This is a genomic window from Flavihumibacter fluminis (genome assembly GCF_021491375.1).
Classification (GTDB): Bacteria; Bacteroidota; Bacteroidia; order Chitinophagales; family Chitinophagaceae; genus Flavihumibacter; species Flavihumibacter fluminis.
Window position 1 is genome coordinate 288,357 of record NZ_JAKEVY010000003.1, and the last position, 115,343, is coordinate 403,699.

Genomic DNA, 115,343 nt, shown 5'->3' on the forward strand with positions numbered 1-115,343 from the left:
AGCACGATTATTTCACTGACATCATCAGCTTCGAATTAGCCGATAAAAAACAACCCTCCCAGGGAGAAATTTATATCAGTATTGATCGGGTAAAGGAAAATGCCCGGGAAATGGGAGAATCTTTTCAACGGGAATTGCACCGGGTAATCTTTCATGGAGCTTTACACCTCTGTGGATACCGCGATAAGTCCGCAAAAGAAGTCGCCATAATGAGGGCTAAAGAAAACGAGTACCTGGAACTATACTTCAAAATCTGATCTGTTTCACGTGGAACATGCAGAATAGTGAATTCTCAATTACCTGGACATAGTCAGGGGCTTTCCGATGAAACTAATTGTGAGGCAAAAGAATGCATCACTGGAATGAAAAACTCATTAATTAGATCAACGTTGCTAATAACAATTCCCTTAAATCTTAATAGGTAGTTAGGGTAAGTTAAATGAATAAGGGTTGATCTAATTTGATTGACCTGTTATGCCGAATTCACCTTGTATATAAACGACGGTTAGATTACGACAAAAGTTGGCGATAGTAATTCTATCTCTCATGTTCTTGCTTCCCCTTCGTTCCACGTGGAACAATCATAATAATAACAATAGCGTGCGCGAACTCTGTATTTTTGCACCTTAAATCATTTGAATGTTTCCTGAGTACGATATTATTGTTGTAGGGGCCGGACATGCGGGCTGTGAAGCAGCAGCTGCCGCGGCAAATATGGGTAGTTCTGTTTTATTGGTAACCATGAACATGCAAACCATTGCCCAAATGAGTTGCAATCCTGCCATGGGTGGTATAGCCAAAGGACAGATAGTGCGAGAAATAGATGCACTTGGGGGATATTCAGGTATCGTTACGGATCGCTCTACCATACAATTTCGCATGTTAAACCAATCAAAAGGTCCGGCCATGTGGAGTCCCAGAGCTCAAAACGACCGTATGTTGTTTGCAGCCACCTGGAGAGAATTGCTGGAACAAACCCAAAAGGTAGACTTCTACCAGGATATGGTAAAGGGGTTAATTATTAAAGATGGAAGAGCAGCTGGAGTTATAACGGGTTTAGGACATTCCATCCCGGCCAAAGCGGTGGTCGTTACCAGCGGAACATTCCTGAATGGAATCATTCATATCGGGGAAAAAACCTTTGGTGGTGGGAGAGTAGCAGAAAAAGCAGCTACTGGTATCACGGAACAACTCGTTGAACTGGGCTTTGAAGCGGATCGTCTTAAAACAGGAACACCTCCCAGGATAGATGGAAGAAGCCTGGATTACTCCAAAATGGAAGAACAGAAAGGGGATGAGCATATCGTTGGATTTAGCTATCTGCCTCAACCTCTGGTAAAATCAGCAAATCAAAGAAGTTGTTTTATTACCTATACCAATAACCAAACCCATGAATTATTGAAAACAGGGTTCGACAGAAGTCCTATGTTTACAGGAAGAATTGAAGGAGTTGGGCCGCGCTACTGCCCCAGTATTGAAGATAAAATCAATCGATTCGCCGATCGTGAAAGACACCAGATCTTTGTAGAACCCGAAGGATGGAATACAGTAGAGATTTATGTGAATGGATTTTCTACCTCTCTGCCAGAGGATGTTCAGTATAAAGCACTGACATCCATTCCAGGTTTTGAAAAGGCGAAGATGTTCCGTCCGGGTTATGCCATCGAATACGATTATTTTCCACCTACTCAGTTGACCTATAGCCTGGAAACCAAAAGAATTCAGAATCTGTTTTTCGCCGGACAAATCAACGGAACTACAGGATATGAAGAAGCTGCCTGCCAGGGATTAATGGCTGGTATCAATGCTCATCTTAAAATCAACAATGCAGAACCTTTCATTCTGAAAAGAAGTGACGCCTATATTGGAGTATTGATTGATGACCTAATTTCAAAAGGTACAGAGGAACCTTACCGGATGTTCACCAGCCGCGCAGAATTCCGAACCCTGTTACGCCAGGATAATGCTGACCTACGTCTTACCGAGGCCAGCTACAGAATGGGATTAGCAAGTCAGGAAAGAATGGATGCTGTCCGTTTGAAAAAGGAACAAACCGAACAGGTTAAAAAAACATTGCAGGAATTCTCATTTGAACCAGCTGAACTTAATCCTTATCTGGAATCCATTCAATCGGCAACCATTCAGCAAAAACAAAAAGCCGCGCAAATTCTATTGCGTCCAAATATCAGTTTAACAGAATTAGTAAAGGCAGTACCTAGATTTGAATCAACTCTGAATAGCTTCAGAAACGATGCACTCGAACAGGCGGAGATCCAGTTGAAATATGATGTGTATATAGAAAAGGAAAAAGAACTGGTGGGAAGAATGAACCAGATGGAAAACCTCGAAATTCCGGATAGCTTTGATTATTCAAAAGTTGCAGCGATTAGTAATGAAGCCCGCGAAAAACTAAAAAGAATCAAACCCAGAACACTTGGCCAGGCCAGCAGAATCAGTGGCATCAATCCAAGTGATGTACAAATCCTGATGGTCTATATGGGAAGATAAAAGAAAAGGGCCTAAATAATATTAAATAAATTTATAATATTATTTAGGCCCTTAAAATGTATAATCAGTTTATACCAATTCAGCTCTTCTGACTGGAATTTTCTTTCCAATCAATTTCTCAATATCCTTCAAATAGGCACGTTCAGTAGAATCACATAGTGATAATGCAAAACCATTTCGTCCGGCTCTGCCCGTCCGGCCAATCCGGTGAACATACGTTTCAGGTATATTGGGGATTTCAAAATTGACAACAAAACTCAGTTCATCAATATCAATTCCGCGGGCAGCGATATCAGTTGCTACCAATGCAGTAATTTTTCCCTCCTTAAATTCAGACAAAGCCCGTTGCCTTGCACCCTGGGTTTTATCCCCATGAATGGCAGCAGAACTAATACCAGACTTGTGAAGGAATTTGGATAATTTATCCGCACCATATTTAGTCCGGGTAAAAATCAATACCCGCTCCGTATCTTCTTCTTTTAGGATCGGGATCAAAACATCTTTCTTGGAATCCTTATCCAGGAACAATATTTCCTGACGAACCAGTTCTGTAGTTGAAGAAACGGGATGAACAGCAACTGTTTCCGGTTGAACCAGCATACTATCAGCCAACTTTTTGATCTCAGTAGGCATGGTTGCAGAGAAGAATAAAGTCTGTCTTTTAACCGGAAGCATCCGAACGATCCGCTTCACATCATGAACAAAGCCCATATCCAGCATCCTGTCGGCTTCATCCAGAACAAAGTAGCGGATGGTATCCAATGATAGTAAACCCTGCTGTATCAGGTCTAATAATCGCCCTGGCGTGGCAACCAGGATATCCACTCCACGATTCAATTCCTGAACCTGCGGAACCTGTGATACTCCACCAAACAGGGCAACACTTCTGAAAGGAAGATATTTTCCATAATCCCTGAAACTCTCCAACACCTGGATGGCCAATTCCCGGGTAGGTGTTAAAACCAATACCTGGATGCCCCTTGGTTTTGGTTGACTTTTCCTGTCTTCTTCCATTAATTCCAGCACCGGTATGGCAAATCCTGCCGTTTTCCCGGTACCGGTTTGAGCACAACCCAAGAGGTCCTTACGCTGACGAACAATAGGAATGGCTTTACTCTGAATAGGGGTGGGATTAGTATACCCCAAATCATTCAGCGCTCTTTGAATAGAGCCTGAAATAGCTAATTGCGAAAAACTCACGATAAAATTTTTAAATAAAAAATGAAGGCTAACTCAAGCCAGTGGCGTCTTAGAAACGAAACAACCAGCACGAGTAGGAGAAGAATTCGCAATAGCGGCAACGAGAATAAGAAATGCAAAGGTATCAATTAACAGCGGATTAAGCTGTTAAATTTGAAATCAGCCACCTAATCCGGCGGCTTTGCTGATTTCCAGCATCCGCTCAATTGGCTTTTTGGCAGCCAGTCGCAATTGCTCATCCATCAGAATTTCTGGGGTCTCATATTCCATACACAAATACAATTTCTCCAGCGTATTCAGTTTCATATACGGACAATCATTGCAAGCGCAACTGTTATTAGGAGGTGCAGGAATAAAGGTTTTACCCGCACTCGCTTTTTGCATCTGGTGCAGGATGCCAGTTTCAGTAGCAACAATATAAGAAGAGGAAGGATCCTGTTGTGTATATTTCAACAACTGAGTGGTACTTCCAATGAAATCAGCAATCTTAAGCAAGGGTTCCTCACATTCAGGATGTGCAATCAACTTGGCTTCCGGATGACGCACTTTCAATTTGGTAATTTTTTCCAAACTAAAAATTTCATGTACCATACAGGCACCGTCCCATAAAACCATATTTCTTCCAGATTTCTTATTCAGATAAGCACCTAAATTTTTATCGGGAGCAAAAATGATCGGTTGATCAGCCGGTAAGCTTTCAATGATCTTTTCCGCATTGCTGCTGGTGCAAATGATGTCACTCAGCGCTTTTATATCTGCCGTACAATTAATGTAGGAGATTACGATATGATTGGGATGCTGTTCCTTAAATGCACGAAACCTGTCAGCCGGTGCTGAATCAGCCAGTGAACAACCGGCATTTAAATCAGGTAACAGGACTTTCTTGGTAGGGTTTAAAATTTTTGCAGTCTCGGCCATAAAATGAACCCCGGCAAAAACGATGATATCAGCCGTGGTTTTCTCTGCCTGCTGCGCCAGCCCCAGGCTATCCCCAATATAATCTGCAACATCCTGAATATCCGGCTCCTGGTAATAATGCGCCAGGAGAATAGCGTTCTTTTCTTTTTTAAGGCGTTCAATCTCATGGAATAAATCCAGCGTGGGATCAATTTCTATATCCAGAAAGCCAACACGGGATACATTTTTTCTCGCTTCTTCCATGTTAATAACTGCCATAGTATATAATATATAATATTTTTAAAAAAATAACCTATTACTATTAGGGCTGTGGATATGGGGATAAGATCTTTTAAATAAGTTGGAAATCTTAAGATCATCAGCTTATCCACAGCTTTCCACATGTTACAAACCTACTGAATTCGGTTCATCATCGCGGTTTTGCCTCCTTATTCACAGCAGTGGATTTCTGTACCACTGTATAACAAAACTACTACCTTCCTGTTAGTTCAGATTGAATAAATCAGCACTTGTTCCACTCCTCCCGAACCAATTCTCCCCCTGCACTTACTTATTCCAAATCTATCCCCGATTTAAAATCTCCAAAACCCGGCTTTTCCACCAATTTTTAAAGAGATCCACAAATACCTGTGAATTTTAGTTTCACGTTTCCGGATTTTTCAATGAAAAGTTGATTGGACATGGATTTTTATTGGTGAATCACCCTCAAAGCCTGTGAAACAATTTGAAAAAATAATATACATTAAGATTTTAATATATTTTGATCAATTCATTCCGCTCTGTACAACCGGATAGGTCTGAAAGGTAGAATTGAAGCGTATTTCCGGCTTTTTCCACAATTTGTTCATAAGTTGGAATTCCTTATTTTCGCTCCTCATTTTTTGAGTATAATATAATAGTATAATTAAATCGCACCATGTCGATCATTCAAAACATCAGGGATAAGGCAGCCTGGCTTGTATTTATCATCATCGCTTTGAGTTTGCTTGGCTTTTTATTAATGGATTCTGTTTCAGGCGCCCGGGGTCGTGGAATCTTTGGTGGCAACCAAACTTCACTTGGATCTGTAAACGGACAGGAAATTGATTATGTGGAGTTTCAGAAAAGATTGCAGCTGCAGGAAAACCAATTACAGCAGCAGGGTTATCCCATCAACGAAATGATGCGGCAAAATATCCAGGAGCAGGTTTGGAATCAGTTCATTGAAGAAAATGTACTGGAAAACGAATTCAAAAAATTGGGGTTGGCAGTAAGCGGCCAGGAATTGAATGATATTCTGTTTGGAGATAATCCTCCTGCCGATTTTCGTCAGCAGTTCACCAACGAAAATGGACAGTATGATGCAAATAAAGCCAAACAGGCTGTAGATGCCCTGAAAAAGCAGAAGAATGATCCGATGTCAAAAAATTTCACGGAGCAATACCTGCCTGCTCTTGCTAATTTCCGTCTTCGGGAAAAGTACACTGCCTTATTGGCCAATACCTATTACATTCCAAAATGGATGGCGGAAAAAACAACTGCTGAAAACAGCCAGATTGCTGCTATCAAATTTGTAGCCGTACCATATAATACGATCAGCGATAGCCTTCCCGAGGTAAAAGTTACCGATGAAGATATCACTGCGTATATTTCTAAAAGAAAAGAAGAATTCAAGCAGGAAGCTTCCCGCAGCATCAGCTATATTAGTTTCAGTGCAGCTCCCACCGCTGAGGACACAGCTGCAGTTCGCACCAACCTGGAAAATCTCCGCGAGGAGTTCAGAAATGCCGGTGATGCTGCCCAGTTTCTTACCCGCAACAATAGTGATGTTCCCTATTTTGATGGATATGTTCTGAAATCAAGATTACAGGTTCCCAATGCAGATACCATTCGTGATCTTCCGGATGGAGCTGTTTACGGTCCATATCTGGATGGTGGAAATTATGTGGTGGCTAAAATGCTGGGTAAACGCAGTCTTCCAGACAGTGTTAAATGTCGCCATATTTTAATCAGCACTCAAACCAATACAGATAGTGTTGCGAAAGCCCGAATTGATTCTATCGTTGGTGCTATCCGTGGAGGAGCCAGCTTTGCATCCATGGCCGCACAATTCAGCGAAGATCCGGGAAGTAAGGACAATGGTGGAGAATATGATTTTGGAAGTCAGCAGATGGGTAATCTTGCCAAAGAATTCGCTGATTTCATTTTCTATGGTTCTACCGGAGAGAAAAAAATTGTAAAAACTGATTTTGGTTACCATTATATAGAGGTATTAAATCAGAAAGGTTTTGAACAAGCGTACAAAGTAGCTTACCTGAGCCGTCCTATTTTGGCCAGTCAGCAAACCGAGAACACAGCCTCCGGTGCTGCTAACCAGTTTGCCGGAGAAAGCAGGAATGCAAAATCCTTTGACGAGAATGCAAACAAAAAAAATCTAACCAAACTGATTGCCCAGGAAATCAAAGCAAATGATATCATGATTCCCGGACTTGGTTCTAGTCGCCAGTTGGTACGTTGGGTAAATGAAGCATCTATCGGAGAGGTTTCTGAACCATTCAATATCGAGGATAAATATATTGTTGCGGTTCTTACAGAAATTAACAAGGAAGGCCTGATGTCACCCGCTAAAGCTCGTGCGCTTGTTGAATTCCAGGTACGCAACCAGAAAAAAGCAGAAGTTATCAAAAAGAAAATTGGTACGGCCAATACACTGGATGCGGTAGCAGCCGCCACACAGCAATCTGTATTGAATGCTGACAGTGTAAGATTCTCTTCTCCCTTTATTCCAAATGTTGGACAGGAACCCAAAGTGATCGGTGCAGCATTCAATAAAGCGTATCAATCTGCAGTTTCCGCCCCCATTGCAGGAAATGGAGCAGTGTTTGTTTTGAAAACAGAGTCTGTTTCAGCAGTATCAGATGGAGGTTTGAATGCTGATGAGCAGCGTAAAATGATGATGCAACAAATGCGCCAGTCGGCCGGTTTCCGCGCAGTAGACGCACTTCGTAAAGCAGCTAATGTGAAAGACGAACGCGCTAAAGTGCTCTGAGCACTAAGCTAAATGTATACAAGGGGGATGCTTTCGGGTATCCCCTTTTTTAATTTACTAACTTTGTTCATCCGAATGTGTTAGTATCAAAAAGAATTGAGATGGCAGATCAGATTGTAAATAAAGTGGCTGAAAGTGGATTGATTACACTCGACCTGGAAGTCTACCTTCCCCGGGAAATAATTGTAGAATTTGACCTGGCGAATCACCTGTTCATGGGACTGATTCTAAAAGAAAAGGAATTCCGGGAAGCAATGAAACAATTGGATTGGGAGCAATACCGTGGGAAAATGGTTGCAGTTACCTGCTCTGCCGATGCTATTATCCCAATGTGGGCATATATGCTGGTCGTTAGCTATCTCCAACCGGTAGCTTCAGCTGTTTACCAGGGATCGGCTGCAGAATTTCGCAAGCAAGTTTTCCTGAATCGGCTGTCCACCATTGATGCCACCGAATTTGATGATAAACGTGTGGTGATAAAGGGTTGTGGCGATCAACCGATCGGTGAGTATGCCTATTTTGAAATCACCCGGATCCTCTTACCGCATGCTAAATCTATCATGTACGGTGAACCCTGCTCAACGGTTCCTGTTTTCAAAAAACGTTAAACGCCTGTCTGCTTCTTTAAGAATGCAGCCGCTTTCTCCAGGTCTTCCGGCGTATCAATATTAACCCCGAGGTAATCGGTTATCACCATTTTGAGTGGGATGCCATTTTCCAGGTACCGCAGGCATTCAATTTTTTCTGCTGCTTCCAATGGCGTCATAGCCCAGGCAGTGAAGTTCATCAGCGCCTGCTTGCGATAGGCATATACTCCTACATGTTCATACCAGGTTACAGGCTGCTCTTTACTACGGGGATAAGGAATCGGACTGCGACTGAACAACAAGGAATTACTGAACTTGTCCACTACCACTTTCACCACATTTGGATTCTTCACCCCTTCCGCATCGTGCATTTCCTGCATCAGCGATCCCACCTGAACAGCCGGCTCGTTGAAACAGGCCAGTAATTTTTCCAGCGGCGCTCTTTTAACAAAGGGCATATCTCCCTGCACATTCAGAATGATATCCACCTCCATATGCTCCACGATTTCAGCAATCCGGTCGCTTCCACTTTCGTGAGAACGCTGACTGCGATAGACTTTCCCACCAATGGCTGTAATCTCAGCATCGATGACATCACTGTCGGTTACCACACTTACTTCATCAAACAATCCGGTAGCCAGCGTATTTTCATACACTTTGCGGATGACAGTAGAATCACCCAGTGGCTTCATCAGTTTTCCTGGAAATCGGGTGGCATCGTATCGTGCCGGAATCATGGCAATGGTTTTCCCCATCAGTTGCTAATTTGTTCGCAAAGATGCATCAATAATCGGTCTTGATCTTCTTATCAAAAGGAATCCTGAACTGGTAGGTGAGATCTTCATCGGTACGATCATCCAATACATCCAATCCGTATTTTAGTCCGGCCGGATCCACATACCGGAAAGTTCCAAAGAGCCGGTCCCACACAGAGAAAATATTCCCATAATTGGTATCAGTTAGCGGTCGTTCAAAATGATGATGCGCCTTATGCATGTTGGGTGAAACAAAAATCAGGCTGATCGGGTAGTCCAGCCATCGCGGCACGCGAATATTGGCATGGTTGAAATGAGTGAAAAGCGCTGCGCAACCCCGGTATAGAAAATACAACCAGACCGGTGTTCCAATTACCAGGATGCCAATAATGGTGCTGGTTTCCCGGAACAACCATTCTCCAGGGTGGTGCCGGGTTCCGGTGGTAACATCCACTTTGGTATCACTGTGATGCACCATATGAAATTTCCACATGAACTTCACCTTGTGCATCATCCAATGTGGAATGTACTGCCCAAACAAATCCATGAAAAGTAGGCCAATAAAAATCTGCATCCAGCCAGGCATTGAAATCCATTGCAGCAAGCCGAATTCATTGGAAACAGCAAGACTGCAGAACCAGATCGTAACCAGGCCAAAAATCAGATTAAGCACCAGGGTGGTACCCAGGAATACCAGGTTCACACCTGCATGCCGGGTTCGGTTAAACTGAAAATTGAATAGTGGATAATAGCCTTCCAGCAGCCAGAAAAAAATCATTCCGCCCATGAGGAACAGAATTCGATGAGCTGAAGGGATGGTTTCCCAATAGGTAAAAAAAGCTTCCATATGCAGGCAATTGTTCCTACAATTTACCAAAGTGGAAACAGGATTGGAACAGGTGTAGAAGAATCTTGACTCAAATCATCTGAAGTGGTTGTTGCTTCAGCTGAAACCCAGATCAGTAACCCGCTTACCGCAGGATCTACAGATCACTTCTGAAGTAAACACGCTTTCTGCATTGCCTCTCAGCCTGGCAATCCAGCGATTCCACCAGTTCAGGGAGGTTACATGGGTCCGGCGTTCCAATGCTTTCGTACCGCAGGCGGGGCAGGGCAAAGTTTGCAAATACGCATCTGTGGCTGCATCCAGCAGGGAGATTGCTTTGGAGAGGTCATCATTTAATACCATGAGTTTCATCCCGCCAATAGCCGGACTCAAAAATGGATCAATGGTAACTGTATTTTCATCCTTCAGATGACAATTGATCCCATGCTCTTTGAGCAGGTTCAGCTGAATATTTGCCTGGATATAATTGTCGTATGAACGGATCTGTACAAAATGCATGAAGGAAAATCAGAATCAGGCATTCAGCATCAGCGGCATCACCAGCATCAGGAGCTCTTCGTATTCATCTGCCTCCATGGGGCGAATGATACCGGCTTTGGTGGGGGTGGATAACTCCATCCGAACCTCATCGCTCTCGGCAGCATTCAGCATTTCAATCAGGAAACGCGCATTAAAAGCGATGGAAAGATCTTCGCCATCGTATTGACACTTCATACGTTCGTTACCCTCGAAGCTGAAATCAATATCCTGCGCAGCCAGTTGCAATTCACTTCCGGAGATATTCAATACAACCTGGTTGGTGCTTTTATTGGAGAATACGCTTACCCGGCGAAGGGCACCCTGGAAATCAGATTTGCTGACGATCATTTTGTAGGGGTTATCAGCAGGGATCACCACTTTATAATCAGGGAAGCGGGCATCAATAAGGCGACAGCTCATCTGTGTATTACCATGAGTAACAAACAAGTGATTGCTGTTATAACTAACTGTGATTACATCATCGTTATCCGGAAGTGCTGATTTCAGGATGTTCAGCGGCTTTTTAGGAACGATGAAAGAATCACCTTTGGGGCATTTGACATCTGTGCGCTTGTAGCGAACCAGGCGATGCGCGTCGGTAGCCACGAACTGAACAAAGTTTTTATCCAGCTCAAAATACACACCCGTCATAGCCGGACGCAGATCATCATTGCTCACGGCGAACAATGTTTTATTGATACCGGTAACCAGCGCACTGCTTGTCATTTCAAAAGAAGTGGTATCGTCAGCAGATGGTTCCTTCGGGAAATTGTCGGGATTTTCACCCATCACCTTATACTTACCATTATCGCTGGTCATTTCGATACCGAAGTTCTTATCGATATTGAACGTAAGGGGTTGGTCAGGAATGTTCTTGAGGGAATCGATCAGGATCTTGGCAGGAATACAAACCCGTCCATTTTCTTTGGCTTCGATATCCATCTGTACCCGCATTACCGTTTCCAGGTCAGTGGCTACCACATTCAATTTGTTTTTATCAATTTCAAACAGGAAATCTTCCAGAATGGGTAAAACTGTATTTGCATTGATAACACCACTGATCTGTTGGAGCTGTTTCAGTAAAGCCGATGAGCTAACGATGAACTTCATAAAACGGTTGCGATTTATAAGGGACGAAACTAAGGAATTCCGGCCATTCTAAGATTGGGATATGGGGAAGATTGGAAAGGGTGGTCAGTTATTTTCGGGGATTCTTTCAAATTGGGTTTTTTCCTCATTACCGTAATACAGAACTTTATAAAATGTTGCAGGGAAAAAGACTGACTCCGGATCAGGCCTTACAGAAGGCGCGTCATTTTTGTGGGTACCAGGAACGTTGCCACCAGGAGGTAAAGAATAAATTATTCGGCTTTGGTCTGAACCGCCAGGAAGTGGATAACCTTCTTTCAACTCTTATTGAAGAGGATTATTTGAATGAAGAGCGATTTGCCATCCAGTTTGCCGGTGGTAAATTTCGCATGAAGGGATGGGGAAGGGGCCGGATCAAAAATGAATTGCTGCAAAGGCAGGTGAGTGAATACTGTATAAAAAAGGCGATGAAAGAGATTCCGGAGTCGGCATACCTTGAAACACTGGAGAAACTGGCCCGAAACCGGTGGGACAGTTTAAAAGGGGAGGATAAATTACTACGACTACGAAAAACCCAGGATCACCTGTTGTATAAAGGATACGAATGGGACCTGATAAAAGAAGTGCTTAAAGGATTGCAATCCGGGCAAACTTCCGACGAATGAAGTAATTTCAGGTATGTCTACCCTTACCATAACCACCATTCAATCTTCACTGCATTGGGAGGATCCCGAGGCAAATCGCCGGATGTTTGAGGAAAAAATTGAATCGGTTTCAGAAAAAATGGAACTGGTTGTTTTGCCGGAAGCCTTTACCACCGGCTTTTCCATGCAGCCTGAAAAGCTGGCCGAGACCATGGAAGGACCCACGTTGGCCTGGATGAAATCCCTCGCCGCGCGGAAAAGAATTATCCTCACCGGTTCTGTATTTATAAAGGAAGGCGATCATTACTATAATCGGTTGCTTTGGGTTTTACCCAATGGGCAGGTTGGTCATTATGATAAGAGACATCTTTTTGCATATGCAGGTGAGGACCAGCATTTCAGTGCCGGCAACAGGAGGTTTATTGCATCCGTCAAGGGTTGGCGTATATTTCTGCAAGTCTGTTACGACCTGCGTTTTCCGGTCTGGAGCCGGCAGCAAACTGACGGGGAAGCGGAGTATGATGTATTGATCACAGTTGCGAACTGGCCGGAGCGGCGCAATCATGCCTGGAAAACCCTGCTCGCAGCCAGGGCTATTGAAAACCAGTGTTATGTAGTGGGTGTTAACCGGGTTGGAGAAGACGGAAAGGCAATTTACCACAGTGGCGATTCTATGATTCTGGACCCCCTGGGAACGCCGCTTTATCAAAAGGAACATGGAGAAGATATTCATACCCTTACCCTGGAAAAATCCAATCTCGACAAGATCCGACAGCAACTTCCCTTTCTTCGTGATGCTGATGCTTTCACCATATTAAATGATCATCCTGATGCCTGAAATACAAACTTACCATTTTGCAAACGGCCGCATTTTCACCGGCGACGATTGGTTGACTGAAGCAGTTATAACAGTTGAGCAGGACAGGATTGTGGAAATATCCTCAAATCTGCACCGGCAGCATCTGACCGGTCAGCAATCACCCGACGGGTACAGGGATTTGCAGGGGGGAATGCTGGTACCGGCATTTATTGATGTGCAATTGTATGGAGGGGATGGTCAGCTTTTTGGTGTTCATCCTTCCGTAGAAGCCATCCGTGCCACAGTAGAATATTCGCGAAGAGGTGGAGCCCACCTGATTCTGCCTACCGTAGCCACCAACGATAATTCAGTAGCGCTGGCTGCCATCGAATCAGTGAGGGAATACCTGAACCAGGGAGGTACCGGTGTATATGGACTTCATCTGGAAGGACCATTTCTGAATCCTGTTAAGCGGGGTGCACATGTGCTGGAAAAAATACAATCGCCCACCGTGGAAAAACTGCGCGCACTGGTTGAACCGGGCCGCGGGATCATTAAGATGATGACCATCGCACCGGAACTCTTTCAACCGGACCAGATCCAATACCTGAAAGATGCCGGTATTATTCTGTCAGCGGGCCATAGCAACGCAAGTTTTGAGGAAGCCAATAAGGGATTTGACCAGGGAATTACCACCTGCACGCATTTATTTAATGCGATGTCGCCCCTTCAACACCGCGCCCCTGGATTGGTAGGCGCCATCCTTGCACATCCGACTATCGCCTCCAGCATTGTACCGGATGGATACCACGTGGATGCGGTGGTGATCAAAATGGTCAAGCAACTGATGGGAGAACGATTGTTCATTATTACGGATGCGGTTACAGAGAGTAATACCGGGAATTATTTGCACCAGTTGCGTGGAGATCATTACACACTACCGGACGGAACGCTTTCAGGATCTGCATTGACCATGCTGACAGCTGTGCAGTTTTGTGTTAAAAAAGTCGGAATTTCAATAGAGGAAGCGCTTCGAATGGCTTCTTTGTATCCTGCCAGGGTATTGGGTATTGAGAAAGAGTGGGGCAAACTGGCAGTAGGATACAGGCCGGAATGGTTTTGGATACCTTCACTTTAAAACAATACAGTTATGGCAAAGTTGAACGCAATCGGTCTGGATGAAGCCAAAGCGGCTGATCTGGCCGGAAGACTGAATACCTTACTCGCCAACTATTCTATATTTTATCAGAATACGCGGGGTTATCACTGGAATATCAGAGGCGAAAAATTCTTTGAACTGCATGTAAAATTTGAAGAATTATATAACGACCTGCTCTTAAAAATTGATGAGATAGCGGAACGTATACTCACGCTTGGATTTTCACCGGCACATAATTATTCTGATTATCACACGATGGCTACGATTAATGAAAGCAAAGAAGTGGCCGATGGAATGAAGGCGGTGGAAAATATCCTGGGCTCTTTTCAAACAATCATTAGCCTGCAGCGTGAGTTACTGAAAATTTCTGAAGATGCAAACGATGAGGGAACCAATGCACTGATGAGCGATTATATCCGGGCACAGGAAAAACTGGTTTGGATGTACTCTGCGTTTTTGAATAATTGAATTAGCGGATCAGTAAAAAACTGTCTACTGAGAATTTGTAATCAGCGCTCTTACCGCCTCCACTTTCGGGTCACGGTTTTCGATAAGCGATTGCCGGGTAGTCAACACTTCAATGTCTGGTTGTACCCCTCGTCCATCCTTCACTGCATTTTTATCGATAACCAACCTGAACTTTGGAAGACGAAACCGGATACCGGTTTCAGGTAACCGAACATCAGGAATCAGCCAGGCAGAGTTTCCATAAGCAGCACCACCGGTTTCTTCTCCAATCAGGGTGACATTTTTTTGCCCTTTTACCTTGGCTGCAAACAGTGCGGCAGCTGAAAAAGAATTGGGACTGGTTAGCACATATACATTACCGTTGTAGTGATGTCTTTTTGAAGGTTTAAATGTTTTCCGCTCGAAATACCCAAAATGATAATGCCCATCCGATTTTTTTCGGGTGATAAAATGCATGAGCCCCCCAATTAATCCATTGTAACGGACCAGGTTTTTATAGCTACTTTTTCTTGTCACCGCATAGAGAGAATCTGCAATTTTGAATGGCTCACTTACAATCTTTCTGGTCAGGAAAGTGGAGTGTGCTACATTTCCCCCACCATTGCTTCGGATATCAATTACCAAATGCTGGATGTTCTCTTTTTTTAACGTACTAAATGTTGCTGATAAGAAGGATCGCAACTGATAACCATTATTAAAAGTATTAATGGTAAGATAGCCTGTGGAAAGTCCGGTATCTATTTGTAATGAACGTGCGCGTTCCAATGACCTGGCTCTTTGCTCCCTGCGTTTCCAGGGTTTCACAACTTCCGGTACAATCGGCTTTTTGACCGAATCTTTTTTCGGCGGCTCAATTAAACGAAACGATATGGTTTCCTCTTTGCCGGTACTATCCAGGTAGCCAAGTTCATAGGTGTTGGAATATCCTGCCACCAATCGTAACCAACCCCCAAAGGCACCGCGATTGCTAAGTGTCTGCATCAGGTACTGCTCATTATTTCCATCAGCTGGTATGTGCCGGGCCAGGCTATCTACAATTTTCTGAATCGGCACCTTATTTAAACTGGTAAGTATGGTACCTCTTTTAACCAGAAGATTGCCTTTCTGCAAATTGTTATTGATGACAATGGTATCATTATCAAGAGCCTTAATCGAAATCGGGAATTGGGGTAACCTGGCGGTATCTAAAAACCGGAGAAACTTCCTTGAATACCGGGTACTTGTATGGCCGCATTTGACTTTTGCGATCACATAACTTAAGACCGATCTGAACTGTGGCTCAGTCATTGAATCTGTTAGCTGCCGATACCCCCAGTCGAAATAATAATCCATGCTGTCTTTCGGAGTGTACCAATACAAACTGGGATGTGATTCCTCCAGAACAGACCTGAATAGCTTGTAATCCTTTTTTAATTGCTCAGGTGCATAGGTCTCTGATGGAGACCATTTTGTACCCGATACAGCACAACTCTGCAACAGGGCCAAAAGGCACCCGAACAATAGAAATTTTCTAAGGAAAAAGTTACGCATGCAAACCGGTACTGATTCCGTTTATTGATCTTTAAACGCATTCCAGCCCTGTGCCGTGATGCGGAATTTGTTTCCGCCTTTTGTCAGGATGTGTGATCCTTCAGCTGCATCGGTCATATATCCAACTACACTGATCTGTTCATTTAATACCAGTTTATCGTATTCGGATTGCGCTATGGTAAACAGCAGTTCATAATCTTCTCCACCGCTTAATGCACAGGCAGTTGGGTCCAGCCCGAATTTAAATGCAGCCATCCGGCTGTCTTCGTGAATGGGAATTTTTTCTTCATACAGCACACAGCCCAATGAACTCTGCTTACAGATATGCAGTATTTCGGAACTGAGACCATCACTTATATCCATCATTGCAGTTGGACGGATTTCATTCTCTGCAAGAAACGCGATGATGTCTTTCCTGGCTTCCGGTTTCAGCAAACGGCCAACAATGTATTGTTCATTTTCGAGATCTGGCTGAATCTTTGGATTCTCCAGGTAGATCTGGCGCTCGCGTTCTAATAAGGTCAATCCTAAAAAGGCACCACCCAAATCGCCACTCACACAAATCAGGTCACCTTTCTGAGCAGTTGAACGCTGTACAAACTGATCCGGGTTAACTTCCCCGAGAGCGGTGACACTGATAATGAAGCCACTGCGTGATGTTGAAGTATCGCCCCCGATCAGATCCACCTGGTAGCGTTCACAGGCTGCATATACTCCTTCATAAAACTCCTCCAAGGCTTCCACACTGAACCTGTTACTCACGGCAATGTTCAGGGTAATTTGAGTAGGGGTGGCGTTCATCGCATAAATATCACTGAGGTTTACCACTACCGATTTATAACCAAGATGTTTCAGCGGCGTGTACATCAAGTCAAAATGTACGCCTTCCAATAGCATGTCGGTTGTGATCACTGTTTGTTTACCAAAATGATCAATGACTGCAGCATCATCCCCTACACCCAGAATAGAGGAGGCATTCGAAAATTCTATATTTTTTGTCAGGTGATCGATCAGGCCGAATTCACCCAGACTGGAGATTTCTGTTCTTGTTTCCATTTGTGATTAGTTTATGTCACCATTGACCCAGCGTAAGAGGTCATCATGCAGTTTCCCATTGGATGCCACGATGAAGGGCTGATAGGGAGAATAATAGGTTCCTGCAAAATCAGTCACCTTTCCGCCCGCTTCTTCCACCATTAAAAAGCCCGCTGCACTGTCCCAGGCATTCAGCTTATGTTCAAAGAAACCATCAAACCGGCCGGCTGCTACCCAGCAGAGATCAATTGCTGCCGAGCCTAATCGTCTTACCGGTACACCTCTGCGGATGAATCTTTCAAAACATTCCAACGGACCGTTTGGCATATCCAGGAAGGTATAGGGAAAACCGGTTACCAGGCAACTGCTTGCCACATCGGTTTTATCTGAAACATGGATGGGTTTGCCATTGAGTGTAGCACCCTTGCCTTTTTCAGCCAGAAAAAATTCATTCAGGATGGGATTATAAACCGCGCCCATGGTCATGATGCCATCCACTTCCAATCCTACACTCACACAACATATAGGAATTCCATTCGCAAAATTGATGGTTCCGTCAATTGGGTCGATAATCCATTTATAAGGCGATGGACTTGCCATTTCGCCCGACTCTTCACTCAGGATGAAATGATCCGGGTATTGTGCCTGAATCACCGCGATGATGGCTTTTTCAGCTGCATGATCGGCTTCAGTTACGAGGTTATTTACGCCTTCCTTGTTGGAAATGGCCAGATCTTTCTGATTGAAAAAACGTTCGAGCTCCGCAGCTCCGGCCCGGGTGGCCTTGATAAGGGTTTCCAATAACATCGGACAAAGCTAAGCCTCTGAGCCGATAAAAAAATTACCAATAAATTCGTGGGATGCAGGTATCGGTGGTCATCGTCAACTACAATGTTTGTTATTTTCTGGAGCTTTGTCTCCAAAGCCTGCAATTGGCGATGGCTAACCTGGAAGCAGAGGTCATCGTGGTAGATAATGCTTCTACGGATGAGAGCCGCCAGTACCTTCCGCCACGGTTTCCTGCAGTTCAGTTTATCTGGTGTGACACCAACCTTGGTTTTTCAAAGGCGAATAACCTCGGGGTGGCCGCAGCCAAAGGTAAATATGTCCTGATCCTGAATCCGGATACCCTGGTGCCCGAAACCTGCCTGACTACTGCCCTTGATTTTTTTGCCGCCCATCCGGATGCCGGTGCCTTGGGCATGCGCATGTATGATGGCCGTTTTCAATTCCTGCCTGAGTCAAAAAGAGGTTTTCCCACATTGGCAACCGCCTTTTTTAAGTTAAGCGGACTCATTCACCTGTTTCCAAAGCATAAGGTGATTTCCAATTATTACCTCGGCCATCTTTCGGCGGACTATGTACAACAGGCGGAGGTGTTGGCAGGAGCCTTTATGTTTATTCCCAGGGAAATCTATTTACGGGTAGGAGGGTTTGATGAATGCTATTTCATGTATGCGGAGGATATTGACCTAAGTTATTGCATCGCGAAAGCAGGTTACCGCATTTTTTACCTGCCTGACCCGGGAATCATTCACTTTAAAGGAGAAAGCACTCTCAGAACCGCTGCCAATGCCCGGCATTTTTATGAAGCCATGTTGCTCTTTCGCCGGAAATATGGCAACCGGGTGTCTTTCCTTAGCCGGGCCCTGGCAGAAGCAGCAATCGCAACGCGAACCTTGCGCGACAAAATCAGAAGTAAAAAACCCATCCGAACAGGAAAGGAAGTCCGGTCCAGGGAGGCCTATAAAATATGCCGGGAACTTTCTGCTTATAACCCGGCTCAGCCCTGTCTTTTTGTACTGGGAGATGGTATCAGGCTGGAGGAACTTTTCACAGCATTGAGGCGGGAACCTCCCCACGCTCCCATTCGATTCAAGTGGAAAAACAGCGATGTTTGGATAGGAAGTGATGATCCGGATGAAAAGGGGGAAATTATACGGGAATAACTACTTTTGTTCTTCATCCTAATTGCAGACACACCCGAATGGCCCTTATTGAAATTACCTTGCCTAAAACGATTGCCAAAGCGCTCCGCCTGCCGGAAAGCTCTCCGCGCAGGCAGCAGCTTAAAGTGCTGAAGAAACTGTTGAAAAAAGCCCGTTTTACGGAATTCGGCCAGCATTACCGGTTTGATGAGATCCTGCTCAGCAAACACCCGGGTAAGAAATTTCAGCAGATCGTTCCGAGCCACGATTATAATTCCATCTATAAAGAATGGTGGCATAAGACCCTGGAGGGAAAGCAGGATATCTGCTGGCCGGGCAAGATCAAATATTATGCGCTCTCATCCGGCACTTCTGAATCGGCAAGTAAATACATACCAATAACAGAAGACCTGCTGGCCGGAAACCGGATCATAATGATCAAGCAGTTGTTTTCATTAAGGCATTATAATAATATCCCCTTTGGCAACCTGCGCAAAGGATGGCTCATGCTAGGGGGTAGCACCCAGTTGCAGAAAGCACAGGGATATTATGCAGGTGATCTGAGCGGTATTACCGCCAAAAAAGTTCCCTTTTGGTTCACCCCTTTTTACAAGCCAGGTAAGAAGATCGCCAAGATGACCGACTGGAACGACAAGATTGAAGAGATTGTTGAAAATGCGCCGGACTGGGATATCAGTTTTGTGGTGGGTGTACCGGCCTGGATCCAGATGTGCATGGAAAAAATTGTAGAGCGGTATAAGCTGAAAACGATCCATGATATCTGGCCAAATCTCTCCTTTTTTGTACATGGGGGGGTTTCTTTTGAACCCTATAAAAAAGGATTTGAGAAACTGCTCGCAAAACCCCTGACCTATATCGAAACCTACCTGGCATCAGAAGGATTTATTGCATACCAGGACCGCCAGTTTGCAAAGGGAATGAAGCTCAGTATCAATGATCATATCTTTTTTGAGTTTGTACCATTTGATGATGACAATTTCGATTCGGAAGGCAACCTGTTGCCTAATCACAGCGCCTATATGATTCATGAAGTGGAAGCCGGAAAGGATTATGCCATCCTGCTTAGTACAGCAGCCGGGGCCTGGCGCTACCTGATTGGTGATACTATCCGGTTTACCGATGTGGATCGTTGTGAAATTGTAATTACCGGCCGGACCAAACATTTCCTCAGCCTGGTTGGAGAGCATTTGAGTGTAGATAACATGAACCGTGCACTGAAAATGGCAGCAGAGGATCTGAATGTTTCCATTCCGGAGTTTACAGTGGCAGGTATTCCGCACGGAACATTTTTTGCGCATCACTGGTATGTGGCATCTGATGATCATGTGGACGCAGAAGTACTGAGGGGTAAAATTGATCAGTACCTGATGGAGCTAAACGATGATTATGCGGTGGAAAGAAAAAGCGCACTCAAAGAAGTATTGCTGGATGTTTTGCCGGAAGATCGTTTCCTTGAATTCATGAAATCCAAAGGAAAGGTTGGCGGGCAACATAAATTTCCCCGGGTGCTGAAGGGGCAGATGTTGCAGGACTGGCAATTATTTGTAAGTGAGACGTCAGACGTCAGACGTGAGAAGTGAGATGTTAGAACCAGCCGCGTTTGCGGAACAGCCACAACATATAAATAGGAACGATTAGCATCAGCACTACGGCAATGTAAAAACCATTTTCATGATGCAGGTAGGGGATGCGGTCGAAGTTCATACCGAAAATACCTCCAATTACGGTTGCAGGTGCCAGTAAACAGGTCACAATCGCCATTACTTTCATCACCTCATTCATTTTCAGGTTTACATTGTTAATGTAGAGATCCTGCATGTTCACCATCACATCCCGATAGTTTTCGCATAGGTCATTGGCCTGCATGATATGATCGTAAACATCTTTGAAATATTTGGTGGTGCGGTCATCCAATAAATCACTTTCACTCCGGATGATACCATTGACAAGGTCCCGAACCGGTGCGATATTCCGCTTCAGAACAATCAGTTCTTTTCTGAGGGAGCTGATCCTTGCCAGCGCCCGGTTATTAGTACTTGCAATAACCTGCTCTTCCAGGTCTTCAATCCGTTCTCCCAGTTTTTCCATTACAATGAAGTAATTGTCTACGATCATATCCAGCATGGAATAACAGAGATAATCTGCCGAGCGCTGGCGGATCTTGGAATTGCTCATGCGGAGTTTATCACGTAATGGATTAAATACATCCCGGGATGCATCTTCCTGGAAGCTGATTACAAAATCCTTTCCCAATACGATACTGATCTGCTCCTGTTCTACAGTTCCCTTGATTTCATTGAAATAAAGCATATTCAGCAGACAGAAAAGAACATTGTCCACTTCGTCCATTTTGGGGCGTTGCTGAATGCTGAGGATGTCTTCAATTAATAGCTGATGGATATCAAAATGTTGACAGATTGATTCAACATCTGATTTTCTGATACCGTCCACATTGATCCAGCTGATCCGGTTGCTTTTCAGGAACCGGAAGCAGGGTTCAACAGTATTAAACTCATGCTCTTCCAGCGCCTGCGCATTGTAATCATATACATATGTTCTAACCTCCCTGGCTTCTTCCCGGTGCGGTAGAACTGTAGGATTGATTTTCAGGATCTGTTTGGTTCGGTCTGTTCCAAACAGATTTTTAATCCCGAGATAACGCAGGTATTTTTTGGTAGGCTTGGTGATGGCGGTTTCAATGGTCTTGCGTATCATGAAACAACGAATTCAAAGTAAAAAAAAGCGACCCGCCATGCGAGCCGCTTTAAAAATACAATATATCGTGCGTTATCAGTTTACATCTTTGCAGGTGCATTCGTCACAACAGCCGGTGCTGTAGGTCATATTGTAATACCAGCGACCCTGGGTTCTGATAGGCCCGTCTGCAAGGCAGTTCCCACCCCATGCAGTTTCGCCTTTCTTTTTAGCAATTGCGTCTACATGAACATATACATACAGACCCTTGCCACTGCAATCCAATTTACCAGAGGTTTTGATAGAGGAGAAAGGAATAGTTACGGTATACCAGGTATAAGAAGGATCCACTTTTAACTTATATGGAAACTGGCCAGGGATCGGAGTTCCTTTATTGGTTTGAGGAAGATCCACCAGGTTGTCACCAACCCAGATTTTCACGTTTTCAGATACATCCTGAAATCCTTCCAGAGAATTGATAATTACATACAGATTGTTTTCGTCATTTCCGATAACCACTTTTCCGGTATTGATGGTTTGTCCGGCCCACAGACAAAAATCCCGGGTTTTACAGAAGGTAATTGCACTGGCCGAATTGGAAGCAGTTCCAACCACACCTTCCATACTAGAAAAAGAATTTGCTCTTTCCGTTCCATTATCCGGCTCAGCGGATTTCTGACAGGAACTAATAAAGAATACAGATGCCGTTACGGCGAAAAGGGCAATAGTGCCGCGCATGAAAGCAGGAAATAGTCGCATAACATTTGATGTTTAGAGTGTTTAATAGAATAGCTCTCAAGGCTATTGGAAGGGTAGGTATTCAACGGATAGCGACTGTCTCAGGATGCCAAACTCAAATTAGGGTTTCCCTACTGGGGTTACTGGGTAAAATAAACCTGATCGCTAAGCAAATACAAATTCTTAATATGTCCTAGTAATTTGATAAACTTTCGATAGAATGTAACAGGATCAAGTAATTTTACGTTTCTGAATTCGCAATGATTGACGCACTGATTAAAGGATTGGCACTGGGGAGCATTCTGGCATTATCCGTCGGACCTGTCATTTTTACCATTATCAAACAAAGTTTGAACAATGGCAGAGAGGGCGGGTTCAGTTTTGTGGCGGGGGTTTGGCTCAGTGATATCCTGTTGATCGTTATCAGTAATGCGTTTTCAGAGTGGGTGAAGGCCCTGCTCCAGTACAAGCAGGCAATAGGCTATATAGGCAGTGTATTCCTGATTGGGATGGGGCTTTTTTATCTTTTTCTTAAAAAAGTACAACTGGCTCAGCAGGCAAATGGGGAGGAGCAACGTTTTCGTAAAAGAGACATGGCCAGGATTTTCACTTCTGGATTTTTAATCAACAGCCTCAATCCGAGTGTGCTGCTTTTCTGGCTGATCAATGCTACTACTTTTGCGCTGACGCATTCCTTCCGCGATCGTGTTTTGATCTTTACTGTGTGCATGTTATTCAATATGCTGGCAGATGCGTTGAAAGTACTACTGGCTGGGAAACTTCGTAAAAAATTGACCCTCCACAACCTTTCCCTCGTAAATAAAATTTCGGGTGTAATATTGGTGGGATTTGGTGTTGCATTGTTATGGGGCATCGCATTTCACCTGGAGACTGTCTGAACCTAAATTGATTCCATGCGCGGTTTATTTATTTTGTTAGCAGTTTTGGCTGCTTCTTATTCCGGCTTCAGCCAGATGAGCGATTTCATTTCGCTCAAAAGAACCAATAACCGCCATGTAGCCAGTTACTTCAAAGGAAGCAGGATTGAATTACAGCATGTCAATGGCCAGGTTATCAGTGGCCCGATTGAAGATGTAAGAAATGACTCTGTCTTCGTAAGGCAGTGGCATATTGTTAGTTATATCACTCAACTGGGTACTTCCAAAGTGGATACACTTGGTTCCATGGTTTATGGATTTCATTACCAGGAAATCTTTCGGATTTTTCATGATAAAAGACAAAGCTGGGGTTTTGTCAGAAATGGAGCCATTTTTATGATTGGCGGAGTTGGTTATATAGTATTGAATGTCTTAAATGGCTGGTATCGAAAAGAACCAATTGGAGATGCAGATAACCTGAAATCCCTTGCTATTGCCGGTGGAGTTGCCGGCGGCGGTTTTTTATTGAATCGCCTGCATCGGTACCGCGAAAAAAATGGCAAAAAGTATAAGATCAATTATGTAAAGATGACAAACTGAGCAGCCATCTCATTTTCCCTATATTGCAGCCGCAACAATTTTTGGATCTTTCGTGAAGACAAAAGGATTAATCCCCCGCATAGGCCGATTTCTTAAAAAATTACTGCTCATCCTGGTGATTGGGCAATTCCTCTATATCCTCCTGCTGAAATGGATCAATCCTCCCATTACTGTTACACAACTTTCCAACTGGGTGAGTGGCTACGGACTAAAAAGGGATTATGTAGATTTTGAGGAAATGTCTTACTATGCAAAACTGGCGGTTATTTCATCCGAAGACCAGTTGTTTGCCGACCATTCTGGCTTTGATTGGAAAAGCATCGAAAAGGCGATGAAGTACAATGAGAAAAAACCCAACCGGGTTCGTGGAGCCAGTACCATCAGTCAGCAGGTTGCAAAAAATGTATTTCTATGGCAGGGCCGATCCTGGATCCGGAAAGGACTGGAAACCTATTTTACCTTTATGATTGAATTGATCTGGGGTAAAAAGCGAATCCTGGAAATGTATCTTAATGTGAGTGAAATGGGCCCCGGCATCTTTGGAATTGAAGCAGCATCACAGGCCTATTTCAAAAAACCCGCTTCCAAACTGAATAAATCGGAAGCAGCGCGAATAGCGGCCTGCTTGCCAAGCCCCAAAAAATACAAAGTGCAGCCCGCCAGTAAATATGTAGCAGGCAGGGGCTGGATCATCCAGCGTCAGATGAGTAATCTGGCAGGCGATGAAGAAATCAAAGCAATTATCGGCACCAATTCCAAAAATTAATCAGTTGACCTCTATTACTATAGCCGGACTATTCTGAGAATACAGATTGGGCAAGGAAGTTGCAATCCCCAATTTCATGATATACTCACCCGGCTGCAGTGAAATATTCTCTGTGCTGGTCAATGTCAGCGTATTTTCCTGAATTGGCGAGGCTGTGAGTGTTAAACGCTGTACCATAGATTTACCCACAAATAGGTCAGCTACCAATTGATTGGGTTGGCCTGAATTCTTCAGCAATTGCTTCAACTCATTTATGGAGTGTTTATCTACTTGAACAGATAGTTGTACTGGTTGCCCTTTTTTAAAACCATCAGATTTGTCCGACAGGCTTAATCTGATATGGGAAAAGGATTGGAGTTTGTCAATGACCAGCGCAGGGGTGATTCCTCTTGGTGTTGGAATTTCAAATGAGTTATCAATTGTTCCCAGGTCTTTGTCTACTACCAGTACTTTTCTGCTCTGCCATTCTTTTTCAATGGGCCAGAAATTGTAATTGTTCCTGCGGTAATAGGTGGTATTGATAGCAAAACTGGTATCTCCTGAATAAAACCAGTATTTGGAAGGACGCTGATAACTGTTCAGGAATACCACCGGCAGGCCATTTGATTTCTCTTTGATGGCTTTGACCCATTCCCGGTTTCCATGCATTTCATCCTTGAATATGCGGGTAAGACCAGAAATATCTGTCAGCATGTATACCCTTACCAGTACCACTAATACCAGTGAAGGTACCAGCAGTTTGAAGATCCACTTGCGCTGGGATAGGTTTTCGGTTATCCATGCATGTGAAAGTATAATAACGGGAATCAGTGCCGGAACCGTCCAGTTGGCTTCCACCCTGCCTTTAAGTGTGCTGATCAGAAAGAAGCCATAAAATCCCCACATACTCCACTGAAGAGCACGTGCCAGCAGGTCAGTTGTTTTATACCTGTTGGCTGCTCTTAATAACAGGAATCCGATTAAGGGTCCCGCCAGCAGAATCTGGCCGGCCACATATTCCAGTGTGAAGGCAAATTCAAAAGCAGGTGCGTTTCTTTCTTTGAGGTGATAAGACACGGAAGGGAAATCATGCTGGTATTGCCAGTATAAATGCGGAAAGAAAAGCAGCACACCAGCAAGTACGGCTACCCAGGCCCGTGCGTTCAGTACAAGTTTCCAATTGCTGAACAAGGTAAATAATATGATAAGTATTCCGTGGTATTTACTGTAAAGCATACCAGCCATCACGATTCCAAGGAGCAGTCCCTGTAACCAGCTGTTCTGATTTAAGAAACGTTTGTATTGCCAGAAAAACAGCGTGGTAAAAAATGTAAGTGGAATATCCGGTACGGCAAGAATGCCTCCAATTTGAAGAACACCCATGGAGGCGGTCAGTGCATAAAACAGGAGATCATCTTTTTTGATCAGCAGCTGGTGTACCAGCCAGAGCGTGGCGGTATTCATGAGTGCCATCATCAGGCGAACACCTAGTTCATTTGGAAAAATCAGGTAGCCCAGTTTTATCAGCACCGCGATCATGGGTGGATGATCAAAATACCCCCAGGCAGGATATTGGCTGTAAACCCAATAATAGGCTTCATCATGCAACAGCTCGGTGCCGTAGGACTGAACCAGGTTGATGATCAACCAGCCGATATAAAACCAGGCAGCCGGCCGACTGCGAATGGAAGAAGTCAATACGTTCATGCTGCATGCTTTCAACCACAAAAATAGGGGAGCTTAGCCGGCAAGCAAGTTATCTATTATGCGGATTGCCGTATTTGTGCGGTCTTTTCCAAGTCCGGATACTATGGACCAACCGGTAGATTGCCTTTGCAGTATGTCATAATAATGCTGAAATAATTTATTCCGGCGTTCCAGATCGGGATATTCACGAAGTTTATCATAGGTCCAGGGCAGGTCTGTCTGCATTAACAGGTAATGATCATATTTCCGCCTTACCACTTCATTCAGGATAAAAGGATCACATTTTTCAAAAACAAACTCCGACCAAACCTGCATCACCATCATATCTGTATCTACAAACAGGATGGATGGCTGATTACCAGAGGCTTCCTGCAGCGCCTGGCTTGTTTGTTCTTCCAGTTCCAGCTGTCCCTTGGCGATGGTGACCAGATCTTCATAGGTATAGGGACGATTCAGCTCAGCCAGGAATTCTCGAGCATATTCCGGTACCCAGGCGGTTGGGAAATCATTGGCATAATGCTGTGAGAGTTCCTGTGAGAGGGTGCTTTTTCCTGTTGACTCAGGGCCCACTATCACAATTTTCTTCATCATTAGGTCGGCAATTTACTGCTTTGACTTTTACGTTTCCAAGATTGGAGTCCGGAAATGGCCATCAGGGTAAGAATCACAAACTGAAAGCCTGTGAATACATATCCCTTTGAAAAGTAGAGAGGCACGGATGTAATATCTGTAATGATCCACCAGTACCAGCTTTCCACTTTTTTCCTCGCCATCAGCCACATACCTGTGTAGGCACTGGCGCTGGCAAAGGCATCCGCCCAGGGAATAGCTTCCGGGGCGAATTCTTTTTTCAACCAGGTCAGACTAACGTAAAGAACTGCATAGAAGAACAGAAAAAACAGGATCTGGTTCAGCCAGTCGCGCCGATTGGACCGCGTAATGCTAAGTTCCGGCCGGTGATCCGGTGTTTTTTTTGCCCATAACCACCAGCCATATATGCTCATGATGGTATAGTAAAGGTTAACGCTTGCCTCACCATATAAATGTCCTTTGACGCTCAGGTAGATAAAAATGGTGGTGCTGATCAGGCCAATCGGGTACAGTAGAATATTTTCATTCCGGCTGTAAAACACACTTGCAATACCGGTAATGACGGCAATGAATTCAAGTGCGGATGTTTGCATCAGACCAGTCAGGAATTGCTCCCAGATTGTTTCCATCCCTTAAAAATGCGTCAGAATTTTTAGATTGCCGGAAATTGTTTGCATGAAAATAGCTGTTTTAGGGGCTGGTATGGTTGGCAGAACGATCGCGGTAGACCTATCTGATCGCCACGAAGTTTATTCATTCGACAGGGATGAGGCAGCCCTGCAACTGCTTCATCGCAAAGCACCTGCTGTAAATACGCAGGTTGCGGATCTCACCAACTTTGCGGCGTATTCTTCCTTGCTTGAAGAGGTGGATCTGGTGGTAACTGCTGTACCCGGGTTTATGGGTTTTCGTGTACTCGAAGCCGTTATAAACGCTGGGAAATCGGTGGTTGATATTTCCTTTTTCCCGGAAGATGCGCTTCAGCTCGATGTGCTTGCAAAATCAAAGGGAGTTACTGTCGTTACAGATTGCGGTGTTGCTCCGGGTATGGGAAACCTGATCCTTGGCCGGTACAATGAAGAGATGAAGGTGAACCGGTTTGAGTGTTATGTGGGCGGACTGCCACAAATCCGCAAAAAACCATTTGAATACAAGGCGCCGTTTTCGCCGGTGGATGTGATTGAAGAGTATACGCGTCCGGCCCGCCAGATGGAAAATGGCCGCATTGTTACCAAACCAGCGCTTTCGGACAGAAGCCTGATGGATTTTGAGGGTATAGGAACCCTGGAAGCTTTTAATACGGATGGGCTGCGTTCTCTCCTCTTTACCATGGCACATATTCCGGATCTGAAGGAGCAGACACTTCGTTATCCCGGGCATATAGACTTAATTCAGGCTTTACAGCTGGCAGGGTTTTTTAGTGAGGAAAAGATGGAGATCAATGGGCACCAGGTACGTCCGCTTGATTTTAGCTCCGCGCTCTTATTCCGGCAATGGAAATTAGGAGAGGAAGAGGCAGAGTTTACCGTGATGCGGGTGATTGTGGAAGGGGAAAAGGAAAACCGGCCGATGCGGGTGGAATACAACCTGTTGGATCAGTATGATCCCGTAACGAAAACCTCCTCCATGTCGCGCACAACCGGCTATACCTGCACAGCTGTTGCGGAACTGGTTGCAACGGGGCAGTTCACAGAAAAGGGAGTGTTTCCACCTGAGTGGGTTGGGCGCCACCCTGTTTGTTTTGAATTTATTCTACGATACCTAACCAATAGGGGTGTAAATTGGAAAGCCATTATCAACCATTAAAACAATTACTATGATTCGTAAAGCAACTGCCGTTTGGAACGGTTCCGGAAAAGAAGGAAAAGGACATCTCACCACCCAGAGTGGCGTGTTAAGTGAAACGCAATATTCATTTGGATCCCGCTTTGAAAGCGGTATTGGTACTAACCCGGAAGAACTGGTAGCCGCGGCACATTCAGGCTGTTTTACCATGAAACTGAGTTTTGTGCTGGGTGAAGCAGGCTTTACCCCCACCTCCCTTGAAACAAGCTGTGCCATAACTTTTGAGAATGGTGCTGTTACCAAATCGCATCTGACCGTGAAAGGGGTGGTTCCAGGAATCAGTGCAGAACAATTTCAGGCTTGTGTGAAAGATGCGGAGCAAAATTGCCCGATCAGCAAATTGTTGAATACTTCCATCAGTTCTGAAGCAACACTTGGATAGTTGTCCAGGTTAGCAAAGCAGCTATCAACCATCCCACAATTTGTAAGCTCCTGGGGTGTTGGTAGCTGCTTTTTTTATTTCCAACAGCTACTAATAAAATAACCAGTGATACCGGAAGGATGATGCCATTTATCAGTCCCGCCGCCAATAATAACTGCACTGGCTTTCCCCAGAAGAGAAAAAAAATGGCGGAACTTATTATAAATACTTGTATCCCTTTTTCAGGATGTTTGTCCAGCCAGGGTAAGTAGCTTCTTGCAAAGGAGATTGAAGTATAAGCTGATCCGAGTACAGATGTTACAGCAGCACACCACATAACGATGCCGAATAACCGAAATCCGGTTTCTCCTGCGGCCTGTCTGAATACCTCTGCGGATGGGTTTCCCGATGCAGACAGCAAGCCCCTGCTTGCTACACCCAATGCAGCAAGAAACAAGAGATAGCGCATTATCGAGGCTGTCAAAATTCCGGTAATGGCTGATCTCCTTACCGACTTCAGCGTGATCTCTTCTGTTTTTGAGGCTTCCAGTATTCGGTGCGCCCCTGCAAAACAGATATATCCTCCAACGGTTCCTCCCACGATGGTTAGCAATGCTTTGTAATCAAACCGGGTGGGCAGTATAGTTTGAATTGCCAGTTCTCCTAGTGGCGGAGCTGATGATACTGCAACATATCCGGTTAATATGATCATACTTATGCCCATCCATTTTACAGCCTGATCCATAAATGGCAGGGCACGCTGTCTGCTCATCATCAGCAGCAGGATTAATCCTACGGTGATGGCTGCACTTATTCGGTTAGGGATCCCTGTTACCGTTTCTAATCCCAGTCCCGCTCCTGCAATATTCCCGATATTAAAAGCAAATCCGCCCATTACGATCAGCAGTGCCAGCACTTTCCCTAATCCAGGTAATAATGTATCCGCCACCTGGTTGGCAGTTTGCCGACGGGCAAAGAGGATCTGCCAGACATTGAGCTGAACACCTATATCCAGCAGGATGGATACCAGAATGATGCAACTGAAGGAAGCAAGTAACTCCTGTGTGAATACGGTGGTTTGGGTAAGAAAACCCGGACCGATAGCTGAAGTTGCCATCAGGAAAGCTGCTGCCCAGAAGCCGGATGAAGTTTTATTCTTCATGCAGGATTGGACAGTTGCAGGAATTCATAAATGCTTTTCGCCAGTTCAACCGCGGTCGAACCATCACCATGGATGCACAGTGTATCTGCTTTCAGGGAAATCCAGTTTTCTTCGGTTGTTCGTACCCGTTGATTCAGGAGAATCTCTTTCACCTGTTGAAGCACTTCTTCCTTATTTTGAAGTACCGCGTTTGCTAACTGCCTGGAGGCCAATTCTCCGGATGCTGTATAACGCCGATCAGCAAACGCTTCTTCTTTCACTGTAAGACCAGCTTTTTTACCCAGTTTTGCCAGCACACTATTGCTAAGTGCGTACAATTGAAGGGTAGGATTGAAACTTTTTATAGCTGTAATAATGGCTGCTGCTACCATTGGATCTTTAGCTGCCTGATTGTAAAGGGCACCATGAGGTTTGACATGTTTCATGGGGTAATTGTGTTGCCTGCAAAGTGCATCAAAGGCGCCCAATTGATAGAGTATCAATGAAACTATTTCGGCTGCAGGCAGCTGTTGCTCCGTTCTTCCAAAGTTTGCCCGATCATTCCAGGATGGGTGGGCTCCGACCTGAACCCCCAGCTTTTTGGCTAACGCAATGGTATTTGAAATTTCAACCGGGGATCCGGCATGCAGTCCGCAGGATATATTCGCAGCATGTATAAACGGAAGTATGGATGCTTCTGTTCCTGTGCCTTCCCCGAGATCGCAGTTGAGTTCCATCCGGTATTTGTTTAGGAGAAATAAAGATAATAGTCGCGTTTGAGCTGGAGCAATTGCTTTTCCCTTTCGAATAACAGGGTTTCTGCATCCGAAAGCGAAATTTTTTTGAAATGGATGGTAGTTCCCGGAGCTTTTTGGGCTGCCAGGTGAAGATCCACTGCTGTAACCTGCCCAATCCTTGGATAGCCACCGGTGGTCTGCGCATCCGCCATGAGTAATAATATTTGTCCATCCGGACTAACCTGCATTGTTCCAGGCAGTACAGGTTGGGATAGCAGCTCCCCGGATCGTTCGCGTTCCAGTTGGGGTCCCTGAAGCCTAAACCCCATTCGGTTGGATGCGACCCCCAACTGGAAACCAGTACGCTCCAGCAAAAGCCCGGAGTTTTCTGTGAACCAGTTATACTCTGGTCCCGGAAAAAAGCGTATATCCTGCTGAGCATAATTGGGGGTGATTGCCGGACTAAGACGTACCTGGCCACTTAGCTTTGATAAATAGTTGATGATATGTTGGCCATCTTCCTCTGGGAAATGGGAAACAGGAAGATGATCACCAGGTTGAAGCGCTTTACCATTCAGACCGCCAATTTTTGATGGCAAATGGGTAGCCCGGCTATCAAACTGCAGTTTTGTACGAATGCCACCATGAACAGATAGATAAGTAAATCCCACTTCGCGGGGAAAGAGCTGGAGAAATTCACCTTCTTTTACCAGGAAGGGTTGCCAGAAGGCAACTGGTCTCCCACTGACAAATCCTTCATAGCCCTTACCGGTTAGGGCTACCAGGCTGGTGCGGCCAAAACTGGCGGAAAAAGCACCATTACTTATTTCCAGGCAGGCAGCCGAGTCCTCATTTCCGACTAACAGGTTGCCTATACGCGATGCAAGAGAATCCATGCATCCACTGGTGGGAATACCCTGGTTTCGGTGACCGAATCGCCCCTGGTCCTGAATGGTGGAGATGCCGGTTTTAAGGATTCTCATGCTGGTTCAGGTATTTAAAGGTATTGGAATCAATAGGAGTAAATCGTACGCTGTCACCTGGTTTGAACAGGCAGCTATGCTGATCGGAAGGATTGAAAACGGAGAGAGGGGTACGACCAATGATTTGCCATCCCCCCGGGGAAGTATTGGGATAAATCCCTGTCTGTTGCCCCGCGATCCCTACTGAACCTGCTGGCACCTGCAGCGCTGGAGTGGCTTTTCGCGGCATGGCAAGTGAGTCGGGGAGCAGCCCCATGTAGGCAAATCCCGGATTAAAACCAATCATGAATACGTACCATTCCTTCGAGCAATGAGCTTCGATGATGGATTCCGGATTGGTTTGGTGGTAACTTGCAACAGCCTGAAGATCAGGCGCCATAATGTCCTCATAACAAACCGGGATGAGGTGGCGGGTCGCATCCGGAAGGGGAGTTTTGTTATCCCCTGAATTTGTGGTAAGCCTTTTTCGAATCTCTTCATGAACAAAGGCCAGCGGGGAGCGCTGGCCTTCAGAAAAAAGTCGAGCCGGGTTAAAAAAAACCGTTAGGCTGTTATATGTTATGGAAGTATCCAGGAATCCGCAGAACTGATTCTGGTGGAAAACCTGTTGCAGTTGAAGCAGTTCCTGGTGGGCTGGTATAGAAATCTCCCTGCCATATTCAATGGTAATGGCTGACTCAGCAATCGGATAAATATGGAAGGAGTCTTCCTGTGCCAAAATGCCTGTTTTATTCTGCTTCTGCCACTACCTCTTTTACTTCGGGGATCATACGTTTCATCATGCCCTCAATACCTGCTTTCAGGGTGATCATGCTGCTGGGACAGCCACTGCAGGAACCCTGCATCATCAGGTTCACCACACCATCATGGTAGCTTTTGAACTGGATAGCACCACCATCCATTTCAACTGCTGGTTTCACATAGTTTTCGAGCAATTCTTTGATACGCTTCACTACATCGTCGTCATCCGCACTTACTTCATTGCTTCCCTGGGGCTTCAATGCAGCAATTTCTTCCTCATTCACAACCACTTTGCCTTCTTCGAGGTAATCTTTCAGGAATTGGCGGATGGAAGGAATTACATCACTCCATTCAGTCTCCGGAGTTTTGGTAAGGGTTACAAAATTGCTGGCGATAAAAACGCTTTTTATAAATGGAAAGCCGAAAAGTTCCATGGCCAGCGGAGAAGCTTTGGCACTCTCCATATCCGGCAGATCAATGCTACGACCTGGATACAGAAGTTTATTGGCTACAAACTTCATAGTTTCCGGGTTCGGAGTCATTTCTGTATAAATGCTGATAACAGGATTTCCAGTCTTGATCATAATTCAACACGTTTAACTGCAAAAATAACAAATGCCAGCCGGGTATGTTTGTGAATTTAGGAAAACTTATGAAGGAAGGCAGACTTAGTGATTACAGTCGCTGGTATGGCAATGGTTCGCCCTGCGGCAAAGCTGATAATTCCGGAAATGGGCATAAACGATGGCGATCACTGCCGGAACCAGGAACCAAAGCTGCCATTCATGCCAGAGTTGTTTAGCCAGGAGCAGCAGAATTCCGATTCCGAAGAGGATATAGGGACTTGTTTTATGATGATGTCTTTTGTATCCATGCCAGAGCGCATTTGCTCCGATAATGAACGCGACGAGTATCATAAAATACTCAAATGCTTCATTATCAATGATATTAGTTCCAAAAATGGGAAGACTTGTGAGAATTAAGGGCAACACTGCACAGTGAATGGCACAGGCTATGGAGGTTGCTATACCCAGGGCGTCCCAGTTAATCTTAAATGACATCGGACAGCAAAAGTAAACAGATGCAACTTTGTTGCAAAATAATTTTTACCTTGCTCCATTCACCAAGGCCTCAATCTATGCTACCGGTCGGAGTTTATCCGCCAGAGGCGTATGGCAGCGGTCGGGTAAAGAAATTCGTAAATTTGTGGTTATGAGTAAGAAGTCGATTTTTTTCCTGGTGTTTTTTGCCGTGCTCTTTGTAGGATTTGTGTTTGCCATGAGTAAGTTGCTACCAGGATTCGGGGAGGTAAAAATGCCGGTACTGAGTTATGTTCAACCCTTCCGGTTCAGTGATCAGTATGGAAATTCCTTCAACCAGGAGAAGGTTCAGGGTAAGGTTTATGTAGCAGAATACTTTTTCACAACCTGCCCGGGTATTTGTCCGAAGATGAATAACAACATGAAAAAAGTATTCGAGACATATAAGAACAATCCTGATTTCATGATCTTATCGCATTCCGTGGATCCTGCAACTGATACGGTAGCAAGGATGCGGGTGTATGCAGACTCTATGGGAGTCAACAATGCCAACTGGTTTTTCCTGACCGGCCCGAAAGACAGTTTATACCTCGCAGCACGTGTAAGTTATTTACTCGATGATCCAAAAAACAACAATGAATATATCGAGGACCAGTTCATCCATACCCAGTTTTTCGCATTGGTAGACCGTGCAGGCAGAGTGCGTCGCATTTATGATGGTCTGAAAAAAGAGGAAGTGGATCAGATGATCAAGGACATACCTGTTTTATTGGAGGAGTCTCAAACGGACGCCTCTCGCTTACCAAAGACAACTTTCTAATTACGTACACTATGCAGGAAGCCGTACAGGATATTTTGAAAAAAAATCAGTTGAGCATCACCGGTAGTCGGGTTAAGATTCTCGAATTGTTCCTGGAACAACAGGGCGCTCTTGCTCATGGAGATATCGAACGCAGAACCGGTGAGAAGTTTGATCGTGTTACAGTTTACCGGACACTGCAGGTATTTCTGAATAAGGGTATTATTCATTCAATTCCGACATCAGACAATAGTGTGTTGTATGCATTGTGCAAAGATGATTGTGGAGAAGGACATCACCACGATAACCATGTTCACTTCGTATGCGATACTTGTGGAACTACCATGTGCCTGGATGATGTAACGGTACCGGCTATACGATTACCTAAGGGATTTAAGTTTAGTGAGATTCAGGTTGTGGTAAATGGAAGATGCAAAGACTGCAATCAGGATTAGTTCAAAAATAAAGCCCCGATGTAGACACACCGGGACTTTTGGTTAAGGCTCTGATTAGTAGCTATTTTAAGAATCTGTTCGGATTCGTTATTTCTTTCTAAGTGTTTTCTTGTACAAATATATTGTTATAAATCATTCTTTTCAAATTTTACCCATACCCTAATGTGGGTATTTTTTGTGGCCTGTTTAAAGTTTTAACATTTCTGAGGCTACAAAGTCCATCAATGTTTTAACACGGGTGGGTCCCAGGTCAAACGGTATGCCGGCAGCCTGATACAATTCAGGCAGCGTACGGGTTCCTCCGAGGGCCAGGGCCCGGCTATAATTGTCAAGAGCTTCTTCCTTGTTCTCCTTAAACTGCATCCACATGCCAATCGCACCAAGCTGTGCAATTCCATATTCAATATAGTAGAAAGGAACTTCGAATAAATGTAGCTGGCGTTGCCAACCATATTTCCTGAATTCCTCCAACCCGCTTAGATCCAGTACACCAGTTGAAAACTCATCATTTATCTCCATCCACTTTGCAGCACGCTCTTCCACACTGTGTTGCGGGTTTTCATAAACCCAATGCTGGAACTTATCGATGATAGCAATCCAGGGAAAAATCGTAATTACTCTTTCCAGCTGGTGCTCTTTTGCTCGTTTTAGTTCGTTTTCATCGTTAAAAAAACTATGCCAGTAGTCCATACTGAACAATTCCATACTCATACTTGCCACTTCGGCAATTTCCATCGGGTATTCCTTAAATGATGAAAGCCGCAGTGGGTGGGCAAGGAAACTATGAATTGCATGTCCGCCTTCATGCACCATGGTGGTTACATCATGCATTTGTCCGGCTGCATTCATAAAAATAAAGGGCGCACCACTTTCTGCAAGTGGACAATTATACCCACCTGGAGCTTTCCCTTTTCTGCTTTCGAGGTCCAAATGCCCCATCTTTTTCATGGTAATCAGGCATTCAGCAAACAAGGGGCGAAGCTGATGAAAACAGGTGATGGTTTTTTCCAGCAACTCTTCGCCTGTTTTGAATGGATGCAGTGGTTCAATGCCGGCCGGTTCTGCTTCGGTATCCCAGGGGCGAAGGGTATCCAATCCCAGTTTTTGCTTTTTCTTATTGTAGATTCCAGCAACGAGCGGAACTACATGCTGTTTTACAGCATCATGGAAAGCGAAACAATCCTCTTTGGTATAATCAAAGCGGCCCATTTCCACGAATTTGTAGTCGCGGTAATTGGCGAACCCGGCATTAATTGCTACCTGGTGACGTTTCTGAACCAAACCCGTGAACAATTCATTTAACTGGTTGCGATCCTGGTAACGGCGTTCCTGGATACTCCTGTAAACCGCTTCCCGCTTGGTTCTGTCGGGATGCTCCAGAAATTTAGAGGCTTGCTGCAGGGTATATTCCTTGCCATCAACTGTAACGCTCATCTTACCGGAAATGACTCCATATTGTTGGGCCATCACCGACAAATCAGCCTGTAGCGGAATATTTTCTTCCCGGTAAAGGTCAATTGATTTCTTAACTGAACGCAGGTAAGTAAAATACTCTTTCTGATCGAGTGCTTTAGTATATTCATTACTGATCAGCTTTCGGTTCAGCTGATCGGCATAGGGCTGAATTTTCGGCTGAATCTCCATCACAAAAAAAGTGAAAGCCTCTTCCAGCTCCTTATTTTCCGTATCACAGGTCATCCGGATCTGTCTCCAGCAGGCGTCTTCACTAACCGCGGCTTCCAGCTCACTGCTGTCTGCCAGCCATTTTTCCAGTTCATCCAATGAAAGAAGAGGCCGGTCAAGCAGATCTTTAAAATAAGGCTCCAGCGTTTCCCAGCTGGTAACCGTAAAGTCAGCCGGCAGAAAATGTCTGGGAGTTTTCTGAATATTGGCGATCGACATACTCAATGAATTATTCTTCTGATTTTTTCTTGCGGGCAGTTTTCTTAGGCTTTTCCTCAGTTGCTTCGGAATCAGCTGCCTCTTCGGCTGCTTTTTTAGGCGCTGCTTTTTTCTTAGCCTTTGGTTTTTCAGTCGCTGTATCCTCCTCTGTAGCGGCAGCTTCTTTCTTTACTGCTTTTTTGGCTTTTGCCGGAGCCTCTTCTTCCACTACCGTTTCTTCTTCTTCCGGAGCTGTGGCTTCTGACAGTTTGAACTCTATGTTGTTTCTGTCGATGATCTCAAACCATTTCACCATTTTCTTCATATCGCTGGCGTAAACCCTTTCGAAATCCATATCGGGATAGGTAGTTTCAAAATAGGCCTTCAATCCATTACCGTCTTTTACGTCCGGAAGCTTTGTTCCGCTGGATTTCATGGATTTGAATATTTCAACCAGGTTGACATTGTCTCGTTTTGTATAAATCTCTATACTCTCCAGGTGAGAGAAGTTATGCTTGCGGGAAGACACGAACTTGGTGGATTGATCCTCCAGGGAACGTACAATCGCTCCGTCCGTTTTACTGGCTACTAATTCAAACAATCCGGGTAATCCGGTTACGGCAATGATTCTGTTGTATTCCATATCTTCAAAATTGTAAGGGAGATGCAAGATAAAACAATTTTGCCACCCAACCGGTGAAGGCTCAGGCATCCAGCCAGTCCTTAAACGCGGCTGTCTGATCGGCACTGATGATGATTTCCTCCGGTGCCTGAGGAAATAATTCAACCTGCAATTTTCCTTTACCCACTGTTTTCAGCTTTTTTATGGCATTTATATGGGCAAGATATTGTCTGTTCAGTCGGAAAAACTGTGCGGGATTCAATTCTTTCTCAATATCAGAAAGGGATTTGTCCAGCAAATAACGCTGACCGCCTGTATCCACCAGGCAAATCATTTTATGGGCAGCATAAAAAAATGCGATTTCTTCGGTTTTCAGTGTGATATAATCTGCACCTCGTTTAATCAACCACCTTTTTTTATAACCCTCAGGGTTTTTATGATACCGCTGTAGTTGCTCCAGCGAATGGGAAAAATGCAATTTTAATTGCTCGTATTTCTGAATCGAAGCAGCCAGCTTTTCCTTTGAAACCGGTTTCAGCAGGTAATCAATACTGTTATACTCAAATGCTTTCTGCCAATATTCGTCGTAAGCAGTACAGAAAATTACCGGGCAATCAAGCCGGATCTCATCAAAAATCTGGAAGGATTGTCCGTCTGTCAACTCAATGTCCATAAAAATAAGGTCCGGCTGCTCATGTGTTTTCAGCCATTGAATGGACTCCTTTACTGTTGCCAGTAAGGCGATTGGCTGAAGGTCTGATCTAATTTCTGCCAGTGCTTCGATCAGTCGTTCTGCCGCAGGCGTTTCATCTTCAATCAGTAAAATTTTCATATCATCGAAGGGTTAGCAAGGGTAAGCGGACAGAAAAATGAGTATTGTTTTTTTCAATTGAAACCGGTCTGGAGGTAATCAGCCTGAACCTTTCAAGCAGGTTATTCAATCCAATACCATTGGATTGCCGAACTTTTTTTTCGCGTACTTCATTGGTAATGTGCAATTCACCACCTGATTCCTGAATTTTAATCAGCAGCGGTTGTGACTTGGAAAACTCATTGTGTTTGATCGCATTCTCAATCAGGATCTGAAGTGAAATAGGCGGCAATACAAATTGATCAATACTTGATGCGGGTATGTTTTTATTAACCAGGATACAATCGTCGAACCGGATTTTCAGCAATGCGATATAGTTATCCATAAAGTCCAGTTCTTCCTGTAATAAAACAAGGTCGCGCGACTTGTTTTGTAAGATATATCGGTATACATCCGCCAGGGTGTCATTAAAAACCTGGGCTTTGCGGGGATCCGAGCTGATGAGGTGACTCAATGTGTTGAGTGAATTAAACATGAAATGCGGATCGATCTGGTTCTTGAGGGCCTGCAGTTCAGCTTCTGCCCGGGCTCTTTCCAATGTAGCATTTCTTAGCATTTCTGATTCAGACTCCTTGACCAGGAATACGGTTTCATATACATGTACTATAAAGATTACTGATATCAGAATGATGAGGCTGTTGTTCCAGATAGTATTCCAGTTGATTTCTCCCTGAAGAAAAAGATGATACCAGCCAACCAGCAGCAATACAGTAGCGGGTATTGTAAAAAAAGGAATCACCAATAGAAGAGCAAGGATTTTCTTTACCGGCTGGTTAAACCAGTTGAAATACGAACGTAGTGTGAAAAGCAGAAACCTGTTGCCTTCCCAGATGATAAATGCAATTCCGATAGTGTAGAGATAACTTAACTTGATCTGCAGGAGACTGAATTGATGATGCGGCACCAGCGATGTAACCAATGGAATCACTATTCCGCAAAAAGGAATCAGGATCACACGGAATCCCACATCGTTGATCCTGCTTTCTTTTTCAGGAAGCTTTGTCGGAAAAAAATCGGCTTTGGTCGCCCTCGCTTCCGGGTTCATACTGGTTGTCTTGGTCATTGTGAAATTAGACAATAGTTTAGGAATCAAAACAGCTAATATGGACATGAGCAACATCAATTGGCTGGCCGTTCTGGTAGCCGGTCTCTCTGCCTTTGTAATAGGCGGGATATGGTATTCGCCCGGATTATTTGGCAATGCCTGGATGAAAGAATCTGCCTTAACCGAAGAACAGATCCGCGCAGGAAACAAAGGAAAAATCTTTGGATTCACCGCCCTCTTTTCCCTGATTATGGCTGCCAATCTGGGGATGTTCCTGATAGACAGCGCCGAAATAAAAACAGATCTGACATGGGGCGCAACTGCCGGATTTTTAGCCGGGATCTGGACCTTCTGTGCGATTGCGATTCATAGCTTATTCGAATTGAAATCCTGGCGATATATCCTGATCAATGGTGGATATTCCATTGTTTCCCTTACGCTTATGGGAGCCATAATTGGCCTCTGGCGATAAAACCCAAACATATGACACATTCAATCAGCTGGTTCGAGATCCCTACAATAGATCTTGCCCGTGCTCAAAAATTTTACGAAACCATACTCGGACTGGAACTGATTCCTATGGACATGCCGGGTATTCAAATGAGGATGTTCCCGGTTCCGGATCATACTTTTATAAGCGGAGCACTCACCTATGCCCCGGATTTTTATGAACCTCAGGCCAACGGAACTCTGGTTTATCTGAATGCCAACCCGGATGTACAGCATGTACTGGACAGGGTGGAAGCTGCAGGCGGAAAAATCATTGTCCCAAAAACCGAAATAAGTCCGGAAATTGGCTTTATGGCTGTTATTCATGACACCGAAGGCAATCGGGTGGCCTTTCATTCGGTTCCGGCTGGATAAAATTTTTACTATGTCAAACCGTGACTGGAGCAAATTCACCGTACGGATAAATATACGTGCACGGAGAAGTGATTTGTATGATGCCTGGACAACCAAAGCGGGAATGGAATACTGGTTTCTTCGCAGTTGTGAGTTTGTGGATGCCAAAGGATATATCCTGGATGAGGAGGAAACCATCCGTGCGGGATGTACCTATACCTTTTTTTGGCATGGATATACTGACGAGGTGTTTGAAAAAGGTGAAATCCTGGAAGCCAATGGTCAGGATCGAATTGTTTTCCGGTTTGGGAAAGCCGGCATTTGTACTGTTCGCATTTTAATGGCGGGAGATGAGCAGATAGTTGAAATCGAGCAGGCAGAAATACCAACAGATGAACATTCGCAATTTCAATATCATGTTGGATGTAAGACTGGCTGGACCTTTTACCTGACCAATTTGAAAAGCCTGTTTGAAGGCGGCATTGATTTAAGGAACCGGGACATCAATCTTCAGGACATGCTGAATTCTTAATTGATAGACAGATATACTTGTATGAATTTGCATTCTATACTGCTACTTACTTTCTTTTTCAAACTGGATGCCGATCCTTTTGATCAATTAAAACAACTGGAAGGTTGTTGGCAAAGAACCGGCACATCGGTACCGGAATTCGAGGAATGGAAAATCCGGGATTCGTTTTCCATGGTCGGACGGATGTATAAAGTAAAAGAAGGGGATACCATGGTTTCTGAAGAAATACTTCTCATTAAAAAACAACAACAGGTTTTTTATCAGGCAAAAACATTTAATCAACCGGAGCAGGAGCGTGTCAGTTTTCGGTTGACTGGTTATCAAAACGGATCCTACGTTTTTGAAAATCCCAAACATGATTATCCACGAAGAATTGTCTATAGTTTTAAAGGATTGGACTCGTTACATGCATGGATTGATGCAGGAGATAGCAAGGCATCCACCCGTGTCGACTTTCATTTTAAAAGAGTGAAATAAGACATAAGCCAAAACAGGTTCATATGAAAATTTTAGTGTTATTGTTTCTTTGCTCCTTGTCCTGGATTTCAGCTGCGTCCCAGGATTTCAGCATCGCTTACAATGTATATGATACAGTTCAAAAAGATTATGAGATTTATATAATGGATGCTGATGGTGGCAATAAAAAGAACCTTAGCAACCGGAAGGCAGTTGACTGGACTTACCACGCAGATGGACAAACGATTTATTTTATCAGCGACAGGGATACCTGTAGCCGGTGTTTTTTCCTATACAAAATGAATCCGGATGGATCTGGATTGAAGAAAATAAGTGACCTGCAATTGGAAGATTCCTGGATGGATAATTTCGGAAATACCATGCTTGTTAGTGCCAAAAAGGGCACTGCTATTCGTTTCCAACTGGCAACTATTGACCTTATATCCGGTTCCTTTAGATGGTTGACAAATGATACCGCGTCCTATTTTAACGATCCGGTTTTTATTGAAAACGGACGCCGTATCGCATACAGATTTCGTCAGCATCGCAGGAACCAGCAGGAAATCATAGAAATCTGGATCATGCAACGGGACGGAACAAACCGTCAACAGTTGACAAGATATCCCTCTTCGGATACAACAGCTAAGTGGTATAGTTATCATGCCGGAGCGCCCCGTTGGAACGCAAAAGAACAGTTTATCAGTTATCAATCATTCCGCAAAGGTCAGTATCAGCTATATGCTATTACACCCGATGGAAAAAAACAATGGCAACTAACTAATGGCGGACAGAATGCAGGTTGGCATGACTGGACTACCGACGGTAACTGGCTTGTAGCAGATATAACGGATAGTAGTAACCGGAGATATGACATTGGAATTAAACCGGTTAACGAAACGACTTTCAAAACTCTCACAGGAATCAAAGACTGGAAAACCAACCTTTCTCCTGTTATTGTTGAAATACGAAAACCCTGATACAGGGCTGACGCTACTGTTTACAAAGCCAATCAAACAGTCGTTCCACCTCTGCAGGTTGAAACAATTGAGTTCCCGGATTCATGGTGGCAGCTGTTCCGCATGCCACTCCATAACGAATGATATCAGCGGCTTCAGCATTTTTCCAGATTTGGTAACACATTCCGGCAACCATGGAATCACCGGCGCCAACTGTGCTCTGTTTTTTTACTGTGGGAGCCGGTACACGAATCACCTGTTCTTTGTTCACCAATATCGCACCCTGCGCACCCAATGAAACTGCTACCATCCTGCAGGATCCGCTTTTCAGCAGGCTTTGGGCTGCATCCACCACCTGGTCGGTTTCCAATGCCGGAACTCCGGACAATTGACTCAATTCATTCAGGTTGGGCTTTACCAGGTAAACACCAGCGGCCACCGCAAGTTCCAGAGGTTTGCCGGAACAATCGATTATAGGTTTGGCTCCCAGTTGATTGGCAAGTGTTACCAGTCGCGCGTAGAAATTATCATTGAATCCGGGAGGCAGACTGCCGCTTCCTACAATAATTTCCGGTGCAACCGGCAGGTTTTTTATTGCATTCAGGATGTCTTCTTCGATTTCCGCCTGAAGTGTTGGTCCCGGTAATACAAATCGAAACTGGTTATTACTTTGCTCTTCTAGTACCACGATATTCTCCCGGGTTTCTCCTGGTATCTGTATGGTATGGTAAGAAATCCTTTCTTCCTGAAGGCAGGCTTCTAGCTGCTTTCCATTGAAACCACCACTGGTAATCAATGCCATATTAGGCGCTCCTAATCGCTGGAGGCCTTTGCTTACATTGATCCCTCCGCCTCCTGCTTCCACCACCATATCACTGCACCTGAGTTTTTTTTCAGGAATCAACTGGGTTGTTCGCGTGCTTTTGTCAACTGCCGGATTGGGGGTTACAGTAAGGATCATGGCACTTAATTTTTATTCAGGTCAGCCAATACGGCTTCGATTCGTTGAATAAAACTTGCTTCATCGGTATACCCGCGGGCCAGCATAAAGAATTTGCTTTCGCTGACCTGCATCAGTACACAGGGATACCCGGTAACCTGTAACTGTTTACAAAGCTGAAACTCATAATAGGCTTTCTCCTTGTATTCTTCGGAACCCAGCTTTTGGTAGAAATCATCCGCGTCAATGTTATATTTCTCCAAAAGATGGCGGTAGGCCTCATTATCACAAAGATCCCTACCTTCAAAATGCAATGCATACTGTAAATCGGAAGCGAATTCAACCTGTTGATCCGGATAGAGTTCCTTGAAAATGCACAGCGCAATGGCCGGCTTTTCCGAATTCGGATACCAATCACTCAAGTCTGGGTTAAAAATATGCCAGAGATAGTCCTGTCCAAACCGGATGCCGGTTAATTCTTCCACTGACTTGTAAGCATCGGCAATATATCCGGCCATAACGCCAATATGCCTGGGCTGATCAGGCAGGATCATACCACCGGACAATACTTCGAATCCAACCCGGTCGGAATAGAGTTCATGAATTTTTTTGATAACCGGACTAAAACCGTAGCACCATCCGCAATAAGCATCATAGCAATAATAAAGTACAGGGGTCATGCTGCAAATTACCTGCTTTCAGCGGGACTTTCACTGACTATTAATGAGATCTTAACAACCGAACTGATTGTACCTGGGTTATTGTTTAACTTACACTAAAGCCGATTTTATGGAAAATGCAACAATTGAAGTAAGGAATTTAACAATGGCGGATTACCAGGAATTGAAAGAATCCATGATTGAGGCCTATGCCAGCATGGGCGGACAATACTGGGGGGAGGAATCCCTGTCCAAGCTTATTAAGAAATTTCCGGAAGGTCAGATCTGTGTAACATTGGATGGTCGTGTGGTGGGATGTGCCCTAACCCTGATTGTTAATTTCAACCGGTTTGGGGACACACATTCCTACCGCCAGGTTACGGGTAATTACACGTTTGACACACATGATCCGCAAGGGGATGTTCTTTATGGAATCGAGATGTTTATCCATCCTGAGTTTCGTGGCTTGCGACTGGCGCGGCGTTTATATGAAGCACGTAAAGTGTTGTGTGAAAACCTGAACCTGCGAGCCATTGTTGCGGGTGGCAGAATTCCGGGATATGGCAAGGTTGCGGAAGAAATGACGCCTCGCGAATACCTGGAAAAAGTCAAGCGCCGGGAATTGCACGATAGCACGCTAAGTTTTCAGTTGGCTAATGATTTCCAGATTAAAAAAGTGATGCAGCATTACCTGCCCGAGGACAGGGAATCCCGCGGTTATGCAACCCTGTTAGTATGGTACAATGTATATTATGAACCAAACCGAAATGCACTGAACCTGCGTAAGGATTTTGTCCGTATTGGATTGGTGCAATGGCAAATGCGGCAATATGGGACATTAAAGGATATGATGGATCAGGTTGAATATTTTGTGGATGCCGTGAGTGATTACAATTCTGATTTCTGCCTGTTACCCGAACTGTTCAATGCTCCCCTGATGGAGCAGTTTAACCATCTGCCGGGGCATGCGGCGATTCGCGAACTGGCTGCATTAACGCCTGATATCGTAGATGCGCTTTCCAAACTGGCCATTTCTTATAATGTGAATATCATTGGTGGTTCCATGCCTTCCATCCGGGATGGAGAACTATACAATACATCTTATTTCCTGCATCGGAATGGCCGTATTGACTTTTATGATAAAATCCATCCAACACCTTCGGAAGAATATGAATGGGCCATAAAAGGCGGAGATAAGATTCAGGTAATTGAGACGGATGCTGGTAAGGTTGGTGTGTTGATCTGTTATGATGTAGAGTTTCCGGAGTTATCAAGACTGTTAGCTGATCAGGGTATGCAGATTTTATTTGTTCCTTTTTTAACGGATACTCAAAATGCGTATAACCGGGTACGTTATTGTGCGGCGGCGCGGGCAATCGAAAATGAATGTTTTGTAGCCATTGCCGGAACAGTGGGTAATCTGCCTAAAGTGCATAATATGGATTTGCAGTTTGCCCAATCAGCTGTATTGACCCCTTCTGATTTTGCATTTCCGGTGAATGGAATTAAAGCGGAAGCTACTCCCAATACAGAGATGATCATTGTTTCGGATGTAGACCTGACCTTGTTATCAGAATTGCATGAATATGGAAGTGTGACTACCCTGAAGGACCGTCGCCACGATCTCTACGAGCTGAAATTACTCAAGTAGTTTACACATTACTTGTATTTCCAGTTGCGGTTTTTGCCATCTGCGATCCATTCTACTGCCTGGTTGATTCGTTTTTGTCGGGTGGCATCGGTTTTTGCTTCCGTGATCCATTCAATGTATTCTTTCCGGTGACTGTAGCTGAATTTATCAAAGACCTCCCAGGCGCGGTGGTTTTTCCGGAGTGCCTGTTCGAATTCCGGAGGAAGCATACATTCCTTTTGGGCAGATGTTGTTTTGCGGGGAAGTTTAATTCCCTGTTCGTTGAGCAGCATGGCCTCCTGAAGTAGCGTGGTGAAGCGAACAGGAAGATCGTCGATCGATTTGATAGGTCCGAGATGTCCCATAGACGTTTCTTCCCTGGCATTTTGCAACAAAGCGGTATCCTTCATCAGGGCTGCCTTCCAGAAGGTGAATGCGCAATGGTTCTTAAAACCTGCGAAACTGCAAAGAACTTCGTTTTTGTATTCAAAATGTGGCATGCCCCATTTAATGGTTTCTTTGACATCCGGGCAAGTCCTGTGAATTTGCTCCCTTAAATGCAGCAGGATAGGCTGAGCAAAAGGCTGTGCCTTTGCAATGTATTCATCAATGCGGGAGTCCAACTGCGGCATATCCTAATTTACGCAAATTCTCCCGATTCCAGGCATCCTGTTGGCGCCAACCAACGGGAGACTGTCTGACCCAGTCTAAGCAATTAATGTGCTTCGAGCCAGTTGGTTCCCTGGCCAACTTCAGCGATTACCGGAACCTCATTTGGGAGCGGCAGGGCTGATTGCATACACTCCAGGATCAGGGGTTTTAGCTGATCCACTTCATCCTTTCGTGCATCAAAAACCAATTCATCGTGCACCTGCAGGATCATTTTGCTTTTGAGTCCGGCTTTTTTTATGGCAGCATGCAGAGATGTCATGGCAAGTTTGATCATATCAGCAGCAGATCCCTGGATGGGGGAGTTGATGGCGTTGCGTTCTGCAAATCCGCGGACGGTAAAATTAGATGAATTGATATCACGCAACCAGCGTTTTCGTCCCATCAGGGTTTGAACATAGCCATGTTCTTTGGCGAAATTGACTGTTTCGTCCATGTATCGGGTGATACCACTGAACTCCTTTTTATAGTTATCTATTATTTCTTTTGCTTCTGTTCTGGAGATTCCAAGGTTATCCGCCAGGCCGAATGCGCCTTGGCCATAAATTATACCGAAATTGACACTCTTCGCTTTACGGCGCATGTCTTTTGTAACATCCGCCTCATCGATACCGTAAACCTTGGCAGCCGTTGCAGTATGAATATCTTTTCCCTGGCGGAAGGCTTCACACATATTCGGGTCACCGCTGATGGCTGCAACAATACGTAATTCGATTTGGGAATAATCGGCTGAAAGCAAGATATGCTCGTTGTTTCTGGGGATGAATGCCTTTCTGATTTCCTTACCTCTTTCTGTCCGGATGGGAATATTCTGCAGGTTTGGATTGTTGCTGGACAATCGTCCAGTAACAGCCACTGCCTGTGCATAGGAGGTGTGAACCCTGCCTGTTTTACGGTTGATCATCAGTGGAAGGGCATCCACATAGGTTGATTTGAGTTTGGTTAACTCGCGAAAGGCCAGGATATCATCCACAATGGGGTTTTGCATCGCGAGTTTGGCCAGCACATCTTCGCCGGTAGCATATTGTCCGGTTTTTGTTTTTTTGGCTTTGGGGTCCAGTTTCAGTTTTTCAAACAGCACTTCCCCTAATTGTTTGGGGGAAGCCAGGTTAAAGCGGACACCTGCCGCTGCGTAAACTCTTTCCTCAGCTGCTTTTGCTTCTCTTTCCAGCTCTTTTGAGTAGTCGTTTAAAAACTCTGTATCTACTTTAATCCCTTCATATTCCATATCAGTCAAAACCTTAACGAGGGGGTTTTCCACTTTTTCGAATACCGATTTCACTTCGAGGGATTCCAGTAGGGGAACGAATTTCTGTTTTAACTGCAGGGTGATATCTGCATCCTCGGCTGCATATTCCTTGATTTTCTCCAGCTCAACATCCCTCATATTTCCCTGGTTCTTGCCTTTTTTACCGATCAGCTCTTCAATAGGAACCGTTTCATAACCCAGGTATTTGGCACTTAGCAGGTCCATACCACGCTTTCCTTCCGGTTCGATGACATAGTGCGCCAGCATGGTGTCAAATAGCTTACCGCTGAGTTCGTAACCATACCATTTCAGGATAAGTAAATCGTATTTGATGTTTTGGCCCACCCATGTTTTGGCCAGATCCCTGAAAAGAGGATTGAACTGGTTCAGAATACTTTTTGTTTTGACCTGGTCAGACGGACAGGGAACGTAATAACCGGTATGAGGCTTAACTGAAAATGAGAGGCCTACCAGTTCGGCGTCGTTTGCGTCCAGGCTGGTTGTTTCGGTATCAAAGCAGATTTCTGGTTCTGCGGATAATAATTTAATCAAGGCCTCAATAGCATCGGAACCTTCCACCAGTTCATATTGATGAGGGGTATTTTGGATGTTTTTTTCAACAAAATGGCTGGAATTGCTGTCAGAATCATCTGATTTTTCAGAATTTATCTTACCTGCGCCATTATTTGGCGTAGCAAATGCATTGCCAAATAAATCAGTTTGAACAGATTGGTTTGCCTGTGTAACAACTTGTATATCTTCACCAAGAATGCGTTTGGCAACTGTTTTAAATTCCAATTCAGTGAAGATTTCTTTCAGCGCTTCCCGGTTCCAGTCTTTCAACCGGAAGTCTTCTTCATGAAATTCAACCGGGACATTGGTGATAATGGTTGCCAGTTTTTTCGAAAGGATGGCGGATTCTTTTCCGTTCCGCACTTTTTCACCCAAAGCACCTTTTATTGAATCTGCGTTGGCCAGAATGTTTTCAAGTGTACCATATTCATTTAACAGCTTGGAAGCGGTTTTTTCACCAACACCTGCAATACCTGGTATATTATCAACTGCGTCACCCATCAATCCAAGCATGTCAATTACCTGGTCAACGGAACGGATATTCCATTTTGAACATACTTCTTCAGGACCTAAAATCTCAATATCTCCACCCTGGTAGCCTGGTTTGTATATTTTGATTTTTTCAGAAACCAACTGACCATAATCTTTATCGGGTGTTACCATGAATACTTCATAGCCAGCAGCAGCCGCCTGTTTGGATAGTGTGCCTACCACATCATCTGCTTCATAACCATCAAGCTCTACAACGGGGATATTAAAACCTCGAATAATTCGCTTGATATCAGGAATGGCAAGAAGCAGGTCCTCAGGAGCTTCCTGGCGATTGGCCTTATAGTCGGTGAAATCAGTATGACGTTCAGTAGGGGCCTGGGTATCAAAACATACCGCCAAATGAGTGGGGTGCCGGTTATTTATAAGTTCCAGTAAAGCATTGGTAAAACCGAATTGAGCATTGGTGTTTTTACCCTGGCTGGTGATACGCGGACTGCGGATGAGTGCATAATAGGCTCTGAAAATAAGGGCCATCGCATCGAGCAGAAAAAGTCTTTTGTCCATATAACAAAGATAGGGTTATGAAAAAGAGCAGCGCCGCAAGGGAAAACATTGCCACTCAGCGTAAGAGGGAAAGTTTTTGCAGGAGATCGGCCAGGGATATCAGGGAACAATTAATGGTGGCAAGACTATCGGAAGGCAAATCTGTAGATCCACGCTCTTCGTTGTGATTTACCTGTACTATGTAGTTTTTTCTTGTGGGCAGATCCGACAAACAATTTTTTAGTGCCCTGTTAATCACGGGAATACTGCCCGTTTGAATCAAAACAGCAATAGCTGGCTTTTCGCTGCCAGCTGAAAATTTTTCTTTTTTAGTTATAACAAGTTGAATTTCAGCGGCATGTTGGGTGCGGTAGTAATACATCTGGTATTTATCTGGAAGGATTTTGGCAATTTCCTCGATAACATATCCTTCCCAGGAGCCGGCCTGACAGGTGGACTTACTCAATGCACGTAATGATTGGATACCCAATAAATGGTGCAGGATTCCTGCATCCCGGATATAAATCTTAGGTGCTTTTGCCAAACGCTTTTTGTTTTCTCCTGGTAATGCTGGAAGCAACCGAATAAAAAATGAGGCTTCCAGAAATTGTATATACCTCAGCACCGTTGGACCTGATATACCCATTGCTCTGGCAAGCACCTGAAAATTTAAAATACTTCCGTTCAGTTGAGCAATCAGTTCAAGACATCTTCTTATTTTGTTTCTATCAAGCTGATGTCCGACTAAAGGAACCGAATCAGCGGAAACAATTTGGTCAAGAATCCGTTCTGCACGATTTCCCATCACCCGATTAGAAGGGGCAGACAAAAAACCTGGAAAACCACCTTTCAGCCAATGCTGCCAAATAACTTCTGATTTGTTGAACTTAAGCGAAAGTAGTGAGCCAGGAAAAACCTCCTGGAGAATAAATTTTTTTGGAACCTGGAAAAATCTGAAAACCGTCTGAAATCTAAAATCTGTTGATAAAATGAATTTTGGTTGATTTTTGAATCTGGATGTAAATTTTTTTATATCCACCAAAATTGACGGCATACAATCAATGGCTTCAATAAAAATCAATTCTTTGCTGTGAGCAGAAAAAAATAAATCCGGATGAATGATTCTGCGCCGATCCATTGATTTTGATAAATCCAGGATCAAAATCTTCTTGCGCAACTGTTTTGCGATTTGCTCCGCCAAAACTCTTTTACCAACTAAAACGGGTCCATGCAGGACTAAAATTTGATTTTGTCTGAAAATCCGGCTAACTGCCAGGTTTAAAGTTGCCTTACCCACGGTTTAGGAGAAATTTAATTGAGTAAATTTAATATATTATATTAATATACCTCAAATTAAATTCTGTAATAATTTCCTTTTTAATTTCTATTTAGGGCTAATCATAAACCGTGATTTAGACAAAAAAACCTTCTATTTAAGGTCTGAATCAGATCGTTTCGACAGCATCAAAAACTGTGGAAAAAAATTACATTAGAACCCAATCGAAATAATTTTTTCTACGCAATAAATAATCTTTTGAAATAATAATTTCAATTCTTTAATTCTGTTTATCAATAATCATTCCACGCAGCTGAAATGCAGATCTGTAAAGTATTTCGGGAGACTTATAGTAGGCATTAACATTTTAATGGGATAATTCTGGCACAATGATTGGATTTACTTATCTGTTATCAAACAATTCATTTATCCAATTTAAAAATCAGTAGTATGAAAAAGTTACAAATGACCGCAATGGCACTGGGAATCGCAACAGTAAGCCTGTTTTCTTTTAAAGATGTCAATACAGCAACTGTGAAAGGTACCGTAAGTCCTGCCGAAGGCGCTACCCAGGCTTGGGCTTTATCCACATCTGACACAGTAAAAGCACCTGTTGCAAACGGAACTTTTGAGCTTAAAAACCTCAAAGCAGGTACTTATCAGATTGTAATTGAGGCTGTTGCCCCTTATAAGAATACGGCCAAGGATGGTGTTGAAGTTGCGGAAGGTGCTACTGTTGATGTCGGCGAAATCAAGCTGAATCAATAAGCCAAATTCGTGCTCATTGAGTACGGATGTGCTACCTTGAGTATAACCGGTTTCGCTATGGCGAGCCGGTTTTTTTTATGACAAACGTTTGCGTCAATTGGTCTGGAAACAAGGGGTTTTACAATTATTGAGGGTATCTTTCTTTTCTCAACTAATGGGAATTTTTATGAACCTCCTAATCTCCTTGCGATCACTAACTATCAGCAGTTTATTCCTACTGTTTCTGGCAGGCTGCTCACCACGCGGTGAGGCTGGATTTTTTTCTTCTGATATCCGGCTGGTAGAGTCAGTTCCAGGTCCCTGGGATTCCACAAACAACCCAATTCTGAAGAATGGTCAGGTTATACTTGCTTCGACTTTGTTTTCAGAAAAACTGCTGAAACCAACATATCGGTTAAATGCATGGAAAGGGGAACGTGTGCATGTACAGGTAGTAATGAAATCAAAGGTCGGAAAGGAAAAGAATAGATTTTCACTGGAAGTTTCTCCATTAGTGAATGAAAATGGGGATGAGATTACTGCATCCAATATATCAGTTCGACAGATAACGTTTGTATTAACAGATGAATATCGTAGCGGATGCGGATACCGTCCGGACTCTTCAGCTTTTTATACTTCAACTGTAACTGATCCCCTTATTCCGATTACTGAACCTGTTCTATCAGCAGACAGTCTGGCCTATTTCTGGATTAGCATTCAAGTACCACAAGATGCACAACCTGGTATTTACCAGGCTGCTGTAAATACCAGCAATAATGTAAAACTGGATCTTGAATTGACTGTCAATACGAGGACCTTACCACCACCATCTGACTGGACCTTTGATCTTGATCTTTGGCAACATCCGGCAGCCATTGCCCGTGTTCACAATGTTCCTTTGTGGTCTTCAGCGCACTATGAAAAGATGCGGCCTTATTATGAACAACTGGCAGCAGCCGGACAAAAAAATATCACAACATCCATTGTACACGAGCCATGGGGGCATCAGACTTTTGATGATTTTCCTTCATTGATCAGATGGATAAAAAAAACCGACGGGGGCTGGTCTTATGATTTTTCCAGATTTGATGAATATGTAGAATTTGTAATGAACTGCGGTATAAACAAACGGATTAATTGTTATTCCATGATTCCCTGGAAAATGATGGTTCGTTATTATGATGAGTCAACGCAGCGGGATACCAGTATTGCAACTGAAATAAACACCCCTGCTTACGTTGCAACCTGGAAACCTATGCTGGAAGCTTTTACCAATCATCTGAAGCAAAAAAACTGGTTTGACATTACTTCCATTGCCATGGATGAACGCCCTATGCCTGCTATGAAAACAGCCATTGCTCTTTTAAAATCGATTGATGCTTCATGGAAAATTGCGTTGGCTGGGGATTATCATCCGGAAATCGAAAGGGAAATTTTCGATTATTGTGTTGCTTCAAGATGGAGCCTGGACAGTACAATTTTGCATCGCAGAATAGATGAAAAACGGCCATCTACTTTTTATACCTGTTGCACCGAAGCATTTCCGAATGGTTTTACTTTCTCGCCCCCGGCCGAACATGTATTCCTGGGATGGTTTGCACAGGCTAAGGGCTTCACTGGATATTTACGATGGGCTTATAATAGCTGGACCAGAGATCCTTTTCTCGACAGTCGATATACCGCCTGGCCCGCTGGTGATACTTACCAGATTTATCCGGGGCCTTCAAGCAGTATCCGATTTGAAAAACTGGTTGAAGGCATTCAGGATTTTGAAAAAATCAGGATACTAAAGGAGGAATGGTCGAAGTCTAACCAGCAGGAAAAACTTATTCAGCTTAAACAGTTGCTTAACAAAATTGAAATAGCGAAGCTGGAAAAGCAATCTGCACAATCCCTTATCGGAGAAAGTAAAATGCGATTATTGGAATTGCAATAAACAAAATAATATGGCAAAGATATATTCACGCAGGAGCTTCCTGGAGAACAGTATGCTGGCTGGTTTTGCTCTTTCGATACCAACAGCTGCAATGGCTGCTGTAAAAAGCCTGGGAACTACAACAAGCATTGGCCTGATTGCTGATTTACACCAGGATATCATGCATGATGGAGCACAACGGCTGTATTCTTTTCTGCACTCTATGAAAAAAGAGAAACCGGATGCGTTATTTCAGCTAGGCGATTTTGCTTATCCGGCTGACAAAAATAAAGGAGTTATTGAAGCCTATAGAAATGCACATTCTAAAGCATATCATGTGATCGGGAACCATGATACTGATAATGGGCATACCATTGAAGAATGTATCAAAGTGTGGGGTATGCCACACCGTTATTATGCAGTAACTTTGAATGGAATCTTATTCCTGGTTCTTGATGGAAATGATAAAGGCTCTCCCTCCTATCAGGGCGGATATCCGTCTTTTATTAATGCAGAACAAACGAGCTGGCTGCAACAACAATTAAATGCAGCAAATCAGCCGGTTATAATTCTATCACATCAGCCACTGGGAGGCGTAATGGCAATTGATAATGCTATTGAAGTTCAGGGCATAATAAACCAGCACAAAGAAAAAGTACTGCTCTGTATAAATGGGCATACTCATTTGGATGCAGTTTATCTCGTGGATGATATACCCTATGTACATATTAATTCAGCCTCTTATTTCTGGGTAGGCGGTAATTTTAAACATGAGAGTTACGATACTGATGTCCACCTGCAATATCCCTGGATTGCCAGCACCTGTCCTTACGAATCAGCGCTTTACACTACACTTACTATCCATCCTGATAAAGGTCAGATAAGGATTGCAGGGAGGAAGAGCCGTTGGAAAGGCCCTTCCCCTGCAATGTTGGGCTATACACCTTCGTATAGCCTGGAAACATCTTCCTCTATTGCACCCGTTATTTCGAAACGATCCTTAAAAAAATTAAAAGGAATCAACCGGGTTCACCACGGATAGAATAAAATAGTAACGGTTCCCTTTGGGAGTTGACCAGATGAGTTCGTCTCCGGATTGCATACCCCACAATGCAGCCCCCATTGGACGAAACACATTATCACTATGTATAGCAGTTGCACCCGATTCCGGTAAGTTTAACCGATAACTAATATTCTGTTTCGCCACCTGATCGCGCAATAAGATGGTAGATTGAATTCGTGCAACACCATTGGGAAAATTGATTCCATCTAAAACGGTAGCAGCTTGAATTTTTTTCTTTAATGTTTCAATTTCAGGCCATTGCGGATGATGTGACATCAAATATTCAATCAAGACCACATCATCTTTTAAGAGAACAATTGGAAGTGGATGCAATAAAGGGGTCCTTCCGTTGGTTGACGGCTTAACAGCTTGTTTCATATGTATTGTTTTAAGTTATTCGTATTGTTCGAGACTCAATTCTTCGAACTGTTTGAGCATATTGATTTTTCTCTTCCAGTACGAGGCTTTGCGAACCAGTTGAGTTGCGTCGAGGTGGTGATATAGCACCACCAGGCCAATTGCCAAAACGGCAAAGGCCAGGTATTCCCATTGCATTCTATTTGTTTTTAAAGGAAAGAAAACGGATCACAAAAGATCCTGTCAAAGGATAAATCCCCGACTAGCAGTCGCCAATCGGGGTATTTGTATTAAAGTCCTTGAACGTTGAGAAGTAATAAATCATTCCCTGCGAATATAGGCTTGTAAAATGGCATCAATCCCTAGTGATTTGTTAAGAAGCCTTTTTGGATTTTTCTGTATCGGTGAAGATTCAGGACGAAAAAGGCGAAAATTTCCAAATCAAATAATAAGGGTACAAATATCTTTAAGGTCAATTGTTTCCATATGTTTAAATTTTTCCCTGTCTTAGCCTTCGCTATCCTGGTGGCATCACCCTTTGCTGGCTTCACTCAAACGGTAGCTACTACTTCAACCGCCCATAACATTCGATTTGACCAGCCTGCGAAAAACTTTACAGAAAGTGCTCCGCTAGGCAATGGTCGTATGGGACTAATGCAATTTGGAAACCCAAACAGGGAGCGATTGGTACTGAATGAAATATCCATGTGGTCTGGTGGCCCGCAGGATGCAGACCGGGAAAACGCACACCAATACCTCAAAACCATTCAGGAGCACTTAAAGGCAGGTAGGAATAAAGAAGCCCAGGCATTGTTAATGAAAGAGTTTATTGCAAAAGGTCCGGGCTCCGGATCCGGAAGTGGCGCCAATCAAAAGTATGGCGCTTATCAGATATTGGGCGACCTTCTACTAACCTGGAAAGACACGACAAAACCAGTTACTGCTTATAGTCGCGAACTTGATCTTACAACTGCAGTTGCACGTACCCGTTATACCCGCGATAGCGCAACTATTACCGAAGTATGCTGGGCTGATTTTACAAATGATATTCTCTGGGTAAGAATTCATAGTTCAAAACCCGGTGCGATAAACCTTTCGCTGGATTTAACCAGAAAAGAGAATGCTATATCCAGGGTATCAGGAAGTATGCTGTTAATGGAAGGACAATTGCCTAGTGGAAAAGATAAGGGATTGCGATTCGCTGCAGTGGTGCAACCTGAAATCATTGGTGGTTCAATACGGCAAACAACTATGGGAAATCGCCCAGTATTGAGTGTTGAAAATGCAGATGAACTGATTATCAAAATCTCAGCAGCTACTGATTATGATTATGCGAAGTTTGGAATTACAGGAACAGATCCATTACCAGCTGCTCTGTCTTATCTGAAAACAAATCTCAACTATAATTCAGCACTTGAAAAAAACAGAGCTGTTTATTCCGGTTATTATCAACGCAACCAATGGTCCATGCCGGAAAATCCGGAAGTATTGCATTTAAGTACTCAACAACGACTCGAACGTTATGCAGCAGCTTCACATGAGCCAAAACAGGGTGTTCGGCTTCAGCGGGTAGATCCAACCCTGCCAGTGCTGTATTATAATTTTGGGCGTTATCTGTTGATTTCCTCCTCCAGACCTGGATCACTTCCTGCGAATTTGCAGGGTTTATGGGCAGAGGAATACCAAACACCCTGGAATGGAGATTACCATCTTAATATCAATATCCAGATGAATTACTGGCTGGCTGAGACAACCAACCTTGCGGATCTGGCAGATCCACTGTTTCGTTTCACAAAAGCACTGGTTCCGAATGGTCAGAAAACAGCAAAAGCCTATTACAATGCCAATGGCTGGACAGCACATGTAATTTCAAATCCCTGGTTATATACATCACCTGGAGAAGGAGCTTCATGGGGATCTACTCTTACTGGCGGAGCCTGGCTTTGTGAACATATCTGGGAACATTTTCGATTCACCAGGGATACCTCCTTTTTACGTGAATACTATCCTGTTTTGAAAGGAGCGGCTCAATTCCTTCAATCTATTTTAATTGAATCACCAAGGCACGGGTACCTGGTAACAGCTCCATCCAATTCACCGGAACATGCTTATATAATGCCAAATGGATTTACAGGTTATACGGTAATGGGGCCTACCATGGATATGCAGATTACCCGTGAATTATTCAATGCCTGTGTTCAATCAGCAGCGATATTGAAGACTGATGAAGGGTTTAGAAAAGAACTGGAAGCCCTGATACCCCGACTGGCACCCAATAAAGTTGGAGCAGCCGGTGACCTGAATGAATGGCTGGATGATTGGAAAGATGGTGAGCCGAAGCATCGTCATATTTCACATCTTTATGGTCTCCATCCCTTTGATGAAATCACTCCCTGGGCAACGCCCGAACTGGCTGCTGCTTCCGGTAAAACACTGGAACAGCGGGGCGATGATGGAACCGGCTGGAGTAAGGCCTGGAAGATTGCCTTTTGGGCGCGACTCGGAGATGGTGATCATGCCAATCAATTGGTGAGGGGGTTATTGAGTCCGGCAACCAGCCTGGGTACCAATATGACGAGCGGAGGTGGAGTCTATGCCAATCTGTTTTGCGCCCATCCACCCTTTCAGATTGACGGAAATTTTGGGGGTACAGCAGGAATGGCTGAAATGCTGCTGCAAAGTCATGGAAAGGAAACTGCCATCCGGTTTTTACCTGCGCTTCCTACCCATCCCGATTGGGAAACGGGTACAGTGAAAGGACTAAGCGCCCGGAATGGATTTGAGGTTGATATATCCTGGGAGAAAGGTCGCCTGTTAAGTGCGGAAGTCCTTTCCAAAATCGGAGGAACCTGTAAAATCTGGCTGCCAAAAGGAAAACGAATCACCAGTGAATCCGGAACAACCCTGGCCTCTTCACAAAACCAGGATCGGATCGTGGAATTTAAAACTGTCAAAGGCAGGCGGTACCTTGTCAGATAAGTACCAGCTCGAAGGAGAATGTCGTAAATTAGCGCCGCAAGCAAACCAATCGACATGATCCAAGAACTGCAGCAACTGGGCCGACAATTAGAAGGTGAGTTGTATTATGATGCTGCGATGCGTACCCTGTATGCGACGGATGCTTCTGCTTACCGTGAAATGCCACTGGCGGTGGCTATCCCAAAGCATGAGCAGGATATCAAAACATTGATCGCATTTGCGAGAAAACATAAAACATCCCTTATTCCAAGGACAGCAGGAACCTCTCTTGCTGGCCAGGTGGTGGGATCAGGTATCGTGGTGGATGTATCCCGTACGTTTACTAAGATCCTGGAATTAAATAAGGAAGAAGGATGGGTTCGGGTTCAACCTGGTGTAATCAGGGATGAGTTAAACCTGTTCCTTAAGCCGCATGGCCTGTTTTTTGGTCCGGAAACCAGTACTGCCAACCGGGCGATGATCGGAGGTATGGTAGGCAATAACTCCTGTGGTTCCAATTCTGTAGTTTATCGCAGTACAAGGGAGCATTTACTGGAAGTAAAAGCTATCCTGAGTGATGGATCAGAAGCTGAGTTCAAAGCGCTCAACCTGGATGAATTTCATGCCAAATGCGAAGGCGATAATTTGGAGAACCAGATTTACAGAAGAGTTCGCAGTTTATTGAGTGATTATAACAACCAGGAAGAAATCCGCAGAGAGTTTCCCAAAAAGACGGTAGAACGAAGAAATACAGGCTATGCAGTAGATCTGTTACTGGATACAGCCCCTTTTACTGCCGGTCAGCCGGATTTTAATTTCTGCTCACTGATTGCCGGTTCAGAAGGAACCCTGGCCTTTCTGACAGAAATCAAGCTCAACGTAGTACCACTTCCTCCCAGGGAAATTGGGTTGCTTTGTGTTCATTTTAATACGATTGATGAATCCCTGCGAGCCAACCTGATTGCATTGAAGTATCGTCCGAGTGCAAGTGAACTGATTGATCATTATATACTGGAATGTACCAAGCAGAACCGCGAACAAATGCAGAATCGCTTTTTCGTGCAGGGTGATCCGGGTGCGATCCTGGTGGTGGAGTTTGCCAGGAATTCAAAAGAAGAAATTGAAACCGATGCAGCCGCCTGTGAAGCTGAAATGCGTGCTGCAGGATTAGGTTATCATTTTCCCTTATTGTTTGGTGCAGATACAAAAAAAATCTGGACGCTTCGCAAAGCAGGGCTGGGACTGCTTTCCAATCTGCCGGGTGATGAAAAAGCGGTGCCCGTTATTGAGGATACAGCAGTGGATGTAGAAGATCTGCCGGCCTTCATCAGGGAGTTCAATGAAATTCTTACAAAGCATGGACTGTACTCTGTGCATTATGCACATGCAGGCTCAGGTGAATTGCATTTAAGACCTATTCTAAATCTCAAGACAGCAGAAGGCAACCGAATGTTCCGGGTGATTGCAGAAGAGATTGCAACCCTGGTAAAAAAATACAAGGGTTCCTTAAGTGGAGAACATGGTGATGGACGATTGAGAGGAGAGTTTATCAAACAGATGGTAGGGGAGAAGAATTACCAGCTGCTGAAAGAAATCAAAAAAGTTTGGGATCCGGAGAATATTTTCAATCCAAATAAGATTGTGGATACGCCACCGATGGATACCATGTTGCGGTATACACCCGGACAAAAAACACCTGCTTTTAAAACTGTTTTCAGGTATCATAACCAGGATGTATTACAGCACGCGGAGCAATGTAATGGATCAGGAGATTGTCGTAAAACACATTTGAGTGGAGGAACGATGTGTCCATCGTATATGGCTACCCGAAATGAAAAAGATACCACAAGGGCGAGGGCAAATATCCTTCGTGAGTTTCTGACCCATTCAGATAAAGCCAATCGGTTTGATCATGAAGAGATCAAGGAAGTGATGGATCTCTGTTTGAGCTGTAAGGCCTGTAAAAGTGAATGTCCCTCGAATGTCGATATGGCAAAGCTGAAGGCGGAATTCCTGCAGCAATATTATGACAGCAATGGAGTGCCATTGAGAAGCAGGCTGATCGCGAATTTTACGTTGTCGGCAAAGCTGGGATCCATTGCACCCGGACTGTATAATTTTGCCATGACCAATAAGGTAGTGAGTAAGTGGGTAAAGAATTTTGCCGGTTTCGCTCTGGAGCGATCCATGCCAACGCTTGCCGACACTACACTTAAAAGCTGGTTTAAGACACACAAAAAATCAGAGGCACATACGCCTGAGACGGGCACTCACCAGAGGCGGGTATACCTTTTCTGTGATGAGTTCACCAATTACAATGATGTGGAGATCGGCAAGAAGGCAATTCTTTTATTAGAGCGACTTGGATATGAAGTAATCATCCCGGAACATGAGGAAAGTGGAAGAAGCTGGATGTCGAAAGGACTGATCCGGCATGCGAAGGGAATTGCAAACCGGAACATTGCCAGGTTACGGCCAATAATCAGTGATGAAACTCCTCTGATTGGAATTGAACCAAGTGCCATCCTGACCTTCCGCGATGAATATATTGATCTTGCGGAGGATGATTTGCTGGATGATGCAAAGGCATTGGCACAACATGTTTACATGATTGATGAGTTTTTGGCGAAGGAAATCAGTATGGCAAGAATTTCACCTGAAGTATTTACTAAGGAAAAGAAGCAGGTAAAGCTGCACGGTCATTGTCAGCAGAAAGCAATTTCATCCGTTGGTTCATCTGTTCAATTATTATCCCTTCCTGAAAATTATACAGTGGAAACCATTCCTTCGGGTTGTTGTGGAATGGCGGGCTCCTTTGGATATGAGAAAGAGCATTATGAAATTTCAATGAAGGTGGGTGAACTGGTTTTGTTGCCATCCGTACGAGCAGCTTCAGAAGAAACCATCATAGCAGCGCCCGGCACTTCCTGCAGGCACCAGATCAAGGATGGTACAGGTCGCAAGGCAAAACATCCGGTAGAAGTGTTGTATGAGGCGTTGGTGTAGTTAATCACTCAAACTCCAACACATAGGTTGAGAAATATTTCCCCAGATCTGAATATTTAAAAAACAAGCGGGCTTTTTTTCCGAGGCGCAAACTGGTGCGTTTGGTTTTTATGTCTTCTTCCGAGTTCATGGGTTGGAGAGAAGGATACCAGAGTACATGTCCGGGCTTCTCCAATAGTTTTTGAGGGGCGGACCATTGCTGGGAATTATCACCCTTACCAAGGTCTTTGTTTTTGTTGAAAGAGATATAGAGTTCATCACCAATCCAGGACTGCCCTTCTACTTTACCCATCAGCATAACCCAGCAGTTCAGGTATTCATTCCAGGAGACGGAGGGTCCCCAATGAAAACCACCGGTTGGAGAAGAAGCGGGTCCGCCACCTGCGTTTTGAGGAATCTGCAGAGACGCAACTGGTTTTCCGGTTCCATCCCAGGCTGCAGTAAATCCGTTGCCACCCCATCGTTGCGCTTTGCCCTGTGGTTGATCCAAATCGGAAATAGCAATCCTTGCTACACTGATACATTGTCCGCTCCATTCTTTGGTTGGATCGTAACTGGCAGAGTCATAACGTTCAGGGTAACCATACTCACCATAAAACAAATAGATCGAATCACCTACTGCAACTGCAGAAGGATCACCCACGCCACCGGCAAAAGTTTTAGAAGTATTATGTGGTTTGAGAATCATGCGGGCTTGTTTATCTTCTATAAAAAGGCCGCGGTTTTCCCAGTTCCAGCCACCGTCTGTTGATTTCATAATTCCAATTCGGCAAACTGCTGCAGGTGTGATACGTTCAGTTAATCCCAGTGGCCATTTCTGATCAATATAACCCTCACCAGTAACCGAATCATAAGGGAGTGTTTCGGGATAGTTTTCGTTATGGTAAATAGCATAGAGAGTTTTTCCGGATGGATCTTTGGTATCCTGGTAAACGGTTTCAAACCAGACAGCACCATGTAATCCGGGTTGACCAACAGGTGCATTGACTGGCAGTGTGGGTGCTATATAAGCGCTGGCCGGATTGCTGAAGGCTTCATCTGCATTACTTCCACTAGAAAACTTTAGATCGTGTGCAGCACCCCAAACAGGATCTTCACCATATTTTCCGGGGAAGATCCGGAAGGTATCACCGATCCAGGCTTCCGCCATGTTGCAGTCAACAAAATTGTTGAAATGAAAAGTGTCGGTTTCGATGAGTTTGAAACTGATAGGAGAATCGGTTTTTGTTGTTGTGTTTGTGCAGGAAATGATAAACAACAGGAATGCGAATCCAGCAATTAAAATTGATTTTGGCATATAGCAAATGGTATGACTCTATTAATATACAACTATTCATTTGTCGAATGAAGATTCTTCTAGAGACTCGCTGTTATACCATTGAAATTATTTTTTATCGCACCCTTGCAGGTAAGGCATCTCACAAAAAAATTAGGTGTTGCTGAAAATCCATTAGGGCTTTTTTAGTATTTTCATTGTAATCTAGACTGCTATAGAGCTGTGACTGCTGCTACAACAACCATGTATATTAATCCTGGTAGAGAACTGGAATTGGAGTTCGGAAGAATTTTCAATGAACATAACCAGTCCGTTTACCAACTGGCTTTAAAGGTCACAAAGTCGGGGCCCCAGGCTTGCGATATTATGCAGGATGTGTTTATAAAACTCTGGGAAACTCGCGATCAGTGGGAAGAAATCCGCAACATGGAGGCCTGGTTACACAGAGTAACACGTAACCGCCTGATTGATTTTTTAAGAAAAGTAGCAGCGGATCAACGCTTACAGGATAAACTCTGGAAGCGTGTTCAGGATGAGCAACCCTCTGCTGAAGCAGCACTGGATGCAAAAGAATCAGCCACTATATTGCAGCAGATCATAAATGAGCTACCACCTCAGCGCAAACTTGTGTATCTAATGAGTCGGGAGCAGGGACTTAATTACAACGAAATTGCTGAGGAATTGTCCGTTTCAAAGCATACAGTTAAGAACCAATTATCACTTGCTTTACGTTTTCTTCAAAAAAAGTTGTCCCTCGAATAGGAACATCTTAACTCCACTTCGTCATCTTATCAGATGGCATTAACATCATCCCAATGAATCAAAGGTTTAAACACCTGTTCAGGAAATACCTGGATAACAGTTGTAGCAGGGAGGAATTCAACGAGCTTTTCGCCTATATGGAACAAGAGGGAAACCAGGATTCCATGGAAGCCGTATTGAAATCCCTGACACAGGAGCAGGAACCGGAAAGGTCTGTGCGCCGAAAATGGTTATTGCCGGCAATTGCCGCAGCCGCCTCTATTATGGTAGTAGTTGCAGCATTCAGCTGGTGGCAGACTCAAAATAGCAACCCCGCAAAAGGGTTGGTTATGAATGGTATTGAACAGTCAGGAACAGTTCTTTCAAAGTCAACAGAAAAATCGGAATACAAATACATTTTGTTACCCGACAGTACACAGGTTTGGTTAAATGCCGACAGTAAACTGGATTTTCCGGAGCTATTTGACAGCAAAAAACGAGTTGTTTATTTAACCGGAGAAGCTTATTTCGATGTACGGCATGCTGATAAAATACCCTTTATCATTCATACAGGGAAAGTGAGTACTGAAGTATTGGGAACAGCCTTTAATATTAAGGCCTATCCGGATATGGAGAAAATAACGGTATCTGTGAAAAGAGGCAAAGTGAAGGTAAACTATGTAGATCGTGAGGTAGCTGTCTTAACGAAAGGAAAAGAGGTCGTGATCGCGCAGCAAAGCCAGCAGGTGAAAGAAAAGCCGGTAAAGGAAGAGCAAACTGCAGGTTGGCAGGAAGGAAACCTGGTTTATGATGACTATTCAGTAGGTGATATCCTGGCTGATCTGGAGAGAGTTTATAATGTAAAGATCCAGGTTGGGTCATCCGAGTTGAAAGCTATTCGGGTTACAACCAATCTGAAAAGGCAATATGGAGTTGAAAATGCATTGGAGATACTGGGTCGCCTTACCGGGACTGAAATAGCAATTGACAATGGTATTTATATTATGAAAAAATAATGACAACCACATGAGTAGTAGCTAAAAACAAAAAGACCGCTACAGGAGCAAGCTGTCGCGGTCTGGCTTAAAACTGTTTGAGAAAATTTAAACCAATCAAAACTATGAGTTTTAATTCAAAAACGCATAGGTGGAGGGCGTTTGACCTTAACCTAATGCCGTTCCTGCATCAAGTATTCAGCAGCAGGAAAATTCAAGTACTAGTTATGAGAGCATTGACCCTGGCAATCTTATTGACTATCAATGGTGTATTGATGGCCGAAATTTCCTCGGGGCAGGATCTGAGTAAAATCCGGATTTCCATTGACCTGAAGAATGTGCCGATGAAAGCAGCCCTGAAGAAGATAGAAGGCTCAACCGACCTTTCTTTCTCTTTCCGGACAGCCGACCTTTCAAGTCTGCGCAATGTCAGTTATGCAGCTGAAAACATCCCTGTTGACAAGTTATTGGATGCCCTGTTTGAAAATACGGGTCTGAAATACGAGGTTATCAACTCTAATATCATCATTCGAAAGGTAGCTACTCCGGAAGCACCGGCACCAGTACCTTCCGAGATCGCTTTTGAAGGTGGTATCCGCGGTAGGGTTGTAAATACAAAAGGAGAACCGGTTCCCAATGCATCTATCCTTGTAACGGGGGTTAACCAGGGTACAGCAGCGGACCAGGAAGGACGTTTCTCCTTATCCGGACTGAAAGCCGGAACCTATACTGTTGTTGTTACAGCAGTTGGATATGGCAAACAGGAAAGAACTGTAAGCGTAACAGATGACAATATTGCTACCATTACTATTGAACTTTCTGAAGATAATGCCGACATGGCCGAAGTTACTGTAACAGCCCTGGGTATCCGAAGAGAAAAAAGAGAACTAGGTTATTCTGCACAGGAGGTTAAGGGAGATGCCCTCACTGCCAGTCGTCAGCCGAATATTGTAAATGCTTTACAAGGGCAGGCGGCAGGATTGCAGATCAATTCCGGAGGTGGTGCACCCGGACAGGGATCCAAGATCATTCTTCGTGGTTTGAACTCACTGGATCCGAATCGTGATTTTCAGCCCTTGTTTATCATTGATGGAATACCGGTAGACAATACTACTGATGTATCAGATGGAAGCTCTTTATACGGAATCAGTAACCGTGCTGCGGATATCAATCCCGATGATATTGAAAGCATCAATATCCTGAAAGGAGGTGCTGCAACTGCATTGTATGGTTTGAGAGCATCAACGGGTGCTATTATCATTACTACCAAATCAGGTAAAGCAGGTAAACTGAGAGGAAGTGTTACCTCCACTTACGGAGTGGATGAGATCAATATGTATCCTGAAACACAAACCAAGTATACACAGGGCTGGCAGGGTGTGTATGACCCCAGCAGCTTCTGGCCAACTACAGGTCCTACAATTGAAGAGGCAAAGGCAATTGATCCAACCCATCCGGACAAGATCTTTAATAATTTTAAACACGGATACAAAACCGGAAACTCCTTCCGCAATTCTCTGAATATTTCCGGAGGATCAGAACGTGCCATCTTTACCGGCACTTTTTCCCAGTTCAACCAGGAAGGAATCATGCCGTTCACGGATTACAAAAATATATCCGCTAAAGTGGGTGGTGAATTCAAACTTTCCGAAAAGGTAAAATTTGGAAGCAGCGTGAACTATGTTAAATCCGGTGGGCGCAGGGGAAATGCAGATCGTTACAATGAAAACCTGACTTACTTTTCTCCTCGCTGGGATATCTGGGATTATATCAATGAAAACGGAACTCAAAATACCATTGTAGGTTCCGGAAATGATAACCCCATTTATGTATTGAGAGGTGTAGACTACAGAGACAATGTGGATCGTATTATCACCAACTCACATTTCACTTATTCCCCTGCAAAATGGCTGGATATCAATTATCGCTTTGGTGCAGATATCTACAGTGATTCGAGGACTTCAAAATCTCCTGGCCCAATGGGGTTGCCGGATGAAATTTATCCCGCCAGTGATTTTGGCTTTGGAAATATTTCCGAATACACAGCAAGAAATACCATTCTGAACTCAACCTTAATGTTGAATTTCAAGAATAAAATCGGTCAGCATTTACAGTCGTCGTTGAAAGTTGGACATGATCTGTTTGCAACCAAAAGAACCACTGTATATGCCAATGGTGATACCCTGGTAGTTCCCAATTTTTATAACCTTAACAATGCTAAACGTGTAACCGGTTCCAATTCATTAAGAGAATATCGGATTATTGGTCTGTTTGCAGACTGGACATTAAGCTGGAAGAACTACCTGTATATGACGCTGACTTACAGAAATGACTTTACTTCAACCTTGTCGAAGGATAATCGTTCCTTCAGCTATCCGTCAGCCAGTTTGAGTTATATCTTCTCTGAGACATTCAATCTGCCGGATTGGTTCACCTTTGGTAAGGCGAGAGTATCTGTTGCTAAAATTGGTAAGGATGCAGTTCCTTATGCAACCAGCTCCGGATTCAATCTTGGTTCACCCCTTAACAACAATGTGATTCCATTCTTCCTTTCTACTCAGACAGGAGATCCCAATCTTCGTCCCGAGTTTACTACTTCCTATGAGGGAGGCCTGGAGTTGAAGTTTCTGCAAAACCGGTTGGGTATTGATTTCACGTATTACAACAACACCAGTAAGGATTTGATTATCCCGGTAAAAGTGCCGGTAACCAGTGGATATGATCAGATTTATTTGAATAGTGGCAGTATCCGTAACAAGGGTGTTGAAATCAGTTTATCCGGAACACCTGTTCAGACAAGAAATTTCTCCTGGGATGCACGTGTGAATTTCACCTCCAACAAGAACACGGTATTGTCAATTTATCCGGGACTTACGGAGATTGCAATTGCCAGCCAGTTTGGATACCTGAGTTCTTCGGTTACTCAAAAATATATTCCTGGATATCCGGTTGGAGCTCTGTTTGGAAGAACCTATCAGCGTTATTATGGTGATAAAACAGAAAACCCGGCCATCCTGGAAAAAGATTTACCAATTGTTATTGGCGCAAATGGATTCCCTGTTTTAAACCCGGCATCCAAACAACAATATCTTGGTAATTCTCAGCCCAGATGGATTGGAAGTTTTGGAAGTACTTTACGGTATAAAGGCCTGAGTTTATCCTTCCTCTTTGATACACAACAAGGAGTTTACCGTTACAACCAGCTGGCTAATTTCCTTGCTGCTTTCCTTACTCATAAAGGATCTGAGAACCGGAATGATATTATCGTGTTTGACGGAGTACTGGCAGATGGAAGTCCAAATACCAAACCCGTATGGTTAGGACAGGGAGTCGGTCCGGATGGTGTGAATTATGGCAATGGTTACTACCGGAATATTTACCGTGGTGCATCTGAAACATTTGTAGAAGATGCTTCCTGGGTACGACTTCGTAACCTAAGCCTGGGTTATTCCATTCCGTCTGATATTGTTACTAAATCAGGCTTCCTGACTGGTGCGACAGTAACTTTTACCGGGAACAATCTTTGGATTAAAACCAAGTGGAGTGGATTTGATCCTGAAGCAAGTTCAACCAGTTCCGGAAGTGTAGCAGATGGTTTCTCCGGATTTACCTATCCCGCTACCCGGAGTTATCTTGTTTCACTCAATCTTAATTTCTAAAACAGGTAACCATGAAACGATTCCATCAATTATTATATACAGGCCTTCTTTTTATTGGATTAACCGGGTGTAGTAAATACCTGGATAAACTGGACAACCCAAACCTGGTTACAGATCCTCCATTGAATGGCTTGCTTGCACAGAATACTTATAATACCGGATACAATGTATACCGGATGGGATATACTGCTTCTTACTTTATGCAGTACCAGGCTTCCAGTGCCAAAGGAAGTGATACGGATATATACAATGAAGTAGATTATTCCACTTCCTGGACTGCCATCTATTCAACCATGATGAACCTTCAGCAAATGCTGAACAAGGCGGTCCAGGATAATGCCTATCATCATGTGGGAGTTGGGAAGATCATGATGGCGTATAATCTCAATATGCTAATCAATGCATTTGGTGATGTTCCTTACAGTGAAGCATTGAAAGGAGGCGAATTATTGATTCCCAAATTCGATGACCAGGCAGCACTGCATGCTACCTCTATGAACCTGCTGGATGAAGGCATTACAGAATTACAAAAAACTGGTGCCAGTCTGAACCTGGATGCAGCCAGTGATGTGATCCATGGTGGTAATGTAGAGGCCTGGATTAAAACAGCGCATGCATTAAAGGCAAGGTTCATGAACCAGCTTACGCGAAAGGCTTCCTACAATGCGGGCAATGTTCTTACTGAACTGAATAGTGCGTATGCGTCTAACACAGATGATGCCATGATGACAGTATTCCGTGGTCGCAGTCCCTGGAACCAGGTGGCGTACAACAATACCGTATTGCTATTGGATGGCTGGTTAAGTGAGCAGTTTGTAGATGCTTTGGATGGTACCACTTTTGGTGTAGAGGATCCGCGTTTACCACTGATTGCAACCTTAACCCAATTTGGTGATTACCGGGGAACGCCTAATGGAGCAGGCCGTATAGGTACAGGTACGGATGATGAGGAATCCTATCTTTCTGTAAATGGTTATTATTCCAGGGGCAATGCACCCTTGGCTTTGGTAACCTATGCTGAAATGAAGTTCATTGAAGCGGAAGCGGCATTCAGGGCGGATGACAAACCCAGGGCTTATGCAGCCTACCTGGCCGGTATTGCTGCTCACATGAATAAAATGGGTGTATCGGCAGCAGACAGAGATGCCTATTTAAGTGAATCCTCAGTGAGTGTGGGTGAAGCTAATATTACGCTGGAACTTATCGCCAAAGAGAAATATGTTGCCATGTTCCTGCATCCGGAATCCTGGGTGGATGGCCGTCGGTTTGATTATAATTACAAGGATTTTGAATTGCCGGAAGGTGCAGTACTCAATACGTTTATTCGCCGACTCGCTTACCCCAATGTGGAGTTCAGCAGAAATGGAGCAAATGTGCCTGATATAAGCGGACTGGATGAACGCCTGGCATTTGACAAACCATAATTGAGTAATGAGAATAAAAGGCCTGATAGTAATCGGGTTCCTGGTTGGGTCGCTGACTGGATTTGCACAGGACTTTACTATGGAATCAGTTACTTCCTATCCGTTTCCTTCTGAACTTTCTGCTTCAGCAGCAGGTTCCAGAATTGCAGTGGCATTGAATGAGCAGGGGAAGAGGAATATCTATGTAGCAGAAGGGCCGGAATTTGAATTGAAAAAAAGAACAGCCTTTGATCTGGATGAGGGTATGGAGCTAAGTTCTATCCGCCTCTCTGCAGACGGCAAATGGATTGTTTTTGTTCGCGGAGGTGATTATGGAGCCTTCGATGAAACGATACCAAGGAATCCTTCCTCATCACCTGCATCCCCAAAGGTGCAGGTGATGAGTCTTCCTTTTGAAGGCGGACAACCAACTGTACTGGATGAAGGAACAGAGCCGGTAATTGATCCATCAGGCCGGTTTGTGTTGTATGAGAAAAATGGAGCATTGTGGGAAAGTCCCATCGACGGGAGTGCTAAACCCGTTCGAAAATTCTTTACTAAAGGTTCGGTTAGCCAATACAGTTATGAGCCTGGTGGGAAGCGTATTTTGTTTGTAGCAAATCGCCGCACTCATTCTTTTATCGGCATTTATACAGATTCCATTCAACCCATTCAATGGATTGCACCAGCAGTTGCCAGGGATGTATCACCAAGGTGGTCACCGGATGGTAAACAAGTTGTATTTATCAGACGTACTGCTAGGGGTGGGCGTCCTGATTCCATAACGGTTCGGCGGCACCAGGCATGGTCTATCATGGTGGCTGATCCGGCAACAGGAAAAGCAACTAAAATCTGGACAGCTCCAGGTACACTGCGAGGTTCTTATCCTGGCACCCAGGGCGGGACTAACCTGCATTGGGCTGATCAGGATCGAATTGTTTTTGTTTCCTTCATGGATGGATGGCCACATCTCTATTCAATTCCCGTCAAAGGAGGAGAGCCCCTGCTGCTCACCAAGGGGAATTATATGCTGGAACATATACGCCTGAGCCCTGATCGTAAATGGTTGGTGGCGGCTGCTAATACAGGACCTGAAAAAGATGACCTGCATCGCAGGCACCTGGTTAAGATTCCGGTAGATAAACCAGCTGTTGAAGTATTAACTCCGGGTAAAGGAATTGAAGCCTTACCTGTAATCACCGGAGATCAGCAACATATCGCTTTTATCAGTGCAACAGTCCAACGGCCAGGGGTAGTTGCAGTTATGCCATTTACTGGTGGAAAAGCAAATCTTGTCGGTGCTTCCAAAATACCATCCGGATTTCCTGTTTCCAAATTGGTAGAACCAAAATCGGTGAGTTTCAGGGCTTCCGATGGTGTACTGGTGTATGGACAATTATTCGAACCTCCTGGAAATAAAGAGGCAAAAAAACCAGCTGTGGTTTTTATACATGGAGGTCCGCAGCGGCAAATGTTATTAGGTTGGCATTATGGAGATTATTACTCGAATACCTATGCATTGAATCAATACCTGGCAAGCCAGGGTTTTGTAGTGCTATCTGTAAATTACCGGTTAGGCATCGGGTATGGATATGAGTTTCAGTATCCACCTAACTGGGGGAGTTATGGAGCGTCGGAATACCTGGATGTGAAAGCCGCTGGTGACTGGCTGGCAAAGCAATCCTTTGTGGATCCGGCGCGCATCGGCACCTATGGTGGATCTTATGGAGGTTACCTGGTTGCTTTGGCATTGGGCAGAGATTCCAAACTTTTTAAAGCAGGTGTTGATATTCATGGTGTTCATACCAACCGGGAGAACTATCCTTCACTTGATGGAGAACAGGCTCCCGATGCTGCTTATGCGAAAAAAATCATCTGGCAGTCTTCACCTGTTTCCTGGGTTAAACAATGGACTTCACCTGTTTTGTTTATTCATGGTGATGATGATGGAAATGTTCCTTTTTTTGAAACTGCGGACCTGGTTCGGCGCTTTGAGCAGACAGGTAAATCATATGAAAGCCTGGTAATTCCGGATGAAACCCACCACTGGATGCGCTATCATAATCAACTCATAGTGAACAATGCGGTGGCTGAATTTCTATCGCGACAACTATTGAAAAAATAAGGTTCAACTGAAAACTCATTTTATGAAAAATGGCCGGAGAATGCTCCTACTACTGGCAGGTATCTGTTATGCCTCCCTGTTTTCATATAGCCAGAAAAAACAACCAGCCTTACCCCCCGGAATCGATGCGTATATAAACAAGGTCATCAGTTCCCTGAACGTGCCGGGAGTGGGTGTTGCTATTGTAAAGGATGGAAAAGTTGTGCTTTCAAAAGGCTATGGTGTAAAACGGATGGGCACCAGTGACAAGGTAGATGATCAGACCCTTTTTTTAATTGCCTCCAACAGTAAAGCCTTTACAGCTACTTCATTAGGGTTACTGGTGGAGGATGGAAAAATTCGTTGGGATGATAAAGTGGTGCAGCATCTTCCCTGGTTTAAAATGAGTGATCCGTATGTAACACAAAATCTGACTGTACGTGATTTACTGGTGCATCACAGCGGATTGCAGGCCTATGCGGGGGATATCATGTTGTTCCCGCCTGCCACCTACAGCAGGAAAGAGATCCTTCAAAAACTTCCACAACTTCCTCTTCGCTATGATTTCAGAACTACCTATGCCTATGATAATATCCTGTATGTGGCTGCTGGTGAACTAGTATCGACTGTAGCCGGGATGCCCTGGGAAGAATTTGTGCAGGAACGCATTTTCAAAAAGGTGGGTATGAAGGAAAGTATTGCACGGTATACTGACCTGAAAAAGAAAGCTAATTTTTCGTTTGGACATGCCCGTTCCTATAATGATATCCGGGTGGTTGAAACTTTCCGGGAAACAAATATCGGAGATGCAGGAAATGCCGCTGGTGGAATTGTATCCAACGCAAGCGATATGGCGAACTGGCTGATAACACAGCTGGATTCAGGAAGAACGCCGCTTAAGGAGCGTGTACTGACACCAGCAGCAACCGCTGATCTCTGGAAGATCATCCGGCCCATGCCTATTAGTAGAGTGGACTCACTGATTGCACCTTCTCAATCTGATTTCTGGGGCTATGCTTCGGGATTTCGCTCCTACAATTATGGAAAATATAAAGTAATCGGACATGGCGGGGCGTTGTCCGGATTTGTATCACAAATCGCGATGGTGCCGGACTTAAAACTTGGCGTAGTGGTATTAACCAACCAGGCTTCTACAGCGGCCTACTGGTCAATCATCTATCATGTGTTGGATTATTATATGGGCAATCCAACATTTGACTGGTTAGGTGGGTATAAGCGTATTCAGGATTCTGCAGTAGCACGTGCGCTTGCAAGGAAGAAGGACCTTAGTATTGCCAGGGCGCAGGGGGATAAACCATCCCTGCCTTTAAAGGCATATGCCGGCAGTTTTATGGAACCCTTATTGGGTCGTGCAACCATTCAATCAGAAGGCGATTCATTGGTATTACGGTTTGATAACATGGAGCATTATGTAGCAGATCTGCGCTATTTCCAATACAATAATTTTATTGCCAGCTTCAGAAATATGGGTGTTCCAACGGAAGCCTATGTTTCTTATGGATTGAAGGCGGATGGTACAATTGATCGGGTACGCATCGAAGTTAGAGATCCGGCATCACGCCTTGATTTTGAAGAGATGGAATTGAAACCGATTAAAGAGAAAAAAATGGATATCGTTAAACTGGATAAGTCATTGCGGGCGGAAATGGCCAAATATCCCCAGGCCTCCTTTGGTATTGCCTTCAAGGACCTGGGCACAGGACAAACATTTTTTATCAATGAGAAGGAAAATTTTCATGCAGCAAGTACCATGAAAACGCCTGTACTGATGGAAGCCTACAAGCAGGCTGCAGCCGGTAAATTTTCACTTCATGATAAAATAAAAGTGAGCAATCATTTTAAGAGTATTGTGGATGGGTCTGTGTTTAGTGTGAGTCCGGCGGATGACAGTGAATTTGAATTGTATCAGCTGATTGGTAAAGAACTCCCGATTTCGGATATCCTTCACCGTATGATTACCAAAAGCAGTAACCTGGCAACCAATATTATGATTGACCTGGTTGGTGCCAAAAATGTGATGGCCACCATGAAAGAAGTAGGCGCGCATGATATCCAGGTACTAAGAGGAGTTGAAGATCAGAAAGCGTTTGATGCAGGAAGGAATAATACTACTACTGCCTATGACCTCATGCTGATTTTTGAACAGTTGGGAAATGGAAGTTTTGTTAGTAAGATGGCATGTGCCGATATGATCCGGGTGCTTCAGGATCAGTATTACAAAGATGCTATACCGGCTAAGTTGCCGGCTGATGTAAAGACTGCCACTAAGAGTGGTTCCATCACCAAAATAGCACATGATTCCGGCATTGTGTATTTGCCGGATGGTCGGAAATACGTGGTGGTATTGTTATCTCGTGGATTTGAAGAACATTCCGATGCCACCGGAGTTTTGGCAGAATTGTCTAAGATGATTTATGATGCGGTGAAATGAAAAAAGTGGCCCGTTGCCGAGCCACTTTACATGTGTATATCTGAGCCTTAATTAACCTAAATCGAAGCGGTCGAGGTTCATCACTTTTGTCCAGGCAGCCACAAAATCATGCACAAATTTTTCCTTGCTGTCTGAGCAGGCATAAACCTCTGCCAGTGCACGCAATTCTGAGTTGGATCCAAAGATCAGATCTGCACGGGTAGCAGTCCATTTCATTTCACCGGTCTTGCGATCGCGACCTTCAAACAACTCCTTCGAACCGTTTGCAGCTTTCCAGGTAGTGCCAAAGTCAAGCAGATTTACAAAGAAATCATTGGTCAGCACTTCAGGAGTATTGGTGAATACACCTCTTTTGCTTTGATCCGAATTGGTATTGAGTACACGCATACCTCCTACAAGAGCTGTCATTTCCGGTGCTGTAAGAGTGAGCAGTTGTGCTTTATCTACGAGCATTTCTTCTGCAACACCAGTTGCACGATAGGGCGACAGGAAGTTGCGGAAACCATCTGCTGCAGGTTCCAGCACTGCAAAGGATTCAACATCTGTTTGTTCTTGTGAAGCATCTCCTCTACCAGGAATGAAGGGAACAGTTACTTCTACTCCGCCAGCTTTTGCAGCTTTTTCAATAGCAGCTGAACCACCCAATACAATCATATCTGCAATGGAAATCTGTTTGCCGTTAGATTGAGCCCCATTGAAGCGCGCGCGGATTGTTTCTAAAGTATCCAGCACTTTTGCCAATCTGGCCGGGTTGTTTACTTCCCAGTCTTTTTGAGGAGCCAGGCGGATGCGTGCCCCATTTGCGCCACCTCTCTTATCTGAACCACGGAAAGTGGATGCAGATGCCCAGGCAGTGGAAACCAGTTCAGCAATACTGAGTCCGGATGCCAGGATCTCGGATTTCAGGAAAGCGATATCATTATCATCTACCAAAGGATGATTTACAGCAGGGATAGGATCCTGCCAGATCAACTCTTCAGAAGGAACTTCAGGTCCCAGGTAACGGGAAATAGGTCCCATATCACGATGGGTCAGTTTAAACCAGGCACGTGCAAAAGCGTCTGCAAACTGATCCGGGTTTTCATAAAAGCGGCGGGATACTTTTTCATATGCCGGATCGAAACGCATAGACAAATCCGTCGTAAGCATAAATGGCTTATGGAATTTGCCGGCGATATGTGCATCCGGAATGGTTTCTCCTACATTTTTGGCTTCCCACTGGTAAGCACCCCCTGGCCCTTTAATCAGTTCCCACTCATATTCAAACAGGTGTTTGAAATAGTCATGGCTCCATTTGGCAGGTGTGGTTGTCCAGGCACCTTCAATACCACTGGTAATGGTGTCTGCACCAACTCCGGTACCATAACTGTTTTTCCATCCCATGCTCATTTCCTCAATGGATGCTGCAGCAGGTTCTTTCCCAACATATTTGGAAGGATCTGCAACACCGTGGGTTTTACCGAATGTGTGACCACCGGCAATCAGGGCAACTGTTTCCTCATCATTCATGGCCATTCTGCCGAATGTTTCCCGGATAGCCTTGGCTGCCAGGATTGGATCGGGCTTGCGATCTGGACCTTCCGGGTTAACATAGATCAGTCCCATTTCAGTTGCTCCGAGTGGAGTTTCCAATGCTTCCGGGTTCCTGTGTTGGGCAACCCACTCTCTTTCTGAACCCCAGTTCACATCTTCTTCCGGTTCCCAGATATCTTCACGTCCACCGGCAAAACCAAAGGGTTTGAAGCCCATGGATTCCAGGGCGCAGTTACCTGCCAGGATCATCAGATCCGCCCAGGATAATTTCTTGCCATATTTCTGTTTGATTGGCCACAAGAGGAGACGAGCCTTATCCAGGTTGGCGTTATCAGGCCAGCTGTTCAGTGGTGCAAAACGCTGAGAACCTGATCCGGCACCACCGCGACCATCATAAATTCTGTAAGTACCGGCGCTGTGCCAGGCCATACGGATAAAAAATGGACCATAATGCCCATAGTCAGCAGGCCACCAGTCCTGGGAATCTGTCATCAATTGATAGATGTCCTGCTTAACCTGGTTCAGATCAAGTGATTTAAATTCTTCCGCATAATTAAAAGATTCTCCCATTGGGTTGGAGAGATTTGAATTCTGACGGAGAATATTCAACCGGAGCTGATTCGGCCACCAGTCGATATTTTTTGTTCCTCCGCCTGCTTTGCCTTTCATTGCACCATTGTGGAAGGGACATTTTGAAATGTCCTGGGAGGGGTTCGCTGAACCGCCTTCTTCATTGACTTTTTGGAGGGTATCCATATGTTTTAGCTTAAATTGTTAGACGTTCGGTTTACTGCGAAATTATCGATGATTTCTTCAACAATTTTATTTATTTATTAAATCATAAGATAGATAAAATCTATATTGCGAATCCTTATTAAAACTTACTTATGAAAAAGATGGGAACTATTGCCTTATTGTTTTTAATGATGACATCCTTTCATTCCGGATCAGGGGATTTTGTAGGGATGATTAAAATGAAACACAAGTACAAAAATCTGGAGGGTAAGGATATTACATCCCTTCTGGCACCTTATCTGGGCAGAGAATGGGAGTACTATATTGATGATAAAAACTATAAATCGGTGAATGAATCCGGTAATTGGGTTCAGCTCTATACTGGAGCAGACAATCTGTATTATTCATTCACCAAAGAAAAGAGTGCATCAAAATTTGATGCAGGATCAACGAGCTCTTCCAAATTTGAAGTGACCTATTTAGACAGGAAGGAAAAGGTGGCAGGCTATTTATGTGATATAATGAAAGTGGAAACAGATAACCAGACTACCATTTATTACTACAGCAAGGAAGTCAGGACGAATCCGGAGAATTTTGCCAATCATAATTATGGTAACTGGAATCAGTATCTGAAAGCTGCCGAAGGGGGTATTACGCTCAAATTTGAATTAACGGATCACAAAAACAAGTTTATCTGGATTGCCACCGCCACAGCCGTAAAGCCGCTTGCCTTGACAGCAACTGATTTTGAATTTCCGGTGGGTTATACAATAGCAGAATAAACCCTACCCGCCGCAACGGGTAGGGAGGTAGGGAACTGTTTATTTTATCCGTTTAACCCGGAAAGTTCCTTCAATGGCTTCAGTTCCAATTTGACGTCCGCTTAAACCAGAACGTAAGCCGGATGGACTTACTGTAAAACGCCCGGTTACCAGGGTGCCAACAGGCCCCCAATTGTCGATAGTGATGTTTCCTCCACTATTTACTATTTCCCCAATGTTATTTTCAACAAAAGCTACATAATATTTGGAAAGCAGTTGATTGGTGATGGTCATAGCTACACTACCACCTTCGTAATTCCAACTATGGGTTCCGGAGGTTCCGTTCCAGATGATAGTGAGTACATCTTCTTCATCTTCTCCTGCCAATCCGGATTGATTACCTATTGTAGCACCAACATGGCCTGGAATCGTACGCCATTCACCATTTCCATATCGGTAGCGGATACCTTCACCGAGTATTTTGATGTTTGACAATAGCAGGAGTTGATGTGCCTTTGATTTAAGTTCTACCACAACAGTTGCACTGGTTTCAGCTGCAGCAGTTGCCGGTGCGGTGTAATTGCCTTTATTACCGGAGCCAGACAATTTACCCGGACCGGTCAGTTGCCATTTTTTAATCAGGCTGGCTGGCACCGGTGTGCCTTCACCTAAAGGCAGCGTTGAATTATCCGAACTTACCAGTGGGGCAAGCAGGTCATCAGAATAAGGATGAAAGTTTAGTACCGATAAGGACAACTCTTCAGAAGTATTGAGTTCAGCTGAAGACGGCGTAAGTTTTAACCAGGTCACCAGGACCCAGTCGCTGAAATGGGTAGTAGGTGTTTGAATCATTTTATTCACTTTGTCCAGGTTGTGTGGTCTGACCATATGCCAGATACCATCATCAGATTGATAAGCAATTGACAAAACATCTTCAGAAGCAATAGAGTCTACTAATTCTTCATAGTTAAACTCAAGCGTTACAGGTTTGGCAAAAGTCAGGTCATGTGGAAATAACCGGTATCCTCCCCCCACGCCTGCATCTGCTGTGTTAGTAATTGGTTGAACCTGAAAATTTATTGTTTCAGAAACTGCTCCAGCCGGAATAATCACTTTTAATTTCCCATCCGCTGACGTGAATTCACCACCCTGAGCACCGATTTGAAAACTTTGCAGGGCGCCGGTTGGATCTCCTTCCGGTCGGCTAACGGGAGATGGACCTTCATAAGGTATTTCACCATTTTTTTCTTTTTTGCAACTGGAAAATAATACAAGCAGGAGACAACTGGCAAAGAGGAAAATTTTGTTCATGATAAGGTTGTTTCGGGGCGCAACATAATCCAGTATTCAATTATTAAAATGTTAAGAGCAGCCTGCTGTACTTTTCCAATGATCGTTAGTGAAAATTCACTTTAAAAGGTATCCTCTAGAAAATTTTAGTCCATCAACAGGGACCATCCAAAGAACCAGGTGCAGCGTAAGAAACAGGCGAAACCGGACAGAAAGTGTTCGAAATCGAACAATGCATCCCTGGATGAAAGAAATAATTAATTGAAAATCAACTTCATAATGGATTGGCACATCCCTTGGTGGCAAAACAGTACAACTCATAGGTATGCTCAGAAATTACTGGCGGATTGCCGTGCGAAATCTTTTAAAGCACAAAGGGTTTTCAATTATCAATCTAACCGGACTAACGGTTGCGTTCACCTGCTGTTTGCTGATGTTCATGTATATCCGGCATGAACTTAGCTTCGACCGTTTCCAGGAAAAGGGAAACCGTATTGTTCGGGTCATCATGGAATACGGTTTTGGAGAGTCTGAAAAAGTTGCCGGAAATTATACCAGTACCAAAGTGATGCCTGCGTTTAAACGAAATTTTCCTGAAGTGGAAGAAGGTGTTCGCATGTATCCTGGAAGCGGATTACTTAAGATAGGAGATCAATTGTATGAAGATCCTGAATTCCTTTTTGCCGACTCTACCTTTTTTCATGTGTTTCCCTCCTTCAGGCTGCAGGCAGGTTCACCAGATAAAGTATTGGGCGCACCCAATCAACTGGTGATGACTGCATCTGCTGCTAAAAAATACTTTCCTCACCAAAATGCTGTGGGACAAACCATTTTGGTGGGCACCCAACAAACACCCTTTATCGTAACAGGTATAACAGATGATTGTCCGTCCAACTCCCAGATCCGGTTTTCAATGGTAGGTTCTTTTTCTTCTCTTGGACCTGCTCAGGAGGAAACTTACTGGAACGCGAATTACCAGACCTATTTGTTATTAAAAGAAAATACCTCCCTTCCCAATCTGCAGGCTAAAATCAGGCCTTTCATGGAGAAGGAAATGAATGATCCATCGATCTGGCTTACCTATTACCTGGAACCTTTGTTTGATGTTCATCTGCATTCTCCCCACAATGCGTATGTAGCGAATACTGATATCCGTTATATCTATATTGCAAGCGGGATGGCAATTCTGATATTGCTGATTGCCTGCTTTACCTACATCAATATGAGTACAGCAAGGTCCCTTGAAAGAGCACGTGAAGTTGGAATCCGCAAAGTTACAGGAGCAACCCGCCAGCAGGTTTTCAGTCAGTTTATTGGAGAGTCGCTGGTGCTATCAGTACTAGCTCTTTTAATCAGTTTTGCTGCTACTGCCTTGCTTTTGCCTCTCTTTAATGAACTGGTGAATCGGTCACTTAATATGATGGATCTGATACATCCGATGTTGCTTTTTTCTGCTCTTGGTATGGTGATTTTCATTGCTGTATTGGCTGGCTCCTATCCGGCACTGGTAGTATCAGGTTTCCAACCCATCAAAGTGCTGAAAGGAAATTTCAGAAACAGCGACAATGGAAACTGGGTCAGACAATCATTAACTGTTTTTCAGTTTACTATATCGGCATTCCTTTTAATAGGAAGTTTTGCCATGTACAAACAGGTAAAATTTATTCATGAAAAATCACTTGGATTCAACCGGGATCATGTGGTGGTTGTAAAGTCTGATTACAAGGTGAGTGAGAAAATGGATCTGCTTAAGAATCAGCTTAAAGCGAATCCCCAAATCAAAAACACTTCGTTAAGCTATAATGCTCCTATTTCTATTGTAGGCGGATATGGTATGCGCAGCGCAATCATGCCTGAAAACAGTTCACTTAATGTCTATGCCAATCCAATTGATGAGGAATATTTGCGGACAAATGAAATTCAGTTAATCGCCGGTGAAGACATCAATCGACAGGATGTGCTGGATGCTTCTCATCCGGAAAATGAAAAGAACTATTTTCATTTTATTCTGAATGAATCTGCAGCGAAGCAGTTAGGATGGAGCCCACAGGAAGCCATTGGTAAAAAAATGTTCCTGGATGAATCAAGGCCAGGTATTGTAAAAGGCGTAGTCAAAGATTTTCATTTCAGTTCCATGCATTCTCCTATTCAGGGCCTGGTGCTTTTTCCTTCTAATTATGGTAATAATCTGCTGGTGAAAGTATCCGGGAAACAATTACCTGAAACAATTGCTTTCATGGAGAAAACCTGGAAAGAGCTGGTGAAACATCGTCCATTCAGTTACAGCTTTATGGATGAGGATTATAACAGAATGTATCAAGCAGAACAACAAACCGTAAAAGTCATTGGACTCTTTACAGGGGTAGCAATATTGCTGGCTTGTGTGGGCCTGTTGGGTTTATCTGCATTCTCTGTACAACAAAGAACCAAGGAAATAGGAGTGCGAAAAGTATTGGGAGCATCAGTACAGGGAATTGTCTGGATGCTGGCAACTTATTTCCTACGACTGGTACTCGTGGCATCCTTAATAGCACTGCCAATTGGATGGTTTGCAACCAACAAATGGCTGGAAGATTTTAGTTACAGGACCAACCTGGATCTAACCGTATTTATTTGGCCGGTAGTGGGATTAAGCTTACTCGCATTAATTGCTATAAGTGTTCAAACCATCAGGGCGGCAGTTTTGAACCCGGTAAAAAGTTTGCGTTCGGAATAATTTGAGTTGAATTACGGCTTCAGTATCTTAGGCTGATATGGGACAGATCAGCCTGAAAGAAAAGATCGGCTATGGATTCGGCGATATGGCTTCCTCCATGTTCTGGAAACTATTTGGAATCTATCTCCTGTTTTTTTATACCGATGTAATGGGTTTACCTGCAGCAGCAGTGGGTACCTTATTACTGATAACACGGATTTGGGACACCCTGCTTGATCCGGTAATAGGTATGATTGCAGACCGAACTCAATCCCGCTGGGGAAACTTTCGCCCTTACCTGTTATACCTGGCTGTTCCCTTCGGGATCATGGGAATCGTCACGTTCACAGTGCCTAATCTTGGATCACAGCAGCAGCTGCTGATCTATGTGTATGGAACCTATTCCCTGATGATGCTGGTTTATTCCTTCATCAATGTGCCCTATGCTGCCTTACTGGGTGTCATCTCTGAAGACCCGAAGGAAAGAAATATCCTCGCTTCCTTTAGAATGGGTTTTGCTTTTGCCGGTAGCTTTGTTGCACTTGCACTGATAGAACCTTTGATCTCTTACAGGGGAGGAAGTACGCAGCTTGCGATGCCTCAAAATGCAACTGCCTGGCAATGGGCCGTGGGTGTGATTGCAATACTCTGTGTCATCCTGTTCTTATTTTGTTTTGCCTGGGTAAAAGAAAGAGTTCAACCGATCCGGCCAACATCAAACACTCTTAAAACGGATCTTCGGGACCTGCTCAGCAACAGACCCTGGGCTATTCTGGTTGTTGCCGGAATAGCTGTCCTGATTTTCAATTCGATCAGAGATGGCGCAGCGATGTACTATTTCCGCTATTATATTCACGAAAAGGAAGCAGTTCAACTGGGTCCGATTGCCATCAACTTTTCGACCCTCTACCTGGTTATCGGACAGATTGCCAATCTGATTGGGGTAATGCTGGCATTCCCTATTGCAAACAAATATGGTAAAAAACGATGCTTCAGTATTGCTATGGGGATCGCATCCATGCTTAGCATACTGTTTTTCTGGATGGGGCAGCATGATCTGGTACTGATCTTTTTATTACAATTTATGATCAGCTGCTGTGCCGGTACGGTATTCCCTTTGCTATGGTCTATGTATGCAGATATTGCAGATTATTCAGAGTGGAAAACCGGCAGGAGAGCAACAGGTCTGATCTTTTCATCTTCTTCTATGTCGCAAAAGATGGGCTGGACACTGGGTTCAGCTCTTACAGCCTGGTTGCTGGCTGCTTTTGGATTTCAGGCCAACCAGGTGCAGGAGGAATTGGCCCAAACCGGTATACGTTTAATGCTTAGCTGGCTTCCCGCAATCGGATCTGTAATCGCATTGATTATGATTTATTTTTATCCCCTTACAGATGCGGAAATGCAACGAATTGGAACTATTTTAAAAGAACAGCGTAGATCAGAAAATGCGAATTGACAGCACTATTCAAGATTGGAAAAACAGTCTTCAAATTGAATTGAATCGAATTCTTCTTTTCTGGAAGCAGGTAGTTATCGATAAACATACCGGAGCCTGTTTTGGTCGTGTTTCCAATAGTAACCAGGTGTTTGGGGAAGCGGAGAGAGGACTTGTTCAGCAGGCCAGAGTACTGTGGGCATTTTCGGCCGCCTATGGATTGAATAAAGCAGAGGAGGATAAACAGGTTGCTGACAAGGCCTATGAATATCTGATACATACTTTTGAAGACAAACAGCATGGCGGATATTTCTGGATCGTGGATCACCAGGGATATCCGCTTGTTACCAAAAAACAGTTATACGGACTAGCATTTGCATTATTCGGACTTGCAGAATATGCTGCTGTCATGCAGGTGAAGGAAGCAAAAGAGAAAGCCATCGCCCTTTTTCATATTATAGAGAACTATTTCTCCGACAATACATCCGGCGGTTATTTAGAAGCCTTATCTCAAAGCTGGGAACCCATTTCGGATATGCGGTTGAGTGAGACAGATCTCAATGCGCCAAAATCAATGAATACTCATCTCCATTTACTGGAAGCCTATTCCTGTTTTTTTAAAATCTGGCCGGATAAACAGTTAAAATCACAAATAGAACTGCTCCTGCAACTTTTTCAAAAAAAGATAATTGATTCAGCTAACGGTAATCTATACCTGTTTTTTGACATCAACTGGAAAGTTGTATCTGCTTCTGTTTCCCATGGGCACGATGTGGAAGCTGCCTGGTTATTGTGGGAAGCAGCCTTGCAGCTGGATGATCCGGACTTATTAAAGCAGATCCAAACATCCTCTTTAGGTCTGCTGGAATCTGCTGTTAAAGGATTGGATAGTGATGGTGCTCTTTGGGAGGGTACTGAAAAACATTGGTGGCCCCAGGCGGAAGCAATGGTTGGTTTTTATACCGGTTGGCAATTTACCCAGGATCCATTATGGCTAACACGGTCCCTAAACTCCTGGAAATTTATCCGGCAAAAACTGGTGGACAAGAAAAACGGCGAATGGTTCTGGGGAATTGATGCTGACGGCAGGGTACTGAAAAAGGATAAAGCAGGATTCTGGAAATGTCCCTACCATAACAGCCGATCCTGCATTGAACTCATTCGCCGTATTGAAAATTAGCAATCTGGCTTGATTACGTTCTCCATTGTTTTGCCATCAAACTTAAACAAGCCAAAGCCGGTTGTTCCAAACCAGAGTTGGCCGGAATTGTCTTCATAAATGAGTTGGACAGGAGTTTGAATGGGCTGGTCGTTGGGACTCCTGGGCGAACGAAACATTGGAAGGGTGGTAAAGGCTTCATTTTCAAACTTCGCCAAACCTTTGCGCGTGCCGGCCCAGAGAATCCCCTTTTTATCAAGATAAAGATTAAGTATCTCATTATCAGGTAATCCATTTGCAGTAGTATAGGATGTCCAACCCTGCTTGTTTTTTCGGGAGATACCCCCGTTGGTTGCCATCCATACATTCCCCTGGCTATCCTGAAGGATGGTACGAACCGCATTGCCCGCAAGTCCGTCGTTTTTGGTAAAATAAGTAAAATCAGTTCCATCAAATACGCAAACCCCGTCCTCTCCGGTTGCGATCCAGACTGTCCCGGTTTTATCCTGCAAAACATACTGAATTGATTGACTGATCTGAAATTCTTCTGGCCCTGGTTTAAGTTCTTTCTTCATAAAATCAGGACCTGTCCATACTCCGATGCTGGTTGGTGAAGCATCCGCCGGTTGAGGTAATTCCTGCTGGTCATTGATCAAAAACAACCAGATCAGGGAAATTAAAATCGAGTTCATGGGAAATTGTTTAGTTTGAAAAATTGATTCAGGACCAATCTAGCAGGTGATTTTGTCAAATAGGGTAAACCAACTGTAAATTGATTGTAAACGACCTGTAAAAACCATTTTTTGAAATTTTACAGCATCCTGTAAAACATATATTTGACATATGAAATGGAAGCTGTATTGGGGGATTGTATTGCTGTTGCCGGTATTGGTACTGGCAGCATTTATGCACCGTGACTCCGCTAATGCTGAATATAAGAAGGCCCGGGAAGAAATCATTTTACGGAAGGTTTCACACAAATTGTTGCAGGCAGCCGGGGATAGCAGTTCCCGTGTGCCCGAAATCAAGAAAATTTCGGAAACTGAATACCTGCTTCCCCTGGAAACAGCCATTTCTTTTCATCCCGATTCACTGGTGAATATCATCAATCAGGTAATTCAGCAACATGGGTTATCCAACCGATACATGGTAAATGTACTGGAACAACCTGCTAATAAAATTGTATTTGGTTATGCAATGATTGGGTCCGAACAGGAGAATATCATACCCTGCCTGGGTCGGGAACAACCAGTAGGAAAATATTCGGTACTGATTCGATGGGAACCTCATAACAATTCAGGAACGGCTTTCTGGATAGCTGGGATAGTTCTTGCTGCTGGAATCGGGGCCGGACTGTATTTTAAAAGAGTCCGGCGCATGCCCAAGAAAGAAGAAGGTCAAGTTATACAGGAGGAAATCCTGCCTGGAAGCCTGTCCATCGGCCATTATCAGTTCCATGCTGAAGCGCAGGAGCTTCACTTTGGAGAAACCATCCTTTCTCTGACAGGGAAAGAAACAAAATTGCTTCAGATTTTTGCAGCCTCCCTCAACGAACTCGTAGATCGCAAAAGGCTCCAAAAAGAGGTTTGGGAAGATGAAGGCGTTATAGTTGGCCGGAGTCTTGACATGTATATCTCAAAACTTCGAAAGAAATTGGAATTGGACCCTGCAGTTCAGCTAATAAATGTACATGGCAAGGGCTACAAATTGGAAGTACGGGCTTAAACCAATTCCGGCTGTTCCACTTTTTTCAACCGTATGTAAAAACGGGTGCCTTTATTTTGTTCTGTTTCAAACCACAACTGCCCCTGGTGTTTTTCAATGATGCGTTTTACAATTGCCAATCCAAGTCCTGTTCCTTCGTAGTTACTGGCTCCTGGCAGTCTGTAAAATAAATTGAAAAGGTTTCCGGTGTGCCTTGGATCCATCCCGATACCATTGTCTACTACCGTGTAAAGAATAGCATCCTGTTCCGCCGATCCTGTCACCTGAACCAGTGGCTTGTCTGTTTTGGATGAATACTTCAAGGCATTGCCCAACAGATTGCTGAACACCTGGCTTATCATGGTGCTGTCGCCATAGATTTCAGGTGTTTCTCCAATCTGAAACTCAGGATGTATATCCTTGTAGGCATCCAGCAGGTCTTCCCTGATCTGATTCAGCAAGGTTTTCATATCAATCGGCTGTAGGCTGATTTGCTCCCGCCCCAGCTTGGTATAACGAAATACCTCTTTTATCATCAACTGCATGCGCTCCGCATTTCGTTTAATCTTTTCAGTTAGCAACCTGTTATCCAGGTTTGGATCTTCCTCCAGCAATAGTTCAGCAAAATTATAGATGGTGGCAAGTGGTGTTTTCAGATCATGCGATATCGTATAACTGAAACTGTCCAGTTCTTCGTATGCTTTTTTTAATTCATCATTCAGTCGCTTCAACTGATTGGTTTTTTCCTGAATGAGCAGCAGTATCTCTTCACGTAATTTATAAGCGTTGGATAACTCAGCAGTTGCCCATTTTTCAGATCTTCCCTTGAGTGACTGAATGAAAATGGCAAAGGAACTGCGTGGTTCAATTCTTGTTTCACCATCGGGATTGAGAACGACTGCCTTCTCGGGGTTTCCTGCCCATTTAATTTCCTGCTCTAATTCGGGTTTGAACCAGAGTATACAATCCTTCAGATCTGTAGACAATGGTGCGCATAACATTCCGCTAGCCGTTAAAGCTGCTGAGCCGGCAGCTGGATAAATGGAAGAAAGATGATTGGTTTGAAATACCTGGTTGGTTGGGGCTGTTTGAAGGAATTCAGATAACTCCATGAGAAACTCCTTTCCAGGTGTTTGACCAACCAATGTAATCTGTCCATCATAGATCAGCGCGGCCCCCTTTGCTCCATTGATGGATAGGAGGTCAAGACTTCCAGTGGATACGCCTTCTGCAATGGATTCGAATTGACGCATCTGTCTTACCAGTCCTGCCGTATTCTCTCTCCAGTAATGGTGTAATTGTTGTTTTTCTTCCTCCACCTGGTACCTTACAATAGAAGATAACATCTGTCCGACCATTTTTGCATGCAGGCGTTGGCGGTAATCAATATGCCTTGCTGTATAGTGGTGGCAGGCTATTAAGCCCCATAACTCCCCCTGCGACACAATGGAAATACTGAAGCTGGCGGCTACTCCCATATTCTTAAGGTATTGAATATGTGTGGGTGATACAGAACGAAGGACCGAATCTGATAGGTCGATGGAAGCGCCTGTGTCATCTGCTTCGTTTTTTTCCAGCAGGCTATCAGTTGCGTTCACATCTGCAATCAGCCGTACAAGGTTTTTCTTATATAGTTCGCGCGCCTGCTTTGGAATGTCTGATGCCGGATAATGCAGACCAAGATAGGGGTCTAGTCCTTTGTCCGCGACTTCCGCAACAACCTCTCCATGACCGTCTTCATGAAACATATAAACCATCACACGATGAAAGCCGCTGATCATTTTTACTTTTTGAGCAGCAGCCTCCAGGGCCTGTATCACTGAAGCTGAAGTACTCATTGAATCAAGCATATCCGCCATGATCATTTCAGAGGAATACGCATAATTCAGAACTGGTTCAAATTCCAGTAAAATATGATCTGCGGTCTGATGGGAGATCAGGTAACAATCTCCAGCCAGGCTTTTTATCTGCTGATAACTCCCATGTTCAAACGAAATAATGAAAGGTATATATTGCTGCAGCCCCTGAATTGATTTACCAAGAATCTGTCCGGAAGTAAGTGGTAAGAACTGGTTGATAGTAGAACTTGCCTGTTTTACTTCCAGTGAATTTTTATCTATAACCAGGGCAGCACCATGCGGTTGTATTTTACCCTGGAACTGAATCAGCTCGCGATCACATAGATGAGTTTGAATTTTTTGCATAGGAAGGTTTGTTGTTTATTTCCAACCACTTTTGATAAGCTGTAAAACAACAAATCGCGGAGGCGGTTATGGTTTCTGTATGAGGTTGTAAAGCAGATTGGTCAAGTGCCATGCGAAATTTATTCCACATAGCTTTTCTTTTTTCCTGGTAGTTTTCGAAGTACAGCAGCGTAGAATCAAGGCCCGTTTGCTTTCTTATCATCTTTGCGATAAACGGGCCGCCAAGTGTAGATCCTTCCAGCACATAGAGTGCACCTATTGCATGATATATAGTGAGAATTGGAGGAAGCGAAGCAGTTTGCATCAGTTCCCAGTTTTTATCATAATGCCTGATATCTTCCAGTAAATCTTTTGATCTCTTACGGGCATCTATAGCCGGAATCAGTGTTTTTAGAGGAAACTGATGAAGAACCTCTTCCATTGGCAAGAGAAAGGCGGCAATAGTTTTCAGGAATCCCTCATAGTCTTCCGGACTATTCACCGATTGAAGATTTGAAATAAATTGTTTTTCAAGTTGCCGGTGAGTGATGTCTGTATTGGAACGTAAATGAGGATGAAGCATTAAGAATAGATCAGCGTCAAAATTACGTTTAATTCATTTTTTACACTCAGCCTTGAAATGTTAAACAGAATTGTGTTTCTCTATATCACTCAATAGCAAGGGATCAGAGAAATTGTTGAAAAAATTACACAAGTTTTTATTGAAATGTTACAATTTTCTGAGAAGCAACTGTTGGTATTTAACTTGCAAATAGGGGTATAAAGCCAAGATATGATTTTATATATCCGAAACATGGCCTGCGAAAGTTGTATGATACTGGTCCGGCAGGAACTTGACAAGCTGGGTATTCAGCATAAACGAATTGAGCTGGGTGAAGTTGAAATCAGGGGGTTGATATCAGATGAAAAAAAGGAAAGTTTTGCGCAGGCTATTGAACCTGGTGGCCTTGAGCTGGTTGATTCCGCGGAGCAGGTACTGATTGATAAGATTAAAGCTACCATCGCGGATTATGTGTTTAATAAGAAAAACATCAAGCAGAATCTTTCAGCATACCTCGCAGAAGAGCTGGAGATGGAATATGCTCAATTGGCAACTTATTTTTCAGGCTTAACAGGTACAACGATTGAACAATATGCCATCGCGTTGAAAATTGAAAAAGCCAAGGAACTGCTTGCTGTAGAAAACAAGAGCTTAAAAGAGGTTGCTGAGCAATTGGATTATAAACAGGTCTCTCATTTATCAAATCAGTTTAAAAAAGTAACGGGAATAAGACCGTCTGAGTTTAAGAGAAAAGGAGTGGCATCCAGGAAAACAATTCAGGAGTTGGGAAAGGTAGGGTAACCGGTAGGATAGGGGCAAAATGAAAGCAGGCCTTCACCCCATCGAAAGACCTGCCTCATGGTTTCCATCTATAACATCATGTGTGAGAATCCTGTCAACAATCGTTATATAGGACTTGGAATCTGTAACAACCGACAAAAAAAATTCATTAAACCAAACTGCCTGACGAATGTACTGCGGTGCCTGTCCGGGAAAAAGTTTAATACACTAACTCCCCTCATTCTTGTACAAAAACCCGTTTTATAAGTACGAACCGGAACCGGTAGAATTGAAAAATTCAGGAACTACCTGTATTTTCAGGAATTATATGAACTAATACCTTATGTTTTCACGGATCGAAACCATTGAGGCCCGGAAACTTGCTGGCAAACAAATCAGCATGTCGCTCATCAACAACCAAACCAGTAGTTTGTGGGGAGCCTTTATGCCATTGAGGAGTCAAATCCGGGAGCGTATAGGAACAGCTCTTTATTCTCTCCAGGTCTACCCGGCAAACTATTTCAGCAATTTCGATCCTGCGACTACCTTCACCAAATGGGCATTAACAGAGGTCGGGTCCCTGGAAAATCTGCCGGAAGGAATTGAACCCTTTATGCTCCCTGCGGGAACCTATGCCGTGTTTATTCACAAGGGAAATACCAGCAGCTTTCCCAATACCCTGCAGTTCATTTTTACAAATTGGTTACCAGGATCCGGTTACCAATTAGACAATCGACCCCATTTTGAAATCCTGGGTGATCGTTACAAAAACAATGATCCCGACTCTGAAGAAGAAGTCTGGATCCCGATAAAAGAGTTATGAAAGCAAAGCTGCTTTGGGTAATTAAACTGATTGGCAAACTGGTACTTTTCCTGGTTTGCTTCATTGGCCTGTATCTTGGAATAGCCTATGTGCTTTCCTCCATCCAAATCGACAGAGAACCGGATCAGGGCCAAGATGTAAAGATTTACATTCTATCCAATGGAGTCCATACCGATATCGTGGTGCCGGCTAAAAATGACCAGTTCAACTGGACAAACCTGGTAAAGTACCATCATACAGCAGGAAAAGATTCAACCGCAGGCTGGCTTGCCATGGGCTGGGGCGATAAAGGCTTCTATCTTCAGACACCTACCTGGGCAGAATTGAAGGCCTCTGTTGCTTTTAAAGCAGCATTCGGACTCAGTAGCTCCGCCATTCATGCTACCTATTACAGGAAGCTGAATATTTCTGAACAATGTCGTGAAATTCATATCAGCAGAAAACAATACGATCGCCTGGTCAATCACATCCTGGCAAGCTTTGACAGAGATGCCTACGGTTCTCTCAAACATATCGTGACCAATGCGGTTTATGGGAATTCAGATGCATTTTATGAAGCGGTGGGTAGTTATAGCCTGTTTACTACCTGCAATACCTGGGCGAATAATGTGTTGAAAGCAGCAGGACAAAAAGCCTGTTTATGGACAGCCTTTGATTCCGGAATATTTTCAAAGTACGAGTAGCTTATTTCACCAGTTTTTCCTGGATCGCTTTACTAACTGCTTCAATTTGTGAACGCACGTGCAATTTGTCATAGATATGCTTGATATGCGTGCGTACTGTATCCAAACTAATGGATAGTTCGGCGGCAATCATTTTAAAACTGTTGCCGGAAGATAATAACTGAAGAATTTCTTTTTCCCGGTTGGTGAGTGAATAATCCTTTGCTGCCACTGTCGGCTGCTGCAAACTGGTAATGATCATTCTTGCTATCGATGGACTCATAGGTGCGCCTCCCTGCAGTACCTCCTGTATAGCGTGCAGCAGTTTGTCGGAAATGTATTTTTTCAGCAGGTATCCGTTGGCACCGGCATACATGGCATCAAACACATGGGTATTGTCATCGAATACGGTTAACATGATAATTTGAACCTGCGGATTGAATCCGCGAATTAACTTTACCGCCTCAATACCATTGATGCCGGGTAAATCAATGTCCATCAGGATAACATCAGGATCAAGCTGCCGAACCTGGTTCAATACATCAGAGCAATCGGGAAAACTTGCCAGCACCTCGTATTCCCCGGTTAGTGCCAGCAGGTTGTTAAGGCTCTCTCTCAAAAGCACATTATCCTCATAAATAAGTATCTGAATGGATTTTTTCATGTTATGGATGCCTGCAAACTAAGTTTTTCCAACCAGCCTAAAATACCCTGATCAGGTGATTGTTTTTTTCAGAAATATACTTGTTCCTGTGCCGGGTATGGATTCCAGCCGAAATTCCGCTCCCATAGCTTTAGCCCTGGTTTTCATGTTGTTGATGCCATTTCCAGAACCGATGTGCGCGGAATCAAACCCCTGCCCGTTATCTGTAATGGTAAGGCTAAGCTCTTCTTTATCGAACCTGAGCACGATATTCACTTCCGAAGCCTTACTGTACTTAACAATATTGTTGATGGCCTCCTTAAAAACAAGATACAGATCTTTTCTTTCTTCAAGATTCAGTGCAGCCTGCCTGGAAAAATCCCGCGTATCAAAATAATAGTTGATGCCAACAGGCTCGAGCATTTCAGCAGCAAATTCCTTCATTTTGATCAATACCTGATCAAGACTATCATTCGCCGGATTGATGGCCCATATAATATCACTCATACTTTCCATCATATTCCCGGAATAATCTTTGATCTTTTGCAGATATTCCACTACTTCAGCCCTTTCTTCATCTCTTGACATAGCTACTTTACTCAGGATATTGATACTCGTAAGTGTGGATCCCATTTCATCGTGCAGGTCCCTGGAAATTTTACTTCTGAGTCGCTCTTCCGTGATATACTTGGAGATTCTTTCTGCGCAGATCTGGGCAATGTTTTTTAAAAGTCTGCTGTGTCGTGCTTTGAAAAAATTTCTCTTTGAGTGTTCGGAGTCAATGATTCCAAACAACTGACCGTCTACCCAAATAGGAATAGTGATTTCTGAATTTCGACGCTGGTCATCAACAACGTACCGGGAATCACGGGCAGTATTTCCAATTCGTTCTGCTTTACCGGTTTGTGCAACTGTTCCTACTATTCCTTTACCCAGTGGTATTTCCAGGTGATTGATAATTTCTCTTGCTACATGCGGACTTTTTGGTCCGGCTGCGGCCCGCTGAACCATTACTTTTCTTTCAGGATCATATTGGTAAATGACGCAGTCTTCAAATCCCAGCAGTCGGACACAATTCAAAGCAACATCCCAGAAGATATCATCTATACTGGTTTTGCCATATAGGGAGGTGGCAAACTGGTTCAGAATTTTTGCATCCTTGACTTTTTGCCGAAGGGGTTCAATGATCAAAAACAGCACCCCGATTCCAGCTAGTAGTAGTGTAAACAGGAACCATGGTTGTTTCCACAATGGTGCAGAAATGGAGAAATTAATGGGTGAACTGGTTGTAATAATATTTCCATCACTGTCTTTCGCCCTGATCCTGAAACTATAGGAGCCATGTGAAAGATTTTGAAAAGCGATGTGTTTGCTAGCAACTGTATTCCAGACTTCTGATAACCCTGTTAACTGATATTCAAAGTGCAGGGGTTGCATTCCATAATAAAGCCCATCGAAACTAAAGCTGTGTATGTTAGTTTTATCTTTTCTCACGATCAGGGGAAAACGTTTTGTTTCTCCTCCTGCTTGCGGGTGGTATAATAACAAACCCCCGGCCACCGCTATACCAACTTCCTTGTTATTGCCATTATAAAAAACGCCGTGTGGATACCTGGGATCAGAACCGAAAGTTGAAATTGACTGGATGTTTTGAACAAGATGTTCTACATCCGGATGATGGATGTTGATGTAGGAAAGACCAGTTTCGGATAGTAGCCAAAGAATCGAATCCTCGCCTTTGGCTATTGCTATAAACTGATTGTGTTTTAATCCGTTTCGCATATCAAACGGACTAAAAGCCTGTTCAAATCCGGAGTCTGGGTTGTGTCGGTAAATACCACCTGCATTCGTTGCAACCCAAAGCTGACCCTGCGAATCGATTTCCAAATCATGTACCAGGTTCATATTCGCATAGTGTACCAATCCATTCTTTTCATAATAGGGCTGCAGTGTTTTATTCTTATAGGAATATTCAACCAGGTAATTCCCATAGGTTCCTATCCACATTTTACCCTGGATGGAATCATATGCAAGGGATGTACCGGCTGTGTTGATCCTTTCTGCTCCAGTTGCCGTTAACCTTGAAAATTGGGAGCCTTTCGTATCAAATAGTAGTACGCCTTTGTTAAAAGAGGTAATCCATATTACACCTTCGTTGTCCAGTTCCAGGTCGCGGTATATGGGAAATTCACCATCCACTGGAGTTGGAAAATGCTGTAGTGAATGATCGTTCTTGTTGATCCGGTACAATCGATCCCTCGTTATCAGCCATAACTGATCTTTCAGTTTTTTTATCCCATAGCAGGGCGATAACTCATTACCCTTATTGTCTTTAGAAATCAATTGGATCACTCCTGTGTTTCTGGATAATACAAATAGTCCTGCAGGATCGTAACTGCAGACATAATAGGTATCGGATCCTTCATCAAAAAAAACTCCACCCATTCGATTGGTTCCTTCCCTGTCAGGAGTTGCTATCAACGGAAGAAAGGAAGAGGAGGTGAATTTAAGGTCCTGCATAAACAGCCCATTCGGCGTACCAATCCAACCAATACCGGTTGAATCGATATAGGTTGTAATCACACCCCCCGGAGGCAATGAAAAACTAAGCGAAGGAATATTACGGTGAAGCTTAAGGGTGTTTGTATTGATGGCTGCTTTCAGCAACCCCTGCTCCGATGCGATCCAGATTTCTTTTTCCTGTTTATTGGGAAGATAACTGGATGGATAAGGTTCTTTTTCAGGAAACAATTCCTCATAACTGCCGGACGATTCTTTATAACGAAAAACCTGTCCGCCTTCCAGCGAAACCCAAACCTGCTGGCTGGCTGAATCATATTGAATATCGATGATATCGGCATAATAGTTCCCGCCGACAAAGGTGAATTTTCGGGTGCTTGTATTCAGATGAACCAACCCTTTATTGGAAGCCAGCCAGAACTCCTCTCTGTTCTTTTGCACAAAGGATTGAATGGCATGATAGCCTTCTTTCGTTTTGGTGCCACTAATGGTTTTCACAAATCCAGGCCAATCATAATACTCGAATTTGCGGGTAGAGGGATTGTAGGAAGTAAATTCCTTTATATCACAGGCTATCCAGAGTACGCCACTTTCATCCCATTTCAGATCCCAGATAAGAAAATTGTGAAGAGTGTTTTCGTTATTACCAAGACTGTCGGGCACCCAATTGGTCCAGGTATGGGTAACAGCATCCAATCTATTCAGCCCATTCATGGTACCAACCCAAATATTACCCTCTTTATCGCCGGTTATGCAGTTAATTATTTCGTTTGAAATTGAATTTTCCCTGGATGGTTTGTAAATCGTGAAACTTTGACCGTTGTATTTATTCAAACCATTTTTGGTTCCGATCCAGATATAACCACTTGCATCTTTATAAATAGCCGTAATCCGATTGTCACTTAAGCCATTGGCTGTTGTAAGCAGTTTTGCATTTAAGTATAACTGCGACCATCCCGTAGAATATATACAGGTGAAAAGGAGGAACAGTAAGCCTGATAATAGCTTCTGCAAGAGTTGACTTGTTTCTCTAAAGTACTGTTTTTCAAGCGCAGTTTAAAATCTTGAGAAAACATTAAGAACCTGAATAGTGTACGAAACTTTTCTAATGAGTAGTTTTTCCTTCCTAAACCGAATGATATGACTCAAAAACCGTCCAATGCTTTTGTTGGGGCATCATGGGTTGCCCTGGGTACAGGTGTTGTTGGTTACCTGATTGGCTTATGGAGAGCCGACATGCCGCTTAATGAAAAAGGTTATTATTTCACTGTTTTAATGTTTGGTTTGTTTGCCGTTGTTTCTCTGCAAAAATCTGTACGCGATAAACTGGAAGGAATTCAGGTTACAGAAATTTACTACGGACTCTGTTGGTTTGGTACACTGCTGTCTATTGCCTTATTGATTATCGGATTGTGGAATGCGAGTTTACTGCCCAGTGAAAAAGGCTTTTATGCATTTGCATTTTTACTGGGTTTATTTGGTGCGATCACTGTTCAAAAAAATACAAGAGATCTGCTGAACAGCAGGAAAGAATAGTACTATGAATAAATGGAAAAAAGGTGGATTAATTATTTTATGTCTTTTGGTCGCAGGCTTCCTTATTCCCGAATCTTTCCGGATGCCGGTTAGTGGGGCCGATCGCAACAGTTATGCGCAGAATTCCTTCTGGTTTTATCCATGGGGCAGTTCCATCACCCATAAAGGGGTGGATATTTTCGCAAAAAAAGGAAAGACGGTGACTGCAGCCACACCAGGAATTGTAGTGTATACGGGCGAGTTAAGTAAAGGGGGAAAAGTAGTGTTGATTTTAGGACCCAAGTGGAGATTTCATTATTATGCACATCTCGATGCTATTGAAACCAGCACGGGATCTTATGTAAATCACCATAGCATAATCGGAACCGTTGGCACTACCGGTAATGCACAGGGTAAACCTGCCCATTTGCATTATTCCATCAAAACCTGGATTCCCTATTTCTGGAAAGCGGATAAATCAAGACAGGGTTGGAAAAAGATGTTCTATTTGAATCCGGTCGAGTACCTGAACGCAGCTGTTGGTTAATCAGCCAGCTGTTTTTTTCTGACGGTTAATGCGCCAGTACACCATAGCGCCCATACCATTAATACCGGTTGAAAAAATAACCGGATAAGCCTCGTGGTGTCAGAATTCAGTCCGAATGCATCCACTTTGTTGATGTATTGAGATATGTTTCCGGGAAAGATGAGCAGAAAAAAAAGCGCTGCGGCCCAGCCAACCTGTTGCCGGCGTGATTTTAATAACAATAATGCAAGTCCCAGTCCAATTTCCACAAATCCTGAAAGCAACACTACCAGGTCAGCTTCCAGGGGTAGCCAGCGGGGTACCTGTGCCTGGAATTCTGCCCTTGCCCAGGTAAGGTGACCAATGCCTGCCAATAACAGAAAGATTCCAAGCAGCCAGCGGGCAGCATGTTGTAGTAAACTCAGTTGCATGGGAACTAAGATAAATAAACTTAATTGGTAATATAAATCAGGGTTATTGTTATCTGATCCTTTTGGTGCAACTTGCCAGTTGGTATGAATGTAAATTCAAAGAGAGCAGAGCAGGCGCGGGTATTGCGCATCGTGCGAAAAGTCCACCGCGCACTGGGTGCGTCATTGTTTCTTCTGTTCCTGGTAATTTCCATAACCGGATTACTGTTGGGATGGAAAAAAAACAGTGAATGGATTCAGGCTGAAACGGCTACCGGTAGTTCGGGCGAATTATCGAACTGGTTGCCAATGGATAGTTTATACAAGCAGGCCTGCAGGTACCTCCAGGATTCAGTATATGCCGGCTTGTCTGTTAAGCTGGATAAAATTGACCTCAGGGCTGATAAAGGAGTGGCTAAATTTATATTTTCCGATCATTTCTGGGGCATTCAGGTGGATGGTGCAACCGGGCAGCTATTGAAAATAGAACAAAGACGTTCCGATTTCATTGAAAAAATCCATGATGGATCTATTGTAGATATGAAGCTGCTGAATGGCGGAGATCTGTTTAAACTGATTTTTACTTCTGTATCTGGATTGGCTTTGTTAGGTTTTACCATCACCGGTTTCTGGCTCTGGTATGGACCTAAACGCATGCGCCGCTAAAGCCTATCTTCCATTCCTCCATCTTCCTATCCTCCATCTTCCATTCCTCCCTCCTTCCCGTCTCCTGTATCCCGTCTCCCGTCTCCTATTCCATAATTCCCTCCTTAATCTCCTCCCACAAATCACTGTAACATTGTGCTGCATACGAAGAAGGCGCAAAAGCGTGTAAGGGTGCCTGGTAGACGCCCATTTTTTCGACATCAGAGAGATAAGGAATATAATTATGGAAAAACTTATTATCCCGGATCAGTTCCTGCATGATTTCATTGTGCATATTTTTCCGGATATCTACCATCGTGAAACAGCACATTAACTTGGACTCGTCCAGGTTTTTTTCAGCAAAATAGTCTTTCACCAGCTCATAACTCCGAACCGAGAGCGTGGTAGGGATAGTTGGCATCAGGATGATATCTGCCGCATAAAAGATATTTTCGGAGAGCACGGAAAAGCCAGGCGGACAATCAATAAATACAAAATCATAGTCTTTCTCCAGCTGACTCAGTATGGACTTGAAGCGTCGTTTGGAACTGCGTAATTCTTCCAGGATGATTTCCAGGTTTCGTGCAGTCAGATCAGCGGGAATGATATCAATATTTTCATAACTGGTAGCCATTACCAGTTCATCGAGGTCCAGTTGCTCATTAAACAACTTCTGTGTCCCGCTTTTGATTTTCGGTTGCACATTATAGTAGAAGGAGGTTGAGCCCTGGGGGTCAAGATCCCATAACAGCACCTTGTAACCGTCCTGCGCTGCCAGGTAAGAAAGATTAACACAGGTGGCTGTCTTACCAACGCCACCTTTTAAATGGTAGAGTGCGATGGAAATCATATTGGAAAAATACCCTATTTCTTCATGCTTTCCAATTCCTTTTGCATGCGGAACATTTCATCCCGAAGTCGGGCTGCCTCCATGAAATCAAGATCCCGGGCAGCTTTCTCCATGGATTTTTTGGTCTGGGCGATAGCTTTTTCCATTTGCGGGATGGTCTTATACTGCTCCTGGTCTTCCGCCGCCACTTCTACCAGTTCACCATCCGGTGCCATGGCATAGGGGTTCTTGATATCATATCCCTTGATGTCCAGCACTGAGGTTTGCGCCATTACCTGTTCTATGGATTTCTTCACCGTTCTTGGAGTGATGCCGTGTTCCAGGTTATAGGCGATTTGCTTTTCCCTGCGCCGGGTGGTTTCATCAATGGTTCGCTGCATGCTTTCCGTGATCTTATCCCCATAGAAAATGACGAGTCCGTCTACATTACGGGCAGCCCTGCCCGCTGTTTGGGTGAGGGATCGCTCATTTCGAAGAAAGCCTTCCTTGTCGGCATCCAGGATTGCAACCAGTGAAACTTCAGGAAGATCCAGTCCCTCCCTGAGCAGGTTTACTCCAACCAGGACATCGATTTCTCCCAGACGCAGTTGCCGGAGGATCTCCACCCGGTCGAGGGTATCCACTTCCGAGTGAATGTATTTGGATTTGATATTAATGCGTTGGAGGTATTTATCCATTTCCTCGGCCATGCGTTTGGTAAGGGTGGTTACGAGTACACGATCCCCTTTTTTAACACGCAGATCGATTTCATGCAGCAGGTCATCAATCTGGTTGATACTGGGGCGAACCTCAATCGGGGGGTCTAGCAGTCCAGTCGGACGAACCACCTGTTCAACTACCACACCGCCTGTTTGTTCCAGTTCATATTCACCGGGAGTAGCCGAAACATAAATAACCTGGTTGAGCAGGCTTTCGAATTCATGGAAGTTAAGCGGACGGTTATCCAGTGCTGATGGCAACCGGAAGCCAAAATCCACCAGGTTCAGTTTTCTGCTGCGATCGCCGCCATACATGCCACTTACCTGTGGAATGGTTTGATGGCTTTCATCAATTACGCAGAGAAAGTCTTTGGGGAAATAATCCAATAAGCAGAAGGGGCGGGTGCCTGGCTGACGGCGATCAAAAAATCGCGAATAGTTTTCAACCCCATTGCAATAGCCCAGTTCGCGGATCATTTCCAGGTCATAGTTGACTCTTTCACTGATTCGCTGGGCTTCAATGAATCGTCCCTGTGTTTTGAAATACTCCACCTGGGCAACCATTTCATCCTGGATTTCATTGAGCACCTGTTGCATCATGTCCTTGGGTGCGAGGTAGAGATTGGCAGGAAAGATAGCAGCGTTTTCCAGTTTGCCAATGCGCTTACCGGTGGTTATCTCAAAGCTTTCAATGGTTTCGATTTCATCGCCAAAAAAGATGATGCGGTAGCCGATATCCAGGTAGGGGAGGTTGATATCCACGGTATCCCCTTTTACGCGAAAGGTCCCTCTTGTGAAATCCGTTTGCGTGCGGGTATAGAGGGAGTTCACCAGGGCGTGCAGAAATCCCTGCCGGGAAATCAGCTGACCTTCATGAATGCGAACGATGCCATTTTCAAATTCGGTAGGGTTACCCATACCATAGATACAACTCACAGAAGCCACCACGATGATATCTCTCCGGCCACTTAAGAGTTGGGAAGTTGCCTGGAGGCGAAGTTTATCCAGCTCTTCATTGATGGCGAGGTCTTTTTCGATATAGGTATCAGAAACCGGGATATACGCTTCCGGCTGGTAGTAGTCGTAGTAGGAAACAAAATAGCCAACCGCGTTATCCGGGAAGAATTGTTTGAATTCTCCATAGAGTTGGGCTACCAGGGTTTTATTGTGGGTGAGTACCAGGGTCGGTTTTTGCACCTGCTGAATCACATTGGCGATGGTGAAGGTTTTACCACTACCTGTCACGCCTAGTAAGGTCTGGTGTTTTTCTCCTGCTTTCAACCCCTCTGTTAACTGAGCGATGGCAGTGGGCTGGTCGCCCGCCGGTTGATAGGATGATTTAAGAAGGAAAGGCATGGAGCAAAGGTAGGGAAGCCGGAGGAAGGGAAGAAAGGGGGAAAGGAAGATGAGCATGGTGCTCTTCCACCCTTCCTCCCTCCTCCTTCTTCCTTTCTTCCATGCCCTTTGTCTCCTCTTCCATACCTTCGTCTCAAATTCACAACTCATGCAGGAACCGGCGGTAGTAAAAAAGTTCCGGGCTATTGGAACGGCTGAAGGGATTTCATTTCTGGTATTATTGGGTGTGGCAATGCCCCTGAAGTATATGATGGATATGCCGAAAGCAGTTACCTATGTCGGCTGGGTTCATGGAATCCTGTTTGTATGGTATTGTTATATGGTAATTGAAGCCGGACAGGCATTGAAATGGAAATTTGGCCGCATCTTCCTGGCTTTCCTGGCTTCCCTGCTTCCATTCGGACCTTTTTTATTTGACCGCTGGTTTTTGCGCAAGGGCAAATCCGTGCTGGGGGACTAAGAACTAATCTTCAATCTTTCTTTTCAGGTATCCCGAATAGTCGGGAATCACTGCCTGGTAGTGGTCAGACATAAGTGGTGAACTTATGATAAAGTCGGCTGTGGCGGGGTCATTTGCTACCACACAATTCCATGCAATGGCCACCCTTAATAAAGCTTTTACATCACTGTCGTGCGGCTGGGCCTCCATCGGGTCCCAGAAAAAAATGAGAATATCAATATCACCATCTGCTATCATCGCTCCAATCTGCTGATCGCCACCTAATGGACCACTCAGTAGTTTTTTAACCGGCCGGTCTAATTGATCTTCCAGCAATCTGCCTGTAGTACCGGTTGCGAGCAACTCATGGCGGGCAAGTATTACTTTGTTTTTCTCCGCCCACTCCACCATTTCTTTTTTCTTCTTATCGTGTGCGACCATAGCAATTCGCTTTCTGGGCTGGAAGCTTCGGTGGGTGATCATGTAGAAAAGTTTGCGCTATATTCCTGTTAAAGCATGGGCTTTGCTATTCTTCGGCATAGTAATTGTTAACAAGTTATCCACAACCCAAGGACCAAGACCATGCATTTACTAACCCCCTTTCTAACGGTGGCGATCATCTGCCGTTTATTACCTCTTACTGCTCAGCCTACTTCTGGCGCGCCGATCACTCCAACCATGGGGGTTCGCAATCTTTTATCGATTCGGTTAGCCGACCCTGTTATTCAGGTCCCTTCCAAAATTTTGCTGAAATGGGAACTGGCTTCCGTGAAAAGAGGTGGTTATGTGAATTTAGAGAGAGCTGCTTTTCAGGAGGGGCCTTTTGAAGTCATAGCTGTCATCCGACAGGATTCAGTTGAAAGCAATTTTACAGATGAACAACCTATGAAAGGAAAAAACTTTTATCGGTTGAATTGGGTATTGGAAGATGGGACCAGGCATGTTTCCAATACCGTGCAGGCGAATCTGGCGGGCGATATGACCTGTAAATTCTATCCTAACCCCGTAGATAATGTACTGATAGTACGTTCAGAACAGCCCCTGGATCTCATTTTGTCGGATGGAAATGGAAAAGTCCGGATAAACCTGAAACTTCAGGCAGGTTTGCAGACAGTAGATGTTTCTTCCCTTGATAAAGGGTTGTATATCATCACTTTAACACAGGCAGAGAGCGGTAGAAAGATAACTGAGAAGCTGATTAAGAACTAGAAATACCCTACGTATTTTTACGCAATTTTCAAAAACACTTGCATATATAAGAGAAAACTAGTATTATTGTAACGGTTTTTCATAGGATATTGGATTTTAAAAACGGGGTTGAATGTCTATTCTGACCCCTTTTTTTATGCCCGGAACCGAATAAACTTTCTCTCTCCTTATTTCTGCTATCCCTGAAAAGTTGAACGTTAAACTTCCGCTAAAACCATGCCTAAAATCTCAACAGTTAGATTTCTACAAGTGTTTTTGAAATATTTACTACAATAAGTAAATTCATAACTCCACCTACCTAACCTTTATGGCATCCAAATTTGAGGTATACAGGGCTCAGATCCTGAAAGAATTGTGCTTTGGAAAACTACTGTCTGCTTCTGAACTCAGTAATCGCATTCAGCGAAGCCTGCCTCTTACCATCCGGGTCCTGGATGAATTGGTGAAGGAGGGAATGATTTTCGAGAAAGGATTTGCGCCTTCAACAGGAGGAAGAAGGCCACAGGTATATGCACTTGCACCGGAGCGCATGTACGCCATTGCTATTGCTATGGACCAGTTAACCACCAAAATTGCACTGGTTGATCTCGAGAATTTTAAAAAATTAAATGAAAAGCGAATCAGTATGCCATTAAAGGATAACCCGGATTCTTTAGAGGAACTGATCGGCCTGATTAAAAACTATCTGCAGGAAATTTCAGTACCTGCTCATAAAATCCTGGGTGTTGGAATAGGCATGCCCGGTTTTATTGATCTTACCACGGGAGTTAATTATTCATTCTTCGAAAACAATGGCAAAAGTATTCCTGACCGAATGCAGAAGGAGCTGGGATTACCAGTTTACCTCGACAATGATTCCAGTTTGATTGCCCTGGCAGAATTGAAACTGGGAGGGTCCAAAGGCAAAAACAATGTAATGGTCATCAATCTATCCTGGGGAATTGGCCTGGGCATGATTGTAAATGGATCGCTTTTCAGGGGATACAATGGTTTCGCCGGGGAATTCAGCCATATCCCTCTCTTCAATAACAACAAACTCTGCGATTGCGGGAAGATGGGTTGCCTGGAAACCGAAGCTTCCATGAAAGTACTGGTTAACAGAGTAAAGGAAGGCATTGAATCGGGTCGTGTTACCAGCATAAAAACCTTGCCTGAAGATATGGACAGCGCTTTCGAGCTGATTATCCAGGCTGCGATCCGGGGAGACCAGCTGGCAGTAGAGTTGATTTCCGAAATCGCTCTTATTATCGGTAAAGGAATTGCCATCCTCACACATATTATGAATCCGGAAGAAATTGTATTAAGCGGGAGAGGTGCTGCTGCCGGCAAATTATTACTTCCTCCTATTCAGCAAGCCTTGAACAGGTATTGCATACCCCGGCTTACTGCCCATACCCAGTTGAGAATATCCGACTTAAATAAAGAAGCAGAACTCTACGGAGCCGCTGCCTTGGTGGTAGAACAGTTTGACAAACGATTCAGAAACAAACGCACCAATCCTGAAAATTATCCATTTGCTGCCTAAGCAGTTGATTATCGGGCATTAATCCTTAGCGCATTTTCTGGTTTACGGAACAGGAATCGCTGCGCCAGCCAGCCAAGTGTAAAGCTGGGTACAAAATCTGTAAAGGGCAGGAGTTCTTCTGCATAAGCGAAAAATCCCCCAAGGGCTCCCTTCCATCCCCCAAATAATTTAAAAAACAACAAACCTGATATCGGCGCCCAGATCAGATCGCCAAATTCACCCAAGACCGGTATGGCGTAGGTAAAGTATCCAACCAGGTCAAGCGCCAGGCAGATCAGCAGGGACGGTGTCTTTGGAAAGGAGTTTGTCATGCACAGCAAGACGTGGTAAAAACTGTAAAAGTTGTATTACAATCAAGAAAATCAGGTTCAAATGTGAGAAATATCACATGGGTGAGATTAGAATGAGATTAGATTCACATTAAAATAAAATTAAAATGCCCTTTCTGGTCTCTATCCTACTCCTATTATCCCAGGCAATTGCTCCCGTTTGGCTGCTGGATTTTTCGGAAGCTCAACAACAGGCAAAACAGGAACACAAGCAGATACTATTGAATTTTTCTGGCTCAGACTGGTGCGGACCCTGTATCCGGCTTACAAAGGATGTATTTCAATCCCCTGAATTTGAAGACCTGGCTGCCAAAGAATTGGTACTGGTCAGGGCTGATTTTCCCAGGTCCAAAAAAAACCAGCTTACAGCTGAACAGCAGCATAAAAACGATGCATTGGCGGAGCACTATAACAGCAAAGGCAGTTTTCCATTAACCCTTCTGTTGGATGAAAATGGTAAAGTGATAAAGAGCTGGGAAGGCTACCCGGAAAACAAAGCAACCGGATTTTTAAGCGAATTACGAACCCTCACCCATGAATAACGATCTTAAACTATTGCAGTCAAACGGAAACCTGAGAAAACGATCCCTTCGCCTGATGGGGAATCGATTTGAAATAACTGTGCTGGAACCTGATGAAAACAGGGCCGCCTGGCTGATCGAACGGGCAATTGCTGAAATCAGCAGGATAGAAGGTTTGCTGTCCACCTTTCTTCCGGAGAGCGAAACAAACCTTATCAATGAAATGGCCGGAATTACTCCTGTTGAGGTATCTGGAGAAATGATCGCATTGATTCAGCGCGCCCAGCGAATTTCAGAGGTTACCCAGGGAGCCTTTGATTTGTCTTACGGATCCATTGATAAACGACTCTGGAATTTTGACCTTACCATGAAATCGCTTCCCGATGCTGCAGTTGCCAGGAAATCGGTGAGGTTGATAAACTTTCGAAATATTGAAGTGGATCCCCTGAACCGGACCGTTTTTCTGAAAGAAAAAGGGATGCGGATCGGTTTTGGTGGAATCGGAAAAGGATATGCTGCAGATCGCGCCAAAGAAGTGCTTGTTAAGGAAGGGGTGACCAGTGGAATTGTAAACGCTTCAGGTGATCTTACTGCCTGGGGTAAACAGGAGAATGGGGAACCCTGGACGATCGGAATAGCTGATCCCAATGCAGCCAATCACTTGTTCTCCTACATCAACATTACCGATATGTCTGTTGCTACTTCCGGTAACTATGAAAAGTTTGTTGAGATCAATGGGAAACGTTATTCCCACACCATCGACCCTCGTACAGGCATGCCTGTTAGTGGAATAAAAAGTGTAACAATTATCAGTCCGTTTGCAGAACTCTCTGATGCTCTTGCTACTCCCGTTATGATCATGGGAACAGAAATTGGCCTGGATATGCTGAACCAGATGAAACAGGTTGCTGCGCTCATTATTGACGATTCTAACCGATTAAAGACAACCCGAAATATTCAATTGATATGATAAAAAAAATGGTAGTAGGTATTTTATTGCTAACCGGACTCAATAGCTGCCAGGTGGTAAAAGAGTTTCAGAAGAACCGCCTGAATGATGCGGAGATGATGTTAGGAAACCGCAAGGTGGAGAAAACAGAACTCAGCTTTCAATCCTACAGGGAAGGTGCTTCTGGTGCGAATGCCGGTAAATCCGGTGGTGGTTGTGGTTGCAATTAGAAACTGAAGAAGAAAACTAGTACATGAAAAAAATCTGCCTTACCGTAATAGGCCTCTATATTGGTTTATTAGCCGCTTTTTCTCAAACTGTCCAGGATAGTTCCTATCAAAAGCGCCGCCTGAAAATAGATGAGATCAACCTGGTATCCAGTTATTATCACCAGAATGGTGACCATGCTGCTGTTACCGGTGGCATTGGTTCCCAGAAGTTAACGGATCTGTCCAATTCGCTGGAAGTGAAGCTGATTCGGCTCGATCGTCAGCAACGAAAACAAACCTGGTCAGTTGATATTGGGTTGGATCACTACACGTCTGCTTCCTCAGATAAAATTGATCCCAAGACAGTAACCTCCGCCTCTTATGCGGATACCCGAATTTATCCTTCCGTTTCCTTCAGCCGTGAGAATGAAAAGAAAGGAACAGAGTGGGGAGGAGGATTATCCTTCAGTGGTGAATATGATTACACCTCAATCGGGGCGAATCTGCACGGGTCCAAAAAGACAGCCAATAAAATGGGTGAATTCACCGCGAAGGGCCAGGTATACATGGATCGTATCAACCTGATTTATCCCATCGAACTAAGAGATGGCAACTCTCCAGATCCTTTAAAGCGAGGCGGAGACAGCAGGAATTCATACAGTCTGGCTTTGTCCTGGTCCCAGATTGTCAACCAGCGCCTGCAGGTCAGCTTTTTGCTGGATCTCATTCAGCAACAAGGCTATCTTTCTCTTCCGTTTAACAGGGTGTACTTTACAGATGGCACTGTACATGTGGAGCGATTACCGGACAGCAGATTCAAAATCCCGATTGGATTCAGAGCTAATTATTTTGCGGGGGACCGGTTTATTTTCAGATCGTATTACCGGTATTACAAAGATTCCTGGGGATTATCAGCCCATACTGCCAGTCTGGAAACGTCCATAAAGCTCAGCCCGTTTTATTCATTGTCGCCTTTTTACAGGTACTATCATCAAACGGCCATTGATTATTTTGCTCCCTACATGACCCATGCTCCAGGTAAAGAATTTTACAGCAGTAATTTTGATTTATCCCAGTTCAGCAGTCATTTCTTTGGAGGAGGTGTCCGGTTTTCTCCACCCAGGGGCATACTGGGAATCCAACACCTGAACAGTCTTGAACTTCGATATGGACATTATACCCGCAGTAATACCTTACACTCGAATATTGTATCCGTGCATTTGAAGTGGAAGGGGTAGGGAAGAGGAGACACGTGAGATGTGAGACGTCAGACGTGAGAAGGGAGGAATGGAAGAGGGAACAAAGGAGATTGGAGACAAAGGAGATTGGAGACAAAGGAAACAGGAAGCAAAGGAGGCGGGAGACCGGAAGCAGGAGACGAAGGAGAAGGGAAACGAATGAGGCATGGAGGATGAGCATGGGAAGATGGAGGAATGGAAGAAATAGGGGGTACTGATTTCTGATGAATTTTATGGTTACCTATAGGTGACATTACATAGGGTTAATGATGGCTATATGCAACAATAAAAATGCAGTTGAAACCATACCAGGGAATCTGGCCACCAGATTTTATTGAGAGGCTATAAATTACTTTGAGTATAGCTTAATCTAATCTGGAATGGTTCATGCCTGTGGAGTATACTGGAGTGGTTGCAGAATGGTTCACTGGTGCTTCACTGGCGGTTCAAGAGTAGTGAAACAATGGTGCTAGAGTGGTTGTAATTGACTGAGTGGATAGAGAATAGTGGCCGAATGGATGGAGAAAAGAGGCCGAAAGGGAAGAAAGTGAGACGTGAGATGTGAGACGTGAGACGTGAAAAGAGAAAAAGGTGAAAGGGGCCTACCTCTTTCACCTTTCACTTTTTCCATCTCCTGCCTCCTTTGTTTCCATTCTCCATGCCTCCTTCTTCCCGTTTCCCTTCTCCTTTGTCTCCCTTCTCCTTTGTTCCCTCTTCCATTCCTCCCTCTTCCATTCTTCCTTTCCTCCACTAATAAGTTATCACCTGCTCCTGTATCTGTTCCGGCATTTCGCGGAATTCATATTGCTGATTACGGAGCTGGGGTTCAAAGCCGGCTTCGCGGATGGCTGCCTGAATGCTTTTGTAGGTAAACCGATGCGGTGCTCCTGCAGCACTTACTACATTCTCTTCAATCATGATACTGCCAAAATCATTCGCACCTGCATGCAGGCAGAGTTGTGCCACTTCCTTTCCAACTGTCAGCCAGCTGGCCTGGATGTTTTTCACATTCGGCAGCATGATGCGGCTGAGGGCAATCATCCGGATATATTCTTCTGTGGTAGTCAGGTTATGTACGCCCCGAATGCGTGCTAATAAGGTATCTACATCCTGGAATGTCCAGGGGATAAAGGCAATAAATCCTTTTACTCCATCCGGCTTGCGCGCCTGCACATCCCTCAGTTTTACCAGGTGCTCCATCCGTTCTTCAATGGTCTCGACATGCCCGAACATCATGGTAGCAGAAGTGGTCAGGTTCAGTTTATGCGCTTCGTGCATGATATCCAGCCATTCCTGAGATCCGCATTTACCTTTGCTGATGAGGCGCCGTACCCGGTCCACCAGAATTTCTGCTCCAGGTCCCGGCAGGGAATCCATGCCTGCATCTTTTAGTGCTTTGAGCACTTCATGGTGCGATTTCTTTTCCAGTTTGCAGATATGGGCCACTTCGGGCGGTCCCAGTGCATGCAACTTAAGGTTGGGGAAGAGTTGCTTGAGCTGTTTGAACAGATCTACATAATAGGCCAGTCCAAGTTCGGGGTGATGGCCCCCCTGCAGCAGGAGCTGTTCTCCACCGTATTTAAAGGTCTCCTCAATTTTGACTTTGTAGGTGTCCAGATCAGTGATATAAGCCTCCGCATGTCCCGGAATCCGGTAAAAATTACAGAATTTACAATTGGCGATACAAACATTGGTGGTGTTCATATTCCGGTCTATAATCCAGGTCACTTTTCCATGCGGCACCTGGATTTTACGTAAGGTATCGGCTACCTGCATCAGTTCAGCCAGGGGTGCATGGTGAAACAGGAAGACCCCTTCGGCTTCTGATAAAAACTCGAAATTCAGGGCTTTGCGATACAGTTCTGCTAGTTGCATGATGCGATTTTATTCCAATTGACCAACAAAATTAGGTTGTGAATGTTGGATGGGTTCAAATAATTTATGACCGACGGTTGAATTCGGTTTCAAATTGATTGTAAATTCATTCAGTGCGCTACCTTACTAAACTCCTATTGATTGCCTGCTGCGCCTGTTTCCAGTCGGTAACGGCGCAGGAGTATTTTTCCCAGCCCCCGGCACAACTCATAACCAGCTTTGGTTTCAGAATGTATAGCGGAGGAGTGGTTACCCTGAGAGCAAAGCTGAACGATTTCCCGGATTCTTTGAATTTTATATTGGACACCGGCAGTGGTGGTATTTCCCTGGATTCCAGTACGGTAGCCCGATTAAAAATTCCTTCAGTTGCTTCGGACCGGACGATCAGGGGCATTGCAGGAGTAAAAAAAGTCCGGTTTGCCAATAATAACACACTTCATTTCCCCGGATTAACGGTAGACAGCCTGAACTTTCACATCAATGATTATGAGATTCTGACAAGTGTCTATGGCGAACATATTGATGGTATTATCGGGTATAGTTTTCTATCCCGCTACATTGTAAAGCTGGATTATGATACCAATCGAATCTCAGTGTTTTCACCAGGTACGATTCGGTATCCGAAGGGAGGTTTTATGATTCGTCCAAACCTTGCTACCATTCCGGTTACCACCAACCGGATCAAAGAGGAGCGTAAAATCAATACCCGGTTTTTCTTTGATATCGGGGCTGGTTTATCCCTGTTGCTGACGGAGGATTTTATTGCCGACAGCAGTTTATACAGTAAAAAAAAGAAGTTCTGGACTACCCAGGCGGAGGGGCTGGGCGGGAAAGCATTCATGAAAATCACCACCACCAAAGAGTTTCGAGTCGGACCTTATAAATTTCGAAAGGTCCCGACTTTTATATTTGAAGATGAGTTCAATGTAACCTCCTATCCTTACCTGGGCGGACTCATAGGCAATGATCTATTACGTCGGTTCAATGTGATTTTCAATTATGAACGCAGGGAAATTTACCTGACTCCCAACAAACATTTTCGTGAACCGTTTGATTATGCATATACGGGCCTCGGTTTTTATTTCATCGATGGACAGGTAACCGTGACAGATATTATGCCTGGTTCACCGGCAGAAAAAGCAGGGTTCAAGGTTGGGGATGTAATTATAGCAGTTGATAATAATATGAGCAGGAATATCCAGGCATACCGCAGCATGTTGCAGCAAACTGGGGCAAAATTGAAGTTCCTGGTAGTGAGACAGGCAGATGGCGACCTGGAGGAACTCATCATGAAAGTGGGGAGTATTCTCAAAAAGAAGAAATGAGGTCTTTTGATTTAAGTTTGCAGTATGATTCAATTTTCAAGATTTGTCCTGCCCAATGGATTGAGGGTGCTGGTGCATGAAGATAACAGCACTCCCATGGCAGTTGTGAATGTGTTGTATGATGTGGGTGCGCGGGATGAGGATCCGAATCGAACCGGATTTGCGCACCTGTTTGAACACCTGATGTTTGGAGGTAGCATCAATATTCCGGAATACGATGATGAGCTTCAGAAAGCCGGGGGCGAAAACAATGCCTATACCACCAATGATCTCACCAATTACTACTGCCAGTTGCCTTCCGCCAATATTGAAACGGCGTTCTGGCTGGAAAGTGACCGGATGCTAAGCCTCGCTTTCAGCAAAAAAAGCCTGGATGTGCAGCGTAAAGTGGTTTGTGAGGAATTCAAGGAACATTATATCAATCGCCCCTATGGTGATATCTGGTTCAAGATGAGGGAAATGGCATATGAGCAGCACCCCTATCGCTGGATGACCATCGGAAAGGAACTGAAGCATGTAGAAGAAGCCAGCCTGGATGATGTAAAGAAGTTCTTCAGAAAACACTATAATCCCGCCAATGCGATCCTGGTGGTAGCCGGAAATGTGGTAACCGAACAGGTTTATGAACTGGCTATCAAATGGTTTGGTGATATTCCCGCAGGTGAAAAATACAACCGAAACCTGCCCCAGGAAGTTGAACAGCAGGAAGCGCGCAGGCTGGACATTACAGCAGATGTTCCTGTTGACGCATTGCTGAAAACCTGGCATATGCCTTCCCGGCTGGATCCCGACTACTATGTTGCGGATCTGATTACAGATATCCTGGGCAGTGGAGCCTCTTCCAGATTGTACCAGTCGCTGGTGAAAGAAAAACAGCTCTTTACCAATATCGATTGTTACCATTTCGGCTCTACGGATGCCGGGTTGATTTGTGTGGATGGGAAACTGGTAAAAGGAGTGCGACTGGAAGATGCAGAACTGGCAGTTCAGGCGCAGCTGGATTTACTGATCCGGGAAGGGGTATCCGTTATGGAGCTGGAAAAGGTGAAGAACAAAACCGAAAGCACCATGGCTTTTGAAGACATGAGTGTAATGAACCGGGCGGCCAGTCTTGCCTACTACGAATTGTTGGGAGATGCCAACCTGATGAACACCGAACTCGAGCGATACAATTCAGTTACCGCAGATCAACTTGTAGAATTGAGCCGGAAGCTTTTTGAAGAGAAGAATAGTCATACATTATTTTATAGAAGTAAATAAAGTGAGACGTCAGATGTGAGATGTGAGACAGAAGTCCTTCTCACATCTCACGTCTCACATCTCACGTTACAACATCATGAACAGAAAAATAGCGCCTCCCATAAAAGATGCGGTTGAGTTTGACCTGAAACTGAAACCGTACGATAAATATGTATTGAAGAATGGAGTGGAATTATATGCAGTGAATGCCGGGGCGGAGGAAGTAATCCAGGTGGAATGGGTCTTTTTTGCAGGTAATAGTTTTGAGAAAAAGCATATGGTTGCTTCGGCTACCAATTTTCTGCTGAAAAGCGGAACCAGCCAGAAATCTGCCTTTGCCATTAATGAACTGGTTGATTATTATGGTGCCAGCCTGGCCCGGACCTGCTACAATGAAACCGCTTCCATTACCCTGCACAGCCTGACCAAACACCTGCCTAAGTTGCTGCCACTTATTCGCGAGCTGCTGACAGATGCTATTTTTCCTGAAGAGGAGATTTTATTGTTCCAGCAGAACAATCGCCAGCGACTGGAGGTAAACCTTAAGAAAAATGATTTTGTCGCCAACCGGCTGATTGATGAATATCTCTATGGGTTTGAACATCCCTATGGAAGTTATAGCCGGTTTGAGGACCTGGCTGGCCTGACCAGGGAAGACCTGGTTGCTTTTTATGACCAGTATTACCGGAACGGTAAATGCATCCTGTTTGTGGCAGGTAAGCTTCCGCCGAATATTATGGAACTCCTGGATACTGCAATTGGGGATCTCCCCCTACAAGGCGGGCCTGTAGAGTACCCGACGCATACGATTCATCCGGCCGGAGAGAAAAAATATCGCATTAGCAATGACCCGAATGGAGTTCAGGGTGCTATTCGCATAGCCCGTGATTTCCCCAACAGGCACCACCCTGATTTTTTTGGAGCCCAGGTGCTCAACGCCCTGTTCGGAGGCTTTTTTGGATCCCGGCTGATGAATAATATCCGGGAAGACAAAGGATATACCTATGGCATTTACTCCTATCTCCAGAATCATATCCAGCGATCCGCCTGGATGATCAGTACGGAAGCCGGCAAGGAAGTTTCTGAAGCTACGATTGAAGAAGTGTATAATGAGATGGCCTTGCTTCGGGAGGAACTGGTAGATGAGGAGGAGTTGTTACTGGTAAGAAATTATCTCATGGGTAGCACGCTGGGGGATCTCGATGGGCCTTTCCATATCATAGGCAGGTGGAAGAATATCGTATTAAACGGGCTATCAGAGGATTACTTCTACCAGAGTATTCGTACTATTAAAACTATTCAACCGGAGGAATTACAGCAGCTTGCGAGGAAATACCTGCAACCGGAGGACTTCTATGAACTGGTAGTGATCTAATGCTGTCTCCCCTAATTATTGGTACATTCGGAATATGAAGCGGACGATTGTAAAGTTGGGTGGAATTGCTGTTCTGGCATTTATAGCAGCTTTACTGGTTTGGTGGTTCCTGCAAAAAAAGGGAAGTTCTGAACCGGAAAGTTTTGAAAATGCATACCAGGTTGCAAGCGCCCCGGCTCCAGGTGAAGCACCGGAAGGGATGGTCTGGATTCCAGGAGGCCAATTCCTGATGGGATCCAATGATCGAATGGCCTGGGAAGAAGAAGGTCCTGCTCATCATGTGAAAGTGAAGGGCTTCTGGATGGATAAACAGGAGGTCACCAATGCCAAGTTTTCCGAATTTGTTAATGCAACCGGATATGTAACCGATGCTGAAAAAGCGCCGGTTTTGGAAGAAATTATGGCTCAATTGCCTCCCGGAACCCCTCCTCCGAACCCCAAAGACCTGGTTGCAGGATCAATGGTATTCAGTCCGCCAACTCGTGACGTACCCCTTAATGACATTAGCAACTGGTGGAAATGGGTGCATGGTGCCAGTTGGAAACACCCTGAGGGTCCAGGTTCTGATCTGAAAGGACGGGAACAGCACCCGGTGATTCACATCAGCTGGAATGATGCCATGGCTTATTGCAAATGGGCAGGGAAGAGATTGCCAACTGAAGCGGAATGGGAATTTGCTGCCCGCGGTGGGCTGGAGGGTATGAATTTTGTTTGGGGAGATGAAGCACCTACTGATGATAAAACCTTCGCCAATACCTGGCAGGGTAAATTTCCAGCTGAAAATTTAAAGCGCGACGGATACGTAGGCACTGCCCCGGTTGGTCAGTATGCACCGAATGGATATGGGCTGTATGATATGGCTGGAAATGTATGGGAATGGTGCCAGGACTGGTATGATAAATACCTCTATCAATCCTGTGGACCGGGGGAGGTAAGAGATAATCCGAATGGTCCGCCTGAAAGCCGTGATCCATCCCAACCCAATATGCCTTTACGAGTTCAGAAAGGTGGCTCCTATTTGTGCCATGATTCCTATTGCCAGCGATACCGGCCAAGTGCCCGGCAGGCAAGTTCCCCTGAAAGTGGCATGAGTCATGTGGGATTTCGGTGTGTTCGTTAAAGTTGGATTGGTACGATGTTCGCATTCAACCAGGGAATAGCTTCAATTGTTGAACTATAAACCTTGGGTATGAAAAAATTAGCCAAACAGGGATCCCTGAACTTTCGGTTTGCTCTGCTGGCGATGCTCTCTCTTCTGGGTGTTTCCTGCCAGCCATCAGCTCCGGAGTTTGTTTCCGATTACGATGTTGTTTACACGAACTATGAGCGCAGTTTTGATTTTGGCTCCGTGAGAACGTATTTTCTTCCGGATACGGTAGTTCATGCTGTTCCTCCCGGAGAAACTGCTGACCATCGGTTTGATGATCAGATTCTAAGCAGCCTGGAAACCAACCTGAATGCACTTGGATGGACACGCCTGAATGAAAGTGCAGGAACCGGCGCAGATGTTGTCATTCTTCCCAATGTAAGTGAACAGGCATATGGTAGTTGTGCTACTTATTGCTGGTATTGCGACTGGGGCTGGTATCCGGGCTGGGGAGCATATTCACCGGGTTGGGGCCCTGGTTGGGGATGGGGATATCCCTCCGGAATTGTTTGTGGCTCCTATGCTACCGGAACTGTGGTGGTAAATATTACAGCACCCTCAATAGCCCGCGATTCCACACTTCCTGTGGTTTGGGTGGGTATTCTTAATGGACTGCTGGAGGGAACCGACGCTTCCATCAACACCCGGATTGGTCGCAATATTGATCAGATGTTCAGGCAATCTCCTTACTTGAAAAATTAGGAACATGAAAAAATTCATTGCAATACTGGTGGCAGGATTGGCATTTTGGAGTGAATCTGTAAATGCCCAGGTAGTGCCTGAAATCCATTACCAATTTTCCATTCCAACAGGAACGTTTCGAAATTTTGTAGAAAAACCGGGTCCGCTTGGAGTTGGATTTCAGGTACGGAAAACCTTAACCAATAACAGAATATCATTGGGTGGAGGTTTAACCTGGTTTTATTTCCCTGATAAAAAAGGAAAACAAACACTGGAACTACCCGGGGATGATGGTACCTATACCGGTTTCGTTACCAACTATACCAATATTTATGGTTTGCAATTCCTTGCTCAATATGAATTCAAAGACCCAAATGAAAACCTGGTACCCTTTGTGAAAACCGGTTTGGGGCTAGCTTACCAGAATCAACGCCAGGATATTGGATTATTTGCCTTTAAATATGATGGATTTCAGTTTATGCCTCACCTGGAAACTGGTATGCGATTCAGACTTCCCAGGCAGGGAGCGCTTAATCTTTCATTGACCTATCATTATTTACCCGGCGCGGGAGATGTTAACGCAACCAGCTTTGCAGGTTTGCGGATCGGATATTCTGGCTTCCGGATTCGATAGGTGAGCGGACTTACGTATATTTAAAATAAAAATGTTTAAGCTCCTTAAAACCCTGGTACTAATTGGGTTTGTTGCAGCTTGTAGCCCTAAGTTGCAGCCCTCCCCACTGACTCCCCAGGAAGTTTTGCAACTGGTTGATGACCAAACCTATCAATTCAATATGGAGTATGTGCAGCCGATGGGTGGAAGGCAGCGCCTGATCACTGGATCTTATACCTTTCGGGTAAACAAGGATCAACTGGAAGCTGATTTGCCTTATATCGGCAGAGCTTTCCAGGCACCGATAGGCAGTGGAGAAGGTGGAATGAAATTCACCTCGAAAGAGTTTACTTATTCCAGTACGATTGGTAAGGGCAATCGGAGAGAAATTAGCATTCAGCCTAAAGATCAACAGGATATAACCGGCATTAATCTGATCATATTTGAAAATGGCAATGCAGATCTGCGAATCAATTCAGTAAACCGCCAGCCGATCTCCTATACCGGAAATATAAGCCGGTTGCCGCAGCCCAAATAGCAGTGGAAAACAGCAACAGAATGCCTTAAGTTTGCTGCCCTAAACAGCAGGATATGTGGGGTCGTTTTATTCCAGTTGCTTTTTTAATTCTATTTGCCTCTGCTACTTCCTATTCCCAGCAGATTGTTTCCGGAAGAATAATCGCCCGTGATACTGATTTGCCTTTGGAAGAAGCTACCATTCAAATTAAGGGTCAGCCTGTACATACGCACTCCGGTCTGGATGGGCGGTTCACTATTACGCTTACAAAACCGACTGATACCTTGTACATCACCCATATCGGGTATGATCCAAAGACAATCGTATGGAATCAGCAGCTGGTAAAAGAACCAACGATCTACCTGTTGCCAGCCCCTGTTCAACTGAGCCAGGTGGTGGTTCAGGACAGCCGGAGAGCGTTGCAGCAGGTAATGCAGATCGATTTGAAGACCAACCCTGTTAATTCGGCTCAGGATATTCTGAGAAAAGTTCCAGGATTGTTTATTGGCCAACATGCAGGTGGTGGAAAAGCAGAACAGATCTTCCTGCGCGGTTTTGATATTGATCATGGCACCGATATCCGGATCACTACGGATGGCATGCCCGTGAACATGGTCAGTCATGCGCACGGCCAGGGATATGCAGATTTACATTACCTGATTCCTGAAACCATAAAGGATATTCAGTTTGGGAAGGGTTCCTATTATGCCGAAGAGGGAGATTTTGCCACAGCAGGATATGTAAATTTCACCACACACAATCGGCTGGATCGCAACCTGCTGAAACTGGAAGCCGGACAATTCAATACGCTGAGAACGGTCGGCATGTTCAATTTTTTTGAAAAGACAGGTGAAAAAAACAGCAATGCGTATATCGCGGGGGAGTATCTTTTCTCCAATGGACCTTTTGAGGCTCCACAAAATTTCAACCGGCTGAATTTTTTGGCGAAATACAATACTCAAATCAATCAGAAATCAAGTCTGCAGGTGCTTGCTTCCACTTTTAATTCAAAATGGGATGCATCTGGGCAAATCCCGGACAGGGCAGTAAGAGCTGGGCTGATTACACGTTGGGGTGCTATTGATGCAACAGAGGGTGGTAATACTTCGAGGTCGAATATCGCTGCAAAATACCGTACTAAAATCAGTGATACGGAAGACTGGCAATCGAATTTTTATTTCAGTCAGTACGATTTCAGCCTGTTCTCCAACTTTACTTTTTTCCTGGAAGATCCTGTAAACGGCGACCAGATTCATCAATCTGAAAAAAGAAAGATTTACGGTATGGATCACCGTTATACCAAACAGCTTTTTGGTGACAAGGCTGACTGGGTTTTAACTGCCGGTATGGGGTTGCGGCATGATGCGGTGAGAGATATTCAATTAAGTCATACCCTGCAGCGAAAAGAGGTACTGGAATATTTTGCCCTGGGCGATATTGATCAGACCAATGCCTCTTTGTACGGATCAGCAGAGTGGAGAAAGGGGCACTGGAAGGTAATTCCGGGTGTTCGGCTTGATCATTTTATTTTCAACTATGTAGATAAACTGCAGCCGGTGTACAGTACCCAGGCGGCACAAAAAACGATACTTAGCCCAAAGTTGAACCTGGTCTACACCCCCCATGCTAACTGGCAGGGATACCTGAAGATGGGCAAAGGA

106 protein-coding genes (2 of these 106 cut by a window edge) are annotated in these 115,343 nt (G+C 44.3%); 60 read left to right on the forward strand and 46 right to left on the reverse strand.

Annotated elements, in window-relative coordinates:
• Positions 1 to 257, forward strand: the 3' portion of a protein-coding gene (gene ybeY / locus L0U88_RS12465; protein ID WP_234866393.1) for an rRNA maturation RNase YbeY. 187 nt of this gene lie to the left of the window's left edge; only the last 257 of its 444 coding nucleotides appear in the window; its start codon lies beyond the left edge, outside the window; the stop codon is at positions 255 to 257.
• A 382-nt stretch (positions 258 to 639) separates the two neighbouring features.
• Positions 640 to 2,508 carry a tRNA uridine-5-carboxymethylaminomethyl(34) synthesis enzyme MnmG gene (gene mnmG / locus L0U88_RS12470; RefSeq protein WP_234866394.1) on the forward strand — a complete coding sequence of 623 codons (1,869 nt, stop codon included), beginning with the start codon at positions 640 to 642 and terminating at the stop codon, positions 2,506 to 2,508.
• A 69-nt stretch (positions 2,509 to 2,577) separates the two neighbouring features.
• Here the strand turns inward: mnmG and L0U88_RS12475 are convergent, their stop codons facing one another.
• Both L0U88_RS12475 and nadA read right to left on the reverse strand, forming a co-directional pair.
• On the reverse strand, positions 2,578 to 3,708 hold the full coding sequence (locus tag L0U88_RS12475; protein ID WP_234866395.1) for a DEAD/DEAH box helicase: 1,131 nt from the start codon (positions 3,706 to 3,708) through the stop codon (positions 2,578 to 2,580).
• A 159-nt stretch (positions 3,709 to 3,867) separates the two neighbouring features.
• Complete coding sequence (gene nadA, locus L0U88_RS12480) at positions 3,868 to 4,884, reverse strand: quinolinate synthase NadA (protein ID WP_234866396.1); 1,017 nt, start codon at positions 4,882 to 4,884, stop codon at positions 3,868 to 3,870.
• A gap of 658 nt (positions 4,885 to 5,542) precedes the next feature.
• Here nadA and L0U88_RS12485 point away from each other — a divergent pair.
• Together L0U88_RS12485 and L0U88_RS12490 are read left to right on the forward strand one after the other, a co-directional pair.
• Entirely contained in the window at positions 5,543 to 7,654 is a 2,112-nt protein-coding gene (locus tag L0U88_RS12485) for a peptidylprolyl isomerase (RefSeq protein WP_234866397.1), read from the forward strand.
• A 101-nt stretch (positions 7,655 to 7,755) separates the two neighbouring features.
• Positions 7,756 to 8,262 (forward strand): DUF2480 family protein, encoded by a 507-nt coding sequence (locus tag L0U88_RS12490; protein ID WP_234866398.1) that lies wholly within the window; start codon positions 7,756 to 7,758, stop codon positions 8,260 to 8,262.
• Here the strand turns inward: L0U88_RS12490 and kdsB are convergent.
• From kdsB to dnaN, 4 genes are all read right to left on the reverse strand, one after another.
• Positions 8,259 to 8,996, reverse strand: coding sequence for a 3-deoxy-manno-octulosonate cytidylyltransferase (gene kdsB, locus L0U88_RS12495; RefSeq protein WP_234866399.1), 738 nt, complete (start codon positions 8,994 to 8,996; stop codon positions 8,259 to 8,261). The genes L0U88_RS12490 and kdsB overlap by 4 nt on opposite strands.
• Before the next feature lie 28 nt (positions 8,997 to 9,024).
• Positions 9,025 to 9,843, reverse strand: coding sequence for a sterol desaturase family protein (locus tag L0U88_RS12500; protein WP_234866400.1), 819 nt, complete (start codon positions 9,841 to 9,843; stop codon positions 9,025 to 9,027).
• 96 nt (positions 9,844 to 9,939) lie between these two features.
• Positions 9,940 to 10,341, reverse strand: coding sequence for a putative signal transducing protein (locus tag L0U88_RS12505; RefSeq protein ID WP_234866401.1), 402 nt, complete (start codon positions 10,339 to 10,341; stop codon positions 9,940 to 9,942).
• A gap of 15 nt (positions 10,342 to 10,356) precedes the next feature.
• Complete coding sequence (dnaN, locus tag L0U88_RS12510) at positions 10,357 to 11,472, reverse strand: DNA polymerase III subunit beta (RefSeq protein WP_234866402.1); 1,116 nt, start codon at positions 11,470 to 11,472, stop codon at positions 10,357 to 10,359.
• A 152-nt stretch (positions 11,473 to 11,624) separates the two neighbouring features.
• Between dnaN and L0U88_RS12515 the strand changes: the two genes are divergently transcribed.
• Genes L0U88_RS12515 through L0U88_RS12530 form a run of 4 tightly spaced genes read left to right on the forward strand, consistent with a single transcriptional unit; the run spans position 11,625 to position 14,521 of the window.
• Positions 11,625 to 12,116: a regulatory protein RecX gene (locus L0U88_RS12515; protein WP_234866403.1), complete on the forward strand. Its 492-nt coding sequence runs from the start codon at positions 11,625 to 11,627 to the stop codon at positions 12,114 to 12,116.
• A 13-nt stretch (positions 12,117 to 12,129) separates the two neighbouring features.
• Positions 12,130 to 12,933 (forward strand): amidohydrolase, encoded by an 804-nt coding sequence (locus tag L0U88_RS12520; RefSeq protein ID WP_234866404.1) that lies wholly within the window; start codon positions 12,130 to 12,132, stop codon positions 12,931 to 12,933.
• Positions 12,926 to 14,032 carry an N-acetylglucosamine-6-phosphate deacetylase gene (nagA, locus tag L0U88_RS12525; RefSeq protein WP_234866405.1) on the forward strand — a complete coding sequence of 369 codons (1,107 nt, stop codon included), beginning with the start codon at positions 12,926 to 12,928 and terminating at the stop codon, positions 14,030 to 14,032. Before L0U88_RS12520 ends, nagA begins: the two co-directional genes overlap by 8 nt.
• Positions 14,033 to 14,044: 12 nt before the next feature.
• The gene (locus L0U88_RS12530) at positions 14,045 to 14,521 is read left to right on the forward strand and encodes a Dps family protein (protein WP_234866406.1); all 477 of its coding nucleotides are present in this window, start codon (positions 14,045 to 14,047) and stop codon (positions 14,519 to 14,521) included.
• Between the two features lie 24 nt (positions 14,522 to 14,545).
• On the opposite strand, the gene L0U88_RS12535 is transcribed toward L0U88_RS12530, so the two are convergent.
• The 3 genes from L0U88_RS12535 to L0U88_RS12545 are packed head-to-tail and all read right to left on the reverse strand — an operon-like array spanning position 14,546 to position 17,893.
• The gene (locus L0U88_RS12535) at positions 14,546 to 16,051 is read right to left on the reverse strand and encodes a S41 family peptidase (RefSeq protein WP_234866407.1); all 1,506 of its coding nucleotides are present in this window, start codon (positions 16,049 to 16,051) and stop codon (positions 14,546 to 14,548) included.
• Positions 16,052 to 16,072: 21 nt separating this feature from the next.
• The gene (gene thiL, locus L0U88_RS12540) at positions 16,073 to 17,107 is read right to left on the reverse strand and encodes a thiamine-phosphate kinase (RefSeq protein ID WP_234866408.1); all 1,035 of its coding nucleotides are present in this window, start codon (positions 17,105 to 17,107) and stop codon (positions 16,073 to 16,075) included.
• 6 nt (positions 17,108 to 17,113) lie between these two features.
• Positions 17,114 to 17,893, reverse strand: a complete 780-nt coding sequence (locus tag L0U88_RS12545; protein WP_234866409.1) for an inositol monophosphatase family protein — start codon at positions 17,891 to 17,893, stop codon at positions 17,114 to 17,116.
• Positions 17,894 to 17,946: 53 nt separating this feature from the next.
• Here L0U88_RS12545 and L0U88_RS12550 point away from each other — a divergent pair, with 53 nt between their 5' ends.
• Together L0U88_RS12550 and L0U88_RS12555 are read left to right on the forward strand one after the other, a co-directional pair.
• A complete protein-coding gene (locus tag L0U88_RS12550) occupies positions 17,947 to 19,035 on the forward strand; it encodes a glycosyltransferase family 2 protein (protein WP_234866410.1) in 1,089 nt (362 codons plus the stop codon).
• A gap of 38 nt (positions 19,036 to 19,073) precedes the next feature.
• Positions 19,074 to 20,615 carry a GH3 family acyl-acid amido synthetase gene (locus L0U88_RS12555; protein WP_234866411.1) on the forward strand — a complete coding sequence of 514 codons (1,542 nt, stop codon included), beginning with the start codon at positions 19,074 to 19,076 and terminating at the stop codon, positions 20,613 to 20,615.
• Between the two features lie 4 nt (positions 20,616 to 20,619).
• On the opposite strand, the gene corA is transcribed toward L0U88_RS12555, so the two are convergent.
• Both corA and L0U88_RS12565 read right to left on the reverse strand, forming a co-directional pair.
• Positions 20,620 to 21,750, reverse strand: a complete 1,131-nt coding sequence (corA, locus tag L0U88_RS12560) for a magnesium/cobalt transporter CorA (protein ID WP_234866412.1) — start codon at positions 21,748 to 21,750, stop codon at positions 20,620 to 20,622.
• Positions 21,751 to 21,825: 75 nt separating this feature from the next.
• A complete protein-coding gene (locus tag L0U88_RS12565) occupies positions 21,826 to 22,488 on the reverse strand; it encodes a hypothetical protein (protein ID WP_234866413.1) in 663 nt (220 codons plus the stop codon).
• A gap of 239 nt (positions 22,489 to 22,727) precedes the next feature.
• Here L0U88_RS12565 and L0U88_RS12570 point away from each other — a divergent pair, with 239 nt between their 5' ends.
• The 3 genes from L0U88_RS12570 to mtgA are packed head-to-tail and all read left to right on the forward strand — an operon-like array spanning position 22,728 to position 24,711.
• Positions 22,728 to 23,366, forward strand: coding sequence for a LysE family translocator (locus L0U88_RS12570; protein ID WP_234866414.1), 639 nt, complete (start codon positions 22,728 to 22,730; stop codon positions 23,364 to 23,366).
• A 15-nt stretch (positions 23,367 to 23,381) separates the two neighbouring features.
• Positions 23,382 to 23,945: a hypothetical protein gene (locus tag L0U88_RS12575; protein ID WP_234866415.1), complete on the forward strand. Its 564-nt coding sequence runs from the start codon at positions 23,382 to 23,384 to the stop codon at positions 23,943 to 23,945.
• A gap of 52 nt (positions 23,946 to 23,997) precedes the next feature.
• Positions 23,998 to 24,711 (forward strand): monofunctional biosynthetic peptidoglycan transglycosylase, encoded by a 714-nt coding sequence (gene mtgA / locus L0U88_RS12580; protein ID WP_234866416.1) that lies wholly within the window; start codon positions 23,998 to 24,000, stop codon positions 24,709 to 24,711.
• Here the strand turns inward: mtgA and L0U88_RS12585 are convergent, their stop codons facing one another.
• The 3 genes from L0U88_RS12585 to pnuC are packed head-to-tail and all read right to left on the reverse strand — an operon-like array spanning position 24,712 to position 27,617.
• On the reverse strand, positions 24,712 to 26,397 hold the full coding sequence (locus tag L0U88_RS12585) for an ArnT family glycosyltransferase (protein WP_234866417.1): 1,686 nt from the start codon (positions 26,395 to 26,397) through the stop codon (positions 24,712 to 24,714).
• 33 nt (positions 26,398 to 26,430) lie between these two features.
• Positions 26,431 to 26,988: an AAA family ATPase gene (locus tag L0U88_RS12590; protein ID WP_234866418.1), complete on the reverse strand. Its 558-nt coding sequence runs from the start codon at positions 26,986 to 26,988 to the stop codon at positions 26,431 to 26,433.
• Entirely contained in the window at positions 26,988 to 27,617 is a 630-nt protein-coding gene (pnuC, locus tag L0U88_RS12595) for a nicotinamide riboside transporter PnuC (RefSeq protein ID WP_234866419.1), read from the reverse strand. Before pnuC ends, L0U88_RS12590 begins: the two co-directional genes overlap by 1 nt.
• Before the next feature lie 46 nt (positions 27,618 to 27,663).
• Between pnuC and L0U88_RS12600 the strand changes: the two genes are divergently transcribed.
• Both L0U88_RS12600 and L0U88_RS12605 read left to right on the forward strand, forming a co-directional pair.
• Entirely contained in the window at positions 27,664 to 28,794 is a 1,131-nt protein-coding gene (locus L0U88_RS12600) for a saccharopine dehydrogenase family protein (RefSeq protein ID WP_234866420.1), read from the forward strand.
• Between the two features lie 10 nt (positions 28,795 to 28,804).
• Positions 28,805 to 29,215 (forward strand): OsmC family protein, encoded by a 411-nt coding sequence (locus tag L0U88_RS12605; RefSeq protein WP_234866421.1) that lies wholly within the window; start codon positions 28,805 to 28,807, stop codon positions 29,213 to 29,215.
• On the opposite strand, the gene L0U88_RS12610 is transcribed toward L0U88_RS12605, so the two are convergent.
• The 6 genes from L0U88_RS12610 to L0U88_RS12635 form a co-directional block, all read right to left on the reverse strand.
• On the reverse strand, positions 29,190 to 30,356 hold the full coding sequence (locus L0U88_RS12610) for an NRAMP family divalent metal transporter (protein WP_234866422.1): 1,167 nt from the start codon (positions 30,354 to 30,356) through the stop codon (positions 29,190 to 29,192). The genes L0U88_RS12605 and L0U88_RS12610 overlap by 26 nt on opposite strands.
• Positions 30,353 to 31,072, reverse strand: a complete 720-nt coding sequence (locus tag L0U88_RS12615) for a 5-oxoprolinase subunit PxpA (protein WP_234866423.1) — start codon at positions 31,070 to 31,072, stop codon at positions 30,353 to 30,355. Before L0U88_RS12615 ends, L0U88_RS12610 begins: the two co-directional genes overlap by 4 nt.
• 11 nt (positions 31,073 to 31,083) lie before the next feature.
• A complete protein-coding gene (locus L0U88_RS12620; protein WP_234866424.1) occupies positions 31,084 to 32,055 on the reverse strand; it encodes a 5-oxoprolinase subunit C family protein in 972 nt (323 codons plus the stop codon).
• Positions 32,042 to 32,773, reverse strand: a complete 732-nt coding sequence (gene pxpB, locus L0U88_RS12625) for a 5-oxoprolinase subunit PxpB (RefSeq protein WP_234866425.1) — start codon at positions 32,771 to 32,773, stop codon at positions 32,042 to 32,044. Before pxpB ends, L0U88_RS12620 begins: the two co-directional genes overlap by 14 nt.
• A gap of 10 nt (positions 32,774 to 32,783) precedes the next feature.
• Positions 32,784 to 33,380 carry a NifU family protein gene (locus tag L0U88_RS12630; RefSeq protein ID WP_234866426.1) on the reverse strand — a complete coding sequence of 199 codons (597 nt, stop codon included), beginning with the start codon at positions 33,378 to 33,380 and terminating at the stop codon, positions 32,784 to 32,786.
• A gap of 84 nt (positions 33,381 to 33,464) precedes the next feature.
• Positions 33,465 to 33,857: a MerC domain-containing protein gene (locus tag L0U88_RS12635; RefSeq protein ID WP_234866427.1), complete on the reverse strand. Its 393-nt coding sequence runs from the start codon at positions 33,855 to 33,857 to the stop codon at positions 33,465 to 33,467.
• A gap of 151 nt (positions 33,858 to 34,008) precedes the next feature.
• Between L0U88_RS12635 and L0U88_RS12640 the strand changes: the two genes are divergently transcribed.
• Entirely contained in the window at positions 34,009 to 34,656 is a 648-nt protein-coding gene (locus L0U88_RS12640) for an SCO family protein (RefSeq protein WP_234866428.1), read from the forward strand.
• An 11-nt stretch (positions 34,657 to 34,667) separates the two neighbouring features.
• Positions 34,668 to 35,090 carry a Fur family transcriptional regulator gene (locus tag L0U88_RS12645; RefSeq protein WP_234866429.1) on the forward strand — a complete coding sequence of 141 codons (423 nt, stop codon included), beginning with the start codon at positions 34,668 to 34,670 and terminating at the stop codon, positions 35,088 to 35,090.
• 186 nt (positions 35,091 to 35,276) lie between these two features.
• Here L0U88_RS12645 and L0U88_RS12650 read toward each other — a convergent pair whose 3' ends face one another.
• The 4 genes from L0U88_RS12650 to L0U88_RS12665 form a co-directional block, all read right to left on the reverse strand.
• Positions 35,277 to 36,992, reverse strand: coding sequence for a M3 family oligoendopeptidase (locus L0U88_RS12650; RefSeq protein ID WP_234866430.1), 1,716 nt, complete (start codon positions 36,990 to 36,992; stop codon positions 35,277 to 35,279).
• Between the two features lie 10 nt (positions 36,993 to 37,002).
• The gene (locus L0U88_RS12655) at positions 37,003 to 37,614 is read right to left on the reverse strand and encodes a DUF5606 family protein (protein WP_234866431.1); all 612 of its coding nucleotides are present in this window, start codon (positions 37,612 to 37,614) and stop codon (positions 37,003 to 37,005) included.
• Positions 37,615 to 37,675: 61 nt separating this feature from the next.
• The gene (locus tag L0U88_RS12660; protein ID WP_234866432.1) at positions 37,676 to 38,425 is read right to left on the reverse strand and encodes a LytR/AlgR family response regulator transcription factor; all 750 of its coding nucleotides are present in this window, start codon (positions 38,423 to 38,425) and stop codon (positions 37,676 to 37,678) included.
• Position 38,426: 1 nt separating this feature from the next.
• Positions 38,427 to 39,527, reverse strand: a complete 1,101-nt coding sequence (locus L0U88_RS12665; protein ID WP_234866433.1) for a sensor histidine kinase — start codon at positions 39,525 to 39,527, stop codon at positions 38,427 to 38,429.
• A gap of 46 nt (positions 39,528 to 39,573) precedes the next feature.
• Between L0U88_RS12665 and L0U88_RS12670 the strand changes: the two genes are divergently transcribed.
• From L0U88_RS12670 to L0U88_RS12690, 5 genes are read left to right on the forward strand one after another with little or no spacing between them, the layout of a single operon-like run.
• Positions 39,574 to 39,981 carry a DUF1761 domain-containing protein gene (locus tag L0U88_RS12670; protein ID WP_234866434.1) on the forward strand — a complete coding sequence of 136 codons (408 nt, stop codon included), beginning with the start codon at positions 39,574 to 39,576 and terminating at the stop codon, positions 39,979 to 39,981.
• An 11-nt stretch (positions 39,982 to 39,992) separates the two neighbouring features.
• On the forward strand, positions 39,993 to 40,373 hold the full coding sequence (locus tag L0U88_RS12675; RefSeq protein ID WP_234866435.1) for a VOC family protein: 381 nt from the start codon (positions 39,993 to 39,995) through the stop codon (positions 40,371 to 40,373).
• A 10-nt stretch (positions 40,374 to 40,383) separates the two neighbouring features.
• Positions 40,384 to 40,884: an SRPBCC family protein gene (locus L0U88_RS12680; RefSeq protein WP_234866436.1), complete on the forward strand. Its 501-nt coding sequence runs from the start codon at positions 40,384 to 40,386 to the stop codon at positions 40,882 to 40,884.
• 21 nt (positions 40,885 to 40,905) lie between these two features.
• Complete coding sequence (locus L0U88_RS12685; protein ID WP_234866437.1) at positions 40,906 to 41,361, forward strand: DUF6265 family protein; 456 nt, start codon at positions 40,906 to 40,908, stop codon at positions 41,359 to 41,361.
• A gap of 23 nt (positions 41,362 to 41,384) precedes the next feature.
• Positions 41,385 to 42,317 carry a TolB family protein gene (locus L0U88_RS12690; protein ID WP_234866438.1) on the forward strand — a complete coding sequence of 311 codons (933 nt, stop codon included), beginning with the start codon at positions 41,385 to 41,387 and terminating at the stop codon, positions 42,315 to 42,317.
• Positions 42,318 to 42,330: 13 nt separating this feature from the next.
• Here L0U88_RS12690 and L0U88_RS12695 read toward each other — a convergent pair whose 3' ends face one another.
• Entirely contained in the window at positions 42,331 to 43,257 is a 927-nt protein-coding gene (locus L0U88_RS12695) for a 1-phosphofructokinase family hexose kinase (RefSeq protein ID WP_234866439.1), read from the reverse strand.
• Between the two features lie 5 nt (positions 43,258 to 43,262).
• The gene (locus L0U88_RS12700; protein WP_234866440.1) at positions 43,263 to 43,916 is read right to left on the reverse strand and encodes a DsbA family protein; all 654 of its coding nucleotides are present in this window, start codon (positions 43,914 to 43,916) and stop codon (positions 43,263 to 43,265) included.
• Between the two features lie 109 nt (positions 43,917 to 44,025).
• On the opposite strand from L0U88_RS12700, the gene L0U88_RS12705 reads away from it, so the two are divergent.
• On the forward strand, positions 44,026 to 45,546 hold the full coding sequence (locus L0U88_RS12705; protein ID WP_234866441.1) for a carbon-nitrogen hydrolase family protein: 1,521 nt from the start codon (positions 44,026 to 44,028) through the stop codon (positions 45,544 to 45,546).
• Between the two features lie 8 nt (positions 45,547 to 45,554).
• Here L0U88_RS12705 and L0U88_RS12710 read toward each other — a convergent pair whose 3' ends face one another.
• From L0U88_RS12710 to L0U88_RS21085, 3 genes are all read right to left on the reverse strand, one after another.
• Positions 45,555 to 46,157 carry a YdeI/OmpD-associated family protein gene (locus tag L0U88_RS12710; protein WP_234866442.1) on the reverse strand — a complete coding sequence of 201 codons (603 nt, stop codon included), beginning with the start codon at positions 46,155 to 46,157 and terminating at the stop codon, positions 45,555 to 45,557.
• A gap of 83 nt (positions 46,158 to 46,240) precedes the next feature.
• A complete protein-coding gene (gene polA / locus L0U88_RS12715) occupies positions 46,241 to 49,072 on the reverse strand; it encodes a DNA polymerase I (protein WP_234866443.1) in 2,832 nt (943 codons plus the stop codon).
• Positions 49,073 to 49,127: 55 nt separating this feature from the next.
• A complete protein-coding gene (locus L0U88_RS21085) occupies positions 49,128 to 50,348 on the reverse strand; it encodes an ATP-binding protein (RefSeq protein WP_234866444.1) in 1,221 nt (406 codons plus the stop codon).
• Between the two features lie 429 nt (positions 50,349 to 50,777).
• Between L0U88_RS21085 and L0U88_RS12725 the strand changes: the two genes are divergently transcribed.
• From L0U88_RS12725 to L0U88_RS12735, 3 genes are all read left to right on the forward strand, one after another.
• Positions 50,778 to 51,095: a carboxypeptidase-like regulatory domain-containing protein gene (locus tag L0U88_RS12725; protein ID WP_234866445.1), complete on the forward strand. Its 318-nt coding sequence runs from the start codon at positions 50,778 to 50,780 to the stop codon at positions 51,093 to 51,095.
• Positions 51,096 to 51,261: 166 nt separating this feature from the next.
• Positions 51,262 to 53,010 (forward strand): DUF4091 domain-containing protein, encoded by a 1,749-nt coding sequence (locus L0U88_RS12730; protein WP_234866446.1) that lies wholly within the window; start codon positions 51,262 to 51,264, stop codon positions 53,008 to 53,010.
• A gap of 10 nt (positions 53,011 to 53,020) precedes the next feature.
• Complete coding sequence (locus tag L0U88_RS12735) at positions 53,021 to 54,031, forward strand: metallophosphoesterase family protein (RefSeq protein ID WP_234866447.1); 1,011 nt, start codon at positions 53,021 to 53,023, stop codon at positions 54,029 to 54,031.
• Here L0U88_RS12735 and L0U88_RS12740 read toward each other — a convergent pair.
• Together L0U88_RS12740 and L0U88_RS12745 are read right to left on the reverse strand one after the other, a co-directional pair.
• Positions 53,999 to 54,430, reverse strand: a complete 432-nt coding sequence (locus L0U88_RS12740; RefSeq protein WP_234866448.1) for a hypothetical protein — start codon at positions 54,428 to 54,430, stop codon at positions 53,999 to 54,001. The genes L0U88_RS12735 and L0U88_RS12740 overlap by 33 nt on opposite strands.
• 15 nt (positions 54,431 to 54,445) lie before the next feature.
• A complete protein-coding gene (locus L0U88_RS12745) occupies positions 54,446 to 54,607 on the reverse strand; it encodes a hypothetical protein (protein WP_234866449.1) in 162 nt (53 codons plus the stop codon).
• Positions 54,608 to 54,895: 288 nt separating this feature from the next.
• Between L0U88_RS12745 and L0U88_RS12750 the strand changes: the two genes are divergently transcribed.
• Together L0U88_RS12750 and L0U88_RS12755 are read left to right on the forward strand one after the other, a co-directional pair.
• On the forward strand, positions 54,896 to 57,388 hold the full coding sequence (locus tag L0U88_RS12750; RefSeq protein WP_234866450.1) for a glycoside hydrolase family 95 protein: 2,493 nt from the start codon (positions 54,896 to 54,898) through the stop codon (positions 57,386 to 57,388).
• Positions 57,389 to 57,442: 54 nt separating this feature from the next.
• Positions 57,443 to 60,373 carry an FAD-binding and (Fe-S)-binding domain-containing protein gene (locus L0U88_RS12755; protein WP_234866451.1) on the forward strand — a complete coding sequence of 977 codons (2,931 nt, stop codon included), beginning with the start codon at positions 57,443 to 57,445 and terminating at the stop codon, positions 60,371 to 60,373.
• 4 nt (positions 60,374 to 60,377) lie between these two features.
• Here L0U88_RS12755 and L0U88_RS12760 read toward each other — a convergent pair whose 3' ends face one another.
• Positions 60,378 to 61,670, reverse strand: coding sequence for a hypothetical protein (locus L0U88_RS12760; RefSeq protein ID WP_234866452.1), 1,293 nt, complete (start codon positions 61,668 to 61,670; stop codon positions 60,378 to 60,380).
• A 222-nt stretch (positions 61,671 to 61,892) separates the two neighbouring features.
• Here L0U88_RS12760 and L0U88_RS12765 point away from each other — a divergent pair, with 222 nt between their 5' ends.
• From L0U88_RS12765 to L0U88_RS12790, 6 genes are all read left to right on the forward strand, one after another.
• Positions 61,893 to 62,411, forward strand: coding sequence for an RNA polymerase sigma factor (locus L0U88_RS12765; RefSeq protein ID WP_234866453.1), 519 nt, complete (start codon positions 61,893 to 61,895; stop codon positions 62,409 to 62,411).
• A 53-nt stretch (positions 62,412 to 62,464) separates the two neighbouring features.
• A complete protein-coding gene (locus L0U88_RS12770) occupies positions 62,465 to 63,406 on the forward strand; it encodes a FecR family protein (protein WP_234866454.1) in 942 nt (313 codons plus the stop codon).
• Positions 63,407 to 63,612: 206 nt separating this feature from the next.
• Complete coding sequence (locus L0U88_RS12775) at positions 63,613 to 67,044, forward strand: SusC/RagA family TonB-linked outer membrane protein (RefSeq protein WP_234866455.1); 3,432 nt, start codon at positions 63,613 to 63,615, stop codon at positions 67,042 to 67,044.
• A gap of 11 nt (positions 67,045 to 67,055) precedes the next feature.
• The gene (locus L0U88_RS12780) at positions 67,056 to 68,468 is read left to right on the forward strand and encodes a SusD/RagB family nutrient-binding outer membrane lipoprotein (protein ID WP_234866456.1); all 1,413 of its coding nucleotides are present in this window, start codon (positions 67,056 to 67,058) and stop codon (positions 68,466 to 68,468) included.
• Positions 68,469 to 68,475: 7 nt separating this feature from the next.
• Positions 68,476 to 70,572, forward strand: a complete 2,097-nt coding sequence (locus L0U88_RS12785) for a S9 family peptidase (protein WP_234866457.1) — start codon at positions 68,476 to 68,478, stop codon at positions 70,570 to 70,572.
• 22 nt (positions 70,573 to 70,594) lie between these two features.
• Positions 70,595 to 73,003 carry a serine hydrolase gene (locus L0U88_RS12790; protein ID WP_234866458.1) on the forward strand — a complete coding sequence of 803 codons (2,409 nt, stop codon included), beginning with the start codon at positions 70,595 to 70,597 and terminating at the stop codon, positions 73,001 to 73,003.
• A gap of 51 nt (positions 73,004 to 73,054) precedes the next feature.
• Here the strand turns inward: L0U88_RS12790 and katG are convergent, their stop codons facing one another.
• A complete protein-coding gene (gene katG, locus L0U88_RS12795) occupies positions 73,055 to 75,292 on the reverse strand; it encodes a catalase/peroxidase HPI (protein WP_234866459.1) in 2,238 nt (745 codons plus the stop codon).
• Positions 75,293 to 75,423: 131 nt separating this feature from the next.
• Between katG and L0U88_RS12800 the strand changes: the two genes are divergently transcribed.
• A complete protein-coding gene (locus L0U88_RS12800; RefSeq protein WP_234866460.1) occupies positions 75,424 to 76,053 on the forward strand; it encodes a hypothetical protein in 630 nt (209 codons plus the stop codon).
• 39 nt (positions 76,054 to 76,092) lie between these two features.
• Here L0U88_RS12800 and L0U88_RS12805 read toward each other — a convergent pair whose 3' ends face one another.
• Complete coding sequence (locus L0U88_RS12805; RefSeq protein WP_234866461.1) at positions 76,093 to 77,343, reverse strand: hypothetical protein; 1,251 nt, start codon at positions 77,341 to 77,343, stop codon at positions 76,093 to 76,095.
• A gap of 304 nt (positions 77,344 to 77,647) precedes the next feature.
• On the opposite strand from L0U88_RS12805, the gene L0U88_RS12810 reads away from it, so the two are divergent.
• From L0U88_RS12810 to L0U88_RS12820, 3 genes are read left to right on the forward strand one after another with little or no spacing between them, the layout of a single operon-like run.
• A complete protein-coding gene (locus tag L0U88_RS12810; protein ID WP_234866462.1) occupies positions 77,648 to 80,038 on the forward strand; it encodes an FtsX-like permease family protein in 2,391 nt (796 codons plus the stop codon).
• Between the two features lie 37 nt (positions 80,039 to 80,075).
• Entirely contained in the window at positions 80,076 to 81,476 is a 1,401-nt protein-coding gene (locus L0U88_RS12815; RefSeq protein ID WP_234866463.1) for an MFS transporter, read from the forward strand.
• 40 nt (positions 81,477 to 81,516) lie between these two features.
• Entirely contained in the window at positions 81,517 to 82,635 is a 1,119-nt protein-coding gene (locus tag L0U88_RS12820) for an AGE family epimerase/isomerase (RefSeq protein ID WP_234866464.1), read from the forward strand.
• On the opposite strand, the gene L0U88_RS12825 is transcribed toward L0U88_RS12820, so the two are convergent.
• Positions 82,632 to 83,306 (reverse strand): ligand-binding sensor domain-containing protein, encoded by a 675-nt coding sequence (locus L0U88_RS12825; RefSeq protein ID WP_234866465.1) that lies wholly within the window; start codon positions 83,304 to 83,306, stop codon positions 82,632 to 82,634. The genes L0U88_RS12820 and L0U88_RS12825 overlap by 4 nt on opposite strands.
• 151 nt (positions 83,307 to 83,457) lie before the next feature.
• Here L0U88_RS12825 and L0U88_RS12830 point away from each other — a divergent pair, with 151 nt between their 5' ends.
• Positions 83,458 to 84,339, forward strand: coding sequence for a winged helix-turn-helix domain-containing protein (locus tag L0U88_RS12830; RefSeq protein WP_234866466.1), 882 nt, complete (start codon positions 83,458 to 83,460; stop codon positions 84,337 to 84,339).
• On the opposite strand, the gene L0U88_RS12835 is transcribed toward L0U88_RS12830, so the two are convergent.
• Both L0U88_RS12835 and L0U88_RS12840 read right to left on the reverse strand, forming a co-directional pair.
• Positions 84,336 to 86,522, reverse strand: coding sequence for an ATP-binding protein (locus L0U88_RS12835; protein ID WP_234866467.1), 2,187 nt, complete (start codon positions 86,520 to 86,522; stop codon positions 84,336 to 84,338). The genes L0U88_RS12830 and L0U88_RS12835 overlap by 4 nt on opposite strands.
• Entirely contained in the window at positions 86,494 to 87,084 is a 591-nt protein-coding gene (locus tag L0U88_RS12840) for a biliverdin-producing heme oxygenase (protein ID WP_234866468.1), read from the reverse strand. The genes L0U88_RS12835 and L0U88_RS12840 overlap by 29 nt, the downstream gene beginning before the upstream one ends.
• A 210-nt stretch (positions 87,085 to 87,294) precedes the next feature.
• Here L0U88_RS12840 and L0U88_RS12845 point away from each other — a divergent pair, with 210 nt between their 5' ends.
• The 3 genes from L0U88_RS12845 (at position 87,295) to L0U88_RS12855 (ending at position 89,349) form a co-directional block, all read left to right on the forward strand.
• Entirely contained in the window at positions 87,295 to 87,864 is a 570-nt protein-coding gene (locus tag L0U88_RS12845) for a helix-turn-helix domain-containing protein (RefSeq protein ID WP_234866469.1), read from the forward strand.
• A 322-nt stretch (positions 87,865 to 88,186) separates the two neighbouring features.
• On the forward strand, positions 88,187 to 88,666 hold the full coding sequence (locus L0U88_RS12850; RefSeq protein WP_234866470.1) for a GyrI-like domain-containing protein: 480 nt from the start codon (positions 88,187 to 88,189) through the stop codon (positions 88,664 to 88,666).
• A complete protein-coding gene (locus L0U88_RS12855; protein ID WP_234866471.1) occupies positions 88,663 to 89,349 on the forward strand; it encodes a TIGR02117 family protein in 687 nt (228 codons plus the stop codon). Before L0U88_RS12850 ends, L0U88_RS12855 begins: the two co-directional genes overlap by 4 nt.
• A gap of 1 nt (position 89,350) precedes the next feature.
• On the opposite strand, the gene L0U88_RS12860 is transcribed toward L0U88_RS12855, so the two are convergent.
• The gene (locus L0U88_RS12860) at positions 89,351 to 89,992 is read right to left on the reverse strand and encodes a response regulator (RefSeq protein WP_234866472.1); all 642 of its coding nucleotides are present in this window, start codon (positions 89,990 to 89,992) and stop codon (positions 89,351 to 89,353) included.
• Positions 89,993 to 90,043: 51 nt separating this feature from the next.
• Positions 90,044 to 93,505 carry a sensor histidine kinase gene (locus L0U88_RS12865; protein WP_234866473.1) on the reverse strand — a complete coding sequence of 1,154 codons (3,462 nt, stop codon included), beginning with the start codon at positions 93,503 to 93,505 and terminating at the stop codon, positions 90,044 to 90,046.
• A 126-nt stretch (positions 93,506 to 93,631) separates the two neighbouring features.
• Here L0U88_RS12865 and yiaA point away from each other — a divergent pair, with 126 nt between their 5' ends.
• Together yiaA and L0U88_RS12875 are read left to right on the forward strand one after the other, a co-directional pair.
• Positions 93,632 to 94,027: an inner membrane protein YiaA gene (gene yiaA / locus L0U88_RS12870; RefSeq protein WP_234866474.1), complete on the forward strand. Its 396-nt coding sequence runs from the start codon at positions 93,632 to 93,634 to the stop codon at positions 94,025 to 94,027.
• A 4-nt stretch (positions 94,028 to 94,031) separates the two neighbouring features.
• Positions 94,032 to 94,553, forward strand: coding sequence for a M23 family metallopeptidase (locus L0U88_RS12875; RefSeq protein ID WP_234866475.1), 522 nt, complete (start codon positions 94,032 to 94,034; stop codon positions 94,551 to 94,553).
• Here L0U88_RS12875 and L0U88_RS12880 read toward each other — a convergent pair.
• On the reverse strand, positions 94,550 to 94,963 hold the full coding sequence (locus L0U88_RS12880; RefSeq protein WP_234866476.1) for a DoxX family protein: 414 nt from the start codon (positions 94,961 to 94,963) through the stop codon (positions 94,550 to 94,552). The genes L0U88_RS12875 and L0U88_RS12880 overlap by 4 nt on opposite strands.
• An 84-nt stretch (positions 94,964 to 95,047) precedes the next feature.
• Between L0U88_RS12880 and L0U88_RS12885 the strand changes: the two genes are divergently transcribed.
• Positions 95,048 to 95,608, forward strand: coding sequence for a PepSY-associated TM helix domain-containing protein (locus tag L0U88_RS12885; protein WP_234866477.1), 561 nt, complete (start codon positions 95,048 to 95,050; stop codon positions 95,606 to 95,608).
• A gap of 85 nt (positions 95,609 to 95,693) precedes the next feature.
• Here L0U88_RS12885 and L0U88_RS12890 read toward each other — a convergent pair whose 3' ends face one another.
• Genes L0U88_RS12890 through L0U88_RS12900 form a run of 3 tightly spaced genes read right to left on the reverse strand, consistent with a single transcriptional unit; the run spans position 95,694 to position 98,615 of the window.
• The gene (locus tag L0U88_RS12890) at positions 95,694 to 96,437 is read right to left on the reverse strand and encodes a ParA family protein (protein WP_234866478.1); all 744 of its coding nucleotides are present in this window, start codon (positions 96,435 to 96,437) and stop codon (positions 95,694 to 95,696) included.
• A gap of 14 nt (positions 96,438 to 96,451) precedes the next feature.
• Complete coding sequence (gene uvrB, locus L0U88_RS12895) at positions 96,452 to 98,491, reverse strand: excinuclease ABC subunit UvrB (protein ID WP_234866479.1); 2,040 nt, start codon at positions 98,489 to 98,491, stop codon at positions 96,452 to 96,454.
• A complete protein-coding gene (locus tag L0U88_RS12900) occupies positions 98,475 to 98,615 on the reverse strand; it encodes a hypothetical protein (protein WP_234866480.1) in 141 nt (46 codons plus the stop codon). The genes uvrB and L0U88_RS12900 overlap by 17 nt, the downstream gene beginning before the upstream one ends.
• A gap of 24 nt (positions 98,616 to 98,639) precedes the next feature.
• Here L0U88_RS12900 and L0U88_RS12905 point away from each other — a divergent pair, with 24 nt between their 5' ends.
• The gene (locus L0U88_RS12905) at positions 98,640 to 98,951 is read left to right on the forward strand and encodes a DUF3817 domain-containing protein (RefSeq protein ID WP_234866481.1); all 312 of its coding nucleotides are present in this window, start codon (positions 98,640 to 98,642) and stop codon (positions 98,949 to 98,951) included.
• Positions 98,952 to 98,954: 3 nt separating this feature from the next.
• Here the strand turns inward: L0U88_RS12905 and L0U88_RS12910 are convergent, their stop codons facing one another.
• The gene (locus tag L0U88_RS12910) at positions 98,955 to 99,413 is read right to left on the reverse strand and encodes a methylglyoxal synthase (RefSeq protein ID WP_234866482.1); all 459 of its coding nucleotides are present in this window, start codon (positions 99,411 to 99,413) and stop codon (positions 98,955 to 98,957) included.
• Between the two features lie 99 nt (positions 99,414 to 99,512).
• On the opposite strand from L0U88_RS12910, the gene L0U88_RS12915 reads away from it, so the two are divergent.
• Positions 99,513 to 100,139, forward strand: coding sequence for a T9SS type A sorting domain-containing protein (locus L0U88_RS12915; protein ID WP_234866483.1), 627 nt, complete (start codon positions 99,513 to 99,515; stop codon positions 100,137 to 100,139).
• A 307-nt stretch (positions 100,140 to 100,446) separates the two neighbouring features.
• A complete protein-coding gene (locus L0U88_RS12920) occupies positions 100,447 to 101,664 on the forward strand; it encodes an ROK family protein (RefSeq protein ID WP_234866484.1) in 1,218 nt (405 codons plus the stop codon).
• A gap of 8 nt (positions 101,665 to 101,672) precedes the next feature.
• Here L0U88_RS12920 and L0U88_RS12925 read toward each other — a convergent pair whose 3' ends face one another.
• Positions 101,673 to 101,975: a hypothetical protein gene (locus L0U88_RS12925; RefSeq protein WP_234866485.1), complete on the reverse strand. Its 303-nt coding sequence runs from the start codon at positions 101,973 to 101,975 to the stop codon at positions 101,673 to 101,675.
• Positions 101,976 to 102,100: 125 nt separating this feature from the next.
• Here L0U88_RS12925 and L0U88_RS12930 point away from each other — a divergent pair, with 125 nt between their 5' ends.
• From L0U88_RS12930 to L0U88_RS12945, 4 genes are read left to right on the forward strand one after another with little or no spacing between them, the layout of a single operon-like run.
• Entirely contained in the window at positions 102,101 to 102,535 is a 435-nt protein-coding gene (locus L0U88_RS12930; RefSeq protein WP_234866486.1) for a thioredoxin family protein, read from the forward strand.
• Positions 102,528 to 103,484 carry an FAD:protein FMN transferase gene (locus L0U88_RS12935; RefSeq protein ID WP_234866487.1) on the forward strand — a complete coding sequence of 319 codons (957 nt, stop codon included), beginning with the start codon at positions 102,528 to 102,530 and terminating at the stop codon, positions 103,482 to 103,484. Before L0U88_RS12930 ends, L0U88_RS12935 begins: the two co-directional genes overlap by 8 nt.
• The gene (locus L0U88_RS12940) at positions 103,481 to 103,693 is read left to right on the forward strand and encodes a DUF4266 domain-containing protein (RefSeq protein WP_434801961.1); all 213 of its coding nucleotides are present in this window, start codon (positions 103,481 to 103,483) and stop codon (positions 103,691 to 103,693) included. Before L0U88_RS12935 ends, L0U88_RS12940 begins: the two co-directional genes overlap by 4 nt.
• A 23-nt stretch (positions 103,694 to 103,716) precedes the next feature.
• Positions 103,717 to 104,910: a DUF3570 domain-containing protein gene (locus L0U88_RS12945; protein ID WP_234866488.1), complete on the forward strand. Its 1,194-nt coding sequence runs from the start codon at positions 103,717 to 103,719 to the stop codon at positions 104,908 to 104,910.
• 750 nt (positions 104,911 to 105,660) lie between these two features.
• On the opposite strand, the gene mqnC is transcribed toward L0U88_RS12945, so the two are convergent.
• Positions 105,661 to 106,785 (reverse strand): cyclic dehypoxanthinyl futalosine synthase, encoded by a 1,125-nt coding sequence (mqnC, locus tag L0U88_RS12950; RefSeq protein ID WP_234866489.1) that lies wholly within the window; start codon positions 106,783 to 106,785, stop codon positions 105,661 to 105,663.
• A gap of 113 nt (positions 106,786 to 106,898) precedes the next feature.
• On the opposite strand from mqnC, the gene L0U88_RS12955 reads away from it, so the two are divergent.
• From L0U88_RS12955 to L0U88_RS12990, 8 genes are all read left to right on the forward strand, one after another.
• On the forward strand, positions 106,899 to 108,110 hold the full coding sequence (locus L0U88_RS12955; RefSeq protein ID WP_234866490.1) for an aspartyl protease family protein: 1,212 nt from the start codon (positions 106,899 to 106,901) through the stop codon (positions 108,108 to 108,110).
• Between the two features lie 24 nt (positions 108,111 to 108,134).
• Positions 108,135 to 109,370, forward strand: a complete 1,236-nt coding sequence (locus tag L0U88_RS12960; RefSeq protein ID WP_234866491.1) for a M16 family metallopeptidase — start codon at positions 108,135 to 108,137, stop codon at positions 109,368 to 109,370.
• 76 nt (positions 109,371 to 109,446) lie between these two features.
• A complete protein-coding gene (locus L0U88_RS12965) occupies positions 109,447 to 110,724 on the forward strand; it encodes a M16 family metallopeptidase (RefSeq protein WP_234866492.1) in 1,278 nt (425 codons plus the stop codon).
• Between the two features lie 34 nt (positions 110,725 to 110,758).
• Positions 110,759 to 111,844, forward strand: a complete 1,086-nt coding sequence (locus L0U88_RS12970) for a formylglycine-generating enzyme family protein (protein ID WP_234866493.1) — start codon at positions 110,759 to 110,761, stop codon at positions 111,842 to 111,844.
• 69 nt (positions 111,845 to 111,913) lie between these two features.
• Complete coding sequence (locus L0U88_RS12975) at positions 111,914 to 112,573, forward strand: DUF4136 domain-containing protein (protein WP_234866494.1); 660 nt, start codon at positions 111,914 to 111,916, stop codon at positions 112,571 to 112,573.
• A gap of 4 nt (positions 112,574 to 112,577) precedes the next feature.
• Positions 112,578 to 113,186: an outer membrane beta-barrel protein gene (locus L0U88_RS12980; protein ID WP_234866495.1), complete on the forward strand. Its 609-nt coding sequence runs from the start codon at positions 112,578 to 112,580 to the stop codon at positions 113,184 to 113,186.
• Positions 113,187 to 113,217: 31 nt separating this feature from the next.
• The gene (locus tag L0U88_RS12985; RefSeq protein WP_234866496.1) at positions 113,218 to 113,703 is read left to right on the forward strand and encodes a DUF4251 domain-containing protein; all 486 of its coding nucleotides are present in this window, start codon (positions 113,218 to 113,220) and stop codon (positions 113,701 to 113,703) included.
• A 53-nt stretch (positions 113,704 to 113,756) separates the two neighbouring features.
• Positions 113,757 to 115,343 carry the 5' portion of a TonB-dependent receptor gene (locus tag L0U88_RS12990; RefSeq protein ID WP_234866497.1) on the forward strand. It continues 657 nt past the right edge of the window, so 1,587 of the gene's 2,244 nt are visible here — the first part of the coding sequence; it begins with the start codon at positions 113,757 to 113,759; its stop codon lies off the right edge, out of view.

Excerpts from the sequence above, each read along its gene's own strand:
- L0U88_RS12800 (WP_234866460.1), top strand. The coding sequence starts at position 75,424 with ATGAAAAAGATGGGAACTATTGCCTTATTGTTTTTAATGATGACATCC.
- L0U88_RS12635 (WP_234866427.1), bottom strand. The coding sequence starts at position 33,857 with ATGTCATTTAAGATTAACTGGGACGCCCTGGGTATAGCAACCTCCATA.
- L0U88_RS12555 (WP_234866411.1), top strand. The coding sequence starts at position 19,074 with ATGGCCCTTATTGAAATTACCTTGCCTAAAACGATTGCCAAAGCGCTC.
- L0U88_RS12650 (WP_234866430.1), bottom strand. The coding sequence starts at position 36,992 with ATGTCGATCGCCAATATTCAGAAAACTCCCAGACATTTTCTGCCGGCT.
- L0U88_RS12805 (WP_234866461.1), bottom strand. The coding sequence starts at position 77,343 with ATGAACAAAATTTTCCTCTTTGCCAGTTGTCTCCTGCTTGTATTATTT.
- L0U88_RS12900 (WP_234866480.1), bottom strand. The coding sequence starts at position 98,615 with ATGGAAGAGGAGACAAAGGGCATGGAAGAAAGGAAGAAGGAGGAGGGA.
- L0U88_RS12960 (WP_234866491.1), top strand. The coding sequence starts at position 108,135 with ATGATTCAATTTTCAAGATTTGTCCTGCCCAATGGATTGAGGGTGCTG.
- L0U88_RS12945 (WP_234866488.1), top strand. The coding sequence starts at position 103,717 with ATGAAAAAAATCTGCCTTACCGTAATAGGCCTCTATATTGGTTTATTA.
- L0U88_RS12695 (WP_234866439.1), bottom strand. The coding sequence starts at position 43,257 with ATGATCCTTACTGTAACCCCCAATCCGGCAGTTGACAAAAGCACGCGA.
- L0U88_RS12590 (WP_234866418.1), bottom strand. The coding sequence starts at position 26,988 with ATGATGAAGAAAATTGTGATAGTGGGCCCTGAGTCAACAGGAAAAAGC.
- thiL (WP_234866408.1), bottom strand. The coding sequence starts at position 17,107 with ATGGAAACAAGAACAGAAATCTCCAGTCTGGGTGAATTCGGCCTGATC.
- L0U88_RS12890 (WP_234866478.1), bottom strand. The coding sequence starts at position 96,437 with ATGATTTCCATCGCACTCTACCATTTAAAAGGTGGCGTTGGTAAGACA.
- L0U88_RS12610 (WP_234866422.1), bottom strand. The coding sequence starts at position 30,356 with ATGAAGAATAAAACTTCATCCGGCTTCTGGGCAGCAGCTTTCCTGATG.
- L0U88_RS12680 (WP_234866436.1), top strand. The coding sequence starts at position 40,384 with ATGTCAAACCGTGACTGGAGCAAATTCACCGTACGGATAAATATACGT.
- mnmG (WP_234866394.1), top strand. The coding sequence starts at position 640 with ATGTTTCCTGAGTACGATATTATTGTTGTAGGGGCCGGACATGCGGGC.
- L0U88_RS12665 (WP_234866433.1), bottom strand. The coding sequence starts at position 39,527 with ATGACCAAGACAACCAGTATGAACCCGGAAGCGAGGGCGACCAAAGCC.
- L0U88_RS12850 (WP_234866470.1), top strand. The coding sequence starts at position 88,187 with ATGTTTTCACGGATCGAAACCATTGAGGCCCGGAAACTTGCTGGCAAA.
- L0U88_RS12770 (WP_234866454.1), top strand. The coding sequence starts at position 62,465 with ATGAATCAAAGGTTTAAACACCTGTTCAGGAAATACCTGGATAACAGT.
- L0U88_RS12725 (WP_234866445.1), top strand. The coding sequence starts at position 50,778 with ATGAAAAAGTTACAAATGACCGCAATGGCACTGGGAATCGCAACAGTA.
- nagA (WP_234866405.1), top strand. The coding sequence starts at position 12,926 with ATGCCTGAAATACAAACTTACCATTTTGCAAACGGCCGCATTTTCACC.
- L0U88_RS12755 (WP_234866451.1), top strand. The coding sequence starts at position 57,443 with ATGATCCAAGAACTGCAGCAACTGGGCCGACAATTAGAAGGTGAGTTG.
- L0U88_RS12790 (WP_234866458.1), top strand. The coding sequence starts at position 70,595 with ATGAAAAATGGCCGGAGAATGCTCCTACTACTGGCAGGTATCTGTTAT.
- L0U88_RS12735 (WP_234866447.1), top strand. The coding sequence starts at position 53,021 with ATGGCAAAGATATATTCACGCAGGAGCTTCCTGGAGAACAGTATGCTG.
- L0U88_RS12655 (WP_234866431.1), bottom strand. The coding sequence starts at position 37,614 with ATGGAATACAACAGAATCATTGCCGTAACCGGATTACCCGGATTGTTT.
- L0U88_RS12630 (WP_234866426.1), bottom strand. The coding sequence starts at position 33,380 with ATGATCAAGACTGGAAATCCTGTTATCAGCATTTATACAGAAATGACT.
- L0U88_RS12970 (WP_234866493.1), top strand. The coding sequence starts at position 110,759 with ATGAAGCGGACGATTGTAAAGTTGGGTGGAATTGCTGTTCTGGCATTT.
- L0U88_RS12615 (WP_234866423.1), bottom strand. The coding sequence starts at position 31,072 with ATGGAACTCAACTGCGATCTCGGGGAAGGCACAGGAACAGAAGCATCC.
- L0U88_RS12575 (WP_234866415.1), top strand. The coding sequence starts at position 23,382 with ATGCGCGGTTTATTTATTTTGTTAGCAGTTTTGGCTGCTTCTTATTCC.
- L0U88_RS12500 (WP_234866400.1), bottom strand. The coding sequence starts at position 9,843 with ATGGAAGCTTTTTTTACCTATTGGGAAACCATCCCTTCAGCTCATCGA.
- L0U88_RS12520 (WP_234866404.1), top strand. The coding sequence starts at position 12,130 with ATGTCTACCCTTACCATAACCACCATTCAATCTTCACTGCATTGGGAG.
- L0U88_RS12940 (WP_434801961.1), top strand. The coding sequence starts at position 103,481 with ATGATAAAAAAAATGGTAGTAGGTATTTTATTGCTAACCGGACTCAAT.
- L0U88_RS12925 (WP_234866485.1), bottom strand. The coding sequence starts at position 101,975 with ATGACAAACTCCTTTCCAAAGACACCGTCCCTGCTGATCTGCCTGGCG.
- polA (WP_234866443.1), bottom strand. The coding sequence starts at position 49,072 with ATGGACAAAAGACTTTTTCTGCTCGATGCGATGGCCCTTATTTTCAGA.
- L0U88_RS12860 (WP_234866472.1), bottom strand. The coding sequence starts at position 89,992 with ATGAAAAAATCCATTCAGATACTTATTTATGAGGATAATGTGCTTTTG.
- L0U88_RS12775 (WP_234866455.1), top strand. The coding sequence starts at position 63,613 with ATGAGAGCATTGACCCTGGCAATCTTATTGACTATCAATGGTGTATTG.
- L0U88_RS12880 (WP_234866476.1), bottom strand. The coding sequence starts at position 94,963 with ATGCAACTGAGTTTACTACAACATGCTGCCCGCTGGCTGCTTGGAATC.
- L0U88_RS12785 (WP_234866457.1), top strand. The coding sequence starts at position 68,476 with ATGAGAATAAAAGGCCTGATAGTAATCGGGTTCCTGGTTGGGTCGCTG.
- L0U88_RS12645 (WP_234866429.1), top strand. The coding sequence starts at position 34,668 with ATGCAGGAAGCCGTACAGGATATTTTGAAAAAAAATCAGTTGAGCATC.
- L0U88_RS12570 (WP_234866414.1), top strand. The coding sequence starts at position 22,728 with ATGATTGACGCACTGATTAAAGGATTGGCACTGGGGAGCATTCTGGCA.
- L0U88_RS12985 (WP_234866496.1), top strand. The coding sequence starts at position 113,218 with ATGTTTAAGCTCCTTAAAACCCTGGTACTAATTGGGTTTGTTGCAGCT.
- yiaA (WP_234866474.1), top strand. The coding sequence starts at position 93,632 with ATGACTCAAAAACCGTCCAATGCTTTTGTTGGGGCATCATGGGTTGCC.
- L0U88_RS12550 (WP_234866410.1), top strand. The coding sequence starts at position 17,947 with ATGCAGGTATCGGTGGTCATCGTCAACTACAATGTTTGTTATTTTCTG.
- L0U88_RS12965 (WP_234866492.1), top strand. The coding sequence starts at position 109,447 with ATGAACAGAAAAATAGCGCCTCCCATAAAAGATGCGGTTGAGTTTGAC.
- L0U88_RS12585 (WP_234866417.1), bottom strand. The coding sequence starts at position 26,397 with ATGAACGTATTGACTTCTTCCATTCGCAGTCGGCCGGCTGCCTGGTTT.
- L0U88_RS12660 (WP_234866432.1), bottom strand. The coding sequence starts at position 38,425 with ATGAAAATTTTACTGATTGAAGATGAAACGCCTGCGGCAGAACGACTG.
- L0U88_RS12935 (WP_234866487.1), top strand. The coding sequence starts at position 102,528 with ATGAATAACGATCTTAAACTATTGCAGTCAAACGGAAACCTGAGAAAA.
- L0U88_RS12620 (WP_234866424.1), bottom strand. The coding sequence starts at position 32,055 with ATGAGAATCCTTAAAACCGGCATCTCCACCATTCAGGACCAGGGGCGA.
- L0U88_RS12930 (WP_234866486.1), top strand. The coding sequence starts at position 102,101 with ATGCCCTTTCTGGTCTCTATCCTACTCCTATTATCCCAGGCAATTGCT.
- L0U88_RS12530 (WP_234866406.1), top strand. The coding sequence starts at position 14,045 with ATGGCAAAGTTGAACGCAATCGGTCTGGATGAAGCCAAAGCGGCTGAT.
- L0U88_RS12810 (WP_234866462.1), top strand. The coding sequence starts at position 77,648 with ATGCTCAGAAATTACTGGCGGATTGCCGTGCGAAATCTTTTAAAGCAC.
- L0U88_RS12840 (WP_234866468.1), bottom strand. The coding sequence starts at position 87,084 with ATGCTTCATCCTCATTTACGTTCCAATACAGACATCACTCACCGGCAA.
- L0U88_RS12885 (WP_234866477.1), top strand. The coding sequence starts at position 95,048 with ATGAATGTAAATTCAAAGAGAGCAGAGCAGGCGCGGGTATTGCGCATC.
- mqnC (WP_234866489.1), bottom strand. The coding sequence starts at position 106,785 with ATGCAACTAGCAGAACTGTATCGCAAAGCCCTGAATTTCGAGTTTTTA.
- L0U88_RS12750 (WP_234866450.1), top strand. The coding sequence starts at position 54,896 with ATGTTTAAATTTTTCCCTGTCTTAGCCTTCGCTATCCTGGTGGCATCA.
- L0U88_RS12975 (WP_234866494.1), top strand. The coding sequence starts at position 111,914 with ATGAAAAAATTAGCCAAACAGGGATCCCTGAACTTTCGGTTTGCTCTG.
- pnuC (WP_234866419.1), bottom strand. The coding sequence starts at position 27,617 with ATGGAAACAATCTGGGAGCAATTCCTGACTGGTCTGATGCAAACATCC.
- L0U88_RS12705 (WP_234866441.1), top strand. The coding sequence starts at position 44,026 with ATGGAAAATGCAACAATTGAAGTAAGGAATTTAACAATGGCGGATTAC.
- L0U88_RS12760 (WP_234866452.1), bottom strand. The coding sequence starts at position 61,670 with ATGCCAAAATCAATTTTAATTGCTGGATTCGCATTCCTGTTGTTTATC.
- corA (WP_234866412.1), bottom strand. The coding sequence starts at position 21,750 with ATGATACGCAAGACCATTGAAACCGCCATCACCAAGCCTACCAAAAAA.
- L0U88_RS12605 (WP_234866421.1), top strand. The coding sequence starts at position 28,805 with ATGATTCGTAAAGCAACTGCCGTTTGGAACGGTTCCGGAAAAGAAGGA.
- L0U88_RS12505 (WP_234866401.1), bottom strand. The coding sequence starts at position 10,341 with ATGCATTTTGTACAGATCCGTTCATACGACAATTATATCCAGGCAAAT.
- L0U88_RS12685 (WP_234866437.1), top strand. The coding sequence starts at position 40,906 with ATGAATTTGCATTCTATACTGCTACTTACTTTCTTTTTCAAACTGGAT.
- L0U88_RS12780 (WP_234866456.1), top strand. The coding sequence starts at position 67,056 with ATGAAACGATTCCATCAATTATTATATACAGGCCTTCTTTTTATTGGA.
- L0U88_RS12855 (WP_234866471.1), top strand. The coding sequence starts at position 88,663 with ATGAAAGCAAAGCTGCTTTGGGTAATTAAACTGATTGGCAAACTGGTA.
- L0U88_RS12920 (WP_234866484.1), top strand. The coding sequence starts at position 100,447 with ATGGCATCCAAATTTGAGGTATACAGGGCTCAGATCCTGAAAGAATTG.
- L0U88_RS12670 (WP_234866434.1), top strand. The coding sequence starts at position 39,574 with ATGAGCAACATCAATTGGCTGGCCGTTCTGGTAGCCGGTCTCTCTGCC.
- L0U88_RS12910 (WP_234866482.1), bottom strand. The coding sequence starts at position 99,413 with ATGATCACCCACCGAAGCTTCCAGCCCAGAAAGCGAATTGCTATGGTC.
- L0U88_RS12700 (WP_234866440.1), bottom strand. The coding sequence starts at position 43,916 with ATGACCCCTGTACTTTATTATTGCTATGATGCTTATTGCGGATGGTGC.
- L0U88_RS12600 (WP_234866420.1), top strand. The coding sequence starts at position 27,664 with ATGAAAATAGCTGTTTTAGGGGCTGGTATGGTTGGCAGAACGATCGCG.
- L0U88_RS12835 (WP_234866467.1), bottom strand. The coding sequence starts at position 86,522 with ATGCAAAAAATTCAAACTCATCTATGTGATCGCGAGCTGATTCAGTTC.
- dnaN (WP_234866402.1), bottom strand. The coding sequence starts at position 11,472 with ATGAAGTTCATCGTTAGCTCATCGGCTTTACTGAAACAGCTCCAACAG.
- L0U88_RS12565 (WP_234866413.1), bottom strand. The coding sequence starts at position 22,488 with ATGCGACTATTTCCTGCTTTCATGCGCGGCACTATTGCCCTTTTCGCC.
- L0U88_RS12915 (WP_234866483.1), top strand. The coding sequence starts at position 99,513 with ATGCATTTACTAACCCCCTTTCTAACGGTGGCGATCATCTGCCGTTTA.
- kdsB (WP_234866399.1), bottom strand. The coding sequence starts at position 8,996 with ATGGGGAAAACCATTGCCATGATTCCGGCACGATACGATGCCACCCGA.
- L0U88_RS12980 (WP_234866495.1), top strand. The coding sequence starts at position 112,578 with ATGAAAAAATTCATTGCAATACTGGTGGCAGGATTGGCATTTTGGAGT.
- L0U88_RS12765 (WP_234866453.1), top strand. The coding sequence starts at position 61,893 with ATGTATATTAATCCTGGTAGAGAACTGGAATTGGAGTTCGGAAGAATT.
- L0U88_RS12815 (WP_234866463.1), top strand. The coding sequence starts at position 80,076 with ATGGGACAGATCAGCCTGAAAGAAAAGATCGGCTATGGATTCGGCGAT.
- L0U88_RS12545 (WP_234866409.1), bottom strand. The coding sequence starts at position 17,893 with ATGTTATTGGAAACCCTTATCAAGGCCACCCGGGCCGGAGCTGCGGAG.
- L0U88_RS12710 (WP_234866442.1), bottom strand. The coding sequence starts at position 46,157 with ATGCCGCAGTTGGACTCCCGCATTGATGAATACATTGCAAAGGCACAG.
- L0U88_RS12690 (WP_234866438.1), top strand. The coding sequence starts at position 41,385 with ATGAAAATTTTAGTGTTATTGTTTCTTTGCTCCTTGTCCTGGATTTCA.
- L0U88_RS12640 (WP_234866428.1), top strand. The coding sequence starts at position 34,009 with ATGAGTAAGAAGTCGATTTTTTTCCTGGTGTTTTTTGCCGTGCTCTTT.
- L0U88_RS12825 (WP_234866465.1), bottom strand. The coding sequence starts at position 83,306 with ATGAACTCGATTTTAATTTCCCTGATCTGGTTGTTTTTGATCAATGAC.
- L0U88_RS12490 (WP_234866398.1), top strand. The coding sequence starts at position 7,756 with ATGGCAGATCAGATTGTAAATAAAGTGGCTGAAAGTGGATTGATTACA.
- L0U88_RS12875 (WP_234866475.1), top strand. The coding sequence starts at position 94,032 with ATGAATAAATGGAAAAAAGGTGGATTAATTATTTTATGTCTTTTGGTC.
- L0U88_RS12730 (WP_234866446.1), top strand. The coding sequence starts at position 51,262 with ATGAACCTCCTAATCTCCTTGCGATCACTAACTATCAGCAGTTTATTC.
- L0U88_RS12745 (WP_234866449.1), bottom strand. The coding sequence starts at position 54,607 with ATGCAATGGGAATACCTGGCCTTTGCCGTTTTGGCAATTGGCCTGGTG.
- L0U88_RS12675 (WP_234866435.1), top strand. The coding sequence starts at position 39,993 with ATGACACATTCAATCAGCTGGTTCGAGATCCCTACAATAGATCTTGCC.
- L0U88_RS12515 (WP_234866403.1), top strand. The coding sequence starts at position 11,625 with ATGTTGCAGGGAAAAAGACTGACTCCGGATCAGGCCTTACAGAAGGCG.
- L0U88_RS12740 (WP_234866448.1), bottom strand. The coding sequence starts at position 54,430 with ATGAAACAAGCTGTTAAGCCGTCAACCAACGGAAGGACCCCTTTATTG.
- nadA (WP_234866396.1), bottom strand. The coding sequence starts at position 4,884 with ATGGCAGTTATTAACATGGAAGAAGCGAGAAAAAATGTATCCCGTGTT.
- katG (WP_234866459.1), bottom strand. The coding sequence starts at position 75,292 with ATGGATACCCTCCAAAAAGTCAATGAAGAAGGCGGTTCAGCGAACCCC.
- uvrB (WP_234866479.1), bottom strand. The coding sequence starts at position 98,491 with ATGCCTTTCCTTCTTAAATCATCCTATCAACCGGCGGGCGACCAGCCC.
- L0U88_RS12905 (WP_234866481.1), top strand. The coding sequence starts at position 98,640 with ATGCAGGAACCGGCGGTAGTAAAAAAGTTCCGGGCTATTGGAACGGCT.
- L0U88_RS12535 (WP_234866407.1), bottom strand. The coding sequence starts at position 16,051 with ATGCGTAACTTTTTCCTTAGAAAATTTCTATTGTTCGGGTGCCTTTTG.
- L0U88_RS12485 (WP_234866397.1), top strand. The coding sequence starts at position 5,543 with ATGTCGATCATTCAAAACATCAGGGATAAGGCAGCCTGGCTTGTATTT.
- L0U88_RS12845 (WP_234866469.1), top strand. The coding sequence starts at position 87,295 with ATGATTTTATATATCCGAAACATGGCCTGCGAAAGTTGTATGATACTG.
- L0U88_RS12830 (WP_234866466.1), top strand. The coding sequence starts at position 83,458 with ATGAAATGGAAGCTGTATTGGGGGATTGTATTGCTGTTGCCGGTATTG.